The sequence below is a fragment of the Reyranella sp. CPCC 100927 genome (assembly GCF_007859315.1).
GTDB lineage: Bacteria > Pseudomonadota > Alphaproteobacteria > Reyranellales > Reyranellaceae > Vineibacter.
Map to the genome: position 1 here is coordinate 511,688 of NZ_VOHA01000002.1, position 112,454 is coordinate 624,141.

The window sequence follows — 112,454 nt, forward strand, 5'->3', positions numbered from 1 at the left end:
GCGCGCGCGTGTCGCTGGTCGTCGGTCTGACGGTCGCCGCCATCTCCAGCGTGGTCGGGCTGGCGCTGGGCATCGTCTGCGGCTATTTCCGCCGCGTCGACGGCATCGTCATGCGGATCATGGACGGGATCATGGCGATCCCCTCGATCCTGCTGGCCATCGCCCTGATCACGCTGACCCGGCCCGGCCTGGTCGTCGTCATCATCGCCATCGTCATTCCCGAAGTGCCGCGCGTCGTGCGCGTGGTGCGCAGCGTCGTGCTGTCGATCCGCGCGCAACCCTATATCGACAGCGCCATCGCCGGCGGCACGCGCGGCTTCAAGCTGCTGGCACGCCACGTGCTGCCCAACACCCTGGCGCCGCTGATCGTGCAGGCAACCTATATCTGCGCCGCCGGGATGCTGATCGAAGCGGCGCTGAGCTTCCTGGGCGCTGGCGTGCCGCCGGAGATCCCGAGTTGGGGCAACATCATCGCCCAGGGCCGCAGCTTCTTCCAGATTGCGCCATGGACCATCCTGATCCCGGGCGCCTTCCTGGCGCTCACGGTGCTGGCGGTGAACCTGATGGGCGACGGCCTGCGCGATCGCCTCGACCCCCGGCTGGCGCGGCGGATGTGAGGGTGTTGCCGGTATGACCAACATCCTCGAGGTGCGCGATCTGGCGACGCATTTCTTCACGCTCGACGGCGTGGTGCGTGCCGTCGACGGCGTGTCGTTCGATCTGTCGCCCGGCGAGACGCTGGGCATCGTGGGCGAATCGGGCTGCGGCAAGTCGGTGACGGCATTGTCGATCCTGCGCCTGATACCGCCCGAGACCAGCCGCATCGTGGGCGGATCGGTGCGCTTCGACGGACGTGATCTTGCGGCCCTGTCCGAGACCGAGATGCGGGCGATCCGCGGTCATCGCATTGCGATGATCTTCCAGGAGCCGATGACCAGCCTGAACCCGGTACTGACCATCGGCACGCAGATCGCCGAGAATGTGGTGCGCCACACCGGTGTACCCTGGCGCGCCGCGCTGGATCGGGCGCGGGAGATGCTCGACCTGGTGAAGATCGCCGACGCGCGGCGGCGCATCGAGGAATATCCGCACCAGCTCTCCGGCGGCATGCGCCAGCGTGCCATGATCGCGATCGCCCTGTCGTGCAATCCGCAGGTGCTGATCGCCGACGAACCCACGACGGCGCTCGATGTCACCATCCAGGCGCAGATCCTGGACCTGATGCTGGAACTGAAGGAGAAGCTGGGCACCGCCATCGTCATGATCACGCACGATCTGGGGGTGATCGCCGAAACGACGCAGCGTGTCGTGGTGATGTACGCCGGCCGCAAGGTCGAGGAGGCGCCGGTGGAAGCGCTGTTCGCACAGCCGACCCATCCTTATACGCGCGGCCTGATGCGCGCCGTGCCGCGCCTGGATGCCGACGCCGAGATCGCCGGCCGCCGCCCCCGCCTGCAGGAGATCCCGGGCATCGTGCCGGCATTGAACCGGCCCATTGCCGGCTGCGCCTTCGCGCCGCGGTGCGGCTTCGCCACCGAGCGCTGCCGCGCCGAAGCACCGCCGCTGATCACGACGTCGGCAGGCCACGCCGCGGCGTGCTGGGAAACCGCGCGGGTGCTGGAGGCGGCATGACCGAGCAGCCCAGCCTCGAGGTGCGTGACCTCGTCAAGCATTTCCCGATTCATGGCGGCCTGCTGCAGCGCCGGACCGGCGCCGTTCAGGCCGTCGACGGCGTGAGCTTCGCGATCCGCCGCGGCGAGACCTTGGGCCTGGTGGGCGAATCGGGTTGCGGCAAGTCGACGGTTGGCAAGACCGTGCTGAAGCTGATGGATCCCACGTCCGGACAGATCCTGATCGGCGGCGCCGATGTCACGCATCTTGGTCCCAGCGCGATGTGGCCGCATCGGCGGCGTATCCAGACCGTGTTCCAGGACCCCTACTCGTCGCTGAACCCGCGGCTCACCGCCGGCACCATCGTCGGCGAGCCGTTGGAGAACTTCGACATCGCCCGCGGCGCCGAGAAGGAAGAGCGCGTCGCCGCCCTTTTCCAGCGCGTGGGTTTGCGGCGCGACGCCATGGTGCGCTTCACCCACGAATTCTCCGGCGGCCAGCGCCAGCGGCTGGGTATCGCCAAGGCGCTGGCGGTCAATCCCGATGTGATCGTGGCCGACGAGCCGGTGTCGGCGCTCGACGTCTCGGTCCAGGCCCAGGTGCTGAACCTGCTGATCGACCTGCAGGACGAGTACCAGCTGGCCTACCTCTTCATCAGCCATGACCTGGCGGTGATGCGCCATATCAGCCACCGCATCGCGGTGATGTACCTGGGCCGCATCGTGGAGCTCACCGACAAGCGCAGCTTGTTCTCGACGCCGCTGCATCCCTACACCGAGGCCCTGCTGGCAGCGGCACCGATTCCCGATCCGGTGCGCAAGCGCCGCGGTCGCATGATCCTGAAAGGCGACGTGCCCAGCCCGGCCAAGCCGCCCAGCGGCTGCCGTTTCCACACCCGCTGTCCCTACGCCCTGCCCGCCTGCAGCCAGGACGATCCACCGTTGGTCGAGGTCTCCCCCGGCCACCACGTGGCCTGCCTGCGCCGCCCGGTCGGCGGCGATCCAGCGCCGCTCTCTTAACCTCTCCCGCAAGCGGGAGAGGGAGGGGCCCATTGTGCGTTAGCGCAATGGGAGGGTGAGGGGCCACGCACAAGGCATCTCGTCCTTGGGCCCTCACCCGCCGAGCGCTGCGCGCTCGTCGACCTCTCCCGCTAAGCGGGAGAGGTGAAGACCGGCGGGTGGGTGACGATCGACTTCAGCTCGGGCACCGGCTTGGCGAGCTTGGTGAGATCCGGGCGCGGACGGCGCAAGGCGACGACTGCTTCGAACGCCTGCTCCATCGCGTGGGCGGCGCCCAGCAGGGCACGGTCGCCGCGGAAGCGGCCCACCACCTGCAGGCCGAACGGCATGCCGGCGTGGTCGGTGCCGCTGGGGATCGAAATCGCCGGGTTGGTGGCCAGGGTGACGAAATAGGTCGGCGCCAACCAGTGATAGTAGTTGCGCAGCTTCTGGCCGTTCATTTCCTCGAGGTAGAGCTTGGTCCACGGGAACGGCGACACCGGCGTCGTCGGCGCCAGCACCAGATCGTAGTCGCGGAACGTCTCCTGGAAGGTGCGGAAGATGCGGGTCTGCTCCAGGTGCGCCCAGGCGAAATCCGCCAGGCTCATCTTGGCGCCGATCTCGTAGTTGGCGCGCACGTTAGGGCCGAGCGACGCCGGATCCTTCTCGTAAGCCTCGCGGTAGCGGGCCAGGAAGCTTACGGCGCGGATCACGTCGAAGCAGCGGTCGGCCTCGCCGAAGTCGAACGCCACCTGATCGCAACGCGCGAAGAGATGCTGCATGGCCTGCACCTTGTCGCGCATGGTCTGGCGGATGGGTCCGTCGACCGGGCACTGACCGAAATCCTCGGTCCACGCCACGCGCAAACGGCCGAGATCGACGGGCGGCGGCACGGCGAAGGCTTCGCCGCCGGCGTCGTAGGACAGCGGATCGCGGTCATCAGGTGCCGCTTGCGCCGCCATCAATAGGCAGGTGTCGGCCACGGTGCGACCCATCGGACCCAGCACCGAGATCGGCGTCCAGCCCAGGCCACGACGCTCGACCGACACCACACCCGGCGACGGGCGGAAGCCGACGACGCCGTTCATCGCCGCCGGGATGCGCAGCGAGCCGCCGGTATCGGAGCCGGTGCACACCGGCAGCATGTCGCAGGCCAGCGCCACGGCCGAACCGCCGGACGAGCCACCGGCGTTGAGCAGTGGGTTGAACGGATTGCCGGTGGCGCCCCATACGCCGTTGCGGCTGTTGGCGCCGGCGCCGAACTCCGGCACGTTGGTCTTGCCGACGACCACCGCGCCGGCGGCGCGCACGCGCGCCACCATGGCGTTGTCCTGCGTCGGCACGAAGTCGCGGTAGAGCGGCGAGCCATACGTGGTCAGCAGCCCTTCGGTCTCCTCCAGATCCTTGATGCCGGTGGGCAGGCCATGCAGCAGTCCCAGCGCCTCGCCGTGGCGCACGGCCTGCTCGGCTTCCTTGGCTTCCTTGCGGGCCCGCTCATAGCAGGTCGCCGTCACGGCATTGACCGCCGGGTTCACCGCTGCAATGCGCGCGATGCAGGCCTCCAGCAATTCGACCGGCGAGACTTCCTTGCTGCCGATGCGGCGGCGCAGTTCCACTGCCGACAGAGACAGGAGTTGCTCGTTGGCTGCCATCGTTCGCTCTCCACGGGGCTCATTAGACGGACATCCATCCGACGCAGCCGCAGGGGCGTCAACTCTTTTCGCCCTGAGACGTGCGCCGCGCCGGACCGGTTGACGCCGCCATGAGCGCCCGCCAAGCTGACGGCACATAGGGAGGAAACCGATGAACAAGACCTTTTCGCGCCGCCGCCTGATCAAGGCTGCCGGCGCGTCCGCCGCCGTCGCGACAGCCGGCTTCCCCGCCATCCTCAAGGCTCAGGGCGGCGGCACGATCAAGATCGGCGTGCCCACGATCCTGTCCGGCCGCGTCGCCCTGCTGGGTACCAGCAGCGTCGGCGGTCTGAAGACGGTCTTCGACAAGGTCAATGCGGCGGGCGGCATCGGCGGCAAGAAGATCGAGACGGTGGTGCGCGACTCCAAGGGCCAGCCGCAGGAAGCCGCCAAGGTGACGCGCGACCTGATCAACAACGATGGCTGCCAGATCATCATCGATGCCGAGGCCTCCAGCGGCGCCTTCGCGGTGCACGAGGTGATCCGCGAAGTCGGCGTGCTGTGCATCCACACCAACTCCGAGACCACGTCGCTGACGGCGGATCCCAAGCTGCATGTACCGACGGCGTTCCGCACGGCGCGCCAGGGCATCCACGACGCGATCGGCGGCGGCGAGTACGCCGCCCGCATCGCCAAGGCCAAGAACCTCAAGAAGTGGGTGACCTGCTCGCCCGACTATGCCTACGGCCGCTCCAACACCGCGGAGTTCATGGAATATGCCAAGCACTTCGACGGCTCGATCCAGGTGGTCGAGGAGTCGTGGCCCAAGCTGTTCCAGCCCGACTACACCGAGGTGGTCACCAAGGTCCTGAATGCCAAGGCCGACGCCATGTACTCGGCCCTGTGGGGCGGCGACCTGGTGTCGTTCATCGACCAGGGCAACCTGTACGGCCTGTTCGACAAGCTGACCTGCTTCATGGTCAATCTCGGCGACTATGGCGTCGTCGACGAGGTGAAGCAGTTCCCCGAGGGCGTCCACTCGGGCGGCCGCTACAACCGCACCGTGCCGGCCACGCCGGAGAACGAAGCCTGGTATCAGGACTACGTGAAGATCAACAAGAGCAAGCCCACCAACTGGTCGTGGGAAAACGCGGTTGCCGCGCAGATGCTTGTCGAGGCGCTGACCAAGACCGCCGGCGACACCAACGGCAAGAAGCTGGCGGAGGTGATCAAGGGCATGACGATCAAGTCGCCCTGGGGCGCCGACGGAACGCTGACCATGCGGGCCGAGGACAACACGCTGATCAACTACATCATCGGCTATGGCCTGTCGCAGCCCAAGGAGCCGTTCATCAGCGCCTTCCAGTCGTCGAACTGGCAGGCGATCCTCGAGCTCGAAAAGCAGTGGAAGAAGAAGCAGGGCTACGCCTGATCTGGAAGCACCACCTTGGAAATCGACGCGCTGGCGCGCTGTTTCGGAACCGCGTCCTGCCTGGTGACGCAGCTCACCAGCGGGCTGATCATCGGCATGCTGTTGTTCTTGATCGCGTCCGGCGTGACGCTGATCTTCGGCGTGCTGAACATCATCAACTTCGCGCACGGCTCGCTCTACATGGCCGGCGCCTATGCCGCCTGGACTTTGTACCAGGTGACGGGCAGCTATTTCCTCTCGGCCGCGGGCGCCGCCGCCGTGGTCGGCATCCTGGGCGTCCTGTTCGAGCGCCTGCTGATGAGCCGGGTCTACGGCTCCAACGTGCTGATGCAGCTGCTGGTGTGCTATGCGGTCGTGCTGATCTGCGATGATCTGGTGAAGATCCTCTGGGGGCCCAGCTATCTGTCGATGGGCATGCCCAAGGAGTTCCGCCTGCCGCCTTATCGCATCTTCGGCGGCGTTGTGCCGCCGTTCTACCTGTTCATGATCGTGACCGCGATGGCGATCGGCATCGTGCTGTGGCTGGTCATCACCCGCACGCGTTTCGGGAAGATCGTACGGGCGGCGGCGATCAACGGCCCCATGGTGTCGGCGCTCGGCATCCGCGTGAACCTCTACTACGCCGCCGTCTTCGGACTGGGCAGCGCGCTCGCCGGCGTCGCGGGCGCGCTCGCCGCGCCGGTGCGATCGCTGACTCCCGGCATGGGCTTCTCGATCCTGATCGAGTCCTTCATCGTCACCGTGATCGGCGGCATGGGATCGATCGGCGGCGCCTTCCTCGCCTCGATCATCCTGGGGATGACGCGCGCCTTCGGCAGCGTCGGCTTCCCGCTGTTCGTCGACGGCGTGATGTTCCTGATGATGGCCCTGGTCCTGATCTTCAAGCCCAGCGGCCTGTTCGGCCGCGCACAAGGATAGCGCCCATGACCGGACGTTGGCGGGACCTCGGCTGGGCGGGTCTCGGGCTGGTGGCGCTGCTGCTGGTGGCCGTGGTCGACGCCCGGCCGGCGATCCGCGATTTCATCATGTTCGCCATGGCCTACGGGCTGCTGGCGATGTCGCTCAACCTGCTGATCGGCTACACCGGCCTGGTGTCGTTCGGGCATGCGATGTTCTTCGCCTCGGGTGCCTATGCCTTCGGGCTCGCCATGCAGTCCGGCCATTTCTCGGTCCCGGCCGCTTTCGTGTTCGCGATCGCACTGACCGCCGCTCTGGCCCTGGTCGTCGGCGCCATCTGCGTGCGCCTCAACGAGATCTATTTCGCCTTCCTGACGCTGGCGTTCCAGATGCTGCTCTACAACCTGATCCTGGGCTGGGTCTCGTTCACCGGCGGCGACCAGGGCTTGATGGGCGGTATCCCGCGGCCGAAATTCCTCGGCATCGATCTGGCCGACCGCTTGCAGCTCTACGTCTTCTGCTCGGTCGCGTTCGTGATCTGCATGGTGATCATGCGCCAGATCGTGACGTCGCCGTTCGGCTATACGCTGCGTCTGATCCGCGACAACCAGGATCGTGCCGCCTTCCTCGGCGTCGACGTGGTGCGCGTCAAGCTGGTCTGCTTCGTGATCTCGGCCTGCATCGCCTCTGTCGGCGGCATCCTGCTGGCGCTCTTCGTGTCGGGCGCCTACCCCAACTTCGCCTTCTGGACCACGTCGGGCGAATCCATCTTCATGATCATGCTGGGCGGCTCGCGCGTGTTCCTGGGGCCGCTGCTGGGCACGATCATCCTGCGCGTCCTGAACGACGTGACGGTGGTCTACACCAGCCATACCGAGCTGGTGCTGGGCATCGTGATCCTGATTTTCGTGCTGGGCCTGCGCAAGGGTGTCCTTGACCTGATCGCCGACCGGATCGAGACCCGCGAGCAGCAGAAGGCGTTCAGCCAGCGCGACGCCGCCGATGCCGGCAAGGCGTCCTGACATGGCGGCATCCGACGCCCTGCTCAGGATCGAGGGACTGAGCAAGTCCTTTGGCGGTGTCGCGGCCATGCGCGACGTGTCGCTGGCGTTCCCTGCCCGCTCGCTGTCGGCCGTGATCGGCCCCAACGGCGCCGGCAAGACGACATTCTTCAACCTCATCTCCGGCCGCTTCAAAGCCGATACCGGCCGCATTCTGCTCGACGGCGCCGACATCGTTGGCGCCAGCCGGCAGGAGATCGTGCGCCGCGGCATCGGCCGCGCCTTCCAGGTGGCAAGCCTGTTTCCGACCCTCACGGTGGCCCAGGCGCTCGCCGCATCGGGTCATGCGCGCCAGCGCAGCGAGACCCGCAAGCTGTCGCAGTTCCCCTCGCCGCCGGCGACCGAAGCGGCGCGCGAGGTGATGGCGCAATTGAACCTGACACGGGTGGCCGACGTGCTGAGCAGCAACCTCAGCCACGGCGATCAGAAGCTGCTCGACATCGGCTTGGCCCTGATGCTGCAGCCGCGCGTGTTGTTGCTGGACGAGCCGACCGCCGGCATGGGACCGGAGGAACGCTGGCAGATGATCGAGACCGTGCAGCGGCTGTGGCGCGAGCGTGATCTGACGTTGATCTTCATCGAGCACGACATGGATATCGTGTTCAAGGTCGCCGAGACGGTGCGCGTGCTGTCCTATGGCGCCGTGCTGGCCGAAGGCACGCCCGACGAAATCCGGCGCAATCCGGCCGTGATCGAGGCCTACCTCGGCAAATCGGCGCAGGGAGCGACCGCATGAGCGCACCAGCCGCCGATGCGCCGATCCTGAGCGTCGCCAACATCGACGTCTTCTATGGTGCCAGCCAGATCCTGTTCGGCGTGTCGCTGGATGTCGAACGCGGACAGTCGTTGGCGCTGCTGGGCCGCAACGGCGCCGGCAAGAGCACGACCATGAAGGCCATCATCGGCTTGGCGCCGCCCCGTGCCGGCACGATCAAGGTGCGCGGCCAGGAGATGCAGCGCCGTTCGGCCGACCAGATCGCACGTGCCGGCATCGGCTTCGTGCCCGAGGACCGCCAGGTCTTTCCCGAACACTCGGTCGAAGACAACCTGCTGATCGGCGCCAAGAAGAGCGCCGAGGGCCGGTCGGACTGGACGACGGCGCGGATCTACGACGTATTCCCGATCCTGGCCGGCATGCGCGGCCGCATGGCCGGACGCCTGTCGGGCGGCGAGCAGCAGATGCTGACCATTGCCCGCACGCTGATGGGCAATCCCGACGTGCTGCTGCTGGATGAACCAAGCGAGGGCCTGGCGCCGATCATCGTCGAGAAGATCGGCGAGCTGGTAAAGCAGCTGCGCCAGATGAACGTCACCTTGATCGTCGCCGAGCAGAACATGCATTTCTGCCTCGACATCGCCAGCCACGTCGCCGTGATCGACAAGGGCCACATCGTCTACCGCGACTCGATCGAGGGCCTGACGGCCAACGACGAGGTGAAGCGGCGCTATCTCGCGGTGTAGCGATCGGCCTTAGCGAACTCTCCCGTCAGCCTCGTACCTGCTGTCATCCCGAGCGCAGCGAGGGATCTTTTGACGCACCGCACGCCATCTTCAGAAGATCCCTCGCTACGCTCGGGATGACAGTTCCCGATGCGCGAACGTCGCACCATCGGCACGGGCGGGCTACCGGCTTGGCCGCGTCGTCGAGCGCAACGAGTTCGGGGCGGGCCGGCAGGTCCTGCGGCAGGCGCAGATTCCACACCAGGCCGAGACGGTGCAACGCGACCAGCAGCCACCAGCCTGGATCCCACTCGCCCGGATGCAGTCCCAGGCGGGCCGAACCGGGATAGGCATGGTGATTGTTGTGCCAGCTCTCGCCCATGGTCAGCAGCGAGGTCAGGCGGATATTGCGCCCCTGCACGGCGGCACCTCGCACTTCGTAGTGCATGTCGCCATGGTTGTGGGCGAAGTAACCGATCAGCCAGTGGCCGAATACGCCGGCCGTCACGCGCGCGCAGGTACCCCAGAACACGAAGGCCCAGCCACCGCAGGCGTACAGCAGCAGCGCCGGCGGCAATTGCTGCAACATCCATGTCCGTTCGAGGAACCGGTAGAAGCGATCCTCGGCAATGCGCGGTTCGAGCGCGAGCGCCGGCGGCCGCACCAGGCGCAGATCGCAATGCAGTTGCCACCATGCGTCCTTCCAGAACGCGCTGCCGTGGCGCAGGTAGTCGTGGCAGACCGTCAGCCGCTGCGCATAGTCGCGCAGGTCGTGCTGGCGCAGCAGGCCCAGCGGCCCGGCCAGCCCGACCTGCACGCCGCAATAGACCAGCACGTATTCCAGCCACTTCGGACACTGGTAGCTGTCATGGATCAGCTTGCGGTGGCTACCCAGCGAATGCCCCAGCAGCAGAACGGCACCCGTGCAGACGACAAAGACCAGGAAAGCCGCCCAGGTGAACGTCAGGGCGCCGCCCACCACGGCGGCAACCGCCATGCCCGTGAACCAGGCCGACTTGACCGGCGAGAAGCGCACGTCACCCAGCACGACGTCATCGACATGGTCCGTGCTGACCCGGTGAGTCTTCAGGCTGTCCGCAACCCTCTGCATGGCACCACCTCCTGCTCGGGCGGATCGTGTGGATCGTGTGGACACTGATTTCAGGCTGATGATGGACTGCGTCTTGCCGCTGCGGATGGCGCCCTCTTGCGCGCGATCGAGCGGGACTCGCGTTTCAACGGTCGTCCCACCGGGCACAATTCGAAGGCGTAGCCGGTCAGACTGTTGACCAGGCTGTCGGCATTGAGCCTGTAGAACACGAACTGGCCGCGCCGTTCGCTCATCACGAGACCGGCGTTCTCGAGAACAGACAGATGCCGCGACACGGCGGGCGCGCTCATGGCGAAGCGTTCCGCGAGGTCGGATGTACTGAGCTCGGCCTCCGACAGGTAGGCGAGAATCTGCCGGCGCGGCGCGGACGCCAGGGCGTCAAAGATTTTTCCGAGATCCGACATCTTCAATGATTAACTAATTTGTTAATTCATTAAACGACAAGGAAGTCCCCTGTCAATGCCTTGCCGCGGGTGCGATCGGGCGTCATGCCCCTGCGCCAGGCAAGGTCAAATCACGGTATCCGGCGTATTGGCTCACCTCCCGCCTACGCGGGGAGAGGTGAAACAGCAGCATCCTTGCGAGCCTTGTGACAACCCGCCTATGCTCCGGCCCGGGGTGATAGCCGGAGGATTGAGATGACCATGAGGAGAATGCTCCGCGGGCTTGCGATTGCGGCCGCGGTGGGGCTGACAGCGGGCAGCGCGGCGGCGCAGAAATCGGCCGATACGCTGCGAATCCTGTTTCGCGATGCCGTGCCCAACATCGAGCTCTACTTCAATGCCCAACGCACCGGACTGATCCTGTCGCACCTGGCATGGGACACGCTGGTGCACCGCGATCCCGTAAGTTTCGATCTGAAGCCGGGGCTGGCCACCGACTGGAAGCTGATCGAGGACAACAGCATCGAGTTCACCCTGCGTCAGGGTGTGAAGTTCCACGACGGCAGCACCATGACGGCCGACGACGTGGTCTACACCATCAACTTGGCGGCCGATCCCAACAGCAAGGTGGCGACGCCGTCCAATTATTCCTGGATCGACAAGGCCGAGAAGATCGACGACTACAAAGTGCGCGTGAGGCTCAAGAAGCCGACACCGGCGGCGCTGGAGTATGTCGCGCTGGTGCTGCCGATCAATCCCAAGGCCTACCGTGAGAAGGTCGGCGCCGAGGCGTTCTCGCGCGCGCCGGTGGGTACCGGCCCCTACAAGATCGTCAAGCTCGAACAGGCGAAGGAAGTGCATTTCGAGCGCTTCGCCGACTACTACAAGGACAGCCCCAAGGGCATGCCCAAGATCGGCAAGCTGTTCGTGCGCTTCGTGCCGGACGCAGCCACCGAGATGACTGAGTTGCTGGCCGGTCGCGCCGACTGGATCTGGAACCTCAATCCCGATCAGTTCGACAGCGTCAACAAGATGCCGACCCTGCAGGCGTTGCGCTCGGAATCGATGCGCATCGGCTACATGTCGATCGACGCCGCCGGCCGCAGCGGCGCCGACAACCCGCTCACCAAGCTCAAGGTGCGCCAGGCCATCTGGCATGCCATCGACCGCGAGACCATCGCCAAGCGCCTGGTCACCGGCGGCTCGCGCGTACCGCCGGCACCCTGCTATCCGACCCAGTTCGGCTGCGACGGCGATATCGCGGTGAAATATGACTACGACCCGGCCAAGGCGAAGGCCTTGCTGGCCGAGGCGGGCTACCCCAACGGTTTCGATACCGAGCTGGTGAGCTACATCCTGCCGCAATGGACGGCATCGGTGCAGAGCTACCTGCAGGCTGTCGGCATCCGGGCGAAGGTGAGCCAGCTGCAGGTCGCGGCCGCCATCCAGCGCGCCTGGCGCGGCGAGAACCCGCTCTATCTCGGCAGCTGGGGCAGCTACTCGGTGAACGACGTGTCGGCCATCATGCCCAACATGTTCGGCGGCGGTAACGACGACTATGCGCGTGATCCGAAGCTGCAGAAGCTGCTGGAGGAAGGCGGCACGGCCAACGATCCCGCCAAGCGCAAGGCAGCCTATTCGGCGGCCATCAAGCTTGCCACCGAGCAGGCCTACTGGGTGCCGCTGCACACCTACGTCTCCACCTTCGGCTTCGTGAAGACGCTGGACTTCAAGCCGTTCGCCGACGAGCTGCCGCGCTTCTACCTGTACAGCTGGAAATAGCTGCTACCTCGCGAGCACAGGCAAACCTGGGAGCGCGGGCGTCCCGCCCGCTCATCCTCCGGCGCTACGCACCGGTGCGGGCCAGAGGCCCGCGCTCCCAGGGGCGCATTACGGCAGTTTCCAGTTCTTTTTCATGTATTGGAACCAGACCTCTTCACGCTCCGCCCAGGCCACCAGCATGCTTTTGGAGTCCTGGAAGTAGTCGATCGGCTTGCCGATGTTGCCGGGATGCCAGGGGTCCATGTACCTGACGGCGCTATGGCTGGTGTAGGCATCGTCGATACCGTAGATCACCACGACATGGCCCATCTGGGTCGTCGTTTCGGAATTGCCGCCGAAAGCGCACCATAGATAGCCTTTGCCGGCGAGCTTGCGGTGGATGTAGGCGCCGGTGAAGACGATCTTCGGCTGCAGCAGCACGTCAAAGCCCATCTGCAGATCGAAGACGATCCGGTCCAGGCCGGATTTCAGCAGCCCGCCGCTGGCGTGGACGTGGTCCTTGTAGTGGATGGCGAGATCCTTCTGCGAAAGGCCCGCGGCCAGCGACGTGAAGATCGTTTTCGGCTTCTGCGCGGCAATCCAGCATTCCAGGGCCGCCGCCCAGCAGTTCGGATTCTTCTTGTTCTGCGCCACGACCCTTGGCGCGCCTTTGGCATACGTCAGCGCCACCGTCTACCCCCTTGGGAAAAGCCGCCACGGTCCATTGTGCCCGCCGGCGCGCGAAGCCGCGTCAACCCTAAGGTTGACGTCGGTGACTTTCGGGCCGCGTCCTTAAGCGGAACCCAGGATGCTGTGGTGCAGGAAAGCTTCGCTACCAAATGGGAGTATCGCCGGCCAATCGATGCCCGCACGATCGGCGACAAAAGCGCCACACAGAGGAGGTTGCCATGGCAGGCATGCTGGGCGTGCTTTATGGCCTTGTCGCCTACGCGTTCTTCTTCGTCACCTTTCTGTACGCCGTCGGTTTCGTCGGGAACCTGGTCGTGCCCAAGTCGATCGATTCCGGGCCGCCCGCCCCACTGCTGGAAGCTTTGGTGGTGAATATCGCGTTGCTGGGCCTGTTCGCCGTACAGCACAGCGTCATGGCACGGCCCGCCTTCAAGCGCTGGTGGACGCGCCTGGTGCCGAATTCGATCGAACGCAGCACCTACGTGCTGCTCGCCACCGCGGCGCTCGCGCTGTTGTGCTGGCAATGGCGGGCCATGCCCGATCCGGTCTGGACCGTCAGCCATCCGCTGGGCGTGGCGGCGTTGACAGCGATCTTCTGGCTGGGTTGGATCGTGCTCTTGATCAGCACCTTCCTGATCAGCCACTTCGAACTGTTCGGCCTGCATCAGGTGGTCGCAAGCCTGCTGAAACGGCAGTCGCCCCCGCCTGTCTTCAGGACGCCGCTGTTCTACCGGCGGGTCCGCCACCCGATCTATCTCGGCTTCCTGCTCGCCTTCTGGGCGACGCCCGTGATGACCGTCGGTCACCTGCTGTTTGCGATCGCAACCACGGGCTACATCCTGATCGGCATCTTCCTGGAAGAGCGCGACCTGGTGGACCTCTTCGGTGATCAGTACCGCGACTATCGGCGACAGGTCGCCATGCTCGTTCCGCTACCCGGCCGCCGATTCATCGATCGCCCAGGCCGGCCACCAGGCGGTCCTTGACCTGCAGGTTCACGGCAGCGCCTGGCGCGAGATGGCATTCGACGATGCCGGTCGGCCGCTGCGTCAGACCCGGTGCCTCGTGTCGGCAACGATCGATGACGACCGGACAACGCGGATGAAACCGGCAACCGCTGGGGATGTTGGCCGGATCGGGCAGGCTGTCGCCCAATCCGACATCGGGCACGCCCAGGCCCGGCTCCGGCGTCAGCACCGAGGCCAGCAGCGCCCGCGTGTAAGGATGCTCGGGCGTGCGGAACAACGACTCCGTCTCGGCGCGCTCGACGATGCGGCCGAGATACATCACCGCCACCTCCGTCGCGACATGCTCGACGACGGCGAGGTTGTGGCTGATGAACAGGTAGGTGAGGTTGAAGTCGCGCCGCAGCTCGGCCAGCAGGTTCAGGATCTGCGCCTGCACTGAGACGTCGAGCGCGCTGGTCGGCTCATCGCAGACGACGATGCGCGGCCGCAGGATCAACGCCCGGGCAATGGCCACGCGCTGGCGCTGGCCGCCGGACAGCTGCGCCGGCAGGCGGTCGCCCATGTCGCGCGCCAGGCCGACCCGTTCGAGGATGGCATCGACACGGCTGGCAACCTCGGCCCGGGACACGCCGCCCTGTGCCGCCAGCGGCAAGCCGACGATGTCGCGCACGCGCCGCCGCGGGTTGAGCGACGCGAACGGATCCTGGAACACCGGCTGGATCAGGCGGGCGCGGGCGCGCCGGTCCATGTCGGTGATGCGCTGGCCGTCGACGAAGAGTTCACCCGACGTCGGCGGCAGCAGCCCCAGGATCAGGCGCGCCAGGGTCGACTTGCCGCACCCCGACTCGCCCACGACGCCCAGCACGCTGCCCGGCGCCACGGCGAACGACACATCGTCAACGGCCACGATATTGCGGTCGGCCGACAACAGGCCGCCGCGCACCCTGAACGTGCGCCGTACCGAGCGCACCTCGATCGCGGCGGCAGTCATGGCGATGCTCCGTCGCGAGCCCAGTCCGGCGGCAGGCGGCAGAGGAACTCATGGCCTGTACCGGCCGAATGGCGCGGAATGGCGGCCGTGCAGGTCGCATCGGCATGGGCGCAACGGTCGCGGAACGCACAGCCGGCGAAGCCGAGTTGAATGCGGGGCACCACGCCCGGGATGGAACCCAGCGGCTGGTCACGCCGGACTTTGCCCGGTACCGGCACGCACTCCAGCAGCCCGCGCGTATAAGGGTGACGCGGGTTGGCGAACAGGCTGGCCGTCGGTGCGCTCTCCACCACCTCGCCGGCGTACATCACGGACACGTGGTGCGCCACGCGCGCCACGACACCCAGGTCGTGCGTGATCAGCAGGATCGATAGGCCAAGATCGCGCTGCAGGTTCGCCAGCAAGCGCAGGATCTGCGCCTGCACCGTGACATCCAGCGCCGTCGTCGGCTCGTCGGCGATCAGCAGTTCCGGATCGCACATCAGCGCCATGGCGATCATCACGCGCTGGCGCAGGCCGCCGGAAAGCTGATGCGGAAACTGGCCCAGCCGCATGCCGGGCGCCGTGATGCCGACGCGGCCCAGCAATTCGGCGGCGCGGTCCAGTGCCGCGCGGCGCGTCACCTTGCGATGGCGGCGCAGCACCTCGGCCATCTGCGATCCCACCGTGTAGGCGGGATTGAGACTGGTCATCGGCTCCTGGAAGATCATGGCCATGCGATTGCCGCGCAGGTGGGCCATGTCCTTGTCGGACAGGCGCAGCAGGTCGGCGCCATCGAACGCCAGGCGATCGGCCGATCGCTGGCCACCGCGCGCCAGCAGGTTCATCACCGCCAGCGCCGAGACCGACTTGCCGCATCCCGATTCACCGACCAGGCAGTGGGTTTGCCCGCGGTCGACCGTGATGGAAGCGCCGCGCACGGCAGCCGCCCGCCCGCCGAACTCGACGCGCAAACCCTCGATGTCGAGAAGAGCGGTCATGTACCAGGCCTCTCCCGCAAGCGGGAGAGGGAGGGGCCCATGGCGCGCAGCGTCATGGGAGGGTGAGGGCCCGTAGACGCGATGCGGAGCCCTGAAGCCCTCACCTCGGTATATCGGCCGGAGGCCGATGTACCTGACCGCGCGCCGTGCGCGCGTCGACCTCTCCCGCTTGCGGGAGAGGTGAAAAGCCGGTGCGCCCGCACCCTCACGTATCCGTCCCCGTGCCGAACAGGTCGCGCAGGCCATCGCCCAGCAGGTTGATGCCCAGCACCAGCACGAACAGGGCGATGCCGGGAATGACGATCACCCATGGGCTGAAGAACATGTACTCCTTGGCCTCGGCGATCATCAGCCCCCATGACGGCAGCGGCGGCGGCACGCCCAGGCCGAGGAACGACAACGCCGCCTCCAGGAGGATCGCCAGCGCCACCTCCAGCGTGGCCACGACCACGAGGTGGCTCGCGATGTTGGGCAGCACCTCGCGCAAGAGGATATGAAAGCGGGAACAGCCGGCGCACCAAGCCGCGGACACGAAGTCGAGGTTGCGCACCTGCATGGTGGTGCTGCGGGCCACGACCGCAAAGCGATCCCATAACAGCAGGCCCAAGGTCAGCACCACCAGGGTCAGGCTGCTGCCCAGCAAACCGACCACCGCCAGCGCCACCAGCACGACCGGGATCGAAAGCCTGCACGTGATGGCGAACAGCACCGCATCGTCGATCCGCCCGCCGGCGAAACCGCCGAGAATACCCAGCGAAATGCCGATCAGGCCCGACGTCACCACGGTGAGCACGCCGATCAGCATCGAGATGCGGGCACCATAGATCAGGCGCGAGAGGTAGTCGCGGCCCAGCCCGTCGGTGCCGAGCAGGTGCTGCGGATTATGCCCTTCGGCGATCCAGAACGGTGTCGCCAGTCGCTTGTTGAGATCCTGTGCGAAGGGATCGTGGGGCATGATCAGCGGCGCGAACAGCGCGCAGAACAGCACCACGCCGACGATGGCGGCGCCGACCCAGGTCGCGGCCGACCGCCAGCCGCGGCGCGGGCCCGCCGATGCGCCAACGACACTCATGCCGAGCGCAGCCGCGGATCGAGCACGGCGTTCATGAGATCAGCCAGCATGGTGAGCCCGATATAGATCACTGCCAGCACCAGCACGACCGCCTGCACCACGGGAAAGTCGTTCTTGCCGATGCTTTCCCAGGCCAGGAAGCCCACGCCATGCAGGGCAAACACCGACTCGATCACGATCGAGCCGCCCAGCATGAAGCCGAGCTGCACCGCGGCAATGGCGACGACCGGGATCGCGGCGTTGCGCAGCGCATGCTTGAGCAGGATCGAAAGACGCGACAGGCCCTTGGCGCGCGCCGTGCGGATGTAGTCGGAGCTCAGGGCCTGGATCATGCCGCTGCGTGTCAGCCGCGTGAGGGCGGGAATGGCGGAGAAGGCCAGCACGATGCCGGGCATGACATAGTGCTCCCACGAGCCGGTGCCGGAGATCGGCAGCCAGCCCAGGTGCAGGCCCAGCGTGATCATCAGCAGCAGGCCGAGCCAGAAGCTCGGCATCGCCTGGCCGATCAGCGCCACGAACTGCACCGCGCGATCAAGGGCCGTGTTCTCGCGTACCGCCGCCAGGATGCCCAGGGGCAGCGACACCACCAGGGCGATCACCAGCCCGACCAGGCCGAGGGTCACCGTGACCGGCATGCGCTCGCCGATCAGGGACGCCACCCGTTGCTTGAAAAAGTAGCTTTCCCCGAAGTCACCCAGGGCGGCGCGGCCTACCCAGTCGAAAAACTGTACCACCAGCGGCCGGTCGAGCCCATAGGCGCGCCGCACCTGCTCGACGTCCTGCTGGGTAGCGTTGGGACCGGCGATGGAGATCGCGAGATCGCCCGACAGCCGCGTCAGCATGAAAGCCAGCGTAACGACAGTGGCGGCGACCAGGAGCGCGACGATGAGGCGGCGGACGAAAAAGCGCAGCATGCGGCGCGCAGCTTAGGGGCACCGACTCCCGGCCTGCAAGACCCTTGTACACCCGCAAACTGAGGACGCGCTTGCAAGCGACCGCGCGCTCGGGAATATTCAGTCGCGATTATCCGGCGATGAGGACACGATCGATGCGCGAGACGATGTTGCTGCTGGTGGCGGCTCTTTCACTGGCCGCCTGTGGCAGCACCATCCGGCCGGCCGGCACCGCGCAGGGCGGCGTCGTCACCCCGATCCTCGGCACCGACGACCAGCAGCTTCTGGCCGCCCAGGGGCATTGCGCCCGGTACCGCAAGAACGCCCGCATGAACCAGGCGATCGAGACCGGTAGCGTCATGTTCGACTGCACCCGGTAACCTGGGAGCGCGGACCGCTACTGCCGTCGTCCCGAGCGCAGCGAGGGATCTTCTGCAAGAGACGCACGGGTGCGCCTGCATCAAGAGATCCCTCGCTGCGCTCAGGGATAGCGGGCACTAGGGCTGCGGCGGATGGGTGGCGATCCAGTGCTCGGCGATATCCTTGCGGCGGGCAATCCAGATGTCCGGGAAGCCGCTGAGATGCTCCACGAGACGTTCCAGGGCCGAGGCGCGCGCCGGGTGACCGATGATGCGGGCGTGCAGTCCGATCGACAGCATCTTCGGCTGGGTGCGGCCCTCGCGGTACAGAACGTCGACGGCGTCGCGAATAAACTGGAACCAATCCTCGGCACGGCCGAAATTGCCGCGATAGAACATCTGGTCGTTGGTTGACATGGTGTACGGGACGACCAGATGCGGCTTGCCGTCGACGCGCGTCCAGTACGGCAGGTCGTCGGCGTAGGAATCGGAGTCGTAAAGAAAGCCGCCCTCCTCCACCAGCAACCGGCGCGTGTTCGTGCTGGGCGCGTAGCGACAATACCACCCGTACGGACGCTGACCGACCGTCTGCTGGAACGACGCGATCGACTTGCGGATCAGCTCGCGTTCCTCGGCCTCCGCCATATCGAAGTGGTTCATCCAGCGCCAGCCGTGGCCGGCCACGTCCCAGCCCGACTCGCGGATCGCGGCGGCGGCCGGTGGATTCTTTTCCAGTGCCATCGCACAGCCATAGACCGTCATCGGCATCCCACGATCGGTCATGATGCGATGCACACGCCAGAAGCCTGCCCGGCTGCCGTATTCGTAGAGCGACTCGGCACCCAGGTCGCGTCCCTTGATCTGCCGCGCCGCGCCACCATCGGTCAGCGTCGTTTCGCTGAACGAGTCACCGTTGACGACCGAGTATTCCGAGCCCTCCTCGTAGTTCAGAACGAAGTTGATCGCCAGACGGGCGCCGTTGGGCCACTTCGGATCGGGTGGACGGCCACCATACCCGACGAGATCGCGCTCGTGTGCCATCATCACCCTCCCTCACCACGCCAGGTCATTCGATCAGGTATCCACCGTCGACAACGATGGTGGTGCCGGTCGTCCATCGCGACTCGTCCGATGCGAGAAAGGCGATAGCACCGGCAATATCATCAGGCTGCCCCAGGCGACCGGCCGGAATGCGGGCCAATGTCCAGGCGCGTATGTCGCTATCGGCGAAACGCTGCTCGGTCATGCCCGTCACCACCGGACCCGGCGCCACCGCGTTGACGCGAATGGCATGCGGCGCCAGGTCCAGTGCCATGCCCATGGTCAGGGAGCGCAGCCCGCCCTTGGATGCAAGATAGGCGGTCTTGTTGCGGATGGCGGCGTGGGCGAGCTGGGACGTGACGAAGACGATGGACCCGCCGGTCTTCTGCTGCACCATCTGTCGCGCCGCCGCCTGGCCCAACGTGAACGCCGCGGTCAGGTTCGTGCCCACAACGCGGTCCCACTCCGCGCGCTCCAGATCGAGCACGCTCGCCGTCGTGGTCGTCCCGACGCTGTAGACGAGGACATCCAGATGTCCCACCGTTTCCAGCGTCTGCGCGAATGCTCGCGCGACGCTGTCCGGGTCGTTCACATCCAGGGACAATGACGCAGCACGCCCACCCCCGGCCTTGATCGCATCGGCCGTCGCGGCCGCGGCCGGCCCATTCCAGTCGGCGCACACGACGTGCGCACCCTCGCGCGCCAGCAGCGCAGCGCCCGCACCGCCGATGCCGCCACCCGCACCGGCAACCAGTGCAGTCCTTCCGGCAAGACGACTCATGGCGGCTCCTTGTGTTGGCGCGATCTGCGTTCGTTACGCCGAGGCGGCCCGTTCGACCGTTTTCTCTTCGATCTGATAGTAGGTCTCGAGTCCGATCAGGCGTTCGATCTCCAGACGCGCGGCGTGCGCCTGCGCCGGATCGATCCCGACCCGGCCGGTGTCGCGCAGGCGGCCCAGCAGATCGCGGACCGCGGTGTATCCCGTGATCGCGACGCTGATGGCATCGACGCAGGCGGCATAGCCCATGGCCTGCAGGTCGGCGATGCCATAGATCGGCCGTGCCGCCCGATTGCCGGTGCTGTTCACATAGACCAGGGGCACACCGCAGTCGCGCGGCGCCTGGCGCGCCTCGGCGTCGTTGTTGGGAAACAGCATGACCATATCGGCGCCTGCCTCGGCATAAAGCCGGGCGCGCCGCACGGCCTCATCATAGCCGTCGGTCTGCATGGCGTCGGTGCGCGCGATGATCACGAAGTCAGGGTTGCGCCGGGCCTCGACCGCGTACGCGATCTTGAGCGCCATCTCCTCGGCGGGGATGACATGTTCCTGATACTGGCGGTGATAGTGCGCGCGCTTGGGGAAGACCTGGTCCTCGACATGGACGGCGGCAACGCCGACCTGTTCCAGTTCGCGAATCGTGCGCATCGTGTGCAGCGGATCACCGAAGCCGGCGCCGCCATCGACGATGACCGGTATATCGAGCGCACCGACCATCCGCCGCGACGCCTCGACCACCTCGCTCATGGTCAGCAGCGGTTCGGTGATCCCGGTCTGGGCGCCCATCGCGTAGCCGCCCAATGCGACGGCCGCGAAGCCGGCGTCCTGGGCGATGCGCGCGAAGAACGGATCAGGGCACGACGGCGCGACGACCAGTTTTCGGCTTTGCAGATGCTGGCGCAGTCGCGCGGCGGGCGTGAGTGCCACTGGACTTCCCTCCCCTCTTTGAACTGTGCGCACGGGCTGATCCGCTCGTGGCAGGCTCTGCCTCGTCGTCGCCGCGGTGCTTGAACATCGCCTCCCGCTCCTTGGGCGACCGGTACGGTCCCTCGTCGCGGCGCGAAAAATAGATGACCTGTTGATATCGGTCGGTCCGGTACTCGACATGGGAGTACTGCAGTGCCCGGCCATTGCGCGCGAAGTGCGTGCGTTCAGCGACCAGCAGCGGATGCCCGGGAGCGACCCCCAGGACCTGCGCCGAGTGCGGATCAGCCGTCTTCGCCGACGCCACCTGCCGGGTGCGAAACGGCGGCAGGCCGCAATATTCCTCGATCAACAGCACCAGCGGCCGTTCGGCAAACAGGTGCTGCGGCAGGCGTGATCCGATCTCCTCCGGGAAAAAGAGATTGGAATAGGCAAAGGGTCCGTCGCGCGTCGAGCGCACGGCGCTCACGTGCAGCAGGCGTGCGCGCGGCGGCACGTCGAGCGTCGCCGCAGCGCGCGGACTGTTGCGGGCCGCAACGTAGCGCACCGCCTTCACGTCATAGGCGCCAGAGAAGCCGACATCGATGATGTCCTCTATGCCGCCGATGCTCCACTCGCCGCCGCCGGCACCGCCACGCTTGAGGAAAGTACCGCGCCCGGCACTGCGCTCGACCAAACCCTCGGCGACCAGGCACTGCAGCGCGGCGCGCACCGTGTGTCGGCTGACCTCGAACTCGGCAACCAGGTCGGCTTCGGTGGGAAGCGCCTCGCCGACCCGGTAGCGGCCGGATGCGATGCGCTGGCGCAGCACATCGAGGATGCGGGAGTAGATCGGTACGAATGCCGGGTTCATCAGCCCGCGGGCGTCCTTCATGCGCCACGCTTACCTGCGCGCTGGCGGCAGTGTCAATTATATTGTCCGAACAAATCAAATGTCCGGACAAATTTATTGTGCTGCCGCGATCGTTTGTGATAGATCGCCGCAGTTGAGTGAAGCGAAAGTCATCGACGCATGACCGGAAAGAGCCTCAGCGGCCGCATCGCACTCGTAACGGGGGCACAGCAAGGTATCGGCAAAGCCGCCGCGCTGGCGCTGGCCCAGCACGGTGCAGATGTCGCCGTCAATTATCTGGACAATTCAGATGAAGCGCAGCGCATCGCCGACCAGATCCAGGCCCTGGGCCGGCGCGCGATCATCGTGCAGGGTGACGTCTCCCGTCCGGCTGATGCCACGGCGATGGTCGACGCCGCCGAACGCGCGCTCGGACCCGCCGACATCCTGGTGAACAACGCCGGCGTCTTTCCGCGCGTCGCATTCCTCGACATGCGCGAAGCGGACTGGGACTTCGTGCTCGACATCAACCTCAAGGGCAGCTTCCTGTGCGCCCAGGCCGCGGCGCGGCGCATGGTCGCCGCCGGACGCCAGGGCGCCATCATCAACCTGGCCTCGGGCGCCATTCGCGGCGCGCGGCTGGGCGTGCACTACACCGCAAGCAAGGGCGCCGTCGTTGCCATGACGCGCGCCATGGCGCTGGAACTCGCCCCTCATGGCATCCGCGTCAACGCCGTGGCGCCCGGCCTGACGGACACGGCGCAGCCCCGCTACGAGCACAGCGAAGAGGCGCTTCAGGCCCTGGCGCAAGCCTTGCCGTTGGCCCGCCTGGGCAAGCCCGACGACATCGCCGACGCCATCGTGTTCCTGGCCTCGGCCAGCGCCAGCTTCATCACCGGGCAGACGCTGCACGTCAACGGCGGGGGCTACATGCCCTGACCGTACAACGACACATCATCGAGACGAGCATCAAGGAGGGAACGTCCCATGAAGGGCAACGATAAGGGTCGACGCATCACACGACGTCAGGCCGTGGGGGTCATGGGTGGTGCGCTGGGCGTGTCGCTGGCGGGCGGACACACCGGCTTTGCGCAGGCACCGGCGATCAAGAGTGGCGCCGACAAGGTCGTGTTCGGCATCGGGCTCAGCGCACCGTTCCTGCCCGAGCTTCCCTGGATCACCAAGGGCATTGCCGCCAAGCACGGCCTCAACGCCGAGTACAAGATCTTCGAAAGCGGCCTGGGCGGCGTCGAGGCGGTACTGACCGGCAACGGCCACGTCTGCATCGGCAGCGAAGTCTCGATGTCGCGGCCACGGCTCAGCGGCGCCAGCATCTTCACCGTGGCACGCTGCCTGGTGGCGCGCCGCGACCAGGGCATCGGCGTCGGCCCCAAGATCCGCGCGCCGCAGGACTTCAAGGGCAAGAAGGTGGCCGTCATTCGCGTGACGGGCGCGGACTATCTGTTTTCGCGCTTTCTGGAGCGCCACGGACTGCGCGAAGGAACCGGGCCCGACGAGGTCAACGCGCTCACCGTGCAGCCGGCGGAATGGATCCCGGCCATCCAGCGCGGCGACATCGATGCCTTCTTCGGCTGGGAGCCGTGGCTGTCGAAACTGCCGCAGATCGTCAAGGGCGCCAAGGTCTACGCCTGGGCCAGCGACGACGATCTCTATCATCAGTGGCTCTTCATCGGCTTCCGCGAGGACTGGGCACGCAAGAACCCCGAGCAGGCCGGCGCCACCTATGCCTCGCTGGCCGAGGCGACCGACTGGGTGAACGCCAACAAGGACGAGGCCACGCAGCTGGCCGCCAAGACGTTCCGACTCAATCTCGAGGATCTCAAGAACCAGGTGTCCGGCGTCGACTACGTGTTCGATACCAAGCGGGCGCACTATGACCGCTTCCGCGAGATGCTCGGCTGGGCGCAGCGGCGCAACTACATCAAGATCGACAATCTCGAGAAGTTCGTGCACGAGACCTACTATCCCGACATCGCCAAGAAGTACGCGCCGTCGCGCACCGACTTCTGAGCCGAGGTGCGCGATGGCGTCCGCCCCCAGCTACATTTCTTTCCGCGGCGTGGACTTCCAGTACACGTCGCAGGGCAAGAGTCCGACCTGGATCCTCAAGGATCTCAATCTCGAGATCGCGCGCGGCGAGTTCTACGTCCTGCTCGGCCCATCGGGCTGCGGCAAGACCACCGCGCTCACCCTGCTGGCCGGTTTCGAGCATCAGGCCGCCGGCACGGTGTCGGTTGACGGCCGCACCATCACCAAGCCCGGCGTCGACCGCGTCGTCATCTTCCAGGGTGACGACTCGCTCTATGGCTGGCTCACCGCCCAGGAGAACGTCGAGTTCGGCCTGAAAATGGCCGGCATGCCGGCCAGCCAGCGCCGCGAGAAAGCCTTGCGCCAACTGGAGTTCGTCGGCCTGAAGGGTCAAGGTCACAAGTTCCCCTCACAGCTCTCGGGCGGCATGAAACAGCGCATCCAGATCGCGCGTGCGCTGGTCTGCGACAGCCCGATCCTGCTGATGGACGAGCCGTTCGCGGCGCTCGACGCGCAAACGCGCGCGGTGCTGCAGGACGAGCTGACGGCGATCCAGCGCAAGATCGCCAGCACCGTGCTGTTCATCACCCACGATATCGGCGAAGCGATCATCCTCGCCGACCGCATCGGAATCATGCGCTCGGGCCCGGCGTCGGCCCTGAAGGAGGAGATCACGATCGACCTGCCGCGGCCGCGCCGCCGCGGCGATCCGGCATTTGGCGCGCTGTACGACCGTATCCACGCCACCCTGTCGGAGGAAGTCGACAAGGTGATGCGCCGGGAGCAGGCCGCCGCATGACCCTGGCGGCCGACAACCGATCGGGGCGCGTGGCGGGACTGGATCAGGCCCGGCCGGTGACCGCGCGCCCATGGTTCCTGCGTACCCGCGCGGCGCTCAGCCTGATGAGCCGGTACACGATCGCCATCGTCGTCATCGCCGGCGCCTGGCACGTCGCCGCCGAGCAGTTCGACTCCCCCATCCTCTTTCCGGGGCCACTGAAGACCCTGGACAAGGCCATCGAGCTCGTCAGCGAAGGGCGACTGCAGGGCGACATCCTGGCCAGCCTGCAACGCATCCTGGTGGGCTTCCTGGTGGGCAGCCTGATCGGTGCTGTCGTCGGCCTGGCCATGGGCTCGTTCCGCCTAGTGGCCGACGTCCTGCAGCCACTGGTCAATTTCGTGCGTTTCATCGCGCCGATCGCCTGGATCGGCACCGTCATGGTGTGGTTCGGCCTGGGCGAGGTCAGCAAGGTCGCGCTGATCATCTATGCCACCGTCTTCGTCGTAATGCTGAGCGCGATCGCCGGCGTCGCGTCGGTGCATCGCAACAAGATCCGCGCCGCCCAGTGCCTGGGGTCGACGCCGCGACAGATCTTCGTGTGGGTGACGTTGCCGGCAGCACTGAGCTTCATCCTGACCGGCATGCGGATGGCCATGATGAACGCCTTCATGACGGTCGTATCGGCCGAGATGATCGCCGCCGAATCGGGGCTGGGCTACCTGATCTACAATTCCCGGCAGTGGATGGAAACCGATTCCATTTTTGTCGGCATGCTGACGCTGGGCGTCGTGGGCCTGCTCACCGACCGGCTGTTCGTGCTGCTGACGCGAACCGCGCTGCGGCGGTTCAGCCAGCCGTGAGCCTGCCATGAACACACGATACCGCACATGGGTGCGCGGCACGCTCAGCGTCATCGCCACCCTCATTCTCTGGGAGGCGATCGCCCGCCTGTTCTTCGTGTCGGCGGTGCTGCCGGCCCCCAGTGCGATCATCCGCGAGATGGTCGCCTATGCCGCCACCGGCCGGCTGGGTTTCGACGTGCTGATGAGCGTCCAGCGGGTTGCCGTCGGCTTCTTTGCCGGCAGCGCTCTGGGCGCCGTGCTGGGGCTGCTGCTGGGATCCCAGACGTCGGCCCGCTGGCTGCTGGATCCGCCGCTGCAGTTCTTCCGCTTCATCCCGCCGATCGCCTGGCTCACGCCGGTGTTGATCTGGTTCGGCATCGGCGAAAACGGAAAGTACGTGCTCATCACCTACACGACGACGTTCATGGTGATGATCAACACCTACGCCGGCGTGGTCGCGGTCCAGCGCAACCGCCTGCGCGCCGCGCGCTGCCTGGGCGCCGGCCCGCTACAGGTCTTCCTGTACGTCATCGTGCCATCGACCATGCCCTTCATCCTGACCGGCATGCAGATCGGCATGGCCAACTCGCTGCAGACGGTCATCGTGGCCGAGATGCTGGCCGCCAACGAAGGCCTCGGCCACCTCATCATCAGCAGCCGCGTGTCGCTCGCCACCGAACTCGCTTACGTCGGCATCTTCCTGCTGGGTGTGCTCGGACTCCTGTCCGATACCGCGTTCCGAAAGTTCGTCGCGCAGTTCGCCTGGCGCTACCGCTTCAACTGACGGATATGCGGAACGACGGACCAACCATGACGACGATCGGCGACATCGCAACCTTCGTGACCAGCAAGAATGCCGGACCATTCCTGATTGCGATCGACATCGTCTTCCCGGATCGGCAGAGCTACCGGCGCTTCATCGACACCGCGGCTCTCGATCGGCAAACGGTGGCCCGCCTGTACGGCATACCGCTCGACGACGTCATCGCCATCATCCCCTTCGATCCGGCGCATGCCGTCAAGGTGACCCTGCGCCGCCCCATCGCATCGGGAACGCCGGGCGATACCGACGTCTATGGTGCCCAGCAGCATGTGCCGATCATGCAGCACCGGATCGCATGGTGAGGCCGATGCGCGAGAGTCTGACAGTGTTCGCGCCGCAGGGCATGCTGGGGTACGGCATTCCCGAACGTTCGATGCGACTGGGCATGGCACGCCAGCCCGACGTCATCGCCGTCGATGCCGGCTCGATCGATCCCGGACCGCACTACCTGGGGGCCGGCACCTCGTTCACCAACCGCCGGTCCGTGCGTCACGATCTGGGGATGATCCTCGACGCAGCCCACGCGCACGGCGTGCCCGTGCTGATCGGCTCCGCCGGCGGCGCCGGCGGCGACGTGCATCTCGAGTGGCTCATCGACATCTACCGCGACCTCTGCCGGGAGCGCGGTTATGCATTTCGGACAGCGCGCATCAGTGCCGAGATCGACCGGTCCTGGCTCAAGCAGCGACTCGACCACGGCAAGGTCACTCCGCTCGACTGCGAGCGCGCGCTGACCGGTGCCGACATCGATGCCGCGACACGGATCGTGGGACAGATGGGCTTCGAGCCCTTCATGGCAGCCATCGACGCCGGCGCCCAGGTCGTGATCGCCGGCCGCGCCTTCGATGCCGCCATGATGGGGGCGCATGCCCTGATGCAGGGTTTCGATCGCGGCCTGGTCGTCCACATGGGCAAGCTGCTCGAATGCGGCGGTGCTGCGGCCTACCCGCGGCACGGCTCCGACGGCCTTCTCGGCATCATCGAACGCGACAGCTTCACGGTCGAGCCGCCCAATCCGGACAAGGTCTGCACCATTCAGTCGGTGGCGGCGCACTCCCTGTACGAACGGGCCGATCCCTATCACATGCACTTCCCCGGCGGCGCCATCGACCTTAATGAAGCTCGCTTCGAGCAGGTCAATCCGCGTGCCGTGCGCATCTCCGGCACGCGCTATGTCGCCGCCGACCGCTACACCATCAAGCTCGAAGGTGCCGCCCAGGTCGGCTTCCGCACGATCGCCATCGCCGGCGTGCGCGATCCGATCCTGATCGCGCAGCTGGATGCCTACATCGCCAACATCCGCAGCCGTGTTGCCGAGCGATATCCGGACGGATATCAGCTGCAGGTGCATGTCTACGGCCGTGACGGCGTCATGGGCGCGCTGGAGCCGCACAAAGCGACGCAATCGCACGAGCTCGGCCTGGTGTTTGACGTGATCGCCGCCGATCCGGAGACATCGGCCGCGGTGCTGGCACTGACCCGCTCGGTGGCGCTGCACGTGAGCTATCCCGGCCGCAAGGGAATCGCGGGCAACCTCGCGTTTCCCTTCTCGCCCTCCGATATCCAGACCGGCCCGGTCTATGCGTTCAACATCCATCACCTCGTGGCAGTCGATGACCCCTGCGAGGCCTTCCGGATGGATATCTTCGACAACTGATGGAGCGTGTCATGGCAACGGCGCACACGCCAGGCGCACCGGCAACCCGCGATTATGCCGCGCAATTCAATCCACCCTTCGGGCTCGATGCCGGCAGGACCGCGCTGGTAATCATCGATATGCAGTATGCCAGCGGCTCGCGCCATCACGGGCTGGGCGCACTCCTGCAGGCGCGTGGCGAGGCATCGCTGGGTACCTACCGGTTCGACCGAATCGAGACCGTGGTCGTTCCGACCATCGCGCGGCTGCTGGCCCGGTTCCGCGCCCACGGCCTGCCCGTGGTCTTCCTGACAGTCGGCTCGCAGCTTCCCGATTTCTCCGACCTGCTGCCGTCCATGCGGGCGTTCGCGCAGGCCATCGGCAACACCGCCGGCACGCTCGAGCACCGTATCCTCGAGGAGCTGTCGCCGCGGCGCGGCGAGCCGGTGCTGAACAAGACAACGATGAGCGCCTTTCATTCCTCGGGCTTCGAGCGCACCGTCCAGGCCCTGGGCGCCACGCAGCTGTGCTTCACGGGCATCTCGACCAACTCTTGCGTGGAAGGCACGGCGCGCGACGCCGCCGATCGCGGCTTCCAGTGCGTCATTGTCGAAGACGGATGCGGTGCGGCCGCGCAGACGCTGCATGACGCGACCTGCGTGAACTTCGCTCGCCTGCTGGGGCGGGTCGCCAACGCCGACACCGTGCTGAGCGAACTCGGCCTGGCCGACGACCGCCGCGCTGCCGTCGGTTGAACGCGCGCTGCCGCCGATGACGCTTCCCCTGCACCTCAGGCGCCTCAGCGAGTTCCTGGCGCAGACGCGCCTGGCCGACCTGCCGGCGGACATCGTCACGCAGGCCGTCACGGTCGTTGCCGATTGCCTTGCCGTGATCGCGGCGGGCGCACAGGAACCGGAGATGCGCAATCTGCGCGCGCTCGAGGGCCGGCGCAGCGGCCAACGGACCAGCACGGTCATCGGCACGCGCGGGCTGGTGGATCCGCGCGGTGCCAGCCTGTTGAACGGCACGGCAGGCACCTTCCTGGAGCTCGACGAGGGCAACCGGTTCTGCCGCGGGCATCCCGCCATTCACGTCGTGCCGGCAGCGTTCGCCGTGGCGGAAGCCGAGCGCAGGTCCGGTGCCGACTTCCTGCTGGCGGTGATCCTGGGCTACGAGGTCGCCGCCCGCATCGGCGCGGCCTGCCGGATGCGTGACGACATGCATCCGCACGGAACCTGGGGCACCGTGGGCGCGGCTGTCGGCATCGGCACGCTGCGCGGCAGCAGCCCGCAGCGCCTTGCGCGCCTGATCAGCCTCAGCGCCGGCCTGAACCTGGCCACCAGCGTGCGGGCGATGCAGGAAGGCGGCACGGTCCGCAACACCTACGCCGGCGTGGCCGGCGTCATGGCCTTGCTGGCCGACGACCTCGAGCGGGCCGGCTTCAGCGGCGAGCGCGATGCCCTGGCAACGACCTACGGCCGCATCGTGGCCGACGACTTCGATGCCGATCGCCTGCTGGACCAGCTCGGTTCCCGCTATGAAATCGGGCGCAACTATTTCAAGCAGCACGCATGCTGCCGTTACAATCACGCCGCGCTGGATGCACTGGCGCTGCTGCGTGCCGAGAATCCCGATGCGCGGATCGAGGCCGGCAACATCACGCAGATCGTCGTCGAGACCTACGCTGCCGCCGCCAGCATGAACGACCGTGAGCCGCAAAACCCGCTGGCCGCCAAGTACTCCCTGCCCTTCGCCATGGCGACCGCCATCGTCACGGGCGCCACCGGCGTGAAGAGTTTCGACGCGGCTGCCGTGGCGCACCAGCCCACACGCACGTTGGCGCATCGCGTTCATGTGGCGGAGGATCCGGGGTTGTCGGCGATGCTGCCCAACGCGCGCCCTGCCCGCCTGCGGATCGTCCTGAAGGACGGCGGCACGCTGCAGACCGAGGTCACGACCAACCTGGGCGACGCCGACTCGCCCTACACGACGGCCGAACTCACGGCCAAGTTCGACGATCTCGGTCGTGCCGTCTGGGGCGACAGGACATCCGTGCTGCGCGCCGCCGTCGCCGACCTGCCGCATCTGCCCGACTGCGCGCAGCTGGGCGCCGTGCTGCGCGAGCACATCCTCGCCTGAAGCCTTGATTTATCAGTCCCGTGAGGCCGTTGGCGGGTCTGGCGGCAAACCGAGCCATGCCCTGGCTTCTTCCATGCTGTCAAATATCTGGCAAGGTCGCTGGGTGCCCATCCGCTGCATGAAGTAGGCGCCCATTTCCCGCTCGGCATCCGACGCTGCGATGAGCGCAATCCGACCGTCCGATACGTCGTCGCGCACCCTGTCCTTCGCCTGCTGGCTGAGGGCAGCGATCTCTTTCAGACCCAGTTCAACGCCGGCGGCCTGAAAGCTGAAGATGGTCTGGTAACCGACACAGCCTTCCGCAGCCACCTCCCTCAGGTAGCCGTTGAAGTCGTCGATCCCGACTGGGCCCGTCGCCGTTGCGGTCACAAGACGGGTGCTGCGGTCAAAGGTCCACCTGATGGGCATCCGGGCCTCCACGCACTCGAAGACCGATCACGATCGCGCGTCCCAAGCAATATCAATAGAGGTTGTCTTAGCGCTTGATGCCTTCATGGCCAAGCGTCGATCAGCGCCCTACGCTGATCGACGCCAAGATGGCATGTGTTCGATCCGGGCGTCATACCGGCATGTGCACCGGCATAACGACAACATGGTTTTCAGCTGACTGTCATCAGAAGCGATAGGCGAGATTGCCCTTGATGCTGTGGTCCTGGGCATCGCCGGAGAGGACGCCGGCATAGGCGGCGCCGACGGTGAGCGATTTGCCGATCTTGAGATCGAAGCCGGCCTCGACCACCACGGCGTCACGCGCGATGGGTACGCCCTCGACACCAAACGATGTGCCGCCGACGAAGGCCAACCGCGCCGCCGGCGTCACATCGCCGAAGGCATGGCGCCAGCCCAGCTTGCCGCGCAGGGTCAAGCTCTTGCTCTCGTCGTTCCACACCTGCGCCGCCGCCCGCACGCCGAGCGTGGTGAACAGGTTGCTGTCGCTGCCGCCACGGCCGCGCAGCGCGGCAGCACCACCGCTCTCACTGACGCGGTTGCTGTCGAGATGGACCCAGGCCAGGCTGCCGAACGGCTCGATGGCGGCGCTGCCCAGCGCCAGGGTGTAGCCCACGTCGCCGAAGAGCTGCGTGGTGCGCGCGTTGTAGTCCGCCTTGGTCGAATCGGTGAAACCGCCGAAGGCGATGCCGCGCGTGGTGTCGATGCTGTGCCAGGTATGGGCGGCACCGACGCGCACGCCGACGGCACCGAACCGCGCGCCGCCGTAAAGGGCAAGGTGATAGCTGTCGATCGCGGCACGCGAGTTGCGGCCATCGACGTCGAGCGTGGTGCGGCTGTAGCCGGTGGCGAGACCGACGGTCCAGGTGCCGTCGATGGTGGTGTCGGCGCCGACGAAGAGGCCGCCGGTGCTGCGGTCGGCGCGGGCGGCATTGCCGTCGCCGCCGATATGGCCCCAGGCACCGAACGCCTGCATCCAGGCGGTGATCGCGGTGCCGTCCTGCGGCCGCTGGGCCTGGTCGTTCATCTGCGCCAGTGCCGCGAACTGCGGTGCGGCACCACCCGCTGTACCGGCCTGGGCTGTGCGGCCGACGACGGCATCGCGCAGGTAGCGGCTTTCGTCGATCAGCACGCTGCGGGTCGAGGCATGGATCTCGCCGGACAGCGCATTGAAGGCCTGCCGCGCAGCAGCCGCATCGGGCAGACTGGCGATGGCGTCATACACCGCATTGCCGGCGCCCAGGCTCTCGGCCCCGCGGCCGGTGGCGCACTGGTTGCGGCTGGCGGCGACGTCGCAGAAGGCGACGGAGTTGCGGGTGACGTCGAGATAGACGTTACCGGGATCGTAGGTCAGCGCCAGGTTGAGGAACGGCAGGTTCTGCGTGAGGCCAGAGAACGTGCCGCTGACGCCGGCATCGGCGGTGAGGATGGTGTAGCGGCTGCCGATGGCGTAGGTGCCCCCGGCCTTGACGACGGAGACGGTGCCGCCGGTGAGGGCCGCGGTACCGGTGGCGTGCAGCAGGTCGCCGGTGCCGGAAGGTTCGATCTCGACCTCGTAGGTCGCGCCGGGCGCGAAGCTGACGTTGCCCGCCACATTCAGCGTGCCGATGGAGTTGCCGGGCGCCACGGTACTGCCGCTGTTGGCGACGATGCCGCCCACGGTACCGGTGCCGGCGAGCGCACCACCGGTGACGCTGACGACGGAGGCGATGCTGCCGTTCACGGCCAGCCGCCCGGCCTCGACGGTGGTGCCGCCGGTGTAGGTGCTGGTGCCGGTCAGCACGGTGGTGCCGCTGCCGATCTGGCGCACGCCGCCGCTGCCGGAGATCGCGCCCGCGAACGTCACGGCGTCGGACCGGTTGAAGGCCAGGGTGCCGTTGTTGGCGATGGCGCCCGCGATCGCGCCTGATGTGCCGCCATTGCCCAGCTGCAGGGTGCCGGCATTGATGGTGGTGCCGCCGCCATAGGTGTTGGCGGCCGTGAGCACCGTGGTGCCGGCGCCGTTCTGCTGCAGCGCGCCGCTGCCGGTGATGGTGCCGGCCAGCACCAGCGTGTCGCTGCGGTTGAGGGCCAGCGTCGCGTTGTTGACGACATCGCCCGCGATCGCACCCGACGTGCCGCCGTTGCCCAGCTGCAGGATGCCCGCGCTGATCGTGGTGGCGCCGGCGTAGGTGTTGTTGCCGGTCAAGGTCAGCGTGCCGGTGCCGGTCTTGGTGAGGCCGCCGGTGCCGGCGATGACGCCGCTCAGGGCGAGGTCGGCATCGGTCTGCAGGGTGCCGCCGGCGCTATCAAGCGTGGCGGTGCGCGCGGTGGCGAACGCGGCCGTGTTCTGCAGGGTGCCGCCGTTGAAGGCGAGCCCGCCGCCGGCCGCACCGAGGTTGGCGTCGGCGGCGACGGCGAGCGTGCCGGCGTTGAACACGGTACCGCCGGCATAGGTGTTGGCGCCGGTGAGCGTCGTGGTGCCCGCGCCGTTGTGCTCGACAGCGCCGCTGCCGCTGATGATGCCGGCGAACGTCACGACGTCTGAACGGTTGAACGCGAAAATGCCGTTGTTGATGACGTCGCCCGCGATCGAACCCGTCGTGCCGCCGTCGCCGAGCTGCAGGCGGCCGGCGCTGATCGTCGTACCGCCGGTGTAGGTGTTGGCGGCGGTGAGCACCGTGGTGCCGGTGCCGATCTGGCTCACCGAACCGCCGCCGCTGATGATGCCGGCATGGACCAGCGTATCGCTGCGGTTGAAGGCGAGCGTGCCGTCGTTGGCGGCGTCGCCGATGATCGAGCCCGTGGTGCCGCCGTTGCCGATCTGCAGGGTACCGGCCTGGATCTGCCAGGGCGTGGCGACGGTACCGTTGCCGGTCAGGATCCAGGTGCCGGTGCCGGTCTTCTCGAAGCGGTCGAAGTTCTGGTACTGGGTGCCGACCGCCGAGACGTCGAACGTGTCGGTGCCCGTGCCGCCCAGCCGCAATGTGTCGTTGGTGCCGGCGGCGCTCACGATCACGTTGCCGATGATGATCGAGCCGGGCTGCAGCTCCAGGGTGCTTGTGTTTGCGGTCGTCGTGATGGCGTTGGCGCCGCCGCTGCCGGCGCGGATGGTGCCGCTGTTGGTCACCGCGAAATTGATAACGGTTCCCGTGGTGATGATCCCGACACCACCGGCGGCGCCACCCGCGATCGTGCCGCTGTTGGTCACCGTAAGATTAATAACGGACGCGGCGGTGCTGATCCCGCCGGCACCGATGCCGCCCTCGATCGTGCCGCTGTTGACAATCGGGCCGGTGTTGACGCGCACCAGCACAGCCGTGCTTCCAGTGGTCGGGCCGTTGCCGCCCCGGATGGTGCCGGTGTTCGTCAGGGAGGTGGGGTTTCCCCCCTGCGAGCCGATCTCGACGCCGTTGCCGCCAGTGCCACCGGCAGCCGTGCTGCTGCCGCCTTGAATGGTGCCGTGGTTGATGATCGTCGCGCCGTTGCTCGCCCGAATGCCCGACCCGCCGCCGCCTGTGCTGGCGTTGCCGCCCGTGATCGTGCCCTCGTTGATCAAGGTCGCATTGTTGAGCAACTGTGCACCGAGGCCGCCCGGGGCGGTGCCGGCGCCACCGCCAGCGCCGCCCGTCACGGATACGTTGTTGGTCACCACCGACCCGGTGTTCACGTGCAGCCCGGTCTGGCCGACCGCCGTGCCGGCGGGACCGCCCGTGCCGCCCACGATGGCGCCTGTGCCCGCCAAGGTCAGCGTCCCATTGTTGGCCACGGAGATCGCGCCGACGGCGCTGGTGGTCGCCGCATTGTATATGCCCAACAGCGTGAAGCCCTGCATGTTGATCGTGATGGGCTTGGTGATTGTGGGCAGCACCGAATTCGCCACTGCGAAACTGCCCGTCAGCGTAATCGTCGAGGTGGGATCGGGGCTGGCGTTCGCCGCGGCGATGGCGTCGCGCAGCTGCTGGTCGGTGCCGGCGGGGAAGTCCGCCGCCGACGCCGGGAACCAGCATCCGATAGCAAGGGCAGTGACGGAAATGCCGGCAAGAAGCCGCCCTCTGCCGATAGTCCATTCGCCCGAATGACAATTTACTACGCGCGCAACCATGACACTCATCCTCAAAGCGAACAATCGCGGCGAACGTATTGAGGAAGTTGTGACTCGACCAGCGGGTCACGCAAATACACCGGTCCATATCGGAGCGATCCAGAATTGAAGTTCCCACGAGAGGCGCTCGGGCACCCCGGAACTCTGACGATCGAGCCGCGATCACACCGAGTCACACACTGGCTTCAGCGCCCTGTTTGCTGCAACCGGAACGGAGATGACGATCTGCGCGTTGCCGTACCGCCATACCAAGGAGGACATCGATGGCCGATGACCCGAACAAGACCGGCAGAGCCGACCGCGACCGCATCAACATCAACCAGGATTACGAGGTCCAGGATTGGTCAAAGTCCTTGGGCGTCACGCCCGATCAGCTCAGGAAGGCTGTTCAAGCCGTCGGTCCGATGGTCGCGGACGTGAAGCGCCATCTTGGAAAGTAAGACCACAACCGCGCTGTCCGTGAACCCGCCGGCACAGCCGTGATGCTGTTCCTCATTGGTGGTCTCAGCGGCGCCTGCATCGGCGGTCTGCTCTTCCTTGCCGAGCAGGGAGCAAGCGGGAAGGAAAAGGTGATCACGATGCTGGGCGCGCTGATCGGCGGCGTTCTGGCCGGTGGCGTGGCCATGGCGCTTCTGCCCTAGGATCACGGAACGGTGCCAGATACCGGACGCGGAACTGGTCCTCGGCGCGGCTTGTACCGGGCATACCTGCTCTGGGAGGGCTCGCATGCACCCTCCAACCTCCCTTGTGGGCGGCACCATCATCCATTGGGGCCCAGAGCGTCGGCGACGCGATGATGTCCCAGGCCGTCGACGGCGGCGCGTTGATATCGATGGACCTGCGCACGATGAGAGGGCTGACGGGTATGTCATCTGCCTTTCGTGGTTGAGCACCGATCCTTGTCGCGCAGCGGCCACGCCGGACGGCCACTCCTGTCCGGAGTGGACGCCGGCCCCGGCGTCACCAATAGGGCGCGACGCCGTAATAATCGTGGATCGTCTTCTCGAAGCCGCGGTTGCCCCAGGCCGGCGTCTCTTTGGCGGCGTAGGTCGGTGCCTTCTCAAGTTGATCCTTCGTCAGACCGACCACGTAGCCGCCCTGGCGGGTGTCATACTTCAATGTCGACCATGGCAGCGGGTGATAGCGCTCGCCGATGCCCAGAAAACCGCCGAACGACATGATGGCGTAGGCAATCTTCCCCGTCCTCTTGTCGATCATGACGTCGTGGATATCGCCGAGCGAATCGCCTCCCGTGTTGTAGACGTTCGTACCCTGCACCTTGCCCGCCGAAATGAGCGAGACGGTTTCGTCGATATTGTCCATGGTCATGTCCTCGACGTTCCATGGGGCGCGGCAGATTGCAGGCGCCCGCGTGAGCTTCTTCTGAACGTCGCGGGCGCATTGCGGTTGCGCGCATTCACGTAGCGCCATGTCGCGATCACGCGTGTGATCGACGTACTGACGATCGCTGCACACGGCGCCGACTCCGAAGAGCGACGCCAAGATCGGCTATCGCTGATGTTCGCTTTTCATAACGGAGCCCACGAGAGGGCGCTCAAGCCGGCAGCAATGGCGACAATGCCCCCACCGAGAGACACTGTTCCGTCCGAGCGGGATTTTCGATCCGGGTTTTTCACGATCAGGGCTGAGCCCCAGGCCAAGGCCGGCAACCCCGCGATAATGGCGCCGATCGCGGCCACATAAATTCCGAACGTCACCACGTCCATCGTTGTCATTCCTTCATGACACACCGCCCCGCAGCGGCCTGAGATGCGACTGAGACAATCGGAAGGATTTCCCCAACGTGGCCCGGCGAGCACTGCGGTGTCAGAAGTCGACGTTCTCAATGCATCAAGGTTCCCCTGCGCGCACCCAAGCGACTCAGTCACGCGCTGGATGCGGCAACCGCGGGCGGCGGCGCAACGGGACATGCCGGCAAACACGTATGCCCTCGTCCGTTATCGACACGCTCAAGATCTCGCGGCCACCGGCGGAGCGGATCCAGCCTGCATCGGCGGCCTCGCGGACGGCGGCCTGCACCGCAGGATCGATTTTCCGGTCAAGAGCGCGCTCGAGTTCGTGCACCCTCACCCATCGCTGGGTGTCCCCCGCCGTCACGCGATGAAGGGCGTCGCGAACGCGCACCGCGAGAGGGATCTGGTTGGCCATACTGAACGAACGCCGGCCGCCGCCGTCGGCTCCCGGTCTGCGGCGCGTGCAGCGCGCGACCAATCTGATGGCCGTCGACGGAACGAGAACGGAACGGGAAAAGTGTCTAGAGCCTCTGACGGATGTCTAGACGCGGCCGGCGCCATCCAGCCGATGCGGTGTAACCAATTGAATTGAAGGGCAAAAATTGGTGAGCCCGATGGGGATCGAACCCATGACCCTCTGATTAAAAGTCAGATGCTCTACCGCTGAGCTACGGGCTCGCCAGCAGGGTGCCGACCTGCAGCACCCCCTTGCGCGGCTGGGGTATAGAGGGACGCCGACGCCGGGTCAATGTTGGAGCGTCGGGCTGTGAGTCGTCAGTTGACGCCTTCGACACCCAGGAACTTGGCTTTCAAGCGCTGGTAGACCTTGGGCGACACGAACTTGGAAATGTCGCCGCCCAGGCGGGCGATATCCTTGACCAGGCTCGAGGCGATGAACTGGTGCCGGTCCGACGCCATCAGGAAGATGGTCTCGACATTGGGTTCCATGCGCGCGTTCATGTTGGCCATCTGGATTTCGTACTCGAAGTCCGAGACCGCGCGCAGGCCGCGGATGATGATCGTGGCGTTCTGCGAGCGGGCGAAATGCACCAGCAGCGTGTTGAACGGCACCACGCTCATGCGGGCTGCCACATCGGCCGGCTGTTCGGCGATGATCTCCTGCAGCATCTCGACGCGTTCATCGAGACTGAACAGCGGGCCCTTGCCCACATTCATGGCCGGCGCCAGCACCAGCTTGTCCACCAGCCGCATGGACCGCCGTATGACCTCCTCATGGCCGCTGGTGATGGGATCGAAGGTGCCGGGATAAACGCCGATACGCTCTGCCATGTGTTTCCCCCACGCCGCGTGAACGCCTGTTCATGATGCGTTGCGTCATGGAAATCTAGCCGTATTGACGCATGCCTGTCATCCGTCTTGCGGCGGCGCAGCAAGGACTCATACAGCCCACGCTCACAGGCAATGCAGCAATCAGCACGCCATACCTTGCCCCGTCGATGAGGCCCGCCCAAGATGGTGTATCAAACCGCGGGCGCGCCGAAACGCAGGAAAGGCCATTGATGACGACCACCACGCTTCTGGCACGCCGCGAGCGGGCGCTGGGTGCCGGCGCGCCGCTGTTCTACACCGCACCACTGCACATCGTGCGCGGCGAGGGTGTGTATCTCTTCGACGCCGACGGTCGACGTTACCTCGACATGTACAACAACGTGCCGTGCGTCGGTCACGCGCACCCGCATGTCGTCGACGCCATGGTGCGCCAGCAGGGCACCTTGAACGTCCACAGCCGCTACCTGCATGAAGGCATCGTCGCGTTCGCCGAGCGCCTCGCCAAGCTGCATCCCACGGGGATGGAGAGCGTGATCTTCACCTGCTCGGGCACCGAGGCCAACGAGGTCGCGCTGCGCATGGCGCGCATGGCCACCGGCCGGCGCGGCATCATCTGCACCAACGCCACCTATCACGGCAACAGCGAGGCCGTCGCCAAACTGACCCGCCTGGGGGCGGAGCAGCCCGCCGGCGACGACGTGCGTGCCATCCCCTTTCCCGAAATGTTGCGGCCGATCGTGCCGGGCGCCAGCGAAGCCGACATCTGCGATGCCTACCTGGACCGCCTGCGCGCCACGATCCAGGGCTTCGAAAAAAGCGGCGCCGGCTTTGCCGGGCTGATCGTGTGCTCGATCCTTGCCAACGAGGGACTGCCCGACATCCCGCGCGGGTTCATGAAGCGGGCGACGGAGATGGTACGCGCTGCCGGCGGCCTGGTGATCTCCGACGAGGTCCAGGCCGGATACTGCCGCACCGGTCGCTGGTGGGGCTACGAAGTCACCGGCTTCACGCCCGACATCGTCGTCACGGGCAAACCCATGGGCAACGGCCTGCCGCTGGCGGCGACCGCCGCGAGCAAGGCGCTGATCGACACGTTCCGCGCCCAGACGCGCTACTTCAACACGTTTGCATCGAGCCCGCTGCAGGCGGCGGTCGGCATGGCCGTGCTGGATGTGATCGAGCGCGAGGGTTTGCGCGAGAATGTCGGCACGGTCGGGGCCGCGTTGAAGGCGGCCCTGGCGCAACGCAAGGGACGCTGCGCCTGGATCGGCGATGTCCGTGGCCATGGACTGTTCATCGGGATCGAGGTCGTGGCGGACGGCGGCGCGCCCGACCGCGACCGCACGATCGACATCGTCAACCGGATCAAGGACAAGGGCTTCCTCACCAGCAATGCCGGTGCCTTCGGCAATGTCGTGAAGATCCGGCCACCGCTGGTGTTCAGCCAGCGTCACGCCGAGGAATTCCTCGACGCGTTCGACACGGTGATCGACGACCTCAATGGATAGGATCGACGCCGAACGGATCTTCGCCGCGGCGGCACGGGAAGCGCTGAAAGCCTTTCCGATTGCCGACGGTGATCTGCAGCTGGTGACGGTGCGCGAGAACGTCACGTTCCGGGTCACCGACCGGCGAGACGGTGCCGTCTATGTCCTGCGTCTGCACCGCCCGGGCTACCACACGCTCGACGAACTGAACTCGGAACGGATCTGGATCCGCGCCCTGGCCGACGCCGGTATTGCCGTGCCCACGCCCGTGGCGACGCGTGATGGCCGCGAATACGTGTCGGTGGCCGTTCCCGGCACCGGCGAACATCGCCATGCCGGGATCGCGCGGTGGACCGAGGGGCGGATCCTGTCCGACGTGCTGCACGAGATCAGCGACCAGCGGGTGCTGGAAGGCTACTTCGAGCAACTCGGCGCCATCACGGCGGCCCTGCACAATCAGTCGAGCGGCTGGCAGGCGCCGCGGCCGTTCACGCGGCACACGCTCGACCGCGACGGTCTGATGGGCGATGCGCCGTTCTGGGGACCGTTCTGGGATCATGCCCTGCTGTCTTCCGGCGAGCGGCGGCTGATGCTCGCCACCCGCGATCGTATCCGCCCGGTCCTCGATCGCTACGGACAGCATCGTCAGACCTACAGCCTGATTCACGCCGACATGCATCCCGGCAACGTCCTGATCGATGGCGATCGCCTGACCGTCATCGACTTCGACGACGCCGCGTTCGGCTGGCATCAGTACGAAATCGCCGTGGCGTTGATCCACCACCAGTCGGTGCCAGCCTTCGCCGCGCTCGAAGCAGCCTTTCTGAAAGGATACCGAGAGGTGCGCGCGATCACCGACGATGCGCTCGCACTGCTGCCCATGTTCCGGTTGATCCGCGGCATGGCGCAGATCGGCTGGTACCACCAGCGGCCGGAACACAACCCGCCGCCGCGCTTCGATGCGATGAAAGACCGGGTGTGCGCGCAGTGCGAGGCGTTCGAAGAGCCGATTTGATCTTCACCTCTCCCGCTTGCGGGAAAGGTGAAGAAGTCTACTTCCCGGTCGCCTCGTCGGCCTCGGCGTCGTCCACGATGTGGGCGACGGACACCACCTTCTCGCCTTCCGATACCGAGACGATGCGCACGCCGCGCGTGTTGCGGCCGGCGATGCGGATGCCTTCGACCGGGCAGCGGATCAGCGTGCCGCCGTCGGTCATGACCATGATCTGATCGCGCGCCGATACCGGGAAGGCGGCCGCCACCGTGGCGCCTGACGATGCCAGGTTCATCAAGTCGACGCCTTTGCCGCCACGACCGGTGAGGCGATATTCGTAGGCCGAGGTACGCTTGCCGAAGCCGGTCGAGGCCACCGTCAAAACGAAGTCCTCGCGTGCCGCCAGTTCGGCGAAACGCTCCGGCGTCAGGGTGATCTGGGCACCATTGCCCTCCTCGGCGGCACCATTGGCGCCGCCGTTGGCATCCTCGGCGGCCGGCGCGTCGGCATCGCCATTGCCGTTCTCCTGCTGGCGCAGCAACCGGGCCTGGCGCAGGTAGGCGTCACGCTCTTCCGTCGTGGCGCGGCCGCTGTCGAGCAGCGTCATCGAGATCACTTCGTCGCCGTCGGCCAGGGCAATGCCGCGCACGCCGGTCGAGTTGCGGCTGGCGAAGACGCGCACCGCCGAGACCGGGAAGCGGATCGCCTTGCCCAGGCGCGTGGCCAGCAGCAGGTCCTGCTCCTCGCTGCAGACCTGGGCCGCGATCAGGCGGTCACCTTCGTCGGCGCCCTCGAACTTCATCGCGATCTTGCCGCCCTGGTTGACGCTGACGAAATCCGACAGCTCGTTGCGCCGGGCACCGCCGCGCGCGGTGGCGAACATCACCTGCAACGTCGACCAGCTGGCTTCGTCCTCCGGCATCGGCATGACCGTCGAGATGGTCTCGCCTGCCTGCAGCGGCAGCAGGTTCACGAACGCCTTGCCGCGGGCCTGCGGCGCGCCCAAGGGCAGACGCCAGACCTTGAGCTTATGCACGATGCCGCGGCTGGTGAAGAACAGCACCGGCGTGTGCGTGTTGGCGACAAATACGGTCGACACGAAATCGTCATCGCGCGTGGCCATGCCGGCGCGGCCCTTGCCGCCGCGGCGCTGGGCGCGATAGGCGGCCACCGGCACGCGCTTGACGTAGCCGCCGTGCGTGACGGTGACCACCATGTCCTCGCGCTGGATCAATTCCTCGATGTCGGTTTCCAGCTCGTCATCGACGATCTCGGTGCGCCGTGGCGTGGCGAAGCGCTCCTTGATCTCGACCAGCTCGCTGCGCATCAGCGCATAGAGCTTCTCACGCGAGGCCAGCAGCTCGAGGAAGCCACGGATCTCGCTGGCGACTTCCTGCAGTTCCTCGGCGATCTTGTCGCGCTCCAGCCCGGTCAGCCGGTGCAGGCGCAGATCAAGGATGGCGCGGGCCTGGGTCTCGGACAGGCGATAGGTACCGTCGGCGGCAACCCTGTGACCGGGTTCGTCGATCAGCTCGATCAGCACCTGGACGTCCTGCGCCGGCCAGTCGCGCGCCATCAAGCGCTCGCGCGCCGTCGTCGGGTCCGGCGAGCGGCGGATGGTCTCGATCACCTCGTCGATGTTGGCAACGGCAATCGCCAAGCCCACCAGGACATGGGCACGATCGCGTGCGGCATTGAGTTCGAAGCGGGTGCGCCGCGTGATCACGTCTTCGCGGAAGCGGATGAACGCCTGCAGCAGCTCCTTCAGCGTCATCACCCGCGGCCGGCCACCATCCAGGGCCAGCGCGTTGACCGGGAAGCTGCTGCGCAGCGGCGTAAAGCGGAACAGCTGCTTCAGCACCACGTCGGCCATGGCGTCGCGGCGCAGTTCGATCACGATACGCACGCCGTCGCGGTCGCTCTCGTCGCGCAGGTCGCCGATGCCCTCGACCCGCTTCTCGCGCACCACCTCGGCGATGCGCTCGACGATCTTGGCCTTGTTCTCCTGGAACGGCACCTCGGTGACGATGATCGCCTCACGGCCACCGCGCAGAGCTTCGAACTTGGTGCGCGCCTGCATGATGATCGAGCCGCGGCCGATCTCGTAGGCCGAGCGGATGCCGTTGCGGCCCACGATCGTGGCGCCGGTGGGGAAATCCGGGCCCGGCACGATCTCCTGCAGCCGCTGGTGTGTCAGGCTGGGATCGTCGATCAGGGCGCAGCAGGCGTCGATCAATTCACCGAGATTGTGCGGCGGGATGTTGGTGGCCATGCCGACGGCGATGCCGCCGACACCGTTGGCCAGCAGATTGGGAAAGCGCGCCGGCAGCACGGTCGGCTCACGGCCCTGGTCGTCATAGTTGGCCTGGAAATCGACGGTGTCCTTGTCGATGTCGTCCAGCATCGTCTCGGCGACGCGCGCCAGACGGGCCTCGGTGTACCGCATAGCCGCCGGCGGATCGCCGTCCATCGAGCCGAAATTGCCTTGGCCGTCGATCAGCGGCAGGCGCACCGAGAAGTTCTGCGCCATGCGCACCATGGCGTCATAGATCGGCTGGTCGCCGTGGGGGTGGTATTTACCCATCACGTCGCCGACGATGCGCGCCGACTTGCGGAACGGCCGCGACGAGTCGTAGCCGCCCTCCTTCATCGCATAGAGGATGCGCCGCTGCACCGGCTTCAGCCCGTCGCGCGCATCGGGCAGCGCGCGCGAGACGATCACGCTCATCGCGTAGTCGAGGTAGCTGCGCCGCATCTCCTCTTCGATGGTCACGGGCGCGATGTCGCCCGGCGGCGGAGGCGGCGGCTGTTGTTCTTCTGGTGCGGTGGCGTCGGTCACGCGGATACTCGTGGCGCAGGATCGATTCCGGGCTTCGCCCCGTGGCGCCGACACGGGACTTTTACAAGCAAAGTAGATCGCTAGACAGGGCCCTTACGGCGGGACCGGAAGGACGCGGCGCACACTATCAAATGGCGCGGTTTGCGCAAACGAAATCCCGCCCAATTGAGGGAGCATAAGTAGTTGATTTTTATATAAAAATTAGACCTGTGCATGCCGTTGACGGTGAATTCGGCTATCGCCGGCGCAATTGCAGATCTGGTCACCTCTCCAGGGGCAGTCACGCGCACCCGCCACTGCGACAGAAACTGCCATTTATTCTACCTATACGTGTGGATCGGCGTTACGAAGCCCAGACCGGCCTATGAGTGCCCAACGGTACGGCAGGACATGCCCAGCGGGGCGGTGTTTCCGACAGCTGGCCGGCATGGCGCACGGCCGTGAGACGGCCGAATCCGCTGTCCGATTCCTCAAGCAGATCGCGCACGTCTTCCAGCCCGGGATCGTGGCCACCCAAACCGGCCTCGAGGCGGCCCAGGCCGGCGATCCAGCGACCGGTCTGCGCCAGCGACACGCGGACATGCCAACTGCCGCCTTCGCGGGCACGGCGCAGCAGCGCGATCATGGCGCCCAGCGCCAGCAAGTACCCCGAAGCGTGATCCAGCGCCTGGCACGGCAGCGGCTTGGGCTCGGTGATGCCAGCCGCCTGGGCTTCGGCGTGATTGATGCCGCTCGCCGTCTGGACCAGGGAGTCGAAGCCGCGCCGATCCGCCCACGGGCCCGCTTCGCCATAGGCCGAGAGCGTGACACAGACGATCCCCGGACGCAGCGCCGCCAGGGTCGCCGGATCGAAGCCCAGGCCGGCGATGGCATTTGGCCGATAGCCCTGCACGAAGACGTCGGCCCCGCGCACCAGGGTCCGCAGCGTCTCCCGGCCTTCCGGCGTGCGCAGATCGATGTGGGCGGCGCGCTTGCCACGGCCGGTATCGATCACCAGCGGTTCGACCGACGGCAGCCCAGGGCCGCTGATATTCAGCACATCGGCGCCGTGCGCCGCCAGGGTCCGGCCGCAGACCGGTCCGGCGATGATGCGCGTCAGGTCCAGCACCCGAACGCCGCTCAGCGGCTGCTGCGGATCGCCGGGTAGTTCGCCGGCGGGCGCATCACCGATTTTCTCGACCCGCATCAGCGGTAGGTCGGCCAGCGCCTGGCCCTGAGGATGGGCATCCCATTCGGCCGGACTGCGCATCATCGCCACCACCAGGCCGGCATCGGCCGCGGCCTGTTCGAAGGCCTCCGCCTTCCAGCCCGACAGCGCCTTGGCCACGGCATCACGATCGTGGGCGCAGTCGAGCAGCTTCAAAACGCCATCGCGGTGGTGCGGAAAGTTGGTATGCAGACGCACCCAGCGGCCGTCACCGCAGCGATAGGTGCCGGCGATCTTGTCCCACAGTTCGGTGGCCGGGCGACCCGCTACCCGCAGGTAGCGCTCGCTGCGGAACTCGACGGCGGCATGGCGCATGTCGACCGACACGCGCTGGTGCCGGCCGGTGCGCAGCCGCCACAGCTCGGCAGCCGCGGCCGTCGCCGCCGCGATGCTGGCCTGCGCCGCGGCGCCGACCCGAAACGACGACGGCAGCACCGGCTCGGCGCCGCTCAGCGTGACATCATCAAGGGCGCCGGCATGGCCGCCGGCGACCTGCCACAAATCGGCGAGGATCTGATCAACTGTTGCAGTCATGGCGCCATCCCACCAGATTTACCCCGCCACCGGCTAGCGATCTCTCTGTCAAGACGGGGACATGATCGACTGGCACCATCGTGATCGTCGCCGTGTCCAGTCTGGAGTGCCTGCCGTGTCATCGTCCGTGCCCGCCGTGCCGTCTGTCGTCGTGTTCGACCTCGGCGGTGTCCTTGTCGACTGGAATCCGCGCTATCTGTTCAGCAAGCTGTTCGATGATGCCACGCGGCTGGACTGGTTTCTGGCCAATGTCTGCAATGGTGCGTTCTATCTGCGGCTTGATATCGATCGCGATTCGCGTGCCGCCATTGCCGATACGCTGGCCCGCTATCCCGACCATGCCGCCGAGATCGCCGCCTACGTCGAGCGGTTCGACGAGGCCATCAGCGGGGAAATCGCGCCCATGGTGGCGCTGCTCGAACGCCTGCATGCGGCGGGAACACAGCTCTACGCGCTCACCAACTGGGCGGCCGATACCTTTGCCCGCACGCGGCCACGCCTGCCCTGCCTGTCGCTGTTCCGCGATATCGTGGTCTCGGGCGAAGAGCAGCTGGTCAAGCCGGATCCGCGCCTGTTCCAGGTGCTGTTCGACCGCGGCGGCTTCGCGGCGACCGACGCCGTGTTCATCGATGACAACAAGGTCAATGCCGACGCCGCCAGCACGCTGGGGATGCGCGGCATCCACCACCGGGATCCGGCCACCACCATCGCCGCGCTGCAAGCCATGGGGTTGCCGGCTTGAAACCCCGGGAGGCGCGGGCGTCCCACCCGCGCTTCCGGGAAAAGAAGACTAGAACGGCACGTCGTCGTCGAGTTCCGGGCGGCCGCCGCCACCACCACCACTGCGGGGCGTCGATCGACCGCCGCCACCGCCACCCGAGCCGCCGCCACCGTTGCCGTTTCCATTGCCATAGTCGTCGCCACCACCACCGCCGCCGCCTTCACCGCGGCTGTCGAGCAGGGTGAGCGTGCCGCCGAAACGGGGGACGACGACCTCGGTCGTGTAACGCTCCTGGTTGTCCTTGTCGGTCCATTTGCGCGTGGCCAGCTGGCCTTCGAGATAGACCTTGGAGCCCTTGCGCAGATATTTCTGGGCGATCTCGCCGATCTTGTCGTTGAAGATCACGACGCGATGCCACTCGGTGCGTTCCTTACGCTCGCCGGTGGCCTTGTCTCGCCAGTTCTCCGACGTCGCGACCGACATGTTCACGACCATGCCGCCGCTGGGCATATTGCGAATTTCGGGGTCGCGGCCGAGATTTCCGACCAGGATGACTTTGTTGACGCTGCCGGCCATGGGGCGCTCCTTTCGGCTTTCCCGGAGCGGCAACGGCCGCTCCTACCTCACGGCGGCGAACCTAGCGCACCCGGCCTGTGGGCAACCACCAATTTTCGGTTGAAACCGGGGCCGCTGCCGAGCTCACGCCGCCGCGATCAGCATGTCCGCCAGGCCCTTGGGGTCGTCGACCATGACGTCGTGGCCGACCGGGCTGACCTGCGTCTTCCAGGCCGGATCGTCCTTGAGCTTCTCGTAGAACGCCGTGAACGGCGACGGGCTCCAGCCCGATGCATAGATATAAGTCCGCTTGGCCACCCGCTGGTAGGCACCGCTGAGCCGGGCCGGCTCGAGGAAACAGCCGACGCCCATGGGTACGCACTTGCCGTTGACCCAGCCGAGATCCTTGGCATTGACGGCAAAGGCCTCGCCGGGGATCGGATCGGTTTTGACCCCGGCGTTCTTCGCGACGCCGGCCATGAAGAACTCCTTCTGAGCCTCCGCCAGATGATTCCAGAGCGTGCTGCCATCCTCGGGCACGAAGGCATCGAGATAGACCAGCGACCGGATGCGATCGGCCAGCGCGTCGGCCACGCCGGTGATCACCATGCCGCCGTAGGAGTGGCCACACAGCACGACATCGGTCAGGTCTTCCCATTTGAAGACGTTGACGATGTCCTGGATGTGCAGGCTGAGATTCACGTTGACCATGTCGAGGTGCGAGCGCTCGCCGACACCGGTCATGGTCGGCGTGAATACGTCATGGCCCTGCGCGCGCAGCAATTTTGCCGTCCGGGCATAGCACCAACCGCCATGCCAGGCGCCGTGGACCAGAACGAATGTCGTCATCGTTTCCCCCTTGATTCTTAGAACGTCGAGACGCTGCGACCGATTGCCCGGCCTGTCACGTCGAAAATTGTCCCCCGCTCAGTTGCGCTGCGCTCATCCGGGTGTGAGGCCTTTGCATGTGGTGGCACACCGATCGGTGTATATGGTGCCGCCCCTCATCCCACCCCGTCAGCAACAAACCCATGACCGCCCGATCCTTCCACACCGCCGCGCTGAACCGCGCCCAGAGCTTCGCCATTCTGGGCGGCGCCGCCGTCATGCTCAGCCTCGCCATGGGCATGCGCCAGAGCCTGGGCCTGTTCCAACCCTCGGTGATGCGAGAGCTTGGTATCACCGCCGCCGACTTCCAGTTCGCCATCGCCGTGCAGAATATCGTGTGGGGCGTCACGCAACCGTTCATCGGTGCGCTGGTCGACCGTTACGGCACGCGCTGGGTCGCGGTGGTCGGCAGCGCGCTCTATGCCGCCGGCCTGGCGCTCACGGCATGGGCTACCGACGCGCTCACTATCACCATCGGCGCCGGCCTGCTGGTCGGCGTGGCGCTCTCCTGCACCACGTCGGGCATCGCCGCCAACATTGCCGCGCGCGTGGTGGTGCCGACGCGACGCAGCCTGGCGTTCGGCCTGGTGTCGGCGGCGGGCTCGATCGGTACGTTCGTGGCCTCGCCCTTCGCCCAGGTGCTGATGCAGGACCATGGCTGGCGCTTCGCCCTGGCGGGGTTCATCGGCATGGCGGCGGTGATGCTGCCGGCGGCCTTCATCGGCAGCGGCGCCGACCGGCTGCCCAACGCCACCGCCCGCGACAAGGACCTGACCCTGGGCCGCGCGCTCGACGAGGCGTGGCGCCACAACGGCTATGTCGTCATGGCGCTGGCCTTCTTCGTGTGCGGCCTGCAGCTGGTGTTCATCACCTCGCACCTGCCGACGTTCCTGGCCAGCTGCGGGCTTGATCCCATGGTGGGCGCCCAGGCGCTGGCGGTGATCGGGGCCTTCAACGTGCTGGGCTCATGGCTGTTCGGCTGGCTGGGTGACCGCTATCCCAAGCGCCTGCTGCTGGGCCTGATCTATGTGCTGCGCTCGCTGTTCATCGCCGCCTACTTCTCGATGCCGATCAGCCAGACGAGCACGCTGGTGTTCGCCGCCGCCATGGGCCTGCTGTGGCTGGGCGTGATCCCGCTGGTCAACGGGCTGGTGACCGAGATCTTCGGCATCCGCTTCCTGTCGACGCTCACCGGCATCGCTTTCTTCAGCCACCAGGTCGGCTCGTTCCTGGGCGCCTGGGGCGGCGGCCTGATCTACGACATGCTGGGTTCCTACGAGCGCGCCTGGCAGGTCGCGGTGCTGATCGGCCTGATCGCGGGCACCGCGCAGCTGCTGATGAACGACCGGCCGACGGCACGCGTGGCGGCGCAGGCGGCTTAGGTAGGGCCGCTCGCACTACCGGAACGGCGTAACAATTAGCTCGAAATCAACGACGCGCAGGAGCGCATTGTTGATCTGCTCCGGCGTCAGCCGCGTGGCAACCCGATCACGGATGCTGGCGGCACGACTGCGCCCCTCGGGGTCACCCGCCGCGGAAGCAGCGAGTACAAGCCATATGTAGGCCTGAATGTCATCCTGGGACACGCCATGGCCGGTGCTATAGGCGATACCAAGATCATGCTGCGCCAGAGCCTCACCTTGTTCCGCCGCGCGGCGATACCAGCGCGCTGCCTCGACAAGATCCTCCGCTACACCAACGCCACGCGCATAACGACGACCGAGGTCGCGCTGAGCCACGGCGAACCCTTGTTTGGCGGCCTGCCGCAACCATCGCAATGCCGCTTGATCGTCCTGGGCCACACCCGACCCTTCTTTATACAAGACACTCAGCCAGTACTGGGCGTGGGCATGGCCCTGGTCCGCCGCCTTGCGATACCATGCCGCCGCAGCTGCAAAATCCTGGGCCACCCCGTCACCACGGTGATGGACAACGCCGAGGGCGTACTGCGCATGGGCAAAATCTCGCTCGGCGCTGCGATGAAGGAGCTTGATCGCCGCTTCTTTGTCTTGCGCAAGGCCGCGGCCTTCGAAGTACATGACACCTAAATGAAAGTGGGCGGCGGCGTCGTCTTGCGCTGACGCGGCGCGCAGCCATTTCACCGCCTCGGTATCACTTTGCGTTACGCCGGCGCCAGAGAGATAGGCGACACCCAAACCTGTTTGCGCACCGGCATTGCCCTGTTCGGCGCTGAGACGATAGAGCTTCGCTCCCATCTGATCATTCCGGTTCACACCGCGACCGCTGAAATACATTTCAGCCAAGTAGGCCTGGGCTTCGTCGTCACCTTGCACCGCCGCAGCTTGGAACCAGGTCGCCGCCTCGATATCGCTCTGCTGCACGCCGATGCCGTCAAGGTACGCCAGGCCGAGAAGAACCTGTGCCGGTGCGGCATCCTGTTCGGCGGCACGGCGCCACCATTTCGCGGCCTCGGCCTTGTCGAGCAGGACGCCTCTACCGTCGGCATACAGCTGGCCCAGCCAATATTGGGCTTCGGCGCCACCTTCGCGGGCAGCTATGTGAAGCTGGTTCGCCGCCGCACCGTCGTCCTGGGCAGCGCCGACACCATTGGCCGCCATCACAGCGAGATAGTAATACGGACTGATCAAGCGTTGCTCGGCAGCCAGTCGATATAGTCGCACAGCCTCCACGAAGTCGCGTGGCACACCCAGACCCTGCACATAGAGATGAGCAAGATCAATCAGAGCGATGGCGAGGTCCTGGGCGACGGCGCGGCGATACCATTTTGCAGCTTCCGCATCGTCGCGCGGCACCCCATTTCCCGCCGCGTACATGCCCCCGAGACGACGCTGAGCATGTTCGTCATCCTGTTCAGCAGCCTTCCGATACCAGCGCACAGCCTCGACACCGTCACGCTGTACGCCCTTGCCGTTGCGGTAGGCATCGCCCAGCGCAACTTGCGCCTCGACGTCATCCTGCTGGGCCGCTTTGTGGTACCAGCGCACGGCCTCGGCCTCATCACGCTTTACGCCACGACCAACCGCATACAGTGCGCCCAAGAGATATTGCGCCCGGGCGTTGCCCTGGTCGGCCGCTTCGCGGTACCAGTGCGCGGCTTCGCTGTCATCGCGGTAAGGGCCATCTTCGGCGTACATCCCGCCCAGTTCGAGCTGCGCGTCCTCGTCGCCCTGTTCGGCAGCCTTGCGGAACCACCGCATCGCGGCTTCACCGTCACGCGGTACGCCATTACCGTTGCGATACAGGTTTCCCAGATAATACTGCCCCCACGCGTCACCCTGGTCGGCCGCGCGGCGATACCAGCGAGCAGCCTCCGCGTAGTGGACCGGCACGCCGCGCCCTTCCATGAACATGAAACCGAGGCTGGTCTGACCGTCTGCATCGCCCTGGTCGGCGGCCTTGCGGTACCACCGCACCGCCTCGCGGTCGTCCTGAGGCGTGCCGTGGCCGTTGAAATACAAATGACCGAGCTGGACCTGCCCCGCGGCGCTTCCCCGCTCGGCTGCTTTGCGGAACCATTTCAGCGCTTCACGATCATCCCTGGGCATGCCAACGCCCCAGTGGCACATGAAGCCGAGGTTGACCTGGCCGAGGGCATCGCCCTGTTCGCCGGCGCGACGGAACCATGTCAGTGCTTCACGATCGTCCTTCGGCGTCCCCCGACCGTTGACGTACAGGAAGCCGAGATTGACCTGAGCGGCGGCAAAGCCCTGCATAGCGGCCCTGCGATACCATGTCAGCGCTTCGCCGTCGTCCTGCGCTACACCTTTTCCGTCCTGGTAGGCAAAGCCAAGAGCGTTCTGAGCACGTGCATTACCCTTCTCAGCTAGCGGCCGGATGATGCGCAGGAACGTGGCACTATCGCCCCGATCCAGCGCCGCGTTCGCGTCTTCGAACGGGCCGGCCAGCGCCCCTGCCACCGGCTGGAGTAACAGGATCACCGCGAGCGTGAGTGTGGCGGCTATGCGCGCTATTCGGCGTTCCGGTACTTGGGTTGTCCTAGACCCGTTCACCGGATAGAGATCGCCTTTGGCGCACATCGATTGCCGCTCCTGTCATCTCGATCGGAACATATCATGAATAGAATAAAGCAAAAGTCTATGTATTTATAGTTGTAGGTCTTCTCAGAGGTAAGGCCACCACCTGGATGACGAACATGGGTTCTCAATGATTCAATATCTTGGACAGGAACTCTCTTGCGCGCGGTGAGCGGGCGTCGATATCGCCGAAGAATGCGTCCTTGCCGCAATCCTCGACGATGCGGCCTTCGTCCATGAAGATCACGCGGTGGCTGACCTTGCGGGCGAAGCCCATCTCGTGGGTCACGCACATCATGGTCATGCCGTCGTTGGCCAGGCCGACCATGACGTCGAGAACCTCGCCCACCATCTCGGGATCGAGCGCCGAGGTCGGCTCGTCGAACAGCATGACGATGGGGTCCATGGCCAGCGCCCGGGCGATCGCCACGCGCTGCTGCTGGCCGCCGGATAGCTGCGCCGGATACTTGTCTTTCTGGACCGCCAGGCCGACGCGCTCGAGGTAGCGCAGCCCCTTGGCCAGCGCCTCGGCCTTGCCGCGGCCGAGCACCCGGACCTGCGCCAGGGTCAGATTCTCGGTGACCGTCAGATGGGGAAACAGCTCGAAGTGCTGGAACACCATGCCGACCCGGGCCCGCAGCTTGGGCAGGCCCCGGCCGAGGCCGCCGACCGAAACGCCGTCGACAATGATCTCGCCCTGCTGGAACGGCTCCAGCGCATTGACGGTCTTGATCAGGGTCGACTTGCCCGAACCGGACGGGCCGCAGACCACGACAACCTCACCCTTGTCGATGCGCGTGGTGCAGTCGGCGAGCACCCGGAAGTCGCCGAACCATTTGCTGACATTGTTGATGGCGATCATGACTTACCTTCGGGAGGGCGCGCCGCGACGCTGCAGGAGGTGAACGCCCATGGTGCCCAGCGAGCACAGCGCCAGGTAGACCGCGGCAGCGAACAGGAACATCTCGACCTGCCGACCATCGCGCTGGCCGATCTTGGCCGCCGCGCCGAGGAAATCGTTGAGACTGATCACATAGACCAAAGACGTGTCCTTCAGCAGCGCCACGGTCTGGTTGATCAGCGCCGGCGTCATGTTGCGGAAGGCCTGCGGCAGGACCACGTACAGCAGAGCCTGGGCGGTGGTCATGCCCAGCGCCCGGGCGGCCTGGAACTGGCCGGCACGCACGCTGCCGATGCCGGCGCGGATGATCTCGCAATAGTAGGCCGACTCGGCCAGCACGAAAGCGGCGATGGCGGCATAGACCGGGCCGACGGCAAAATACGGATTACCGGTGATGGCGCGCACGACCAGCGGCACCAGGAAAAAGAACCAGAAGATCGTGAGGATCAGCGGGATCGACCGGAAGAAATTGACGTAGCCCGCCGCCAGCATGGCAACCGATCGGGGACCAAACAGGCGCAGGATGGCGAGCACCGTGCCGAAGGTGACGCCCAGCACCATGGCGACGGCGACCAGGAACAAGGTCGTGCCCATGCCATCCAGCAGGTACGGCCAGGCACGGGCAATCGAGGACCAATCGAAATTGTAGGTCATCACCCGCTCGCAGTCCCCAGCATGCCGGGTATCCGTGCCCGCCTTTCGACGTGGCGCATCACCAGGACGACTCCGTACGTGACCGCCATGTAGATCAGCGTCGCTGCGGTGAAGGCCTCGAAGGACTGCGCCGAGAATTCGCTGAGCTGCCGGCTCTGGCCGGTCAGTTCCATCAGCCCGATCGTCAAGGCGACCGCCGAGTTCTTGAACACGTTCATGAAATCCGACGTCAGCGGCGGCACGATGGTGCGGAAGGCCTGCGGCAGCAGCACGTAGCGATAGACGTCGACCTGCGTCAGGCCCATGGCGGCGCCGGCGGCGCGCTGTCCCGGCGGCAGCGCCTCGATGCCGGCACGCACCAGCTCGGCGACCTTGGCCGCCGTGTACAGCGACAGGCAGAGCACGACGGTCAGGAACTGGCCGGTGGTCGGCGCCAGCTGCTTGATGGCAGTGCCCCAGGCCGGCGGCAGCAACTCGGGCACGACGAAGAACCACAGGAACAACTGCACCAGCAGCGGCGTGTTGCGAAAGCAATGGACGTAGAGCAGCGCCGGCCACGCCAGCCAGCGGTTGGTCAGCGTGCGCATCGTACCCAGTACGGTGCCCAGGGCGAGGGCGAACAGCCAGGACAGCAGTGAGATCAGCAGCGTCCAGCCGAGCCCCCTGACCAGCATCCAGCCATAGAGGCCCTCGCCCGTCACCGACGGCTTGAAGAAGATCAGCCAGTCCCATGCATACGTCATGGGCTTACTGGTAGGGCCGGTCGTTGGGGTCGCGGATCAGCGCCGTCATGTCGTCCGACAGCGGCAGGTTGACCGTGATGCCGCCCTTCACGGCGATCGGCTTCAGGAAATACTTGGTGTAGAGCGCCTCGTAGCCGCCGCTGCGCATCAGGTCGGCGATGATGCCGTCGACCATCGCCTTGAACACCGCATCGTCCTTGCGCGACATGCAGGCATAGGCCTCGCGTTGCTGCGGCGCGCCGACCACCTGCCACAGCGCCGGGTTGCGGGCGCGCGCGATGTTGCTGAACAGGATGACGTCATCCTGCATCGCCGCGACGGCCCGGCCGGTCTCGACCATCAGGAAATTCTCGCTGATGTCCTTGGCCAGCACGACGTTGACCTGCCAGTTGTTGTCGCTGCTGAGCTTGCGCAGGATGCGCTCGGCTGTCGTGCCGGCGCTCACCACCACGTTCTTGCCGGCGACGTCTGGCCAATCGCGGATACCCGAGTCCTTGCGCACCAGCAGCCGGCTGCCGACGACGAAGAACGTGTTGGAGAATGACACCTGGCGTTGCCGCTCGGTGTTGTTGGTGGTCGAGCTGCACTCCAGGTCCAGCGTGCCGTTGGCGACCAGGGGAATGCGCGTCTGCGGCGTGACATTGACCGGGTTGACGCGCAGGTCGGGCATGTTGAGCCGCGACCGCAGCGCGTCGACGACCTTGAGCGCGATCTCCCACGACAGGCCGGCCTGCTGGTTCTTGTCGTCGAGATAGTTGAACGGGATCGACGCCTCGCGCGTGCCGATCGCCACCACGCCCGTCGCCTTGACCTTATCCAGGGTCGGTGACGATTGCGACCACGCGGCGGACGGGCCCAGCAACAGGATGGCAGCGGCAGTGAGCCGGCAGAACGACATGGTGTCCTCCCTCAGGACGAAGCGTTGAGGCGGGCGAAGCCGGCGTCGAGATCGGCCAGCAGGCTGTCGAGCGGCTCCAGGCCGACATGCAGACGCAGCAGCCAGCCCTCTTGCCGCGCCGAAGCCGTACGCCGCGCGGTCGACAGATCGAACGGCGCGATCAGGCTGTGCACGCCACCCCAGCTGGCGCCGATGCGGAATACCTGCATCGAATCGAGCATCGCCGACACGCGCGCGAGCGACGCCTGCCGCAGCCGTACCGCCAGCAGGCCATGGCCACCGCGGAAGAAGCGGGCATGCCGGTCGCGTTGCGGCCCGACACTGTGCGGATAGAGCACCGCCGCGACCTCGGGGCGTTGTGCCAACCACGCGACCACGGGCTCGGTTCGCCGGCCGTGTTCGGCAAGCCGGACAGACAGCGTCTGCAGGCTGCGAATCACCAGATAGGCGTCATCGGCCGCGATGCCGATTCCCAGCCGCGTGACGCCGAGCTTGATCCGGCGGAACAGGGCGTCGTCGGCGACGGTGATGGATCCCATGCACAGGTCGGAGTGCCCGGAACCGTACTTCGACAGCGCCGAGGCCACGATGTCGACGCCATGCGCGAACAGGTTCGAGAGCCCGAAGCCGTAGGAGTTGTCGGCCATCACCAGCGCGCCCGCCGCATGCGCCTCGCGGGCGATGGCATCGATGTCCTGCAGTTCCATGGTGTAGTAGCCGGGCGTCTCGAGCAGCACGAGACGCGTGGCCGGCGTCAGCAGGCCGGCGATGCTGTCGGCATCGCTGGGAAAGAACGCCACGCTGATCCCCATCGCCTGCAGGATCTCGGTGCAGAAGTCCCGGGTCGAACCGTAGACGCAATCGGCGACCAGTACCTGATCGCCGGCGCGCAGCAGCGCCAGCAGCGGACCGGTGACCGCGGCCAGGCCCGACGGCACGGCGATGCTGCGGCTGCCGCCTTCGATCGTGGCGACCATATCCTCGAGCGCACGGGTGGTCGGGGTTCCGTACAGCCCGTAGCTGTAGCCGTCGAACAGCTGACTGCGGCGGCCGAGGAAAGCGCTGGTCGTGGCGAAGGTCAGGGTCGAGGCATGGTGCACCGGCACAGTGAGCGCGGCGAACCGGCCGGCATCGGCGGCGCGATCGGGTGTGTCCATGGCCGGACAGTGGCTTGACAGGAGTATGCATTCCAATAACAGTTTGAATAAAGTCAATGCAGAATTGATATGAACCCAAGACAGGTCGAAGCGTTCCGCGCCGTGATGACATGCGGCACCACGGCGCGTGCCGCGGAATTGATCCACACCTCGCAACCCGCCGTCAGCCGGCTGATCGGCCAGCTGGAGGCAACGTTGCGCCTGCGCCTGTTCGTGCGCGAGCGCGCGCGCCTGCATCCGACGCCGGAGGCCAAGGCGCTGTTCGTCGAGACGACACGCCTGTACGCCGGACTCGACCGGCTGCGCGAGCGCGCCGCCGCGATGCGTGGCGGTCAGGGCGTCGTGCTCCACGTCACCGCATACCCGGCCATGGGCTACGGCCTGATGCCGCGGATGATCGCGCGTCTGAGGCAGGAGTTTCCCGCGCTGACCGTCTCGGTCGACATCGTGAGTTCGCCCGAGGTGCGTGACCGCGTGATGAGCGGGCGCAGCGACATCGGCTTCGCCGCCGAGGAAATCGACACCCACGGCCTGTCGACGACGGTGGTGCAGAGCAGCCGCGCGCAGCTGGCGGTGCCGGTCGGTCACCGGCTTGCGGGCCGTCGGCGCGTGCGCATCGCGGAACTCGCCGGCGAACCCTTCATCGCGTTGGCGCCGGTCGACGTGGCGCGCCGCGCGCTCACGGCCCTGATGTCCAAGGCCGGCCAGGAACTGCAGGTCGCGATCGAAACGCCCTATTCGCTGAACGTCGCGACGTTCGTGGCCGAGGGTGCCGGGATCGGCCTGGTCAATCCCCTGGCGCTCGCAAGCTACCAATCGCCGCGGATCGTACTGGTGAACCTGACCGAAGAGATCCGCTTCAACGCGCTGGCTCTGCACCCGGTGGGCGTCGTGCTGCCCGCCCAAGCCCGCCGCCTAGTCGAACTCATGTCGCAGGCACGCTAGCGGATCGCGACTGTCATTCCGAGCGCAGCGAGGAATCCAGGAACGGCGCCTGGATCCCTTCGCTGTGCTCGGGATGACAGATGTATCTGTAGCCAGATAGCCCAGGTACCAATTGAGGAGCATGGGCGCATCCCTGCCCAGATTTTTTGCACCATGTCCGTATCGTGGGCTGACCCTATAGTTCGCGATCACTTTGCACGTTTCGGGTGCTGCCGATGTCCGTTGCTGCCATTGCCGATGCCTACCACAGCCCGCGGGTCAGCCGCCGCGAGGCCGATCTGATTCTGGGCAGCGCGGCACTGATGATGACGCTGGCCATGGGCATGCGCCAAAGCCTGGGCCTGTTCCAGACACCGGCATCCCAGGGGCTCGGCATTGCCGTCGCCGACTTCGCCTTGGCGGTATCGATCCAGCAGGTCGCCTGGGGCGTGACGCAGCCCTTCGTCGGTGCGCTGGCCGACCGCTACGGCACGCGCTGGGTCGCCGTGGCCGGCAGCGTGATGTACATCGTCGGACTGATCCTGACAGCCACCGCACAGAACGCGACGATGATCATGCTCGGGGCCGGCGTGCTGATCGGCACGGCGCTGTCCTGCACGTCGTCCGGCATCACCGCCAACATCGCCGCGCGCGTCGTCGTGCCGTCGCGCCGCACCCTGGCCTTCGGCATCGTCTCGGCGGCCGGCTCGATCGGTGCCCTGCTGACGGCGCCGCTGGCGCAGTACCTGATCAAGGCCGACGGCTGGCGCGTGGGCCTGTTCGCCTTCGTGGCGCTGGGCCTGATCATGATCCCCGCCGCGCTGCTGGGCGGCCGCGCCGACAAGTTGCCCAACGGCACGGCGCAGGACCGCGAACTGACGTTCGGCGGCGCGCTGGCCGAAGCCGGCCGTCACCCCGGCTATGTCGTGATGGCGTGCGCCTACTTCGTCTGCGGCCTGCAGCTGGTGTTCCTCACCACGCACCTGCCGACCTATCTCGCCAGCTGCGGCATGGACGCCGCCTACGGGGCCTGGGCGCTGGCGCTGATCGGCGGCTTCAACATCATCAGCTCGTGGGGCTTCGGCTGGCTGGGCGACCGCTATCCCAAGCGCCTGCTGTTGGGTGCACTCTACCTGCTGCGGTCGCTGACCCTGGCGGCGTACTTCATGTTCCCGCCGACACCGATCAGCACGCTGCTGTTCGCCGCCGCCATGGGCCTGCTGTGGCTGGGCGTGATCCCGCTGGTCAACGGGCTGGTCGCCCAGATCTTCGGTCTGCGCTACCTGTCGACCCTGACCGGGATCGCCTTCCTGAGCCATCAGGCCGGCTCGTTCCTGGGAGCCTGGGGCGGCGGCTACATCTTCGACGTGCTGGGCTCCTATGACCTCGCCTGGAAGGTGGCCGTACTGATCGGCCTGATTGCCGGCACCATGCAGCTGCTGATGAACGACCGGCCCACGGCCCGGGTAGCGGCACAGGCGGCCGGATAGCCGATTAGGTTGCGGGTGGTATTCAAGCGTCCCATGACCAGATTCTGACTTTAAAATAGCCGGCATGTGCTTTCTAAATTGGACGGCTCTTGACTTTAGAATAGCCGGATGCCCGCCGTGACCGTCGTCATACCTCGCCGCGTAAAGTCCGTCATAGATGCATCGCTTGCCGACACGCGCGTCGTTCATCCGAGGGCTCGTGCTACACGATCATGATTCGGTGATCCCGTTCGGGGAAAAGCTGTATGCCGCACCCGTCTCGCAGCTCTGGACGATGTGAGACATGGGCACCAGCTCCTATGTGAGCATACGCTCGGTCCCAGGCCTCCTGACAGATTCTGTCAGTGCGGATGGGTACTGTGGATACAAAACCTGAACAGAGCAGTGGCGGCGTCACCGTCGCTTGACCATAATCGCCGGCCCCGAACGCCAGACAGACCCGCCGCCACGCCATGAGCAAGCCCGTTACCGCGTTCCGTACCGCCGCCGAGCCCAGCCGGTTCATTTCCGTGAGGGGTGCGCGCGAGCACAATCTCAAGAACGTCGATGTCGACCTGCCACGCGACCAACTGATCGTGATCACCGGGCTTTCCGGTTCCGGCAAGTCGTCGCTGGCGTTCGACACGATCTATGCCGAAGGCCAGCGCCGCTACGTCGAAAGCCTGTCGGCCTATGCCCGGCAGTTCCTCGAGCTGATGCAGAAGCCTGACGTCGACTCGATCGAGGGCCTGTCGCCGGCGATCTCGATCGAGCAGAAGACGACGTCGCGCAACCCGCGGTCGACCGTCGGCACCGTCACCGAGATCTACGACTATCTGCGCCTGCTGTTCGCCCGTGTCGGCGTGCCCTACTCGCCCGCCACCGGCCTGCCGATCGAGAGCCAGACCGTGTCGCAGATGGTCGACCGCATCAAGACCATGCGCGAGGGCACGCGGCTCTACCTGATGGCGCCCGTGGTGCGCGGCCGCAAGGGCGAGTACCGCAAGGAGCTGCTGGAATGGCGCAAGAAGGGATTCCAGCGCGTCAAAGTCGACGGCAAGCTCTACGAGATCGATGACGCGCCGACGCTCGACAAGAAGTTCAAGCACGATATCGATGTCGTGGTCGATCGCGTCGTCGTGCGGCCCGATCTCGGCAATCGCCTGGCCGATTCGCTGGAGACGGCGCTGGAGCTGGCCGACGGGCTGGCGGTAGCGGAAAACGCCGACGGCGGCGAGCGCACCACCTTCTCGGCCAAGTTCGCCTGTCCGGTGTCCGGCTTCACGATCGAGGAGATCGAGCCGCGGCTGTTCTCGTTCAACGCGCCGCAGGGCGCCTGCCCGGCCTGCGACGGGCTGGGCGTCAAGATGTTCTTCGACACCGACCTGGTGGTGCCGGACGACCGGCTGTCGATGGGGGAGAACGCCATCGCGGCGTGGAGCGACTCGCCCTACTACACCCAGACGCTGGAGAGTCTGGCCAAGCACTACAAGGTCAAGATGACCACACCCTGGCGCGACCTGCCGGCCAAGGCGCGTGACGGTATCCTCAACGGTACCGGCAACGAGGCCGTCACGATGCGTTATGACGACGGCATCCGCCAGTATCAGACCACCAAGCCGTTCGAGGGCGTGATCCCCAACCTGGCGCGACGCTGGAAGGAAACCGACTCGTCATGGATCCGCGAGGAGCTCGAGCGCTTCCAGAACGAGCAGCCCTGCGAGGCCTGCCACGGCGAGCGGCTGCGGCCCGAAGCGCTGGCGGTGAAGATCGCCGGAATGCATATCAGTGCCGTCACCCGCTTCTCGATCGCCGACGCCGTGGACTGGTTCATCAAGCTGCCCGGCCAACTCACCGCCAAGCAGCGCGAGATCGCTGCCCGCATCCTCAAGGAAATCAACGAGCGGCTCGGCTTTCTCAATAATGTCGGCCTCTCCTACCTCAACCTCAACCGCTCGTCGGGCACCTTGTCGGGCGGCGAGAGCCAGCGCATCCGCCTGGCGTCGCAGATCGGCTCCGGTCTCACCGGCGTGCTCTACGTGCTCGACGAGCCGTCGATCGGCCTGCACCAGCGCGATAACGACCGGCTGCTGAAGACGCTGACGCGGCTGCGCGATCTCGGCAACACCGTGATCGTGGTCGAGCACGACGAGGATGCGATCCGCACGGCCGATCACGTCGTCGACATGGGGCCGGCGGCCGGCGCGCATGGCGGTCAGATCGTCGCCGAAGGTACGCCCGAAGAGGTGATGCGCAATCCGGCCAGCCTCACCGGTCAGTATCTGTCGGGGTTCCGCCAGGTGCCCGTGCCGACCAACCGGCGGCGCATCGACATGAAGCGCGCGCTGACGGTACGCGGCGCCAAGGAGAACAACCTGCAGTCCGTCACGGCACGGTTTCCGCTCGGCACCTTCATCTGCGTCACCGGCGTGTCGGGCAGCGGCAAGTCGACCCTGATCGTCGAGACGCTCTACAAGGCACTGGCCAAGCGGCTCAACGGCGCGCGCGAGACCGCCGGCGAGCATGATCGCATCGACGGCATCGAGCACCTGGACAAGGTGATCGACATCGACCAGTCGCCGATCGGCCGCACGCCGCGGTCCAATCCGGCGACCTACACCGGTGCCTTTTCGCCGATCCGTGACTGGTTCGCGCAGCTGCCCGAATCGACGGCGCGTGGCTACAAACCCGGCCGCTTTTCGTTCAACGTCAAGGGCGGCCGCTGCGAGGCCTGCCAGGGCGACGGCGTGATCAAGATCGAGATGCACTTTTTGCCCGATGTCTACGTGCAGTGCGACGTCTGCAAAGGCCAGCGCTACAACCGCGAGACGTTGGAAGTGTTGTTCAAGGGCAAGTCGATCGCCGAAGTGCTCGAGATGACGGTCGACGAAGGCGTCGAATTCTTCAAAGCCGTGCCGGTGATCCGCGACAAGCTGCTGACCCTGCAGCAGGTCGGGCTGGGCTACATCCATATCGGCCAGCAAGCCACCACGCTCTCGGGCGGCGAGGCGCAGCGGGTGAAGCTGTCGAAAGAGCTGTCGCGCCGCGCCACCGGCCGTACGCTCTACATTCTCGACGAGCCGACCACCGGCCTGCATTTCGACGATGTGCGCAAGCTGCTCGAGGTGCTGCACCGCCTGGTCGAAACCGGCAACACGGTGCTGGTGATCGAACACAACCTCGAAGTCATCAAGACCGCCGACTGGGTCGTCGACCTCGGCCCCGACGGCGGCGCCGGCGGTGGCCGCATCGTCGCCGAGGGCCCGCCGGAGGACATCGCCAAGGCGGCCGAGAGCCATACCGGCCAGCACCTCGCCCCGCATCTGCGCAAGAACGGCACGACGGCCGCCCGCAAACGGGCGTGATCACATGGCCGCGACGGTCACGATCGCGCCGCTGGATGCGGCGCACGCCGCGGCGGCCACAGGTCTCACGACGGCTGTGGGATGGACTCATCGCCAGGAGGACTGGCTGTTCGCGCTGTCAGTCGGCCGTGGACTGGGCGCCTTTGACTCCGATGGCGCGTTGCGCGCCACGCTGGTGTGGTTTCCCTACGGCTCGGCGCATGGCTCCATCGGCATGATCGCCGTGGACCCGTCGCTGCAACGCAGCGGCATCGGGCGCATGCTGATGCAGCGCCTGCAGGCCGAAGCCAGCGGACGAACGCTGCTGCTGGTGTCCACCCAAGCCGGCCGGCGCCTGTACGAAACGCTTGGCTTCCACGCGATCGGCAGCAATGCGGCGCACATCGGCACCAGCATCACGGTCGAACCTGTCCATGGTGTCACCGCCGCTCGAACCGCAGATCTGGACGTGATCACGAACCTCGACGCCGAAGCCCTGGGCTATGAGCGGCGCCAACTGATCGCGGCCCTCGCCGACGCCGGCGACGTCGCCATCGTCCCCGACGACAAGGGAAGGCCCACCGGGTTTGCGATCTGCCGCCGCTTCGGCCGCGGGCATGTGGTCGGACCCGTGGTTGCCGGCAGCAGCGATCACGCGTGCCGGCTTGTCGGCTATTGGCTGGCGCGGCGCACCGGCCAGATTGTGCGTATCGACGTGCCTGCCGAGCATACGGCGCTCGCGGAGTGGCTGACCGACCGGGGCCTTGCGCGGGGCGGCGAGTCACCGATCATGGTACGGGGCGATGATGCTCCTGCCCCCGGCGCGCGCGTGCATCGGTACGCGCTGGTCAGCCAGGCCATGGGATAAAAACACGTACCGGTGTCGATTCCGATCAGGAACGCGCGTCCAGGGTAAAGGTGGCCGCATGGCGCGGCCGAACCAAGCCATGGGAGGACGAGATGGCCCAGTTCCTGTTGCTGCTGCGGGACAATCCCGAGCATTACGCCAGCCTGTCACCGGCCGAGATGCAGCGCATCATCGGCGAATACCGGGCCTGGGCCGAGGGTCTGCGGACGCGCAATCAGCTCCACAACAGCAACAAGCTGACGGACGACAGCGGCAAGGTCGTCCACCACGACGGCACCAGCGTAACGCTCAAGGACGGTCCCTATGCCGAAACCAAGGAGGTTGTCGGCGGGTATTTCCTGATCGAGGCGGCCGACTATGCCGCCGCCGTTGACATCGCGCGCAGCTGTCCGCACGTCAGGCCCGGCGCCAGGGGCAGCATCGAGGTCAGGCAGATCCACGAGATGTAAGGGCCATGACCGCCGGCGCCGCGAGCACCGATGTTCCCGGCCTCGTCGACCGGCTGTTCCGGCGCGAGGCTGGGCGGCTCACGGCCACGATGGCCCGCCGGCTGGGTCCCGGCCGGCTCGGGCTGGCGGAGGACATCGCCCAGGAGACGCTGGCGCGCGCCTTGCGCGTCTGGCCGTTCCGCGGCGTGCCCGACGATCCGGTGGCGTGGCTGCACACGGTGGCACGGCGGCTGGCCCTCGACGCCCTGCGCCACGATGCCGCCCATGCACGGCATGCGCCAGCCCTCGACATGCTGGCTGAGACTCCACTGCCGCCCGATGCGGCTTTCGCCGACGAACTGGTCGATGACGAGTTGCGCCTGCTCTTCATGTGCTCGCATCCGGACCTGTCGCCGGAGATGCGGACGGCGCTGGTGCTGAAGACCGGTTGCGGCCTGTCGGTCGAAGAGATCGCGGCCGGCCTGCTGCGCGAACGCGCGGCCGTGGCGCAATGGCTGGTGCGGGCCAAGAAGCGTATCCGCGAGCGCAACCTGGCGCTGGACATGCCGTCGCCTGGTGAACTGCCGGCGCGACTGGTGACCGTGCTCGACGCGATCTACCTGGCCTTCAATGAGGGCTGGAGCGCGTCAGCCGGTGAGCAGGTCGTACGGCCTGACGTGTGCCTGGAAATGCGGGCGCTCGCCGAACGGTTGGCGCGGCACCGCATTACCGGCACGCCGCCGACCCAGGCACTGTATGCCCTGCTGACGTTCCATTGCGCGCGCCTGGCGACGCGCACCGATACCGACGGCAACTTGCTGCTGCTGGCGGACCAGGATCGCGCGTTGTGGGATCGCGCGCTGATCGCACAGGGCCTCGCGGCCCTGGCCCGCGCCGCCGGCGGCGCGCACCTGTCCGAATATCACCTGCTGGCCGGGATCGCCGGCGAGCACGCGATCGCACCCACCTTCGATGCCACGAACTGGCAATCGATCAGGACCTACTACGACCTGCTGATCGAGACGAACGCATCCCCGGTTCACCGTCTCAACCGCGCCGTGGCTGTCGCGATGGCGTGCGGTCCCTCGGCGGGGCTGCGCGAGCTTGCCGCGCTGGAAAATGACGCCGCGCTGCGCGGCTTTCATCTCCTGCACGCAACGCGCGGTGAATTGCTGCGACGCGCCGGGCGCGATGCCGAAGCACAGGCTGCCTTTCAGCGCGCCTACGACCTGGCGCGCAGCGAACCGGCCCGCCGCTTCCTGCAGCAGCGACTGGCCTGATCAGGCCACAGCCCGTTGTCCCGTACCATCGGCAGCGCGCCCATTGTCCAGTATCAACGTTTGCGTCACCTGGCTCGCGCCGCGGGCACCGGCTTCCCAGCCGGCGACACGCATCGCCCCACTGGCTGCACACATCTCGACCGTAAGACGGGTAAAGACGTTGGTGATGGGCGACTGTGCCCAGCAGAACGGATCGCCATCACGGCCCAGCCACACCCTGAAGGCCGCCCGACGCTTGCGGTTGTTCTCGACCGGCGCGCCGGTACCACAAACGCGCGATTCCCATCCCGGTCGCTCGTCGCGCCACGCGTTGGCAACGACGGCAGCGCCGCGCAGGATGCGTGCCGTCGTCTCTTCACGCTCGATGATCACCTGTTCGCCAGGGTTGACGCCCGTCAGGGTGAAGAGCACGGGGCGTGCCACCGGTGCACTGCGCAGCAGCTGCTGTGCCTCGTCGAACGTGGCGCATGTTTCGAAGACGCGCCGCAGCAGGTGCTCGGGTGGTTCACGCCCGCCGCGCATTAGCGCGCGCAGCGAGTTGATGGCGTAGTCGAGCCAGCGCAACCACGGCCGACGGGTGAGGCGGCGCATCGGGGCCTGATTGATGGCGGCCGCGAACCGGCCGGGCGCCATGGCCGTCAGGACGCCGGCGAAACCGGGCCACGTAACGCTCAGATAGTCACCGGCGGGACCGGCTTGTCGCGCCACGTCCACCAGATGCCCCAACCCTGGAAACGGCCAGTCCAATGTACGCCGCAGGCGGGGGCCGGCACGACTGTCGTCGGCGAGCGTCGTGCACCCGAACAGATAAGCGCCGTGCAGGAACCAGATGCCCCGGCCCGGCACCGCTTGGGCGATGGCATCGATATCATCGACATAAGCCGATCCCGACCGACGCAACCACCAACGCACCAGGGGATCGCCGATGCAGGCCAGCGATTGACCCGCCGGCAGCCATCCCAGGCAGGCATCGCGAACTGCCTCGGCCTGGGTCACCCGAAGACGGGCATGGGTCAACGGCCCGCCGTCGCGCGCGTCGACGACGGCGATCGCGGGCAGCGCCGATAGATGATCGTCACTCACCATTAAGTGAGTATACACTCATTATCCAAAGATTCAAGCCGACCGAACGGACCGGCATCAAACTTTGGACGCAACGACCTCGACTTCGACCAGCATGTCGGGACTGGCCAGGCCGGCAACCAGGGCCAGCGTCGATGCTGGCATCGGATCGTGCACATACTTGTCACGGACCGAGCGATAGGCGCCGATATAGCGCGCATCGGTGAGATAGCCGTTGATCTTGACGATGTCGCCATAGCCCATGCCGGCACTGCGCAGGATGGCACCGATGTTCTTCCACACCAGGTCGCACTGCTTCTCGATGCCGGCCGCGATCTTGCCCTTGGAGTCGACACCGACTTGTCCGGAGACATACAGCAAACGCTGTCCCGGCGGCAGTTCCACCGCGTGACTGTAACGCCCCATCAGCGCGACGCCTTTAGGGTTATGACGCTTGATTGACATGACGACTTCTCCCTCCCCCTGTGAGGTATACGCTCATGCAGCTTGACGGCTGGTTGCGCCGCCACAGCGCCGGCATTATGAGTTCGCGCCAATGCCGTCTGTCATCGGGATGTAAGCCGTGTCTGGCCTTGTGATCAACCCCGTCCATATCATCGGTGGCGGACTCGCCGGTGCAGAAGCCGCTTGGCAACTGGCGCGCGCAGGATTTCGCGCGACACTGCATGAGATGCGGCCGGTGCGCGGCACCGATGCGCACCAGACTGAAACCATCGCAGAACTCGTTTGCTCCAACTCATTCCGCTCGGACGATCGCGACCACAATGCCGTCGGCCTGCTGCATGAGGAAATGCGGCGTGCCGACTCGCTGATCCTGCGCGCCGCCGATGTGCACAAGGTGCCGGCCGGTGCCGCGCTTGCCGTCGACCGTCACGGCTTCTCCGCCGCCGTGCAGGCGGCGTTGGAAGCAGAGCCGCTGATCGATATCCGGCGCGAGGAAGTCGCCGGCCTGCCGCCCGCCGACTGGGACAGCGTCATCGTCGCGACAGGCCCACTGACCTCGCCCGCCCTCGCCCAGGCCGTTCTCGACCTGACCGGCGAGAGCAACCTTGCCTTCTTCGATGCCATCGCGCCGATTGTGCATCGCGACAGCATCGACTTCGACATTGCCTGGTTCCAGTCGCGCTATGACAAGGCTGGTCCGGGCGGCGATGGCGCCGACTACATCAATTGCCCGCTCGATCGCGATCAATACTACGCCTTCATCGACGCCCTGCTGGCGGGCGACAAGACCGACTTCAAGGAGTGGGAGCGCAGTACGCCCTATTTCGACGGCTGCCTGCCGATCGAAATCATGGCCGAACGCGGCCGCGATACGCTCGCCTTCGGCCCGATGAAACCGGTCGGCCTCACGGACCCGCGGACCGGACGTCGGCCGTTCGCCGTCGTGCAGCTACGACAGGACAATGCGCTGGGCACACTGTTCAACATCGTGGGCTTCCAGACCAAGCTGAAGCACGGCGAACAGACGCGGATCTTCCGCATGATTCCGGGCCTGCAGCAGGCCGAGTTCGCGCGCCTGGGCGGCCTGCACCGCAACACCTTCATCAACAGCCCACGCCTGCTCGACGACACGCTGCGCCTGAAGGCACAGCAACGCCTGCGCTTCGCCGGCCAGATCACCGGCTGCGAAGGCTATGTCGAGAGCGCTGCCATCGGCCTGCTGGCGGGCCGCTTCGCCGCCGCCGAGCGCATGGGCCAGCAACCGGTGCTGCCGCCCCCGACAACCGCGTTCGGCGCCATCCTGGCGCACATCACCGGCGGTGCGGCAGCCGACACGTTCCAGCCGATGAACGTCAACTTCGGGCTGTTCCCCGACGTGCCGACGCCCTCGGGCGCGCGACGGCCGTTGCGTGGCAAGGACAAGAAGCTGGCGCTGACAGGCCGCGCCCTGGCCGACCTCGATGCCTGGCTGAACCCGCGGCGCGCTGTCGCGGAATGACCGAGATGGACGACGTGCCGCCGTCCCCGCCGCCCTGTGACGTCGCCTTCACGCCGTCCGTCAAGGCGGCACAGTCGCGGCTCGGGTCGCGCGCGCACATGGAGCGCATGGAGGGTGAGCGACCGTGGCTCACCGAGGTCACGGACGACCTGGCGACATTCCTGACCGTCGTCGACGCGTTCTTCTTCGCGACGGCCAGCGCCGACGGCCAGCCTTACATCCAGCACCGGGGCGGACCGCCCGGCTTCCTGAAGGTCATCGACAAGCGCACGCTGGGCTTCGCCGACTTTCGCGGCAACCGGCAATACATCACCGTCGGCAATCTTGCCGAGAACCCACGCTGCCACATCTTCATCCTGCACTTCGCCACCCGTCAGCGCATCAAGCTCTGGGGCCGCGCCCGCTATGTCGAGGACGACGCCGCGCTGATGACCCGGCTCGCGATCCCAGGGTATCGCGCCGTGGTCGAGCGCGCCGTCCTGTTCGAAATCGAGGCCTGGGACGTCAACTGTCCGCAACACATCACGCCACGCTACAGCGAAGCCGAAATCGCACCCGCGGTCGACAAGCTCGCGGCCCGGATCAAAGAGCTGGAAGACGAGGTGGCGCGACTGAAGGCGCCCGTTTAGTCACCGGAGTGGCGCGCTCCCAGCGTTACCCGCAGCGGGAATAGCCGCAGGACAGACAAAGGTCACAGCCGTCACGGTGCGTGAGCGCTGCCGCGCCGCATTGCGAGCACTGTCCCAACCGCTGGCCCTCGGACGCGCCAGGGCCACCGCCATCGGATGGCTCGCCGCCGACGGCAGCCTTCAACTGCACCGAATCGATGCTCAACGGTCGCTCGCCCGGCGCCAGGAAACCGATGTCGACCAGATGCCGTTCGATCACCGCGCCGATCGCCGCCAGCAATGACGGCACGTAGCGGCCCTCCATCCACTGGCCGCCGCGCGGGTCGAACACCGCCTTCAGCTCCTCGACCACGAACGATACATCACCACCACGGCGGAACACGGCCGAGATCATGCGCGTGAGCGCCACGGTCCAGGCGTAGTGCTCCATGTTCTTGGAGTTGATGAAGATCTCGAACGGCCGGCGGCGGCCATCCTGCACGATGTCGTTCAACGTGATGTAGATCGCGTGGTCACTGCCCGGCCATTTGATCTTGTAGGTGCTGCCCGGCAATTCGGCCGGCCGTTCCAGCGGCTGCGCAATATAGACCACGCCGTCCTTGGCCGGAGCCTTCACGGGCGCCAATGCCACTGGCGTGGCTTCCGCCGCCGAGGTGGTCAACACCGCGCCGGTCACGGCGTTGGGCCGATACGTCGTGCAACCCTTGCAGCCGAGCCGATAGGCTTCAGTATAGACGTCCTTGAAGGCCTCGAAGGAAATCGACTCCGGCAGGTTGATGGTCTTGGAGATCGAGCTGTCGACGTACTTCTGCGCCGCCGCCTGCATGGCCAGATGCGCCGCCGGCGGCAACGTCTGGGCATCGACGAAGGCGTCGGGCAGCGCCACCTCGGGGCCCTCCAGGTGCCGGAAGAGTCGGTAGGCATAGTCCGCCACCTCCTCGCTGCGACGCGATCCGTCGGGCATGGTCACGGCCCGCTCGTAGGTAAAGGCGAACACCGGTTCGATGCCCGACGACACGTTGTCGGCCAGCAGCGAAATGGTACCCGTCGGGGCGATCGAGTTCAGCAGCGCATTGCGCATGCCGTAACGCGCAATCGAATCGCGCACATCGGAGTCCAATGCGCTCACTGTCTCGCCCGCGAGGTAGCGGTTGCGGTTGAACAGCGGGAAGCTGCCCTTCTCGGCCGACAGGTCGCTGGAGGCCAGATACGATTGACGGCGCACCGCGGCCAGCCATTCCTCGGTCAACCGCAATGCTTCCGGCGAGCCGTAGCGCACACCGCACATGATCAGCGCATCGGCAAGCCCGGTGACACCCAGCCCCATGCGGCGCTTGGCCTGAGCCTCCTCCTTCTGTGCCGGCAGCGGAAAGCGCGACACGTCGATGGCGTTGTCCAGCATGCGTACCGCCAGCGGCACCAGCGCCTCGAGCGCCGCCATGTCCAAAGCCGCACTCTCTTCAAAAGGATCCTTCACCAGGCGCGCCAGATTGATCGAGCCCAGCAGGCAAGCGCCGTACGGGGGAAGTGGCTGCTCGCCGCAGTTATGGACGACGATGCCGTTGGCATCGAAGGCATTGACGCCAGGCACGCTGGCGTCAAACACCGTCTCGACGCCGTCCGCCTGTACCGAGGCGACGCGCGCTATGAAGCGCTCTCGATTCGGCTGCCGACGGTATGCCGACACGAGTGCTTTCAGGCGTATCGCCTTGGATGCATGCGTGAATCCAACCACCTCGGCGAAACGCTGGACATTGTCACCGGCGACAACGAGCTCGTGCTGGGCCTTGATGGCATAGTCCTTTAGACCGCCGCGCCCGTCCGGCAATGAGCGGGTACCGGCAGCGCGCCGCTGCGTGTAGATCGTTGAAACGATGCCGAGCCGCAGCAACATGCGCTGAACCGCTTCAAGACGCGGCAGATCGCTCTGTGCCAACCGAACGCTGACGCCCTTGGCCTGCGAACCGATCACGGTTCCATCGCAATCGAAGAACCCTCGCAGGAATCCCCGATAGAAATCGCTCGACGCGCGTTCCATGCGCGCCGTAATGGCCTTGTTGCCGGGAGACATGCCCACATCGACAGCGAGTTGCCTCACCGCGCCGGTCGCCAGTCGGAACTCCTGCCGGCCTTCAACCGCCATCCAGCCGGAGAAATCCGCACGATGCGGCAACCGCCGAGCCGCGCTCAGCGCCGCGTCCATGATGGAAACAGCGTCGGGGTCAGCGCAACCGTCGTTTACCGCCGCGGTTCGCGACCATACCGACAGGACTGCCTTGTCCGATTTGAGCGTTCCGTCGCCGACCAGCAAACCCAGCAGATAGCCGCGATCGGCATCGAATTCCCCCGACCATTCGATAATCGCGCGATGATCGTGCAGAACAACCCGATCATCGGCCGTGAGCTCACCTGCCGCCCGCCATGTCGTTTCCTGTCGCCAGCGCGTCTGCGACGACACCACGCAAACGAGATGATCGGCCGTCAATCTCAGCTGGTAGCCTTCGACCGTCGTCAGCCGTACCACCGGCTTATGTCCAGTCGCGAAAAACCCCTGTGCCGTCGTATCGTGGGGCGTGCCGTTGACGAGCAGTGTCGCCGGCCGGCCGACCAGTTCGCTCACCTGTCGCGCACCTTCAACGGTCTGAATCCAGGTATCGGCTGTGACGCAGGGGTTGGTCGCGCTGATCGATTCGCAATAGGCGAGGTTGTTGGCGCGGTTGATGCGATCGATGAAGATCACACCCGGCTCGGCGACCTCGTAGGTCGCGCGCATGATGCGATCCCACAGCGCGCGCGCACGCACCGTGCGGAAGGTGCGGCCGCCGAACACCAGCGGCCAGTCGCCGTCGGCCGTCACGGCAGCCATGAACGCGTCGCTGACCAGCACCGACAAATTGAAATTGCGCAGGCGGCGCGCGTCGCGCTTGGCGTCGACGAAATCCTCGATGTCGGGATGGTCGCAGCGCAAGGTCGCCATCATGGCACCGCGCCGCGACCCGGCACTCATGATCGTGCGGCACATCGCGTCCCACACGTCCATGAAGCTGAGCGGACCGGAGGCGTCGGCGCCGACACCCAGGACTGGCGCACCGCATGGCCGCAGGGTCGAGAAGTCGTAGCCGATGCCGCCACCGCGCTGCATGGTCAGAGCAGCTTCCTTCAGGTGCTCGAAGATGCCCGCCATGTCGTCGGGGACGGCGCCCATGACGAAGCAGTTGAACAGCGTCACATCCCGGCCGCTGCCGGCACCGGCGAGGATGCGCCCCGCAGGCAGAAACTTGTGATCGCGCAGGGCCTCGAAGAAGCGTGGCGTCCACAGGGCCGGCTCGCGTTCGTTGGCCGCCAGTGCCTCGGCCACACGCCGCCACGTCTCATCGATCGTCTTGTCCACCACCCCATCGGCGGTGGAGAGACGATATTTCATCTCCCAGATGCGGGTGGCGATCGGCGACGGAGGCATAGCGATGCCGACCATGCGGACTCTCCTGCGCGGACATCCGGAAGCGGCACGCCCCGACCCGCGGATAGCTTTACGACTCTCTGGAAACCTGAAATTTAGTCACGCCGACCATCACGGTCAACAAACCGTTCACTATTTGTTCAAAGCCCAGCGGTACCCATTATCAACAAGTGGCTTTTGATCAACGCACTGAATTGTACAGATTTTTTGCCCTTGTCCCCAGCTTCATCCACAAACGGTGCGGGACCGAAGCATCGGGCCACTCACTCTTTCGTCATCGGCGGCTCGGCGGCCAATCGCTGGGTGGCGGTCTCGATCCGGTCGCGCAGTGCCTGCATAAAATCGGCCCGCGCCATGCCGGGTGCGATCGGTGGCAGGATCTCGACGGTGATCGTACCCGGCTTCTTGATGAAGGTGCGCCGCCCCCAGAACAGGCCGGAATTCAACGCCACCGGCACCACCGGCACCTTGAGCTGTGTGTACAGTGCCGCCACGCCGGGCTGGTACGGCGCCTCGGCGCCGACCGCCGTGCGCGTGCCTTCCGGAAAGATGACAATCGGCCGGCCGGCGTCCAGCGCTCGGCGCGCATCGCGCAGGATCGAGCGCAATGCCGACGGCCCCGCAGAGCGGTCAATACCGATATTGCGGGCACGCCACATCATCCAGCCGACGACGGGGATATAGAACAGGTCGCGCTTGAGCACGAAGGCGCCGTCGGGAAAGACATGGGTGAAGGCGAGCGTTTCCCACGTCGACTGATGCTTCGATGCGATGATGCAGGGACCAGACGGCAGATTCTCGAACCCATGCACCCGGTGCGTCAGCCGGCATGTCGCCTGCAGCAGTGCGAGCGAGGCTCGTGTCCAGATGCGGGCATAGGCGGTCACGGCCCGCGCCGGCAACGCCAGCACCGGCAGGCCGACGATCGCCAGCACGGTCGACAGCAGGTAGAAGCCGACATTGAAGAGGAACGAGCCGATCGCCTGTCGCATGGTCACACGCTTATCACACCGTGGGCGAAGCGACTCACTGCAGTTCCCCTTTCAGATAGGAGTCCACAGCGGCGGCGAGATCGGCGCGGACCGCGACCGGCAACAGATCGGCGGGAACGCCGGCGGCCTGGACCTTGGTGCCTTTGCCCGTGCGCACCAGCACACGACGACATCCGGCAGCCTTCGCGGCCTGAAGATCACGCAGGTCGTCGCCGATCATCGGCGTGTCCTCGGCACCGGCGCGAAAGAGTCGCAACGCTTCCAGCAGCATGCCCGGTTCGGGCTTGCGGCGCGGCGAAGGACGGTCCGGCGGATCGGTGCAAACGAGTATGGCGTCGAGACGCGCGCCCTCGCGTGCCAGGCGCGTGCGCAGCTCGCTGTGGATACGATCCAGCATCTGCATCGATATGATATTGCGGCCGACGACGGACTGGTTGGTCACGACCGCGACGCGCACATCGGCCTCGTTGAGACGTGCAATCGCTGCTGCGGCACCGGGCAGCAGCACAAGCTCGTCCGGACTCTTCACCGAGTCCGGGCGATCGTTGTTGATCACCCCATCGCGATCGAGCAGAACCAGCCGCAGCATCACACTGTGTCTCGCTTGTTTTACAAGAGCTTGTAAACTACTGTCCGCTCGCTAATACATCTGGTATCCCTCGCTTATGCAACTCACCTGTCCGAATTGCTCGGCGCGCTATCTCGTCGATCCCGCCGCAATCGGCCCGACAGGTCGGACGGTCCAGTGTTTCCGCTGCGGCCACAAATGGCAGGCGCGGCTATCGACGCCGGTCGGTACTGCAGAGCCGGTGCCAGCACCCACGCCCGTGCCGGATTTCATCATCCGGCCGCCGAGCCAGCCCGAGGCGAACTATCTGCCGGCAATTCCGGCGGATCCGGGCATGCCCACATGGCTGAAGACCGTGCTCGGCATGCTGCTGCTGCTCGCCGTACTGGGTGGCGGCATGTATCTGTTCCGCGATCAGCTGTTTGCGACGCTGGCCGTCGATCAGGAGACGGCCAAGATCACGCGCGCCGCCGGTGCCGACGGAAAGACAGCGATCATCGTCACGGGCGACATCGTGAACACCGGCCGTGGCGAGGAAACCGTGCAGCGACTGCGCCTGCGGTTCAAGGACGTAGACGGCACGGTCATCGGCGAGCGCACCATCGCGATTACGGCCACGAGTCTCCCACCCCAAGGACGCACCCGGTTCGAGGTCCGCATCGAGGATGCTCCGGCGGCGTCCAAAGTGGAGGTAGCGGCAGAGTGATCTCGAAGGAGAGCGGGCCGGAGGCCCGCTCTCCCGGGAGACTCAGCCCTTCTGGAAATCCAGACCCAGGTCGAGCGCCGCGGCGCTGTGCGTGATCCAGCCTGCCGAGATGATATCGACGCCGCTGGCGGCAACGGCCGCGACGGTGTCGCGCGTGATCCGACCGGACGCTTCGCTCACGGCACGACCGGCGATCTTGGCCACGGCCTCCGTCATCACGGCGGGAGTCATGTTGTCGAGCAGCACGGCATCGACGCCCGCGGCCAAGGCGGCATCGAGGTCCGACAAGGTCTCGACCTCGACCTCGATCTTCACCATATGGCCGATCGCCTGCCGCGCCCGCGCGACAGCCACGCCGATACCACCGACGGCCTCGATATGATTGTCCTTGATCAGCACGCCATCATCGAGGCCGAAGCGATGGCTGACGCCACCGCCGGCGCGAACGGCGTGCTTCTCCAGTGCCCTCAGGCCCGGCGTCGTCTTGCGCGTGCAGGTGATGCGCGCGCGATGACCCTTGGCGCCGTCAACCAGCGATGCGGTCGCGGTGGCAACGCCCGACAGATGACACAGGAAGTTCAACGCCACCCGCTCTGCCGTCAGGATCGCACCGGCCGGACCGGCAATGCTGGCGACGACGTCGCCGGCGGCGACGCGACTGCCGTCGGGCCGCTGGATCGTCAGGGTGATCGCGGGATCCAGAAGCCGAAACGCGATCGCCGCGCACTCCAGGCCGGCCACGACTCCCGGCTGCCGCGTGGCGATGACGGCGCGGACGCGGGCCGATGCCGGCACGATGCTCGACGTGGTGATGTCGCCGGCGCGACCGAGGTCCTCGGTCAACGCGGCCCGGACGATGGGCTCGACCAGCAGCGACGGCAGTGGGACGAGTGAGGGGTTGGATGCGCTCACGATACGATCTCCTTCATGCGAGGCGTTGTTGTTTCCGAGGAATCCAGGTCGCGCAGAGTCAACAGGCTGCGCCGGGCGAGTGCCGGCGCTGACGCCGGATAGTCGGTACGGCAATGACCGCCGCGGCTTTCGCGGCGCCGCAATGCCGCGGCGCTCACCAGCGCACCGACCAGCGCCGCATCGGCAAGCGATCGCGAGGATGCTGTCCGTCGCAACGTGTTCAGTTCGTCGAGTGCCTGGCGCAGTCCCGTGGCGTCACGCTCGACGCCCACGCTGGCGCTCATGCGACGCCGAAGCCGCGCCATCCCGGCCGGATCATGCGGATCATCGACGCCCGCGACACGCGATCGTGCCGCCGATTGCGGGCTGGCCGTGCGTGGTGCGGCGCTTGCGATATCCGCTGCCGCGCGGGCACCGAACACCAGCGCCTCCAGCAGCGAGTTGCTGGCCAGGCGATTGGCCCCGTGCAGGCCCGTCGACGCGACTTCACCCACGGCCCACAGCCCGGATACCGTGCTGCGTCCCCGCGCATCCACCGCCACACCACCCATGTGATAGTGCGCCGCCGGCGCAATCGGGATCGGCATCGTGGCGGGATCCACACCGGCAGTGCGGCAGGCGCCGTACACGGTCGGGAAGCGCATCGGGAACGCCGCACCGACAGCCTGCCGCGCATCGAGATAGACGCGGTCGCCGGCAAGCTGCTTGCGCCAGACGGCGCGCGCCACGATGTCGCGCGGCGCCAGATCGGCCAGCGGGTGCAGCGTCGCCATGAACGGCGCGCCCGTCTTGTCGAGCAGCACGGCACCCTCGCCGCGCAAGGCCTCGGTCACCAGCGGCATGGGATCGCGGCCGGCATCGAGCGCCGTTGGATGGAACTGCACGAACTCGAGATCAGCCAGCGCCGCGCCTGCCCGCGCCGCCAGCGCCAGACCACGGCCGCGTGCCGTCACCGGGTTGCTGGTGTGCTGGTAGAGTCCGCCCAGGCCGCCCGTCGCCAGCACCACGGCATCGGCGGCGAACAAGACCGCTGCACCCCGATGACGCACGATCACGCCGCATGCCGCACCATCGACAACGGCCAGCTCCTGCGCGACAGCATCCTCGACCAGGGTGATCGACGGCGTCCGTCGAGCCGCGACGAGCAAAGCCCGCATGATCTCGCTGCCCGTCGCATCGCCGGCGGCGTGCGCAATGCGATGGCGGTGGTGACCGCCCTCGCGACCCAGGCGCAGGCTGCCGTCGGCACCACGGTCGAAGCAGACGCCCAGCGCGATGAGGTCCTCGATGCACGCGGGTGCCGCCTGCGTCACGGTGTCGACGATCGCCGGATCGGCGATGCCGCCGGCGGCCGCCAAGGTATCGGCGGCATGCAGGCCGGGATGGTCGTCGGCACTCCACGCCGCGGCAATACCACCCTGGGCCCAGGCACTGGCGGCACCTTCGCCCAGCGACGTGGCGCTCAACACCGTGACCGGCATCGGCGCCAGCCGTAACGCCGTCGCCAGGCCACCGATGCCGGCGCCAACGACGACGGCACCGGTGCGTCTGATGTCGACGGTACTCATCGCGGCTTCACCGCCAGCATGCGCTCGACCGCGCGGCGCGCCGGCGCTGCGATCGCCGCCGGCACCTCAATGGCGTGTGTCATGGTCTCCAAGGCACGCCGGATGCCGGGCAGCGTGATGCGTTTCATGTGCGGACAGAGGTTGCAGGGACGGACGAACTCCAGCTCCGGGTGCTGGGCGGCGACGTTGTCGCTCATCGAGCATTCCGTGATCAGCACCACGCGCGGCGGGCGTTTCTGCACCACGTAGTCGTTCATGCCCTGGGTCGACCCGACGAAATCGGCCGCCGCCACAACCTCGGGTGAGCATTCGGGATGGGCCAGCACGACCACGCCGGGATGGCCGGCACGCAGCTGGCGGATATCGTCGGCGCTGAAACGCTCATGCACTTCGCAGCGGCCGTGCCAGGCGATCACCTCGACCGACGTCTGGGCTGCGATGTTGCGCGCCAGATATTCGTCCGGCAGCATGATCACGCGCGGCACGCCCAGCGACTCGATGACGGCACGCGCGTTGCCTGAAGTGCAGCAGACGTCGGTTTCGGCCTTCACCTCGGCCGACGTGTTGACGTAGCTCACCACCGGCACGCCGGGATAGCGCTGCCGCAGCAGGCGCACGTCGGCGCCGGTGATGGACTCCGCCAGCGAGCAGCCGGCTTCGAGATCGGGGATCAGCACTGTCTTGCTGGGATTGAGCAGCTTGGCGGTCTCGGCCATAAAATGCACGCCGCACAGCACGATCACCGATGCGTCGGTGCGGGCTGCCTCGCGGGCCAGCGCCAGCGAATCACCGACGATGTCTGCGACGCCATGAAAGATCTCCGGTGTCTGGTAGTTGTGCGCCAGGATCACCGCATCGCGCTCGCGCTTCAGCCGCAGGATGGCATCGATGTCCTCGGCGAACGCCGGCCACTCGAACGGCGGGATCACCGTGCGCACGCGATCGTAGATCGGCGCAACGCGTGCCAGGACGTCGGCGGGAACCACGGGCGGGGTGGCGAGAGTCGTTGCCATGGGGTGCTCCTATACTCAGTTTGAGCATTAGGGTGACCCGAGAAAACCGGGGTCACCCAGTCAACTTATGCTAAGTTTGAGTATAAGGAGATTCAAGAGCCTGTTGCCGCCGCAGCGGCAGATTATTGCATGGCTGCCATGGTGCTATTCGGAGGCGCGGGCGATCGGCAGGCGCAATCCGGGCGCCAGCCGCTCGAGTACGACCTCCTCGCGGAAGCGCACCTCGCGCGCCGGACGGCCGCCGGTGGCCGTGATGATGCGGCCGGTTTCCTCGACCAGCCCTTGCTGCTCCACCAGGCGTCGGAAGTTCTGCTTGTGCAGACGCACACCGGCCAGTGCCTCGACGGCGCGCTGCAATTGCAGCAAGGTGAAACCCGAAGGCATCAGCTCGAAGACCACCGGGCGGTACTTGATCTTGCCGCGCAGGCGCGCGATCGCGGTGGCGAGGATGCGCCGGTGGTCGGCAGCCATGGGCTGGCCTTCGTGCAGCAGATCCTTCGCCTCGCCCGACAGACCATCACGGCGCGCTTCGGCAACGAGGCCGACTTCGTAGAGCAGTTCATACCGCTCCAGCACACGCTCGTCGCTCCAGGCAACGCCGTCGAACCCGAAGGCGACGATAACCCGCTCCTTGCGCGCGGCGCGTTCGACTTTGGAATCGCCCGCGGCAACCCAGCGCCGCAACGGCTTGTCGACGCGATCCAGAACCGCCGGACGGCCGTGCCGCCAATCCTCCCACGGGAAATAGCGATACCAGTCGTGCCAAGGCGCATCGACGGCGGTTGTCACCCCGGTTTCCTGAGCCAGCGCCAGATAGCCGATCGAGAGTACCCGGCTGCCGGCCGCGGCCCCGGCGTCGCTCATGCGGTCGCGGTCACCGAACGTGTACAGCTGCTCGACGTAATCCAAGCGCACACCGGTCTGGGTTTCCACCCAGGCTCGCAGGCCAGCTTCCAGCGTGCGATGGCGGTGCTCGAGCGGCCCTGAGGGCAACGCATCCAGCGCCGCCGTTCCCAGCTCGGCGCGAGCCATCCGACGATCGGCTGCCGATGCCCGATCCTGGCCGGGGGTCACGAGCACACGCGGCTGATCCCGGGTGAAAGCCACCACCACGGCCGTCAGGTCCACGACGGCAGCCTGCTCCTCGGCCGGCGACGATTTCAGTCTGGGGGCGGGGAGCATCGCCACGTGGAATCAGGACCCTTCTGCAGTGGTGGGCACAGTCTAGCCGCCGGCCACCGCCATGACGAGAGCGCAGCAGCCCTTGCGTCAGGTCGTCAAATTGACTTCATCGCACCGTCACGTCACGGTAGCGCTGTGACAGACCGCTCCTCCATCGCCATTCGCATCTCGTCGGCCGAGATCGCCGCACGAATCGAAGAATTGGCGCACGATATCCAGGCGGCGATGGCCGAGGACACGCTGATGGTGCCGATTCTGACCGGCAGCTTCGTGTTCGCGGCCGATCTGGTGCGAGCGCTGGCCCGTGCCGGTGCCGACTGGCCGCTGGATTTCATGACCTTGTCGAGCTACGGCGCGGGGACCCAATCGTCAGGCAAGATCGACATCGTGCGCGACCTGCGCGAGCCGGTCAGCGGACGCTCCGTGCTGGTGATCGACGATATCCTGGATACCGGCCGCACACTGCTGTTCGCGCGCAACCTGCTGCGCGAGCGCGGCGCCCGGGATGTGAAGATCTGCGCTCTTCTCGACAAGCCAGCGCGACGAACGGTTGACCTCGCCGCCGACTTCGTTGGTTTCGCCGTCACCGACGAATTCCTGGTGGGCTATGGCCTGGACAAGGCCGGCCGCTACCGCGGCCTGCCCTATATCGGCGCCATCGAGAGCTGATTTCCCTGAGAACGCGGGCCTCTGGCCCGCTCACGTCAGGCAAAAGCAAAGCTGCGAGGCGGGCGGAACGCCCATAGGCGCTAACTTACGCATGAACCTCACCCTGAGGAGCGGCCCGCAGGGCCGCGTCTCGAAGGGTGGGCAACGACGCAGGCGCTGCGAACACGCTTTTTCCAAGACTTCGCCTATAGCCTATCCTTCGAGACGGCCGCTACGCGGCCTCCTCAGGATGAGGTCAGTGGTTGGAACATCGCCAAAAGTTAGCGCCTATGGGCGGAACGCCCGCGCTCCCAGGCTCAGAACTGCCGCAGCAGACGGTCGATGTAGTCGAGTTCCGGCTTGGGCCGTTCCGGCTCGCCGGCGCGGCGACGCAGTTCCTCGAGGATCTCGCGTGAGCGCTGGCGGTCGAGACGATCGGGCACTTTGGTGTCGTCAGTGTCGAGCGTGTCGCCGTAGTTGCCCTCGGAGCGGCCGAACGGGTCGCGGTTCTGCGCCTGACGGCGTTCCTGGACCTCGCCGCGGTCCTGCTGGTTGCCCGGGCCACGCTGCATCCGCTCGGCCATGTCCTGCATGCCCTGCTGCAGATGGTCCAATGCCCGGCGCTGGGCGCGCGCGGCGCCCTCGTAGTCGCCGCGCCGCAGCGCCTCCTCGGCGTCGCGCATCGAGCGTTCGCTCTGCCCCAGCGATCCCGGGACGTCACCGGGCTGGTCGCCGAAGCGGCCCATGAAATCGCCCAGCCGACGACGCAGGGCCTCCTGCTGACCACCGAGCTGGTCGCCCGGCGACGTGCCCTGGCCGGGCTGCCGGCCCTGCCCGCGCTGGCCCTGCTGCTGGCCTTGTTGACCCTGCTGGCCCTGCTGGCCTTGCTGACCCTGCTGGCCTTGTTGTCCTTGCTGGCGGCCTTGCTGCTGCTGGTCACCGCGCTGGCCCTGCTGGCCACGCTGTTGGCGCTCGGACTCGCCCAGCAACTTGTTCTGCTGGCGCGCCATCTGATCCATTTCGTTCATCATCTGGCGGCCCTGCTGCTGCTGGCCCTGCTGCCCCTGCTGGCCCGGCTGCCGATCGGAGAGCATGGGCTTCATGTTCTCCATGTCCTTCAGCATCTGCTCCAGCATGCGCTTGGCCTCGTCGCGCTGGCCGTTGCGCGCCATGTCGCGCGCCCGGTCCATCATCGACTGCAGGTCCTCCGAATTCATCATCTGGTCGGGATCCATCTCCTGCGCTTCGCGCTCGGCCTTCTCGCGCTCGGCCGGATCCTTCATGCGCTCGGCGAATTCGCGCATCATGCGATCCATCGCCTCGCGCAGCTGCTGGATCAGCTTCTCGATCTCCGGATCGGGCGCGCCGCGATCCAGTGCGTCCTTCAGTTCGCGCTGGGCATCACGGAACTCACGCTGGGCGTCGGTCAGGTCGTCGGTCTCCAACCGCACGGCCAGGTCCCACATCAGCTGCTGTACCTGGGGGATCGTGCCGCCGGTCTTGTCCGATGCCAGTCGCGCGGCCGCCGTGCGCAGACCCAGGTGCACTACCGGATCGCCCTTGTAGTCGTTCGGCCGCGAATTCAGCACCAGCAGCCCCTGCGCCGTCGGCACGCGGTTGCCCTGCGGATCCTGCGACAAACCCTTGCGCAGCGCGATGATACGGCGCGCCACGGGATGCGAGAAGCGCCGTTCCGGCAGGGTGAACTGCACCGCCTTGCTGTGGCCCTGCTGGCCTGCGGCGTCGGTCGCAATCAGCTCCATCATCACGGGCAACCCGGCCCATGGATGTGGTGTCAGATCCTGGCGGACGAAATCCTCGATGCGGGTGCGGCCGGTACCGGCCAACGGCAGGTCGATGGCCACCCATTGCGGATCTTCGTCGCTGACGAAGCCGGTGAGCGCGCTGCCGTGCAGGCGCATGCGGGCCGAAATGCTCGCCACGCCGAAGTCGTCGCCGGCGATGTAGTCGATGCGCGTTTCGCGCCGCTCGGTGGCGGCCGGGTCGCGCGTGAATTCGACCGTCGGCGCCAGATCGGCCTGCAGCTTCACGACCCACGTGGCGCGCTCGCGCCCGCGCACCATCACCGCGAGCTTCTCGCCGCGATCGAGCTGCGCTTCGACCTGGTACTTCGCGCCCGACACCGACGTGAAGGGAACTTCGCGATCGTCGATCATCAGGATCGGCGCCCGACTGCCCGGCACGTTGTCGACAAAGCCGGCGATCTTGGAACCCGCCGGCACGCGCAGCACCTTGACGGGCTGCTTGTCGTCGACCGCTTCCTTGGTTTCGAGATAGATCGGCGGCTTGCGGGTATAGGCCGGCGGCGACACCCAAAGCTCGACCACCAGTGGCGGCGGCGGCGGGAACGCCGGCGAGAAGGCCGCGGCGATGCGATCGCTGCGCCAGCCACCGGCGACGACCACGGCGACGACCAGCAACAACAACGGGACCAGGCGGAACGCACGCAGGTCGAGCGCCGGCACGCCAGGACGTGGCGGGCTGTTGCGCAGGGCGGCCAGCCGTTCGGCCTCACGCTTGCGGTGTGCCTCCCAGAGGGCGGCGGCGAACGGGTCGTTCTTGCCGATCGCCAGCGAATCGGACAGCGCGACCAGCGGCCGGTGCGGAACGCCGCTGTCGGTTTCCAGCCGGCGCGCTGCATTCTCGCGTCCGGGCCAGCGGAAGCCGCGGAACAACCACCACAGACCGCCGACCAAGGCCAGGCCCAGCACAACCAGGATGGCCGTATGCGTCCACGGCTCCAGGCCGGCGAACAGGTCGAGATGGGCTGCGGCAAGGAAAAGACCGATGACGCCGATGACCGGCACCAGACGCGGCCACAGGGCTTCCCACGCCAGGCTCGAACGCGCCAGCGCGACCTTGCGGCGTACGCCGCGCGGCTCTTCCCAGGACGAGGGCTCGACCGACATGCGGGTCTCCCGCTCCTACCAGTTTCCGGCCGGGAGCCCAACACGGCTCCAGCCACGCACATACATCGTACGATTGGGCCGCCGAACCATGGCACTTCGATGGCACCGACACGCTGGACTGAGTGTATATGGTGACGACCAGGGCAGCCAGCCGCCCGCGTTCAATTTCCGGACAGTGCATAACCTGTTCAAATAACGCCCCTTTCCCGGCTAAGGTTGCCGCCGGCTGAAGAGGCGGAGGCCGCCTTGCCCACACGGATCATGGAATCGCCCACCCGCCGGTCGCCACAGGTCATTCAGCACCGGTCCGATCGCGGCTGCTGGCAGATCGCCCTTGGTACGCCCAACCCGGCGCTGGCCACTGACGTCGTCGGCTACTGGGGCTACACCGACTCCGAGATGCGGGTTCACCGACGGCGCAAGGCGCCGACCGGCCACGTGACCCTGATCGTCAATTTCGGCCCCGTCTTCCGGCTGACCGACAGCCTGCGGCCGGATGTGACGACCGAGCCGCGCCACGGCTTTATCGCCGGCATGCACGAAACCCCGGTTCTCACTGAATCGACTGGCGATTCCCACTGTGTGCAGGTTGACCTGACGCCCATTGGCGCATTCCGTTTCCTGGGCTGCCCGATGAACCTCCTGACGCATCGGATCATCGAACTGGAAGATGTCCTGGGCACCTCGGCACGCCAGCTTCGGGCGGCCCTGTATGAGGCGGGCGATTGGGCAACCCGGTTTGCGCTGCTCGACCGCATGATTGCCACCCGCATTGCCCTGGGACCTGCCACCATGCCGGATATCGCCTGGGCATGGGCCGAACTGCACCGGACGGACGGACGTGTCGGCATCGGCACCCTGACCGAGGCGCTGGGTTGCAGCCGCCAGCACCTGATCGGCGGCTTCCATCGGCAGATCGGCCTGTCACCCAAGAAGGTGGCGCGCATCCTGCGGCTCAATCGCATCCTGCGCCGGCTTGAGACGACGGATCACCCGGACTGGGCCGGCCTCGCACTCGACGGCGGCTATTACGACCAGGCGCACTTCAACCGGGACTTCCGCCGCTTCACCGGCAGCACACCGGGCGAATTCCTGCGCCATCGCCTGCCCGACCATCACGGTGTGGCCAGCGTCTGAACCGCCGCTGAAATTCGTCCAAGACGCCGCCGCCGGATCCGAGCAGTCTGCCTGCCTGGATCAATGCGGAGGAGCGGCATGGAGCCCCACAACATCCCGGCTGTGCTGAAAGACCTGCCGGAACTGAACATCACGGCGGCCACGACCGAAGCCGATGCCATCGACGCCATGCGGGTGATCGCGTCGTTCAATCAATGCATGGTCGGCGTCGTACGTTTCGCCGGGGAAACACCATGGGAGCGCCACCCCGATGACGAACTGCTCCACGTCCTCGAAGGCGCGGTGGACGTCACCGTGCTGACGGACACCGCCGCCGTCGAGACCACCGTGCGCGCCGGCTCGACGTTCATCGTTCCCGGCGGGCTATGGCACCGGCAGATGCCACGCCCCAACGTGGCGCTGATGTTCATAACCTCGAAGGACGGCAATGAAGCATCGACAGCGGACGACCCGCGGCGCTGATCAGCTCAAGCTGCCTTCGTGATCCTGCCAGATACTCGGCTCCAGCTTGAGGTACTGCTCCGCCGGATAGGTGCGCGACCAGTGGTGGGCGAGTTCGCCGCCGGTCGGATTCCACAGGCCGGGATGAGTTCGCATGTCGTGCAGGAACGCATCGAGAAGGTGGGCGCGATGCGCCCAGCCGCTGTGCTGCGGATGCAGAACCATGTGGAACTGCCGGCCTCGACGGTACTGGGCGGCGAACTCCGCGCGCCAGTTGCGATACAGGCTGTCGGCGTGCTCCAGCCCGGTTCCTTTTGACGGAAAGAGCAGAAAGAACTGGTCGTCGAAATGATAGTAGTACGGCAGGGTCAGCAACGCCCGCCGGGTCGCGAAATGGCTGACCCACCAGTGCGGAACGTCGTCGGCAAGCCCATTGCCCAGATACGCATAACCGGCATCGATCAGCAGATCGACCGTATGCGGGCTGACGGTGCCGCCGGCAAAGGGATCACTCTGTCGCGGCAGGGCGAACCAGCCGACCGGCTTGACGCCTGTCGCCTCGGCGATCAGCGCCGTGGTACGCGACAGGCGCGCCTTCTCTTCGTCTCTCTCGAGCGTGGACACGTCTTCGTGGCGGAAGCCGAGCGCCGCGATCTCGTGGCCGCTCGCCGCCAACGCCCGCAAGCGGTCCCGATAAGCCGGTGCCAGCACGCCGGGAACGGCGAAGGTCGCGCGCACGTGATGCTTGTCGAACAGCCGTAGCAACGCGTCGAGACCGCCCTGGGCAGCGAAATAAGCCGCCGGCGTCCGCATATCGGCGGCCGTCAACCCCTGCGGTCCCGACACCGGCGCAAGGCTCACCGTCACCGTCGCACAACAGCGTCGTCCCTCGGGCCAGGCGATGTCCGCATCGGCGAGCCCGACCTCGTCCGAAATCGTGTAGCGTTCCTTCCACGGCATGATTGTTCTCCCGCTCAGGCGGCCACGCGATGCGCCGGAAATGCCGCAAGGCAATGGCGCGCGACGTCTTCGCAGGTCGCAAACCAGACTCCCGGGAACGCCTTCATGCGCTGAATGAGCTTTTCGAGCGCAGCGATCCGCAGCGCACGCCCGGACACGAACGGGTGCAGGCAGATGTTGAGATAGCCGCCCTGGGCGTACTGCTGCTCGAAGGCCTGCCACCAGAGATCCATCACGCGATCGGTGTCGGTGATGCGCTGGGCGGCATTGCCGCTGCCCAGCCACGCGAAGCTGTAGAACATCGCGTCATCGATGGCGTAGTGGAACGGCAGGTTCAGCAGACCGTTCCGGCCGTCCTTGTCGTATTCGTAGTGCGGCAGGTGATCGGCCGAACCGTGCGAGTTGTAGATGTAGCCCTCGCGGATCAGCGCATCGTGGCGATGCCAGCTGCGGGTGCCGACCGGTCGCCGGCCGGAGGTCCGCTCCAGCGCCGCCGTGGCGCGGCGCAGATGGTTCGCTTCCAGCACCGGCTCGTCCGGCACCCGATGCTCCCACATGTGGTCGGCAATCTCGTGGCCGCTGGCCGCCGCGGCGCGCACGGCGCGGGGATAGAGTTCGCAGATACGGCCCGGCGTGAAGATCGTCGCCTTCACCTGCTGGCTGTCGAACAACGCGATCAGGCGCCAGATGCCGACCCGGCCGCCGAATTCACCTTTGGCCAGCTGCATGGGCGGCTCATTGAGCAGTCGCCGCAGCAACATGGCATCGAAATCGGCCGTAAAGTTGACCGCAATCTGAACGCCCTTGGGCCAGGTGAGGTTCGCAATGCGCTCATAACGCCGGCCGTTCTCGGCGACCGCATCGGTGATGCTGGCAAGAATATCGTCGTCCTGGTCGGTCATCGACATGTGACCCCCGTCTATGGCGTCGCTGCAACAGCGACACCATAGACGACAACACCCTCACGTGCCGATCAACCCCAGTTGCGGGCTGGACGGCTGCGCGTAGCGCCGCTTGGGCACACGCCCTGATCGGCTCGCGAGGCGTCCCGCATCGACGGCGTGGCGCATGGCGGCGGCCATGCGCACGGGATCATGCGCCTTGGAAATCGCGGTGTTGGCCAGCACGGCGGAGCAGCCCAGCTCCATGGCCAACGCCGCGTCGGATGCCGTACCGATGCCGGCATCAAGTACGACAGGCACCGGGCTGCGCGCGCAGATCAGTTCGATGAGATGCGGGTTGCAGATGCCCAGCCCCGAGCCGATGGGCGCGCCCAGCGGCATCACGGTGGCGGCGCCGCTGTCGGCGAGCTTGCGGCAGGTCACCGGATCGTCGTTGCAATAGGGCAGTACGACGAACCCCTTGCCGACCAGTTCCTCGGTCGCGCGCAGCAGCTCCTCGACGTTGGGGTAGAGCAGTTCGCGGTCGCCGATCACTTCCAACTTGATCCAGTTCGTCTCCAGCGCCTCACGCGCCAGTTCGGCCGTCAGCACGGCATCGCGGGCGGTCTGGCATCCGGCCGTGTTGGGCAGGAAGTGCACACGATCACCCAGCAGATCGACGAGGCTCTCCTCGTAGCCGTCCAGGCTGATGCGCCGGATCGATGCCGTCACCAGCTGGGTGCCGCTGGCGGCGATCGCGTCGAGCATCACCTGCTGATTGGGATAGCCGGCGGTGCCGACGAACAGCCGCGAGGAAAACGTGCGGCCGGCGATGATCAGGGGATCGGTGGATCCGGCAGGCGTATCGAGCATGGTCAACCACCTTTCAGTGCGCGCACGATTTCCACGGCATCGCCCGGCGCCAGCCGGGTGTCGGGCCACGCCGTGCGCGGCACGATCTGTCCGTTGACGGCGACGGCAACGCCGCGGCCTTGCGGTTCCACGCCCTTGCCGGCGACGAGATCGGCGACCGTGGCGTGGACCAGCGGTTCGCTTCTGCCGTTGATGCGGATTTCGCTGTTCACGATGGCACGCTCCTATGCCGCGGCAGCCTGTCGCTGAAACCGCGCCGCGCTCAGAGGTTGGATCAACGGATCGACGGTGCCGTGCAGCACCAGGTCGGCGATGGCACGCGCCGTGACCGGCGTCAGCAGGATGCCGTTGCGATAGTGGCCGGTGGCGTAGACGAGGCCGTCCACCGGGCCGGATCCGAGGATCGGCGTGTCGTCGCGGCTGCCGGGCCTGAAGCCGACCCAGGTCTCCTCGATCGCCAGGTCCTCGATCGCGGGAATGGCCCGCCACGCGGCCTCGATCAGCGACAGCATGCCGCCGGCGGTGATGGTGCGGTCGAACCCCTTCTCTTCGACCGTGGCGCCGATGATGAGCCGGCCGTCGTGGCGCGGCACGAGATAGACATCCGGCACGCGCAAGACATGACGCAGGATCGGCGCCGCGGGATCCATGCGCAGCGCCAGCATCTGCCCTTTGACCGGACGCACCGGCAGGCGCGCCGCCGGTGGCACCAGCGGCACGCCGCGCGACCAGGCGCCAGCGGCGAGAATCACCACGTCGGCCTCTTGCAACGCACCGCCGACCATCACGCCTTGCACGCGCGCCCCGTCGTGGACGATGTGCTCGACCGCGGTCTGCTCAAGCAGCGTTGCACCGGCCTGGCGCGCCGCCACCTGCAATGCGGCGGCCAACCGGCGATTGTCGACCTGATGGTCCTCCGGGCTCCACAGGGCGCCAATGACACCGGACGCCAGGTGCGGCTCGCGCCGCCGGACCTCGGCCGCCGACAGCCACGCCACCGGCAGGTTCAGGGTGTGCTGAAACGCGAGCTGGTGTTGCAGGCGCGCCCGGTCGTCCTCGGTGAGAGCGGCGACGATCGTGCCGTCACAGCGGCGGTCGATAACCAAACCTGTCGCCTGCTCCAGCTCGGCAGCGAAGGCCGGCCACAGCGCCTGGCTGGCGCGTCCGAGCGCCAGCAAGTGGCTTTCGCCGGGCTCGGCCTCGATGCAGGCGGCGAGCATGCCCGCCGCCGCATGACTGGCGCCGGCGCCGGCTCTGTCCTTGTCGTAGAGCGTCACGTCGGCGCCGGCCTGGGCCAGACGCCAGCCGATGGCCAAGCCGATGACTCCGGCACCAACGATGATGACTTTCAGACGCACGGACGGCGCAATGGTTGCGCTCATCGGCTGCTCCCTCCGCTGGCATGACCCAGACAGGTTCGATGGGTGTGCTCTCAGTCGCGCAAGCGCGACACCCCAGGCCGTTGAGCGAAAACGTAGCGGCTTGCCGCGCGTGCGGCAAGCCTTGTCAGGTATGCGATTGTCGAAGGCCTGTCAGGCGGTGGCGCCGCCGTCGACGGGCAAGGCCACGCCGGTGATGAACGACGCTTCGTCCGACAACAGGAACAGCGCGGCGTTGGCGATCTCCTCCGGCTGCGCGGCGCGGCCGGAGGGATTGAGCGCGGTGCTCTGTTGGACCAGCGCCTCGATATCGTTGGGCCGTGGGCCGGCGCTGTCCGGACGCGAGACGAAGACACGCAGCATCGGTGTGTCGACCATGCCCGGGCAGACGACGTTGACGCGGATCTTCTCACGCGCCAGACGCTTGGCCAGCGCGCGCACGAAGCCGACAACACCAAACTTCATGGCCGAATAGACGGGGCTGTAGGCCGAGCCCTGAATGCCCGACTGCGAGGCGGTGAAGAGCAGCGCGCCACTGCCGCGGCGGCGCAGCTCGGGAATGGCCGCGTCCGTCGTGACCAGCACGGTACGGATGTTGAGGTCCACCGCGCGCTCGAACTCGGCCATGTCGACGCCCTCGACCGCCGCTGGCCCGGGGTGGCCGACATGGTTCCACACGAAGTCCAGGCCGCCGAAAGCGTCGACAGTGCGCGCCACGATCTCGCGCGCGAACGCGTCACGGCGCAAGTCGCCCGCCAACGCCACGGCCTTGCCACCGGCGCTCACGATCTCCTGCATCACGGCCTGGGCCTTGTCGGCATCGACGTCGACAACGGCAACGGCGGCACCCTCGCGGGCAAAACGCAGCGCACCGGCCCGGCCCATGCCGGATGCCGCCGCCGTCACAATCCCGATTTTTCCCGCCAACCGCATCGCTGCCCCCGCGCCCGTGTGTCGCTGTCAGCGTCCTGTGCGCACAAGCGGAAGTCAAATGCTCCGGGGCTACAGTTTCGCAGCCCGCTACAGCCACTCGGGAACGCGATCGGCCGCGAGCAGGTCATCGAGCGATTGGCGCGGCCGGATGACCTCGTAGCGATCGCCGTCGACCAGCACCTCCGGCACCAGCGGCCGGGTGTTGTAGGTCGAGGACATCACCGCGCCGTAGGCGCCGGCCGACTTCACCACGACGACGTCGCCGGCCGCCAGCGGCGGCATCGGCCGGTTCTGGGCCAGATAGTCACCCGACTCGCAGATCGGACCGACGATATCTGTTGCCGCCAGGGTCGCACCCGCCGCCGGCTCGTGGGACGGCACGATGTCGTGCCACGCTTCGTAGAGCGTCGGGCGGATCAGGTCGTTCATCGCCGCATCGATGATAACGAACGTGCGGGCCGTGCCCGGCTTCACCAGGATGACCTCGCCCAGCAGCACGCCGGCATTGCCGACCAGAGAGCGGCCAGGTTCGAAGCTCAGCGCGCAGCCCAAGCCCGCTGTCTCCTCGCGTACCATTTCCATATAGTCGCCGACGGCAAACGGCCGCTCGTTGGACTGATCGCGATAGACGATGCCGTAGCCACCGCCGAGATCGAGGCGCTGGATATCGTGGCCATCGGTGCGCAGCTCGCCGACCAGGCCGCGCAGCTTGCGGATCGAGTCGCGATAGGGTTCCAGCGAGAGGATCTGCGAGCCGATATGCATGGCAACGCCGATCGGCCGTAGATTCTTTTTTGACGCGGCATGGGCATAGGCATCGCGCGCGAGATCGATGTCGATGCCGAACTTGTTCCCCTTGCGGCCGGTCGTGATCTTGGCGTGGGTCTTGGCATCGACATCCGGGTTGACCCGGATGGCGATGTCCACCACCCGACCCAGGCTTTTGGCCACGGCATCGAGCGTATCGAGCTCGGCGCTGCTCTCGACGTTGATCTGGCGGACGCCCGCCTCCAGCGCCTGGCGCAGCTCAACTTCCTTCTTGCCGACGCCGGAGAAGACGATGTTCGATGCCGCGACACCGGCGGCCAGCGCGCGCCGCATCTCGCCGATCGAGACAATATCGGCGCCGGCGCCCTGGGCGGCGAAGGCGCGGATCACGGCCAGGTTGCTGTTGGCTTTCACCGCGTAGTGCAACTCGGCATCGAGGCCGCGCATCGACGTCGCGAAGGCCTGGTAGTTCGCACGCAACGCCGCCAGCGAATAAACGTAGACGGGTGTACCGACATCGCGGGCGATCCGCGCCAGCGGCACCGACTCGGCGACCATCTCGCCGCCCTGGTAGACGAAGGAGTCCATGGTGAACGAAGCCTATGGTGTCTTCGATTGCGGTGTCGTCTGCCACGGCACGGGGTCGGGCTTGGGATACGTTCGCTCGGGCGTTTTGTGGCCGCTGGGCCGGTCCGGTTCGCCTCTCTTGCCGCAGGCCGCCAACGCCGGCAGCAGCAGCAGCAGCAGCGCACTCAGAAGCAGACGTCTGTTGGGAGCCATCTGTGCCTAACCCTTCCCTGCGGTCTTGGCGGCAAAGCGTCGCCGAGCCGCGGCGACCGCCTTCTTCACATTCTTGGGCGCCGTACCGCCGAAGACGGACCGCGCTGCCACCGACGCTTCCACGGTCAATGCGCGATAGACGTCCTTGGTGATCTTCGGCTCGACGGCACGCATGTCATCGAGCGACAGCGCACCGAGATCGACGCCCTTGGTGACGGCCAGCGCCACCAGCTTGCCGGTGGCATGGTGTGCCTGGCGGAACGGCAGCCCCAGGCTGCGCACCAGCCAGTCGGCGAGATCCGTGGCCGTCGAATAGTCGGCCGAGGCAACGGCATGCATGCGCTCGGTGTTGGCCTTCAGATCGCGCACCATGCCGGTCGTGGCGGCGAGGCCCAGCTCCAGCGAGTCGGCAGCGTCGAAGATTGGCTCCTTGTCTTCCTGCATGTCCTTGCCGTAGGTCAACGGCAGGCCTTTCATCACCATCGCCAGCGCCGTGAAGTCGCCCAGGATGCGGCCGCTCTTGGCGCGCGCCAGTTCGGCTGCGTCGGGGTTGCGCTTCTGCGGCATGATCGAGCTGCCGGTCGTGAAGGCGTCGGACAGCGCGATGAAGCGGAACGGCGCGCTGCACCAGATCACGATCTCCTCGGCCAGGCGCGAGATGTGCACGGCGCAGATCGTCGCCGCCGCCATGAATTCCAGCGCGTAGTCGCGATCGGCCACCGCATCGAGCGAATTGGCCATCGGACGGTCGAAGTCGAGTGCCTTGGCAGTCATGTGGCGGTCGATGGCATGCGGCGATCCGGCCAAGGCCGCGGCACCCAGCGGGCTCTCGTTCATCCGCTTGCGGCAATCGGCGAAGCGGCTGCGATCGCGACCGAACATCTCGACATAGGCCAGCAGATGGTGGCCGAACGTCACCGGCTGTGCCGTCTGCAGGTGCGTGAAGCCCGGCATGATGGTGGCCGCGTACTCTTCGGCGCGATCGATCAGCGCCGCCTGCAGGTCATGCAGCAACGCCTCGACGCGATCGACGGCATCGCGCACCCACAGCCGCACGTCGAGCGCGACCTGGTCGTTGCGCGACCGCGCGGTGTGCAGGCGGCCGGCAGCATCGCCGATGAGCTGCGTCAGTCGCCCTTCGACATTCATGTGGATGTCCTCGAGGCGCGTGGAGAAGGCAAACCCGCCGGCTTCGATCTCCTCCTCGATGCGGCGCAGGCCGGTGACGATCTTGCGCCCGTCGGCAGCCGAGATGATGCCCTGCTTCACCAGCATCTGGCAGTGCGCGATCGAGCCCCTGATGTCCTGGCGGTACATGCGCTGATCGAAGCCGATCGACGCATTGATCCGCTCCATGATCTCCGCCGGCCCCAGCGCGAACCGGCCGCCCCACATGGCATTGGATGCACCGCTGCCGTTCGCACTGCCCGCCGACGGTGCGACAGAACGGCGCCCGCGGTTTGACTTCACTTTCCTGTTCACTGTCATGACGCCAGCAATCGAAAATCGTAGGATCGCGGTTATGGCACAGCTTTCATCGCATTTCTCGCATCTCGTGCAGATCCTGAGCGCGCTTCTTCTGGCACTGCCTCTGGCCCTGCCGGCCGTGGCCCAGGACAGCAAGCCGCCACTGGCCGGCGCGATGAGCAAGTTCGAACTCCAGGCCGAGCGCAAGCCGGCGCCCCCGATCGCGTTCAAGGACAAGGCTGACGCCGATGCGACCCTCGATGCCTTCAAGGGCAAGGTCGTGTTGCTGAACTTCTGGGCGACCTGGTGCATTCCTTGCGTCAAGGAGATGCCCAGCCTGGACCGGTTGGCCGCCAAGATCGGCAACGAGAAGTTCGTGGTCGTGGCGCTGTCGCTGGACGGACCGTCGCGGCCCAAGGTCGAACCCTTCATCCGCAGCCGCAACCTGGACCATCTGCAGGTCTTCTTCGACACGCAGAAGAAGTCCTACAGCGGCCTCAACATCGCGGTGCTGCCGACGACCGTGCTGATCGACGCCCAGGGCCGCGAAGTCGGCCGCCTGCAGGGTGACGCCGAATGGGACACGCCCGAGGCCGAAGCCCTGGTGCGGCATGTAATGGGTGGTGGCAGTTGATCCTCCCCACGCAGTGGGGAGGTGTCCCGAAGGGGCGGAGGGGAGCCGACGCGATCTCGGTAACAGAGACCACGTCGGCTCCCCATCCGGCCTTTGGCCACCTTCCCCACTAAGTGGGGAAGGAAAATATTACCGTGTCGGCATCGGGCGTTCGCCCGAGTAGTCGTAGAAACCGCGGCCTGCCTTGCGGCCGACCCAGCCGGCCTCGACGTATTTCACCAGCAGCGGGCAGGGACGATATTTCGAATCGGCCAGGCCCTCGTAGAGGACCTGCATCACCGACAGGCAGGTATCCAACCCGATGAAGTCGGCCAGCTGCAAGGGGCCCATCGGATGGTTGGCGCCCAGCCGCATCGCGGTGTCGATCGACTCGACATTGCCGACGCCTTCATAGAGCGCGTAGACCGCCTCGTTGATCATCGGCAGCAGGATGCGGTTGACGATGAACGCCGGGAAATCCTCGGCGTTCGCCGGCACCTTGCCGAGCTTGATCGTCAGGTCGCGGATCGTGCGGAACGTCTCTTCCTCGGTGGCGATGCCGCGGATGAGCTCGACCAGCTGCATCAGCGGCACCGGGTTCATGAAGTGCATGCCCATGAACCGCCCGGGCCGGTCGGTCACCGACGCCAGGCGCGTCACCGAGATCGACGACGTATTGGTCGCGATCAGGGTAGCCGCCGGCAACATCGGGCAGAGCTTCTTGAAGATCTCGCGCTTGATCTGCTCGTTCTCGACGGCGGCCTCGATCACGAGGTCGCAATCCTCGAAGATCTTGTAGTCGACGCCGGTCTCGATCCGGCGCATGGCGGCGTCCCGCTCCTCCGGCTTGATCATGCCCCGACCGATCTGCCGGTCCATGTTGCCGGTGATGGTCTCCATGCCCTTCTCGACATGCGCCTGATCGACATCAACGATCTTCACGTTGAAGCCCTTCAGGGCACAGACGTGCGCAATGCCACCGCCCATTTGGCCGGCGCCGATCACGCCGATCCGCTGGATCATCGTCAATCCCCCGATAATGCCGGTATCGCCGGCCGCCCCACAGGCCGACGCCGTGCGGGTATCATTTCTTTTCGATCGCCGCTGTCAACTCGGGCACGATCTGGAACAGGTCACCGACAAGACCATAGTCGGCAACCTGGAAGATCGGTGCTTCCTCGTCCTTGTTGATGGCGACGATGGTCTTGCTGTCCTTCATCCCGGCCAGATGCTGAATCGCACCCGAGATGCCGACGGCAATATAGAGATCAGGCGCCACGACCTTGCCGGTCTGGCCAACCTGGTAGTCGTTGGGCACGTAGCCGGCGTCGACGGCGGCGCGGCTGGCGCCCAGCCCGGCGCCCAGCTTGTCGGCCAGCGCCTCGAGCATCTTGAAGTTCTCGCCCGAGGCCAGGCCGCGACCGCCCGACACCACGATCTTGGCGCTGGTCAGCTCCGGGCGCTCCGACTTGGAGACCTCGGCACCGACATAGCTGGAAAGACCGCTGGCGCCGGCGCCGGCGACCTGCTCGATGGCGGCCGAGCCGCCGCCCGCCGCCGCCTTGAAGTTGGTGGGGCGGACCGTCAGCACCTTGATCTTGTCGGCCGACTGCACGGTTGCCATGGCGTTGCCGGCGTAGATCGGCCGCACGAACGTGTCGGGGGAGACGATCGCAATCGCCTCGGAGACCTGCGCGACGTCCAGCAGGGCGGCGACGCGCGGCATGATGTTCTTGCCGACCGTATCGGCGGCGGCCACGACGTGGCTGTAGTTCGGCGCCAGCTTCACCACCAGCGGCGCGATGTCCTCGGCCACCCAGTTGGCATACGCCGCGTCCTCGGCCTGCAGCACCTTGGCGACGCCCTGGATCGCGGCGGCCGACTTGGCGGCCTCGGCCGCGTTCGAGCCGGCCACCAGCACGTGGACATCACCACCCAGCTGGGACGCAGCCGTGACGGCGTTGGCGACGTTGGCGCGAACGGCCTTGCCGTCATGCGCAGCGACAACGAGCACGCTCATCTCACAGCACTCCCGCTTCGTTCTTCAGCTTGTCGATCAGCTCGGCCACGGTCTTGACCTTGATGCCGGCCTTGCGGCCCGGCGGCTCCTCGACCTTCAGCGTCTTCAGCCGCGGCGCCACGTCGACACCCAGCGACTCGGGCGTCTGCGCATCGATCGGCTTCTTCTTGGCCTTCATGATGTTGGGCAGCGAAGCGTAACGCGGCTCGTTCAGCCGCAGATCGGTGGTGATCACCGCCGGCAGCTTCAGCTTCACGTTCTCCAGGCCGCCGTCGATCTCGCGCTTGAGCTCGGCCGAGCCGTCGGCGATCGCCAGCTTGTTGGCGAAGGTGCCCTGCGACCAGCCCAGCAGCGCCGCCAGCATCTGGCCGGTCTGGTTGCTGTCGTCGTCGATCGCCTGCTTGCCAACGATGATCAGGCCCGGCTGTTCCTTGTCGGCCACAGCCTTGAGCAGCTTGGCCACCGCCAGCGGCTGCAGCTCGGCGTCGGTGTTGACGTGCACGCCGCGGTCGGCGCCCATGGCCAGCGCCGTGCGGATCGTCTCCTGGCACTGTTGCGGACCGGCGCTGAAGGCGATGACTTCCGTCGCCTTGCCCTGCTCCTTGAGCCGCACGGCTTCTTCCACCGCGATTTCGTCGAAGGGATTCATCGACATCTTGACGTTCGCCGTCTCGACGCCCGTTTTGTCGGCCTTCACGCGGATCTTGACGTTGTAGTCGATCACACGCTTTACGGCGACCAGCACTTTCATTGGGTTTTCGCCCCCGATGATCGTTTAAAGGCGCTCCGTCCTAGGCCGCTGACCTAAACCTGTCAAGCCGATGCCGCGCTGCACAATATTATGGCGGAGCGTAAAAAGCCTAGAAATTACAATCGACTGGCCTATCTGGATCGTTCCGCAGGCCGGACATGCCGCACTGCCGCCAAGGCAGTTCGTGCATTCTCCTGGCAATTCAGCGTGTCGCCCCGGGCGACCACAGCACATCGCGGGCGCCCTTGTCATTGAGGTGGCGCGCCATGACGAACAGATGATCCGACACCCGGTTGATGTAACGCAGCGCCTCCTGGTTGACCGTCTCGCGTTGCGCCAGCGCCGTCATTTCGCGCTCGGCGCGACGCGCCACCGTGCGGGCCAGATGCAGATAGGTCGCCGCCGGCGTGCCGCCCGGCAGGATGAAGGATTTGAGCGGCGCCAGGTCGGCATTCATGGCGTCGATCTCGCGCTCCAGCCTTTCGACCTGGCTTGCCACGATGCGCAGCCGCTCGCGCGTGTTGCCTTCGGCTTCGGGGGTGCAGAGATCGGCACCCAGGTCGAACAGATCGTTCTGGATGCGCGCCAGCATGGCGTCATCATCACCGGTCGTGTGCAGGCGCGCCAGCCCGATGGTGGCATTGGCCTCGTCCACCGCACCGTAGGCGGCCACCCGCTGGTCATGCTTCTCTACGCGCTCGCCATTGCCCAGCGACGTCTTTCCCTTGTCGCCGCCGCGCGTGTAGATGCGGGTGAGTTGAACCATGACTGTCTCCTGCCGGCCTCAAGCGTTCTTGAGGAAATACCAGACGATGATCAGCACGACGGCAGCGATCTGAAAACGCACCCGCCACCACATCACCTGATTGCTGCGGCGGGCACCTTCGACCGTACCCTGGCCCGCCCGCATCATGCCGACGAAGATCGAGCCCAGCGCGCCCAGCATGCACAGCCCGGCGAAAATCAGGGCGATATAGGACAGGGCTTTGGCCATGGTCTGGTTTCCTGGAACGGCGATGTCGCTAACTTGTCATGATATGGGGTCGCGGCCTAGCGGTTGTCAGGGCCGGCCCTCATGCGCCGACCAGGTCCGGCAACCTGCGCATGTCGTCGAAAACCTCGGCACCGGCGTCGAATAACGCCGCCCGATCCTGGGGGTTGCCGCCATAGCCGAGCACCCGCATGCCGGCGGCACGGCCGGCCATCACGCCGGGCACCGAATCCTCGATCACGATGCACTCTTGCGGCGCTGCACCCATGACCTCGGCGGCATGAAGGAAGACATCGGGCGCCGGCTTGCCGCGCGACACCATCGATGCCGTGAAGATGCGCTCGACGCCGAAAAAGTCGAGCAGGCCGGTGAGCGCCAGGTTGTCGCGCACGTGCTCGTAGAGCCCTGAAGACGCCACGCACTTGGCCTGCGGCAGCCGGGCCAGCGCATCGGCGACGCCGGCGATCGGCTGCAGTCCCTCCCGCTCGAACCAGCGGTCGCTGGCAGCGAAGATGCTGTCCTGAAAATCGTCGGGCAGCGGGCGACCCAGTGCCGCCGCGACAATGGCGCAGGCGTCCGGCCATGGCCGTCCGTTGAACCGGCGCGCGCACTCGTCCACCGACCACGCGAGCCCATAGTGCGTGAGCGCATCCGCCCAGGCGAGGTTGTAAAGGCGCTCGCTGTCGATCAGCGTGCCGTCGCAGTCGAAGATGAGGAGAGTCGGCATGGCCGCCCTCCTCTACAGCATCGGTTCAGGTGGCCGAAGCTGATTCGGTCAGGCCTGTCAGCCGCAGGCTGAGTTGCCGCAGTTGCGCGCGGGCTTGGGCATCATAGGCCTGGGCGTCGGCGCGGGTCTCCCGCAGCCCGTTGAAATAGAGGCCGCCGCGTCCCTCGAGTTGCGGCGACAGAGCGAGGTTGAGGATCGCTTCGGCGCCCTCCTCGACCGTGCTCGACGGCGGCATGCCGCTGCGGCGTACCATGGTCGTGTCCATGAATGTCGCGGGATGCAGGCAGTTGGCCGTGACGCCGGAGCCGGCGAGTTCGTCGCCCAGGTCGACCGTAAACATGATCTGCGCCAGCTTGCTCTGGCGATAGGCACGCCAGCCGTCATAGGCCCGGTTCAACATCACGTCATCGAAATCGATCGCCTGCTGGCCTGCCGATGCGACATTGATCAGGCGTGCCGGCGCACTGCGCCGCAGCAATGGCAACAGCAACCGGGCCAACAGGAAACCCGAGAGATAGTTCACGGCGAAACGCAGCTCATGGCCGTCGGCGCTGACCTCGCGTCGCCCGGCCGCGCCATCGGTGCCGATGCCGGCGTTGTTGATCAGCGGATGCAGCTGGTCCGTTCGCCCGACAACCGCCTCGGCCAGACGGCGAACGTCGGCCAGCGCGGCAAGATCGGCGGCGAGAAATTCGGCACTACCGCCAGCGTCTGCGATCTCACCGACGAGCTGTTCGCCGCGCTCCCGGTTGCGGCCGTGCACCAGGACGCGCGCACCGGCGTCGCCCAGGCGCCGCGCAACAAGCCGCCCGACACCATCCGTCGATCCCGTCACGAGAACGGTCTTGCCCTGTAGCACCGTCATGGAAACCTCTGCATCAATGCTGTGGCTTCCACATAGGGTGGCCCGTCTGTGACGACCAGCCTCCCTGTCGGTCAGACGTCGGTCCGTTCTTCGGCCACCGTCTTGCGCTCGGCCATGTTGAAGCGCTTGTCGTAGATCGGCCGGCCGCCGGTGGTCGGGCCGGGGTATTGCACGATCAGGATCACGCCGCCGCTCTTGGTGTGCAGCTCGTCCTCGTAGTGCGGGTCGGCGTGCCAGATCATGGTGCCCGGTCCCCAGGTTTTCCCGGCAACCTCGAATTCGCCTTCCAGCACGTACCAGATCTGCGCGAAGTCATGCTTGTGCAAGGGATGCCACGCCCCCGGCTCCAGCCGCAGCAGACCGGCATTGGGTTCGGTCGGATTTTCCGGCCGCGGATGGAACAGCATCTTGCCGGTCTCGCCGGGCCAGCGGATCGTCTCCCACTCCAGATCATCGACATGCCGGACGACGGCCGGCGCGTGCTCGCGTTTGGCGGTGTCGCTCATCAGCGTCCTCCTCTTCTGACGGCTTTCACGTCGGTTCCGGCCAACGCCAGAAAGATCGGTGGCACCTGCGCGCTGGCACCCAACCGGGTGTGCACCATCAACATGCGCGCCGGCGTCTCACCGGCATTGCGGCCCTGATGCGCAATCGACGCGTCGAAATGCAGGGAGTCGCCGGCCTCCATCACCATGCGCTCAGCGCCGATCTGAAACTCGATGCGGCCCGACAGGATCAACAGGAATTCTTCGCCCTCATGCGCCACCAGCGCGATCTCGCGCCGCCGCGTCGGCGGAAATTCCAGTTCGAACGCATCCAGCAGCGGCTGGTGCAGATCTCCCCCCAGCCGCCGCCAGGCATAGCCGTTGGGACTGGCGATCCAGTCGGCATTCGACCGCGCCCGCCGCATCAGGACATGGGTCGGTGGCGGCGATGCCGGCCGCACCTCGCCGAAGAGCTGCGCCATCGGGACGTCGAGTGTGGTCGACAGCCGGATCAGGTTGGCGATCGAGGCGTTGGCCTCGCCGCGTTCCAACCGCGACAGGAAGGCGGCCGACAGCTCCGTGCGCGCCGCGACATCACCCAGCGTCAGGCCACGGCGCTGGCGCGCTTGGCGCAGCTGCTCGCCGAGCGAGCGTGCGAGATCGGCTACATCAGACATGCGGCCAATCTAGCGGTTGGCTCTCCATACACAAGGCGATTTGCATATAGAGCAAATTTTTATCCGATCAGCGTCGGCAGCGTCCGCATGTCGTCAAACAGGTGTCCGCCGGCCGTCACCAGACCGTCACGGTCGGCGTAGGGTGCGCCGGCATAGCAGAGCACGCGCATGCCGGCCGCGACCGCCGCCTGCGTGCCGGCAACCGCATCCTCGACGACGACGCACAGATCAGGGGTGGTGCCCATCTCGCGAGCGGCGAGGAGAAAAAGGTCGGGAAACGGCTTGCCGCGTTCGACCTGGGTGGCGCTGAAAATGCGTCCCTCGAAACGGTCCCACAGGCCAGCACCGCCCAGCGTGATGCGCATCTTGCCGAGATCACCCGACGAGGCGACGCATGTGCGATGCCCGGCCGCTTCCAGTGTATCGATGGCCGCCCCAACGCCCGGCACGGCGCCGACGCGCTCGCGCTTGAAGGCGGCGAAGGTGTCGGCCTGCAGGCGGTCGACGAAGCCCGGCGGTAGCGCCCGGCCGAGTTCCGCTTCTGCGATGGCGATACAGCTCTTCAGCGAGCGCCCGAGCAGGCGACGCATGGTCTCGGGTACGTCCCATGCCAGCCCTTCGCGGTTCAATGCCTCGGAAAAGCAGCGGTTCGATACCGGTTCGGTGTCGACCAGAACACCGTCGCAGTCGAAGATGATGAGCATGCCACCTCTGTCTCAGGCCGGCTCGCTGTGCGATCGGCAGGCCTGACGCCTCTACCACATCGAGCGATGATCTGGCATGTCCGCTCCATAGGAGCAAAAGGAGGAAACGATGAAACTGGCAGGCAAGGTCGCGGTCGTCACCGGTGCGGCCGGTGGCATCGGCGCCGCGATGGCGCGGCGCTTCGCGCAGGAGGGTGCCAAGGGCGTCGTGGTGGCCGACCTGCACGAGGAACCGCTGCGGGCGCTCGCCAAGGAGATCGGCGGACTGGCGGTGGCGTGCGACGTCGGCAAGGAAGTCGACATCGTGGCGCTGGCGACGCGGGCCGAGGAACGCTTCGGGCCGATCGACGTGTTCTGCTCCAACGCCGGCCTGGTCCGCGAGGGTGACGAGGATTCGTCTGACGGCGACTGGGCGCTGAACTGGTCGGTGCACGTGATGTCGCATGTCTACGCAGCCCGCACCGTCGTCAAGAAGATGGCGGAACGGGGCTCGGGCTACATCGTGAACACCGCCTCGGCCGCCGGGCTGCTGACGTCATTGCCGTCGGCGACCTATGCCGTCACCAAGCACGCCGCCGTGGCGTTCGCCGAGTGGCTGGCCATCACCTATGGCGATCGCGGCGTGAAAGTCTCGGTGCTGTGTCCGCAGGCCGTACGCACGGCGATGATCCAGGGCCGCGAAGGCGGCTCGGCCAGCGTCGACGGCATCATCGAACCTGAAGAGCTGGCCGACTGCGTGGTGCGCACCATGGACGCGGAAAAGTTCCTGATCCTGCCGCACCCGCAGGTACTGGAATACTTGCAGCGCAAGACATCCGACTACGACCGCTGGCTCGCCGGCATGCGCCGCCTGCGCGGCAGGAGCCGGGACGCGTAGAACCCCCTCTCCGCCCGCGGGAGCGGGGGGAGAGGGAGGGGCCCATGCCGAAGGCATGGGAGGGTGAGGTGGGTGTTGGACCGGACGTGATCTCTTGGCCGAAAAAGCACCCGTTCGAACACCCACCTCACCCTCCCACGCTTCGCGTGGGCCCCTCCCTCTCCCCCCACTGCGTGGGTGGAGAGGGCTGACTAATCCAGATCCAGCCCGTTCATGCCGGCGTTCTTGCGGGCGCGGGCGACCATGTCCTTGACGATCGGGCCCAGCGTCGCCGGGTCAGCCACGGCATCGATGGTCGGGCCGCGATGCCAGCCCTCGGCGACGGCGATGATGCCGTTACCGGCCTGGAAGACGCGGCCGGTGATATCGCCGGACTCCTCGCTCGCCAGCCACACGGCGATCGGCGCCACCCAGCGCGGGTTGCGGCGCTCGACCTCTTCCGGCGTGTACTGCCGCAGGTCGGCCGTCATGCGGGTGTGCGCCGACGGCGAGATGCAGTTCACCGTGACACCATAGCGGCGCATTTCGCGCGCGGCGATGACGGTCAGTGACGCGATGCCGGCCTTGGCGGCGCCGTAGTTGCTCTGGCCGATGTTGCCGTAGATGCCGGATACCGACGTGGTGTTGATCAGTCGCGCGTTGACCGGCGCGCCGGTCTCCTTGGCGCGATCGCGCCAGTAGGCACAGGCATGTCGCGCCGGCGCGAAGGTGCCTTTCAGGTGCACCTTGATGACGGCGTCCCACTCCGCCTCGCTCATGTTGACCAGCATGCGATCGCGCAGGATGCCGGCATTGCTGATCACGACGTCGAGCTTGCCGAACGTCTTGATCGCCTGGTCGATCATGTTCTTGGCGCCGTTCCAGTCGCTGACGTCATCGCCGTTGGCCACGGCTTCGCCGCCGGCCTTGCGGATCTCCTCGACCACCTGCTCGGCCGGCGAGAGATCCGTTCCCGTACCGTCGGCTGTGCCGCCGAGATCGTTCACCACCACCTTGGCGCCCTGCGCCGCCAGCATCAACGCGTACTCGCGCCCGACGCCGCGCGCGCCGCCGGTGACGATGCAGACGCGACCTTCACACAAACCCGCCATGGTTCCCTCCATATGATCGGCGGCCAATGATCGCCCACGCGACCTCGCCGCTGGATCGCAAGACCGGCCAAGGCTACCAACCCTGCCGGTGATCGCGGAATCGTTACGTCAAGCTCGTTCCGCTCTCCGGCTCGGATCCGGCCTGCGTTTGTCGCGAAAAAAGGGGCGCATCCTGCGCCGCCATGTCGAAACTGAGGCAACCATGGCGCCGCGCGCCCGACCTGCGGCCGATTCAAGATATTTGCTGAAGCCAAGGGATGGGGCCGTCAGCTGCGCGTAAGACCTGACGTAACGGCCTCACAAAGGAGGGGCATGTCATGCGCAGCCATCTGACCCGTACGCTCGCCATCGCCACGGCACTCGTTGTCACGGGAGTCGGTTTGAGCGCCTGCGTTTCCAACAGCTATTACGACGGCAATCCGCGCTACAGCTACGACCACCGCTATCGTGACGGCTACAAGTACCCGCGCCACGGCTATAACGACCGCCACGACGGGCGCCGCTGGGTCGATCGTGACGGCGATGGCCGCCGGGACTGGTGGGAGCACCGTCGCTAGGGTCGTGAGGCTCGACGCAACGAGCCTCACCGCCACTTCGCCAACGAGCACAACCTTAAGGTTTCGTCAGCGACAAGGCGGCCGCGCCCCAACATTGCGGCTGATCCAAGATATTTCGTGTCGGCAATAGCCGCGCGGTGCGGGGCGCCCTACTTCCCTTTCGAGCAGGCCGAGTGCCCTGCTCGAAAGGATGAGCCTATCATGCGCAACAATCTCACGCGTGTGATCATCGTTACCGCAACGCTGGTCGTTGCCGGCGCCGGATTGAGCGGGTGTGTCACCGCCTATGACCCATACCCCGCCTACAACACCTACGAGTCGCCATGGTACGGCTATGGCTGGCACGGGTACTGGGACAACGCCTGGGGTGGTTACGGCTGGGACCATCACCGGTGGGAAGCCTGGCGCCGGGAACACCCGTGGGTCAATTCACCCAACCACGCATGGACCGGCCCGCCGGCGCACGCATGGGCGAACGCCGGCAAACCCTTCCACCGCGGCTAGTTCCTGCCTTCGATCAGACCGCGACAGACGACCTGAGCCTGGATCTCGGCGGCGCCCTCGAAGATGTTGAGGATGCGCGCGTCGCACAGCACGCGGCTGATGGGATATTCCTGCGCGTAGCCGTTGCCGCCGTGGATCTGCAGCGCGTTGTCGGCGTTGCTCCAGGCGACGCGCGCGGCCAGCAGCTTGGCCATGCCGGCCTCGATATCGCAACGCCGGTCGCTGTCCTTCTCGCGTGCCGAGAAGTACGTGAGCTGGCGCGCGATCATGGTCTCGACCGCCATCCAGGCTACCTTCCCCGCCACGCGCGGGAAGGCGTAGATCGGCTTGCCGAACTGGAGGCGATCCTTGGCGTAACGCAGGCCCAGCTCCATGGCGCATTGCGCCACGCCGACGGCGCGCGCCGCCGTCTGGATGCGCGCACTCTCGAACGTCGCCATCAGCTGCTTGAAGCCGTTGCCTTCCTGGCCGCCCAGCAGGTTCTCGGCCGGCACCTCGAAGCCGTCGAAGCCCAGCTCGTATTCCTTCATGCCGCGGTAGCCCAGCACCTTGATCTCGCCGCCGGTCATGCCCTGGGCCGGGAACGGATTGTCCTCGCTGCCGCGCGGCTTCTCGGCCAGCAGCATCGAGAGTCCCTGGTACCCCGGCTTGTCCGGGTTGGTGCGCACCAGCAACGTCATGATGTCGGCACGCGCGGCGTGCGTGATCCAGGTCTTGTTGCCCTGCACCTTGTAGACGTCGCCGTCGCGGGTCGCGCGCGTGCGCAGGCTCGCCAGGTCCGAGCCGGTGTTGGGCTCGGTGAACACGGCCGTCGGCAGGATCGCGCCCTGCGCGATCTTGGCCAGGTACTTCTTCTTCTGCGCCTCGGTGCCGCCCGAGCGGATCAGTTCGCCCGCGATCTCCGAGCGCGTGCCCAGTGAGCCGACGCCGATGTAGCCGCGCGAAAGCTCTTCGGTCACGACGCACATCGCAAGCTTGCCCATGCCCGAACCACCCCACTCCTCAGGGATGGTGAGGCCGAAGACGCCCATCTCGGCCATCTTCTCGACCACCGGCAGCGGGATCAGCTCGTCCTTGAGATGCCATTCGTGTGCGTGCGGCAGCACCTCGTCACCGACGAAGCGGCGGAACTGCTCGCGCACCATTTCCAGCGCGTCGTCGTCCAGGCCCAGCGCGCCGAAATCGCCGGTGTCGAGCGAGTCGGCCAACAGCGTCGCGATGCGCAGGCGCACCGCATTGCTGTTGCCGCGCGCCACCAGCTTCTGCACCGCCGGCGTGGCCAGCGCCTGCAGTTCGCCGTCCGTCATCCCCAGATCGCTGCCGCGCACGATCTCGACCTGGCTCATGGCGATACCGCCCGACAGCTGGCTGAGGTATTCGCCATAGGCCGCCTGCAGCAGCAGCGTCTCGAGTTCGCCCAGTTTGTTTGCCGTCGCCAGCGTCTCGGCCCAGCGGCGCATCTGCACCAGGCCAGCGACGTAGGTCGCGATCCAGGCATAGCCGTGAGCGGCGAACTGCTCGCGCTCCAACAGCTTGGCATCGACGCGCCCGGAAGGTGCAATGAGCCGACGCACTGCCGCTTTCGCGGCGGTATCGAACACCAGCGCGGCGCGTTCGGCGTCAGCGCACAGGGCCAGCAGGTTGTCGAGGACGAGCGTCGAGGCAGTCGCGTCGCGCTTTTCAGCGAGGGACATCACAGACTCCAGAGATGACGACAAGACACGCTCCATGGTGCGCACAGGTCTGTGCGCACCATGGAAGCTGACTTCAGTCTTCCAGCGCGTCCTCGAGCGTCCGCAGGCCTGGCCGCTTGGCCGACACCAGAACGGCCATGTTTCCGGGCTTGTGCTGGTTCTTCCACATCTTGGTGTGGGCGCGCGGGATGTCCTCCCAGGCGAGCACCTCGGACATGCAGGGATCCAGCCGCCGCTCGATCACCAGCTGGTTGGCCTGGGCTGCCTGCAGCAGGTTGGCGAAGTGGCTGCCCTGGATGCGCTTCTGACGCATCCACACGAAGCGCGCGTCGAAGGTCAGATTGTAGCCGGTGGTGCCGGCGCAGAACACGACCATGCCGCCGCGCTTCACGATGAAGCAGGAGACCGGAAAGGTCTGCTCGCCCGGGTGCTCGAAGACGAAGTCGACGTCATTGCCCTTGCCGGTGACTTCCCAGATGGCGGCGCCGAACTTGCGCACCTTCTTCATGTACTCGGCGTAGCCCTTGGTGTCGTCGACATCGGGCAGCTGGCCCCAGCAATCGAAGTTGTTGCGCACGATGGCGCCCTTGGCGCCCAGGCTCATCACGAACTCGCGCTTGCTCTCGTCGCTGATGACGCCGATGGCATTGGCGCCCGAGACAGCGATCAGCTGGATCGCCATCGAGCCGAGGCCCCCGGCGGCGCCCCACACCAGCACGTTCTGGCCCGGCCGCAGGATGTGCGGGCGATGGCCGAACAGCATGCGGTACGCCGTGGCGAGCGTCAGCGTGTAGCAGGCGCTCTCTTCCCAGGTCAGATGCTGCGGCCGTTTCATCAGCTGGCGCGCCTGTACGCGGCAGAACTGGGCGAAGGAGCCGTCCGGTGTCTCGTAGCCCCAGATGCGCTGCGAGGGCGAGAACATCGGATCGCCGCCGTTGCACTCCTCGTCGTCGCCATCGTCCTGGTTGCAGTGCACGACGACTTCGTCGCCCACCTTCCAGCGCTTCACCTTGGAACCGACGGCCCAGACGATGCCGGCGGCATCGGAGCCGGCGACATGGAACGGCGCCTTATGGATATCGAACGGCGATACCGGCACGCCCAGGCCGGCCCAGATGCCGTTGTAGTTCACGCCGGCGGCCATCACGAGGACCAGCACCTCGTCGTCGCCGATGGCATGCGTCGGGACGACCTCGAGCTGCATCGCATCCTCGGGTGGTCCGTGGCGGTCACGCCGGATCGCCCAGGCGTACATATTCTTCGGCACGTGGCCGAGCGGCGGAATCTCGCCGACCTCGTACAGATCCTTCTTCGGCTGTCCAGCCGTCGGATGCGAGGAAACAACAGCCAGCGCTGCGGTCATTTGCGGCCCCTTGCGAACAACGTTCACGATGAACGCCATCCCCTGACACAATGTTTCTTGAGCTGAACGGTTTCCCGATCACGGGAAGTTAGCGGGCGCAGCGTAATGGTGCATCGCACAATGTCAATTTCTATTAGATCGCACCCTCAAAAAGGATAGAAAATTGCCACACGGCGGAAATAGCGCGGTTTCAGAGGGGTAAATAGTGCAGTGCCGCACGTGAGCGAGACCCCGGATCAGCTGACCGACCATTCCCAAGGTGCCTAATTCCAACGCACTAGCGTCCGGCGCTGGCGTGGCTCGCCAGTATCAACGGCGAACAATCGAGCCCAAACGCCACGGGAACAGCCTCCAGCATTAAGCTATTTCAAATAGCCGTCCTCTCTCGCCGTTTGCCCCCGGCCAATCCGCAATTTGTCAGTGGTCCACAATCATCTGTTGACATCGGACGTGAATCGCGTGTGCTATTGGCTAATTCAATTAGCCAAACGTTTTGTGCATCCAGGGAGGTTGGGTTGGTTGCATCGTGTTTGTCCGCTGTGGATGAAACGGTGAGCACCGCTTTTTCGGGGGCGTGGCAGCGCTGCGGATTGGCGCTCGATGATGCGCCGCCCGCCGAGGACAGTTGCGTGGTCTGGCTGCAGGCCGGTCCTTTCTTCGCCGATCTGCGCACGCCCCTGGCCGGCGGGTCGGCTGTCGCCACCGCTTTTTCGGGCCGAACGACCTGGGCGGCGCCGGTCGTGACCTTTCACCGCGACGTCGATCTTGCCATCCCACCCCGCACGGACAGCGGGCGCCTTCGGTTCGCCGGCGACCGGTTGATCGAGGACGGCACGGTCGCATGGGAAGGACGGACCGTCCGTTACACCGAGTACTGGGCGCGCGCTGGCCGCCCGCCGGCGCGACGGTTGGTCCTGGAGGCATTGCCCGGACAGCGCTCATCGAGGGTCGGCCGCCGTCGCTACGTCGAGGTCGACGGCCAGGCGCTGCTGATCGTCGACGACCGCGCCACGGATGGACGTTTCATCGCGGCGCATTTCGTCAACGACGACGGACACTGGCGCTGCACCCGCTGCCTCGACGGCGAGGCGCCGGCCACACCACCCTTCGGCGACGTCACGGCATCCTCTGTCCTTTCCTTCCCGCAGCCGCCGCCGTGGTCCGACACATCGTGGCACGTGCGGTGGCTCGATCTCCCGTCCCCGGCGGAAGGAGCGGGTCATGCCTGAGCAGTCAGCCTCGAGTTCTCAAATCACGCTCGCCACCGGCGTCTTCGGCGTGAACTTCATCGCCATGGCCATGGTGAACGCCCTGCCGTTCCTCACCGGCGCCAACATCGATCAGCGCGGCCTCTCCACCGTGCAGGCGGGTGCCGTGAACAGCGTCGAGCTGTTGTGCTGCGCCGTTCTTGCCATCGCCCTGGCAAGACCTTCCCTTGCGTTGCGGTCACGGCCGCTTGGCTGGGCGGCCTGCGGCCTGTTCATCGCCGGCAACCTGATGGCGATCAGCGCCGACCTCATCGTGCTGTTCGCGGCCCGTGCCGTCGCCGGACTGGGCGAAGGCCTTGCCGTCAGCGCCAGCGCGCGCGCCATGGCGCACGCCCGTTCACCCGCCAAGGTCGGTGGCTACGTCGCCACCGTCGTGGCCCTGGTCGGCGGCGGCCAGGCACTGTTGATCGAGGCCATCGTGGCGCGCCATGGCTATGCCGGCGGCTATCTCGGCCTGGCGGCAATCGGCCTGGCCTGCGGTGTCATCGCCAGCGCGCTGCCGCACAGGGCGATCACGCTCGATGCGCCCGCGCGGAGCGCCGGTGCCGCTGGCCTGCGCTGGCGCGCGGCGCTGCCGGTTCTGGTCGCCGCCTGCACGGTACTGTTCGGCGCCGGCATGGTCTGGAGTTTCGCCGAGCGTCTTGGGCTGGCGACCGGCCTGTCATCGGCCGATGTCGCGCGCACCATCAGCCTGACCGCCTTGCTGTGCATCGGTGGCGGCGTGGCCGCCGTGGCAACCGCGCGGTTCGGTCGCGACTTCCTGATGGCCGGCATCGGGGCGGCCGTGTTCGGCTTGTCCGTCGCGGCCTTCGCACTCGCCACGACGCCGTTCGCCTACGTGGCGTCGCTTTCGGTCCTGTCTTTCGCCTATCTGTATGTCGGGCCGTTCATCACGGCGATTGCGCTGCGCATCGATCCCAGCGGTGGCTTGCTGAGCGCGGCCCGGGGCGGCCAGTTGTTGACCAGCGCCGCCGCGCCCACGGTCGGCGGGCTGTTCCTGGCCTATGGCTCCGTCGAGGCGGTGGCGCTGCTGGCCACGGCGACCTCGGCCGTGGCGGTCGCGGCGATCGTCGACGCCCATCGCCAGATCCATCGGCCCATCGCGCGGTCCGCACCTGCCCTGCCCTGATCCTGCCTGGAGTGGTTCATGTCACACACCCCCACGACAGCACGCCTCGCGCCTGTGCTGGAACAGCTGCGCGCCGTCGTTGCGCGCCCGACCTCAGAGGCCGTGGCGCTGCCGCCAGCGTGCTACACCGACTCTGACTTCTACACCCTGGAATGCGAGCGGCTGTTTGCCCGCGAATGGCTGTGCCTGGGGCGCAGCGCCGACATGGCAGCGCCGGGCGACTACCTGACGTTGGATATTCCGGGCTTGGCATCGATCATGACGGTGCGGCAGCGCGACGGCTCGATCAAGGCGCTCAGCCGGGTCTGCCGCCATCGCGCCGCGCTGCTGGGTGAAACCGGCGGCGGCAGCGCCAAGCTTTTCGTCTGCCCGTATCACAACTGGGTCTACGATCTGGACGGCACGCTGCGCGGCGCACCGGCGATGCTCAAGAACCCGGCCTTCGTCCGCAAGGACTGCACCTTGCCCGCCTATCGCTGCGAGACCTGGGAAGGTTTCGTGTTCGTCAACCTCGATCCCAACGCGCCGCCGCTGGCGCCACGGCTCGCCGACATTTCACGCCGGGCCGCCCGCTATGGCCTCGCCGAGATGAAGACCGCCTTCATCGTGGAGGATACCTGGGACACCAACTGGAAGGTGCCGTTCGAGAACGGCACCGAGACCTATCATCACATCGGCGTCCACAAGGAGACGCTCGAGCCGTTCTTCCCCGGGCTCGGCACCGTGTGCGAGCCCGGTGGACCCGGCTACAACCTGCATGTCGTGCCGACCGCCAAGGACTTCCGTTTCTCGGACGTGCCGCTCGACCGGCCCGGCACCTCGACTCTCAATCCCGACCTGGGCGCCGATGAAATGGCGGGCTTCCTGATCGTCGGCATCTATCCGACATTGGCGATCGTCTTTGCCGGCGCCCATACCGTGTGGTTCACGTTCAATCCTCTGGGGGCCGAGCGCACGCACGTGCGGGTGGGACGCATCAGTCCGGCGACTTACCTGCAATTGCCCGACATCGATGAGCGCCTGAAAGAGGACCGCGTCCGCCTGGAAGAGATCATCCGCGAGGACCGGGCTTCCTGTTCCGGCGTCCAACGCGGCTTGCACATGCGCGACGCCGTCGCCGGACCGCTGTCGCACCTGGAGCTGACGGTCGCCGAATTCGGCCGCTACCTGGCGCGGCAGGTGCTCGATGATTGATAGTCAGCTGCGGGCCGGCTCCAGCAGCCGCAATGCCGTCGCCGCCATGTCGGCCTGCAGGGCATCGAGCTGCGCCGCGGTGCGCACCGGCGGCTGTGGGGTATAGGGCCAGACCAGCGCCGACAGCACCGCGCCATAGATCATGGCGGTGAAGACGCCGGTGTCCATGGCGCGAAAGAGACCCAGCGCGACACCTTTCTGCAGAATGCGCTCAAGCTTGTCGTGCACGGCCTTGATCGGTGCCACCTTGTAGGTTTCCTGGGCCGGGCCGAGCGCGGCAACGATCGCTTCATAGCCGCCCGGTGTCGCCAGATCGCGCAGCAGCATGTAGGCGTAGGCTGGACGAGTCGCGAAGAACCAGACGACGCCCCGCGCCCATTGCTCCACGGCAGGCACCGGTTCCAGGTCGACGTCGGGCAGCAGAAAGCGCGCGATGTCCTCGACCATCTGCCGGGCAAGTGTGCCGATGATCGCATCGCGGCTGGCGAAGTGCTTGTAGACCGACGGCGGCTGGATGCCGACGGCATCCGCAACGTCCTTGATGCGCAGCTCTTCAACGCCGCCGCGCGCGATCAGGCGCATCGCCTCGGCCAGGATCAACTCGCGCGTACTGGCCGGGTCTTCTTGGCGCAGGCGGCGACGGCTCGGCGCGGTCAACGATGCCTCTGCAACAGCGCGGCCAGCATCAGCGACGGCAAACCGCCCGCAGCGCCTGCCATTCGCTGGCGCTCATGGCCGGCGCGCCGGTCGTTGGCCGCTTGGTGGCTTCCAGCCGCTCGCGCGTCGGCGGATGGGTCGACAAAATGCCGGCTTCCTCGGCCGCATCGCGCGGCGCCTTGGTCGCGGTATCGCCCTTGGGCTTGCCCTTGTCGCCCGGCGTCGGCTTGTTCTGCATGTCGAGCAGCTTGCCGAAGAATGTCGACAGGCCATCGGCGCGCATACCCAGCCGGTCCATCAGCTCCAGCGCCGTGGCGTCGGCTTCGCGCTCGGCATCCCGGCTGTGGCGCAGCGCCAGCAACACGCCGCCGGCGCCGCCCAGGGTCGCGACATCGGACGAGTAGCCGCCGGTCACCAGCTTCAGCATCATGTCGAAGCCGTAGGCCCGCAGCAGACCCTTCATGGAGTGGAAGTGCACGACGTGCCCGACCTCATGGGCGATGACGCCCGCGACTTCCTCGGGTCCGCTCGCCTTGTCGATCAGGCCGGAAAACACGATCAGCCGGCCGCCCGGTACGGCGAATGCGTTCACGATCGGGTTCTGCACCACGGTCACGTCGATGCGCCGCCCGTACGTCGATACCTGCTGCAGGCGATCGATCAGCTTTTGCAAAGCCTCCTGGCCTTCGGCGCTGGTGCACTTGCGCATGTCATCGGTCATCGCGCTCACGACCGAATCGCCCAGTGAGCGCTGCCAGGCATGGGGCACGAAGGGAGCCACGACGTTGGGCAGCTTCTCGGCGGCAAACGCCATCAGGCCCACCGTCAGCGCCAGCGCGCCGGCGACACCGCCCAGCGCCGGCGCGATGCGAGGCCGCCGGTTGGCGGCTTGCTTGAGGTTTCCGCCCAGCTCGGCCAGCGATTGACGCAGCGCATCGTCCTCGATCGCCAGCCGGGTACCGGGCTGGCGCGCGCACACCAGCAGCGCATGCGGTTCGTGCTCGGCGTCCGACGCCACCTCGATCTCGGCCGTCGGCCAGCGCACGACGACCTGCCCGGCGGCGGTCGCAGCCACCAGTTCAGCCGGCGTTGCCTTGATCGTGACGGGATGCGCGACCGGATGCACGCCGTCGTAGAAGCGGGCGTGCATGGAAAGTGCGATGGCGGACTGGGTCATGTCACACGATTCCGGTGTCGAACAGGTCGAGCAGGCCTTCGCCGACGGCCGGCCCTTGTCCCAGGGCCTGGGCAACGGCCGCGGCGTCTATTTCGCCGTAGATCCAGAGCTGGTCGGCGATCAGCCTGGCCGTCCGATGCAGAACCCACGGCCAGCCGAAGCCGAGGGTGAACACCAGGATGATCCAGTTCAGCACGAGGAAGCCCCACATCTGGCCCGTGGTCACGCCGCTCACGAACTGCATGCGCCCGAACCAGGTGCGCGATACCAGGTAACGCAACAGGTAAGCCTGGTACCAACAACGCAGCGGCAGGATCACCAACCCGATCAGCGAGTAGAACGCCAACGCCACCAGGACCATGATCAGGATCACCAGCGGCGTCGGATGCGTGATCTTGTCCATCAGCGTTTCCCAGCCGCCGAGGCGGTCGATCACGCCGGACAGTCCACCCACGATGGCAACCACGATGCCGACCAGCACGAGCCAGGCCAGGATATTGAGGAAGTAGAAGCCGATGAAGCGGCCGTAGATGTCGCCTGCCTGGCCGGCGAAGCCGAAGCGCACGGTGCCGAAGGTCAGGTTCTGCAAGCGGTACTTGGCCAGCGCGACGTCGAGCACCGGTGTCATGAGCTGGCCGCTGAGCCCGTTCACCAGGCCCAGCCCAACCGAGATGCCGCCGAATTTCCACGCCGACCCTTCCAGCCCAGAGCGGATGCCGCGCCAGCGTGTGCGCGTGAGCTTGTAGCGCAAGCCGGCATAGCGGCCGACGGCCAGCAGCGGGTAGCCGGCCAACAGCAGCAGCCAGGTCGCGACGTCTGTGGCGTCGACCTCCTGCAGCAGGGTTTCGCGCGCGAACAGCCACAACGCACCCAGCACGAGGCCGCCGATCACCATCAGAAAGCCGAGACCGGTCAGGAAGCCGAGGAACAGCTCGATGCCGCGGCCGCGATACTCGAAGCGATCGTCGAACGCCTTGAAGTGCGACCACAGGTAACGACGCACGCGCGTGCGGCCCCAGAACCGGTAGACTCCCAGGGTCAGCAATGTCAGCAGCAGGCTGCGCAGATAGACGAGATAGAGTTCGCCGAGCTTGCCGTCGTAGGTCAGTCGCGTCGGTGGATTGACGTGGATCGGCGGCGCGTAGGCGACAGGCGTGCCGTAGGGCGGATAGCCGGGCGGTGCCCCGGCGTAGCCTGGCGGCATCGCGTAGCCGGGGTGAACATATCCTACGGTCGCGGCCCCCGGCGTCGCGGGTGCGCCGGTGGGCGGCGGATAACCCGGCGGCGGCGCATGGCTGGGCGGCGGGACGTAGTTCCGGGCAAAGCCCTGGCTGTGCGCAAAGCCGCCATCGCGCGGGATCGGGGGGGTATCGCTCGCCGCTGCCGGCTGCGCCTCGGGCGACGGCGTCAGCCACTGGGGCGCGGGAGTGTCGTTCGCGACGGGGGCGTCGGGGCGCTTGTCAACGCCGGATGGGGATTCGTCGTTCACTCTGCAGGCCCAAATGATTGTCTACTCATATGACTGGGCCGGCTGGCAGGCGCAACTGCCCATTCTGTGGCGACGTGAAATTACGAAAATCAGGGCTCATATAGCAACAATACGTCGAATATATTGCATCGCAGCACGAATTCCCATAGGTGATGATCAGGCCTACGCGCGTTATCGAGCCGATGGAATCCGCAATGCCCGCCGACACCCGCTCCCCTGTGCCCGCCACCGCTGCCGCACCTGCGAAGGACCGGCCGTGGATGATCCGCACCTACTCCGGGCACTCGACCGCCAAGGTGTCGAACGCGCTCTATCGCAAGAACCTGGCGCGCGGCCAGACCGGCCTGTCGATCGCTTTCGATCTGCCGACCCAGACCGGCTACGACAGCGATCATGCCTTGGCCAAGGGGGAAGTGGGCAAGGTCGGCGTGCCGGTCTCGCACCTGGGCGACATGCTGGCCCTGCTCGACGGCATTCCGCTCGACCGGATGAACACGTCGATGACGATCAACGCGCCGGCGGCCTGGTTGCTGGCGCTGTATGTCGCCGTGGCCGAGACGCAAGGCGTCGCGCGCAAGGCGCTGCAGGGCACGACGCAGAACGACATCATCAAGGAGTACCTGTCGCGCGGCACCTACGTCTTCCCGCCCGAGCCGTCGCTGCGACTGACCGCCGACACCATCGCGTTCACGGTGCGCGAGGTGCCCAAGTGGAACCCGATGAACGTCTGCAGCTACCACCTGCAGGAAGCCGGCGCGACGCCG

109 protein-coding genes, 1 tRNA gene, 1 pseudogene and 1 riboswitch (2 of these 112 running past the window's edge) are annotated in these 112,454 nt (G+C 66.5%); of the genes and pseudogenes, 47 read left to right on the forward strand and 64 right to left on the reverse strand.

Features of this window, described 5'->3' with window-relative positions; all coding sequences use genetic code 11:
* The 3 genes in view from FQU96_RS08465 to FQU96_RS08475 are tightly spaced (at most 13 nt apart) and all read left to right on the forward strand, a layout consistent with a single transcriptional unit that may run on beyond the window.
* Nucleotides 1-617, forward strand: the 3' portion of a protein-coding gene (locus FQU96_RS08465; protein WP_370461357.1) for an ABC transporter permease. The gene continues 256 nt to the left of window position 1, outside the view; 617 of the gene's 873 nt are visible here — the last part of the coding sequence; its start codon lies beyond the left edge, outside the window; it ends in the stop codon at nt 615-617.
* Between the two features lie 13 nt (nt 618-630).
* Nucleotides 631-1,632 (forward strand): ABC transporter ATP-binding protein, encoded by a 1,002-nt coding sequence (locus FQU96_RS08470; protein WP_146540424.1) that lies wholly within the window; start codon nt 631-633, stop codon nt 1,630-1,632.
* Nucleotides 1,629-2,630 carry an ABC transporter ATP-binding protein gene (locus FQU96_RS08475; protein WP_146540425.1) on the forward strand — a complete coding sequence of 334 codons (1,002 nt, stop codon included), beginning with the start codon at nt 1,629-1,631 and terminating at the stop codon, nt 2,628-2,630. Before FQU96_RS08470 ends, FQU96_RS08475 begins: the two co-directional genes overlap by 4 nt.
* Before the next feature lie 131 nt (nt 2,631-2,761).
* Here the strand turns inward: FQU96_RS08475 and FQU96_RS08480 are convergent, their stop codons facing one another.
* Complete coding sequence (locus FQU96_RS08480) at nt 2,762-4,261, reverse strand: amidase (protein WP_146540426.1); 1,500 nt, start codon at nt 4,259-4,261, stop codon at nt 2,762-2,764.
* A 151-nt stretch (nt 4,262-4,412) separates the two neighbouring features.
* On the opposite strand from FQU96_RS08480, the gene FQU96_RS08485 reads away from it, so the two are divergent.
* The 5 genes from FQU96_RS08485 to FQU96_RS08505 are packed head-to-tail and all read left to right on the forward strand — an operon-like array spanning nt 4,413 to nt 9,091.
* Complete coding sequence (locus tag FQU96_RS08485) at nt 4,413-5,672, forward strand: ABC transporter substrate-binding protein (RefSeq protein ID WP_146540427.1); 1,260 nt, start codon at nt 4,413-4,415, stop codon at nt 5,670-5,672.
* A 15-nt stretch (nt 5,673-5,687) separates the two neighbouring features.
* Nucleotides 5,688-6,590: a branched-chain amino acid ABC transporter permease gene (locus FQU96_RS08490; protein ID WP_146540428.1), complete on the forward strand. Its 903-nt coding sequence runs from the start codon at nt 5,688-5,690 to the stop codon at nt 6,588-6,590.
* A 5-nt stretch (nt 6,591-6,595) separates the two neighbouring features.
* Nucleotides 6,596-7,591, forward strand: coding sequence for a branched-chain amino acid ABC transporter permease (locus FQU96_RS08495; RefSeq protein ID WP_146540429.1), 996 nt, complete (start codon nt 6,596-6,598; stop codon nt 7,589-7,591).
* A 1-nt stretch (nt 7,592) separates the two neighbouring features.
* Nucleotides 7,593-8,366, forward strand: coding sequence for an ABC transporter ATP-binding protein (locus FQU96_RS08500; protein WP_255467903.1), 774 nt, complete (start codon nt 7,593-7,595; stop codon nt 8,364-8,366).
* Nucleotides 8,363-9,091: an ABC transporter ATP-binding protein gene (locus tag FQU96_RS08505; protein ID WP_146540430.1), complete on the forward strand. Its 729-nt coding sequence runs from the start codon at nt 8,363-8,365 to the stop codon at nt 9,089-9,091. The genes FQU96_RS08500 and FQU96_RS08505 overlap by 4 nt, the downstream gene beginning before the upstream one ends.
* A gap of 43 nt (nt 9,092-9,134) precedes the next feature.
* Here FQU96_RS08505 and FQU96_RS08510 read toward each other — a convergent pair whose 3' ends face one another.
* Nucleotides 9,135-10,181 carry an acyl-CoA desaturase gene (locus FQU96_RS08510; RefSeq protein WP_218574653.1) on the reverse strand — a complete coding sequence of 349 codons (1,047 nt, stop codon included), beginning with the start codon at nt 10,179-10,181 and terminating at the stop codon, nt 9,135-9,137.
* 50 nt (nt 10,182-10,231) lie between these two features.
* Complete coding sequence (locus FQU96_RS08515) at nt 10,232-10,585, reverse strand: metalloregulator ArsR/SmtB family transcription factor (RefSeq protein WP_146540431.1); 354 nt, start codon at nt 10,583-10,585, stop codon at nt 10,232-10,234.
* Between the two features lie 240 nt (nt 10,586-10,825).
* Between FQU96_RS08515 and FQU96_RS08520 the strand changes: the two genes are divergently transcribed.
* A complete protein-coding gene (locus FQU96_RS08520; RefSeq protein WP_178130390.1) occupies nt 10,826-12,346 on the forward strand; it encodes an ABC transporter substrate-binding protein in 1,521 nt (506 codons plus the stop codon).
* A gap of 108 nt (nt 12,347-12,454) precedes the next feature.
* On the opposite strand, the gene FQU96_RS08525 is transcribed toward FQU96_RS08520, so the two are convergent.
* Entirely contained in the window at nt 12,455-13,015 is a 561-nt protein-coding gene (locus FQU96_RS08525; protein ID WP_146540433.1) for a papain-like cysteine protease family protein, read from the reverse strand.
* Nucleotides 13,016-13,233: 218 nt separating this feature from the next.
* Between FQU96_RS08525 and mddA the strand changes: the two genes are divergently transcribed.
* Entirely contained in the window at nt 13,234-14,001 is a 768-nt protein-coding gene (gene mddA, locus FQU96_RS08530; RefSeq protein WP_146540434.1) for a methanethiol S-methyltransferase, read from the forward strand.
* Here the strand turns inward: mddA and FQU96_RS08535 are convergent.
* From FQU96_RS08535 to FQU96_RS08550, 4 genes are all read right to left on the reverse strand, one after another.
* Nucleotides 13,964-14,974, reverse strand: a complete 1,011-nt coding sequence (locus FQU96_RS08535) for an ABC transporter ATP-binding protein (RefSeq protein ID WP_146540435.1) — start codon at nt 14,972-14,974, stop codon at nt 13,964-13,966. The genes mddA and FQU96_RS08535 overlap by 38 nt on opposite strands.
* A complete protein-coding gene (locus FQU96_RS08540; RefSeq protein ID WP_146540436.1) occupies nt 14,971-15,954 on the reverse strand; it encodes an ABC transporter ATP-binding protein in 984 nt (327 codons plus the stop codon). Before FQU96_RS08540 ends, FQU96_RS08535 begins: the two co-directional genes overlap by 4 nt.
* 205 nt (nt 15,955-16,159) lie before the next feature.
* Nucleotides 16,160-17,026: an ABC transporter permease gene (locus FQU96_RS08545; RefSeq protein ID WP_146540437.1), complete on the reverse strand. Its 867-nt coding sequence runs from the start codon at nt 17,024-17,026 to the stop codon at nt 16,160-16,162.
* Nucleotides 17,023-17,940, reverse strand: coding sequence for an ABC transporter permease (locus FQU96_RS08550; protein WP_146540438.1), 918 nt, complete (start codon nt 17,938-17,940; stop codon nt 17,023-17,025). The genes FQU96_RS08545 and FQU96_RS08550 overlap by 4 nt, the downstream gene beginning before the upstream one ends.
* A gap of 134 nt (nt 17,941-18,074) precedes the next feature.
* Between FQU96_RS08550 and FQU96_RS08555 the strand changes: the two genes are divergently transcribed.
* On the forward strand, nt 18,075-18,299 hold the full coding sequence (locus tag FQU96_RS08555; RefSeq protein WP_146540439.1) for a hypothetical protein: 225 nt from the start codon (nt 18,075-18,077) through the stop codon (nt 18,297-18,299).
* Between the two features lie 117 nt (nt 18,300-18,416).
* On the opposite strand, the gene FQU96_RS08560 is transcribed toward FQU96_RS08555, so the two are convergent.
* The 4 genes from FQU96_RS08560 to FQU96_RS08575 are packed head-to-tail and all read right to left on the reverse strand — an operon-like array spanning nt 18,417 to nt 21,895.
* A complete protein-coding gene (locus FQU96_RS08560; RefSeq protein WP_146540440.1) occupies nt 18,417-19,319 on the reverse strand; it encodes an allantoinase PuuE in 903 nt (300 codons plus the stop codon).
* A gap of 25 nt (nt 19,320-19,344) precedes the next feature.
* On the reverse strand, nt 19,345-20,100 hold the full coding sequence (locus FQU96_RS08565) for an SDR family NAD(P)-dependent oxidoreductase (RefSeq protein WP_146540441.1): 756 nt from the start codon (nt 20,098-20,100) through the stop codon (nt 19,345-19,347).
* Nucleotides 20,101-20,133: 33 nt separating this feature from the next.
* A complete protein-coding gene (locus tag FQU96_RS08570; RefSeq protein WP_178130391.1) occupies nt 20,134-21,024 on the reverse strand; it encodes an oxaloacetate decarboxylase in 891 nt (296 codons plus the stop codon).
* Complete coding sequence (locus tag FQU96_RS08575) at nt 20,948-21,895, reverse strand: GntR family transcriptional regulator (RefSeq protein WP_146540443.1); 948 nt, start codon at nt 21,893-21,895, stop codon at nt 20,948-20,950. Before FQU96_RS08575 ends, FQU96_RS08570 begins: the two co-directional genes overlap by 77 nt.
* 138 nt (nt 21,896-22,033) lie before the next feature.
* Here FQU96_RS08575 and FQU96_RS08580 point away from each other — a divergent pair, with 138 nt between their 5' ends.
* The 9 genes from FQU96_RS08580 to FQU96_RS08620 are packed head-to-tail and all read left to right on the forward strand — an operon-like array spanning nt 22,034 to nt 30,123.
* On the forward strand, nt 22,034-22,792 hold the full coding sequence (locus FQU96_RS08580; RefSeq protein ID WP_146540444.1) for an SDR family NAD(P)-dependent oxidoreductase: 759 nt from the start codon (nt 22,034-22,036) through the stop codon (nt 22,790-22,792).
* A gap of 48 nt (nt 22,793-22,840) precedes the next feature.
* Complete coding sequence (locus FQU96_RS08585) at nt 22,841-23,884, forward strand: ABC transporter substrate-binding protein (RefSeq protein WP_146540445.1); 1,044 nt, start codon at nt 22,841-22,843, stop codon at nt 23,882-23,884.
* A gap of 13 nt (nt 23,885-23,897) precedes the next feature.
* Nucleotides 23,898-24,701, forward strand: a complete 804-nt coding sequence (locus FQU96_RS08590) for an ABC transporter ATP-binding protein (protein WP_146540446.1) — start codon at nt 23,898-23,900, stop codon at nt 24,699-24,701.
* A complete protein-coding gene (locus tag FQU96_RS08595; RefSeq protein WP_146540447.1) occupies nt 24,698-25,543 on the forward strand; it encodes an ABC transporter permease in 846 nt (281 codons plus the stop codon). Before FQU96_RS08590 ends, FQU96_RS08595 begins: the two co-directional genes overlap by 4 nt.
* A 7-nt stretch (nt 25,544-25,550) precedes the next feature.
* Nucleotides 25,551-26,309 (forward strand): ABC transporter permease, encoded by a 759-nt coding sequence (locus FQU96_RS08600; protein WP_146540448.1) that lies wholly within the window; start codon nt 25,551-25,553, stop codon nt 26,307-26,309.
* Nucleotides 26,310-26,335: 26 nt separating this feature from the next.
* A complete protein-coding gene (locus FQU96_RS08605) occupies nt 26,336-26,650 on the forward strand; it encodes a DUF4387 domain-containing protein (RefSeq protein WP_146540449.1) in 315 nt (104 codons plus the stop codon).
* Nucleotides 26,651-26,655: 5 nt separating this feature from the next.
* Nucleotides 26,656-28,005, forward strand: a complete 1,350-nt coding sequence (locus FQU96_RS08610; RefSeq protein WP_146540450.1) for an acyclic terpene utilization AtuA family protein — start codon at nt 26,656-26,658, stop codon at nt 28,003-28,005.
* A gap of 11 nt (nt 28,006-28,016) precedes the next feature.
* On the forward strand, nt 28,017-28,739 hold the full coding sequence (locus tag FQU96_RS08615) for a cysteine hydrolase family protein (RefSeq protein ID WP_178130392.1): 723 nt from the start codon (nt 28,017-28,019) through the stop codon (nt 28,737-28,739).
* A gap of 16 nt (nt 28,740-28,755) precedes the next feature.
* Nucleotides 28,756-30,123: an MmgE/PrpD family protein gene (locus FQU96_RS08620; protein ID WP_146540452.1), complete on the forward strand. Its 1,368-nt coding sequence runs from the start codon at nt 28,756-28,758 to the stop codon at nt 30,121-30,123.
* 12 nt (nt 30,124-30,135) lie between these two features.
* Here FQU96_RS08620 and FQU96_RS08625 read toward each other — a convergent pair whose 3' ends face one another.
* Both FQU96_RS08625 and FQU96_RS43030 read right to left on the reverse strand, forming a co-directional pair.
* Nucleotides 30,136-30,531, reverse strand: a complete 396-nt coding sequence (locus tag FQU96_RS08625; protein WP_146540453.1) for a hypothetical protein — start codon at nt 30,529-30,531, stop codon at nt 30,136-30,138.
* Between the two features lie 205 nt (nt 30,532-30,736).
* Nucleotides 30,737-34,654, reverse strand: a complete 3,918-nt coding sequence (locus FQU96_RS43030) for an autotransporter domain-containing protein (RefSeq protein WP_146540454.1) — start codon at nt 34,652-34,654, stop codon at nt 30,737-30,739.
* 263 nt (nt 34,655-34,917) lie between these two features.
* Between FQU96_RS43030 and FQU96_RS08635 the strand changes: the two genes are divergently transcribed.
* Both FQU96_RS08635 and FQU96_RS42135 read left to right on the forward strand, forming a co-directional pair.
* The gene (locus FQU96_RS08635) at nt 34,918-35,094 is read left to right on the forward strand and encodes a DUF3606 domain-containing protein (RefSeq protein ID WP_146540455.1); all 177 of its coding nucleotides are present in this window, start codon (nt 34,918-34,920) and stop codon (nt 35,092-35,094) included.
* Between the two features lie 42 nt (nt 35,095-35,136).
* Entirely contained in the window at nt 35,137-35,295 is a 159-nt protein-coding gene (locus tag FQU96_RS42135) for a hypothetical protein (RefSeq protein WP_178130393.1), read from the forward strand.
* A 319-nt stretch (nt 35,296-35,614) separates the two neighbouring features.
* Here the strand turns inward: FQU96_RS42135 and FQU96_RS08640 are convergent, their stop codons facing one another.
* From FQU96_RS08640 to coaD, 5 genes are all read right to left on the reverse strand, one after another.
* Nucleotides 35,615-36,130 carry a PRC-barrel domain-containing protein gene (locus FQU96_RS08640; RefSeq protein WP_370461353.1) on the reverse strand — a complete coding sequence of 172 codons (516 nt, stop codon included), beginning with the start codon at nt 36,128-36,130 and terminating at the stop codon, nt 35,615-35,617.
* A gap of 53 nt (nt 36,131-36,183) precedes the next feature.
* Nucleotides 36,184-36,381 carry a hypothetical protein gene (locus FQU96_RS08645; RefSeq protein ID WP_146540456.1) on the reverse strand — a complete coding sequence of 66 codons (198 nt, stop codon included), beginning with the start codon at nt 36,379-36,381 and terminating at the stop codon, nt 36,184-36,186.
* 154 nt (nt 36,382-36,535) lie between these two features.
* Nucleotides 36,536-36,823: a hypothetical protein gene (locus FQU96_RS08650; protein ID WP_146540457.1), complete on the reverse strand. Its 288-nt coding sequence runs from the start codon at nt 36,821-36,823 to the stop codon at nt 36,536-36,538.
* A gap of 188 nt (nt 36,824-37,011) precedes the next feature.
* Nucleotides 37,012-37,086 (reverse strand) — tRNA-Lys (locus FQU96_RS08655).
* 96 nt (nt 37,087-37,182) lie between these two features.
* Nucleotides 37,183-37,698: a pantetheine-phosphate adenylyltransferase gene (coaD, locus tag FQU96_RS08660; protein WP_146540458.1), complete on the reverse strand. Its 516-nt coding sequence runs from the start codon at nt 37,696-37,698 to the stop codon at nt 37,183-37,185.
* Nucleotides 37,699-37,928: 230 nt separating this feature from the next.
* Here coaD and FQU96_RS08665 point away from each other — a divergent pair, with 230 nt between their 5' ends.
* Nucleotides 37,929-39,206: an aspartate aminotransferase family protein gene (locus tag FQU96_RS08665; RefSeq protein WP_146540459.1), complete on the forward strand. Its 1,278-nt coding sequence runs from the start codon at nt 37,929-37,931 to the stop codon at nt 39,204-39,206.
* Nucleotides 39,199-40,200 carry a phosphotransferase enzyme family protein gene (locus tag FQU96_RS08670; RefSeq protein ID WP_146540460.1) on the forward strand — a complete coding sequence of 334 codons (1,002 nt, stop codon included), beginning with the start codon at nt 39,199-39,201 and terminating at the stop codon, nt 40,198-40,200. Before FQU96_RS08665 ends, FQU96_RS08670 begins: the two co-directional genes overlap by 8 nt.
* A 37-nt stretch (nt 40,201-40,237) precedes the next feature.
* Here the strand turns inward: FQU96_RS08670 and gyrA are convergent, their stop codons facing one another.
* The gene (gene gyrA / locus FQU96_RS08675) at nt 40,238-43,018 is read right to left on the reverse strand and encodes a DNA gyrase subunit A (protein WP_255467904.1); all 2,781 of its coding nucleotides are present in this window, start codon (nt 43,016-43,018) and stop codon (nt 40,238-40,240) included.
* Nucleotides 43,019-43,361: 343 nt separating this feature from the next.
* Nucleotides 43,362-44,759: a CoA transferase gene (locus tag FQU96_RS08680; protein WP_146540461.1), complete on the reverse strand. Its 1,398-nt coding sequence runs from the start codon at nt 44,757-44,759 to the stop codon at nt 43,362-43,364.
* Between the two features lie 115 nt (nt 44,760-44,874).
* Here FQU96_RS08680 and FQU96_RS08685 point away from each other — a divergent pair, with 115 nt between their 5' ends.
* Nucleotides 44,875-45,501 carry an HAD family phosphatase gene (locus FQU96_RS08685; RefSeq protein WP_218574655.1) on the forward strand — a complete coding sequence of 209 codons (627 nt, stop codon included), beginning with the start codon at nt 44,875-44,877 and terminating at the stop codon, nt 45,499-45,501.
* Nucleotides 45,502-45,549: 48 nt separating this feature from the next.
* On the opposite strand, the gene ssb is transcribed toward FQU96_RS08685, so the two are convergent.
* Both ssb and FQU96_RS08695 read right to left on the reverse strand, forming a co-directional pair.
* On the reverse strand, nt 45,550-46,056 hold the full coding sequence (ssb, locus tag FQU96_RS08690; protein WP_146540463.1) for a single-stranded DNA-binding protein: 507 nt from the start codon (nt 46,054-46,056) through the stop codon (nt 45,550-45,552).
* A 123-nt stretch (nt 46,057-46,179) separates the two neighbouring features.
* Nucleotides 46,180-46,884, reverse strand: coding sequence for an alpha/beta hydrolase family protein (locus FQU96_RS08695; protein WP_146540464.1), 705 nt, complete (start codon nt 46,882-46,884; stop codon nt 46,180-46,182).
* A gap of 182 nt (nt 46,885-47,066) precedes the next feature.
* Between FQU96_RS08695 and FQU96_RS08700 the strand changes: the two genes are divergently transcribed.
* Entirely contained in the window at nt 47,067-48,305 is a 1,239-nt protein-coding gene (locus FQU96_RS08700; protein WP_146540465.1) for an MFS transporter, read from the forward strand.
* 15 nt (nt 48,306-48,320) lie between these two features.
* Here the strand turns inward: FQU96_RS08700 and FQU96_RS08705 are convergent, their stop codons facing one another.
* The 6 genes from FQU96_RS08705 to FQU96_RS08730 form a co-directional block, all read right to left on the reverse strand.
* Nucleotides 48,321-50,942, reverse strand: a complete 2,622-nt coding sequence (locus FQU96_RS08705; protein WP_146540466.1) for a tetratricopeptide repeat protein — start codon at nt 50,940-50,942, stop codon at nt 48,321-48,323.
* Between the two features lie 124 nt (nt 50,943-51,066).
* A complete protein-coding gene (locus tag FQU96_RS08710) occupies nt 51,067-51,801 on the reverse strand; it encodes an amino acid ABC transporter ATP-binding protein (RefSeq protein WP_146540467.1) in 735 nt (244 codons plus the stop codon).
* Nucleotides 51,802-51,804: 3 nt separating this feature from the next.
* Nucleotides 51,805-52,494 carry an amino acid ABC transporter permease gene (locus FQU96_RS08715; RefSeq protein ID WP_146540468.1) on the reverse strand — a complete coding sequence of 230 codons (690 nt, stop codon included), beginning with the start codon at nt 52,492-52,494 and terminating at the stop codon, nt 51,805-51,807.
* Nucleotides 52,494-53,237: an amino acid ABC transporter permease gene (locus FQU96_RS08720; RefSeq protein ID WP_146540469.1), complete on the reverse strand. Its 744-nt coding sequence runs from the start codon at nt 53,235-53,237 to the stop codon at nt 52,494-52,496. Before FQU96_RS08720 ends, FQU96_RS08715 begins: the two co-directional genes overlap by 1 nt.
* A gap of 4 nt (nt 53,238-53,241) precedes the next feature.
* Complete coding sequence (locus FQU96_RS08725) at nt 53,242-54,135, reverse strand: transporter substrate-binding domain-containing protein (RefSeq protein ID WP_146540470.1); 894 nt, start codon at nt 54,133-54,135, stop codon at nt 53,242-53,244.
* An 11-nt stretch (nt 54,136-54,146) separates the two neighbouring features.
* A complete protein-coding gene (locus tag FQU96_RS08730) occupies nt 54,147-55,292 on the reverse strand; it encodes a PLP-dependent aspartate aminotransferase family protein (RefSeq protein WP_146540471.1) in 1,146 nt (381 codons plus the stop codon).
* A 69-nt stretch (nt 55,293-55,361) separates the two neighbouring features.
* Between FQU96_RS08730 and FQU96_RS08735 the strand changes: the two genes are divergently transcribed.
* The 6 genes from FQU96_RS08735 (at nt 55,362) to FQU96_RS08760 (ending at nt 63,605) form a co-directional block, all read left to right on the forward strand.
* Complete coding sequence (locus FQU96_RS08735) at nt 55,362-56,237, forward strand: LysR substrate-binding domain-containing protein (protein ID WP_146540472.1); 876 nt, start codon at nt 55,362-55,364, stop codon at nt 56,235-56,237.
* A 302-nt stretch (nt 56,238-56,539) separates the two neighbouring features.
* Complete coding sequence (locus FQU96_RS08740; protein ID WP_255467931.1) at nt 56,540-57,706, forward strand: MFS transporter; 1,167 nt, start codon at nt 56,540-56,542, stop codon at nt 57,704-57,706.
* 452 nt (nt 57,707-58,158) lie between these two features.
* Nucleotides 58,159-61,050: an excinuclease ABC subunit UvrA gene (gene uvrA / locus FQU96_RS08745; protein ID WP_146540474.1), complete on the forward strand. Its 2,892-nt coding sequence runs from the start codon at nt 58,159-58,161 to the stop codon at nt 61,048-61,050.
* A gap of 4 nt (nt 61,051-61,054) precedes the next feature.
* Complete coding sequence (locus tag FQU96_RS08750; protein WP_146540475.1) at nt 61,055-61,897, forward strand: GNAT family N-acetyltransferase; 843 nt, start codon at nt 61,055-61,057, stop codon at nt 61,895-61,897.
* Between the two features lie 92 nt (nt 61,898-61,989).
* Entirely contained in the window at nt 61,990-62,346 is a 357-nt protein-coding gene (locus tag FQU96_RS08755) for a YciI family protein (RefSeq protein WP_146540476.1), read from the forward strand.
* A gap of 5 nt (nt 62,347-62,351) precedes the next feature.
* Nucleotides 62,352-63,605, forward strand: coding sequence for an RNA polymerase sigma factor (locus tag FQU96_RS08760; RefSeq protein WP_146540477.1), 1,254 nt, complete (start codon nt 62,352-62,354; stop codon nt 63,603-63,605).
* Here the strand turns inward: FQU96_RS08760 and FQU96_RS08765 are convergent, their stop codons facing one another.
* Together FQU96_RS08765 and FQU96_RS08770 are read right to left on the reverse strand one after the other, a co-directional pair.
* The gene (locus tag FQU96_RS08765; protein ID WP_146540478.1) at nt 63,606-64,691 is read right to left on the reverse strand and encodes a hypothetical protein; all 1,086 of its coding nucleotides are present in this window, start codon (nt 64,689-64,691) and stop codon (nt 63,606-63,608) included.
* Nucleotides 64,692-64,745: 54 nt separating this feature from the next.
* Nucleotides 64,746-65,132: a RidA family protein gene (locus FQU96_RS08770; RefSeq protein WP_146540479.1), complete on the reverse strand. Its 387-nt coding sequence runs from the start codon at nt 65,130-65,132 to the stop codon at nt 64,746-64,748.
* Between the two features lie 118 nt (nt 65,133-65,250).
* Between FQU96_RS08770 and trmFO the strand changes: the two genes are divergently transcribed.
* Both trmFO and FQU96_RS08780 read left to right on the forward strand, forming a co-directional pair.
* Nucleotides 65,251-66,630 (forward strand): methylenetetrahydrofolate--tRNA-(uracil(54)-C(5))-methyltransferase (FADH(2)-oxidizing) TrmFO, encoded by a 1,380-nt coding sequence (gene trmFO, locus FQU96_RS08775; RefSeq protein WP_255467905.1) that lies wholly within the window; start codon nt 65,251-65,253, stop codon nt 66,628-66,630.
* Entirely contained in the window at nt 66,627-67,259 is a 633-nt protein-coding gene (locus FQU96_RS08780; protein ID WP_146540480.1) for a pyridoxamine 5'-phosphate oxidase family protein, read from the forward strand. Before trmFO ends, FQU96_RS08780 begins: the two co-directional genes overlap by 4 nt.
* 25 nt (nt 67,260-67,284) lie before the next feature.
* On the opposite strand, the gene FQU96_RS08785 is transcribed toward FQU96_RS08780, so the two are convergent.
* From FQU96_RS08785 to FQU96_RS08795, 3 genes are all read right to left on the reverse strand, one after another.
* Nucleotides 67,285-70,734, reverse strand: coding sequence for an LAGLIDADG family homing endonuclease (locus tag FQU96_RS08785; protein ID WP_146540481.1), 3,450 nt, complete (start codon nt 70,732-70,734; stop codon nt 67,285-67,287).
* Between the two features lie 248 nt (nt 70,735-70,982).
* Nucleotides 70,983-71,711, reverse strand: a complete 729-nt coding sequence (locus FQU96_RS08790) for a 1-acyl-sn-glycerol-3-phosphate acyltransferase (RefSeq protein ID WP_146540683.1) — start codon at nt 71,709-71,711, stop codon at nt 70,983-70,985.
* Between the two features lie 34 nt (nt 71,712-71,745).
* Nucleotides 71,746-72,300: an HAD-IIIA family hydrolase gene (locus FQU96_RS08795; RefSeq protein WP_218574656.1), complete on the reverse strand. Its 555-nt coding sequence runs from the start codon at nt 72,298-72,300 to the stop codon at nt 71,746-71,748.
* A gap of 76 nt (nt 72,301-72,376) precedes the next feature.
* On the opposite strand from FQU96_RS08795, the pseudogene FQU96_RS43115 reads away from it, so the two are divergent.
* Together FQU96_RS43115 and FQU96_RS08800 are read left to right on the forward strand one after the other, a co-directional pair.
* Nucleotides 72,377-72,478, forward strand: a pseudogene (locus FQU96_RS43115) (zinc-ribbon domain-containing protein); the annotation flags it as partial.
* Between the two features lie 42 nt (nt 72,479-72,520).
* Nucleotides 72,521-72,985 carry an FxLYD domain-containing protein gene (locus tag FQU96_RS08800; RefSeq protein ID WP_255467906.1) on the forward strand — a complete coding sequence of 155 codons (465 nt, stop codon included), beginning with the start codon at nt 72,521-72,523 and terminating at the stop codon, nt 72,983-72,985.
* A 42-nt stretch (nt 72,986-73,027) separates the two neighbouring features.
* Here FQU96_RS08800 and nadC read toward each other — a convergent pair whose 3' ends face one another.
* The 4 genes from nadC to FQU96_RS08820 form a co-directional block, all read right to left on the reverse strand.
* Nucleotides 73,028-73,897, reverse strand: coding sequence for a carboxylating nicotinate-nucleotide diphosphorylase (gene nadC / locus FQU96_RS08805; protein WP_146540483.1), 870 nt, complete (start codon nt 73,895-73,897; stop codon nt 73,028-73,030).
* Nucleotides 73,894-75,465: an L-aspartate oxidase gene (locus FQU96_RS08810; protein WP_146540484.1), complete on the reverse strand. Its 1,572-nt coding sequence runs from the start codon at nt 75,463-75,465 to the stop codon at nt 73,894-73,896. Before FQU96_RS08810 ends, nadC begins: the two co-directional genes overlap by 4 nt.
* Nucleotides 75,462-76,478, reverse strand: coding sequence for a quinolinate synthase NadA (gene nadA, locus FQU96_RS08815; RefSeq protein ID WP_146540485.1), 1,017 nt, complete (start codon nt 76,476-76,478; stop codon nt 75,462-75,464). Before nadA ends, FQU96_RS08810 begins: the two co-directional genes overlap by 4 nt.
* A gap of 144 nt (nt 76,479-76,622) precedes the next feature.
* The gene (locus FQU96_RS08820) at nt 76,623-77,660 is read right to left on the reverse strand and encodes a hypothetical protein (protein WP_146540685.1); all 1,038 of its coding nucleotides are present in this window, start codon (nt 77,658-77,660) and stop codon (nt 76,623-76,625) included.
* Nucleotides 77,661-77,795: 135 nt separating this feature from the next.
* On the opposite strand from FQU96_RS08820, the gene hpt reads away from it, so the two are divergent.
* Nucleotides 77,796-78,329 carry a hypoxanthine phosphoribosyltransferase gene (gene hpt, locus FQU96_RS08825; RefSeq protein WP_146540486.1) on the forward strand — a complete coding sequence of 178 codons (534 nt, stop codon included), beginning with the start codon at nt 77,796-77,798 and terminating at the stop codon, nt 78,327-78,329.
* A gap of 296 nt (nt 78,330-78,625) precedes the next feature.
* Here hpt and FQU96_RS08830 read toward each other — a convergent pair whose 3' ends face one another.
* Nucleotides 78,626-81,238: a TIGR02302 family protein gene (locus FQU96_RS08830; RefSeq protein ID WP_146540487.1), complete on the reverse strand. Its 2,613-nt coding sequence runs from the start codon at nt 81,236-81,238 to the stop codon at nt 78,626-78,628.
* Nucleotides 81,239-81,484: 246 nt separating this feature from the next.
* Between FQU96_RS08830 and FQU96_RS08835 the strand changes: the two genes are divergently transcribed.
* Both FQU96_RS08835 and FQU96_RS08840 read left to right on the forward strand, forming a co-directional pair.
* Complete coding sequence (locus FQU96_RS08835; RefSeq protein ID WP_146540488.1) at nt 81,485-82,375, forward strand: AraC family transcriptional regulator; 891 nt, start codon at nt 81,485-81,487, stop codon at nt 82,373-82,375.
* A 78-nt stretch (nt 82,376-82,453) separates the two neighbouring features.
* Nucleotides 82,454-82,837: a cupin domain-containing protein gene (locus tag FQU96_RS08840; RefSeq protein WP_178130394.1), complete on the forward strand. Its 384-nt coding sequence runs from the start codon at nt 82,454-82,456 to the stop codon at nt 82,835-82,837.
* On the opposite strand, the gene FQU96_RS08845 is transcribed toward FQU96_RS08840, so the two are convergent.
* The 9 genes from FQU96_RS08845 to argH form a co-directional block, all read right to left on the reverse strand.
* Nucleotides 82,838-83,776 (reverse strand): polysaccharide deacetylase family protein, encoded by a 939-nt coding sequence (locus tag FQU96_RS08845; protein ID WP_146540490.1) that lies wholly within the window; start codon nt 83,774-83,776, stop codon nt 82,838-82,840. It abuts the gene before it with no gap.
* Nucleotides 83,777-83,790: 14 nt separating this feature from the next.
* Nucleotides 83,791-84,684 carry a polysaccharide deacetylase family protein gene (locus FQU96_RS08850; RefSeq protein WP_146540491.1) on the reverse strand — a complete coding sequence of 298 codons (894 nt, stop codon included), beginning with the start codon at nt 84,682-84,684 and terminating at the stop codon, nt 83,791-83,793.
* Between the two features lie 54 nt (nt 84,685-84,738).
* Entirely contained in the window at nt 84,739-85,530 is a 792-nt protein-coding gene (locus FQU96_RS08855) for a thiazole synthase (RefSeq protein ID WP_146540492.1), read from the reverse strand.
* A 2-nt stretch (nt 85,531-85,532) separates the two neighbouring features.
* Complete coding sequence (gene thiS / locus FQU96_RS08860) at nt 85,533-85,742, reverse strand: sulfur carrier protein ThiS (RefSeq protein WP_255467907.1); 210 nt, start codon at nt 85,740-85,742, stop codon at nt 85,533-85,535.
* A 12-nt stretch (nt 85,743-85,754) separates the two neighbouring features.
* Nucleotides 85,755-86,912, reverse strand: a complete 1,158-nt coding sequence (thiO, locus tag FQU96_RS08865; protein ID WP_178130395.1) for a glycine oxidase ThiO — start codon at nt 86,910-86,912, stop codon at nt 85,755-85,757.
* Nucleotides 86,901-86,997: riboswitch (TPP riboswitch) on the reverse strand. It overlaps the preceding gene by 12 nt.
* Nucleotides 86,998-87,062: 65 nt before the next feature.
* Nucleotides 87,063-87,842, reverse strand: a complete 780-nt coding sequence (locus FQU96_RS08870) for an SDR family NAD(P)-dependent oxidoreductase (protein WP_146540494.1) — start codon at nt 87,840-87,842, stop codon at nt 87,063-87,065.
* Nucleotides 87,843-87,929: 87 nt separating this feature from the next.
* Nucleotides 87,930-89,198, reverse strand: a complete 1,269-nt coding sequence (gene lysA, locus FQU96_RS08875; protein ID WP_146540495.1) for a diaminopimelate decarboxylase — start codon at nt 89,196-89,198, stop codon at nt 87,930-87,932.
* Between the two features lie 12 nt (nt 89,199-89,210).
* Nucleotides 89,211-89,390 carry a hypothetical protein gene (locus FQU96_RS08880; RefSeq protein WP_146540496.1) on the reverse strand — a complete coding sequence of 60 codons (180 nt, stop codon included), beginning with the start codon at nt 89,388-89,390 and terminating at the stop codon, nt 89,211-89,213.
* 6 nt (nt 89,391-89,396) lie between these two features.
* Nucleotides 89,397-90,785, reverse strand: a complete 1,389-nt coding sequence (gene argH, locus FQU96_RS08885; RefSeq protein ID WP_146540497.1) for an argininosuccinate lyase — start codon at nt 90,783-90,785, stop codon at nt 89,397-89,399.
* A gap of 127 nt (nt 90,786-90,912) precedes the next feature.
* Between argH and FQU96_RS08890 the strand changes: the two genes are divergently transcribed.
* A complete protein-coding gene (locus tag FQU96_RS08890) occupies nt 90,913-91,491 on the forward strand; it encodes a TlpA disulfide reductase family protein (protein ID WP_178130396.1) in 579 nt (192 codons plus the stop codon).
* 129 nt (nt 91,492-91,620) lie between these two features.
* Here the strand turns inward: FQU96_RS08890 and FQU96_RS08895 are convergent, their stop codons facing one another.
* The 10 genes from FQU96_RS08895 to FQU96_RS08940 form a co-directional block, all read right to left on the reverse strand.
* On the reverse strand, nt 91,621-92,493 hold the full coding sequence (locus FQU96_RS08895) for a 3-hydroxybutyryl-CoA dehydrogenase (protein ID WP_146540499.1): 873 nt from the start codon (nt 92,491-92,493) through the stop codon (nt 91,621-91,623).
* A 61-nt stretch (nt 92,494-92,554) separates the two neighbouring features.
* Nucleotides 92,555-93,490 (reverse strand): electron transfer flavoprotein subunit alpha/FixB family protein, encoded by a 936-nt coding sequence (locus tag FQU96_RS08900; RefSeq protein WP_146540500.1) that lies wholly within the window; start codon nt 93,488-93,490, stop codon nt 92,555-92,557.
* A 1-nt stretch (nt 93,491) separates the two neighbouring features.
* Nucleotides 93,492-94,241: an electron transfer flavoprotein subunit beta/FixA family protein gene (locus FQU96_RS08905; protein ID WP_146540501.1), complete on the reverse strand. Its 750-nt coding sequence runs from the start codon at nt 94,239-94,241 to the stop codon at nt 93,492-93,494.
* 202 nt (nt 94,242-94,443) lie between these two features.
* On the reverse strand, nt 94,444-95,007 hold the full coding sequence (locus FQU96_RS08910) for a cob(I)yrinic acid a,c-diamide adenosyltransferase (protein WP_146540502.1): 564 nt from the start codon (nt 95,005-95,007) through the stop codon (nt 94,444-94,446).
* 18 nt (nt 95,008-95,025) lie between these two features.
* Complete coding sequence (locus FQU96_RS08915) at nt 95,026-95,235, reverse strand: hypothetical protein (RefSeq protein WP_146540503.1); 210 nt, start codon at nt 95,233-95,235, stop codon at nt 95,026-95,028.
* Between the two features lie 79 nt (nt 95,236-95,314).
* Nucleotides 95,315-95,959, reverse strand: a complete 645-nt coding sequence (locus FQU96_RS08920) for an HAD family phosphatase (protein WP_146540504.1) — start codon at nt 95,957-95,959, stop codon at nt 95,315-95,317.
* A 25-nt stretch (nt 95,960-95,984) separates the two neighbouring features.
* Entirely contained in the window at nt 95,985-96,824 is an 840-nt protein-coding gene (locus FQU96_RS08925) for an SDR family NAD(P)-dependent oxidoreductase (RefSeq protein WP_146540505.1), read from the reverse strand.
* A gap of 71 nt (nt 96,825-96,895) precedes the next feature.
* On the reverse strand, nt 96,896-97,330 hold the full coding sequence (locus FQU96_RS08930; protein WP_146540506.1) for a cupin domain-containing protein: 435 nt from the start codon (nt 97,328-97,330) through the stop codon (nt 96,896-96,898).
* Entirely contained in the window at nt 97,330-97,986 is a 657-nt protein-coding gene (locus tag FQU96_RS08935; RefSeq protein ID WP_146540507.1) for a helix-turn-helix domain-containing protein, read from the reverse strand. Before FQU96_RS08935 ends, FQU96_RS08930 begins: the two co-directional genes overlap by 1 nt.
* Nucleotides 97,987-98,045: 59 nt before the next feature.
* Complete coding sequence (locus FQU96_RS08940) at nt 98,046-98,690, reverse strand: HAD family phosphatase (protein ID WP_146540508.1); 645 nt, start codon at nt 98,688-98,690, stop codon at nt 98,046-98,048.
* Nucleotides 98,691-98,799: 109 nt separating this feature from the next.
* On the opposite strand from FQU96_RS08940, the gene FQU96_RS08945 reads away from it, so the two are divergent.
* Entirely contained in the window at nt 98,800-99,567 is a 768-nt protein-coding gene (locus tag FQU96_RS08945; RefSeq protein WP_146540509.1) for an SDR family oxidoreductase, read from the forward strand.
* A gap of 191 nt (nt 99,568-99,758) precedes the next feature.
* Here FQU96_RS08945 and FQU96_RS08950 read toward each other — a convergent pair whose 3' ends face one another.
* Nucleotides 99,759-100,658: an SDR family oxidoreductase gene (locus FQU96_RS08950; protein ID WP_146540510.1), complete on the reverse strand. Its 900-nt coding sequence runs from the start codon at nt 100,656-100,658 to the stop codon at nt 99,759-99,761.
* A 317-nt stretch (nt 100,659-100,975) separates the two neighbouring features.
* Here FQU96_RS08950 and FQU96_RS08955 point away from each other — a divergent pair, with 317 nt between their 5' ends.
* Together FQU96_RS08955 and FQU96_RS08960 are read left to right on the forward strand one after the other, a co-directional pair.
* On the forward strand, nt 100,976-101,215 hold the full coding sequence (locus tag FQU96_RS08955; protein ID WP_146540511.1) for a hypothetical protein: 240 nt from the start codon (nt 100,976-100,978) through the stop codon (nt 101,213-101,215).
* 201 nt (nt 101,216-101,416) lie between these two features.
* Nucleotides 101,417-101,719, forward strand: coding sequence for a hypothetical protein (locus tag FQU96_RS08960; protein WP_146540512.1), 303 nt, complete (start codon nt 101,417-101,419; stop codon nt 101,717-101,719).
* On the opposite strand, the gene FQU96_RS08965 is transcribed toward FQU96_RS08960, so the two are convergent.
* On the reverse strand, nt 101,716-103,413 hold the full coding sequence (locus FQU96_RS08965) for an acyl-CoA dehydrogenase family protein (protein WP_146540513.1): 1,698 nt from the start codon (nt 103,411-103,413) through the stop codon (nt 101,716-101,718). The two genes, FQU96_RS08960 and FQU96_RS08965, sit on opposite strands and share 4 nt — an antisense overlap.
* A gap of 73 nt (nt 103,414-103,486) precedes the next feature.
* Nucleotides 103,487-104,776: a crotonyl-CoA carboxylase/reductase gene (gene ccrA / locus FQU96_RS08970; protein WP_146540514.1), complete on the reverse strand. Its 1,290-nt coding sequence runs from the start codon at nt 104,774-104,776 to the stop codon at nt 103,487-103,489.
* 551 nt (nt 104,777-105,327) lie between these two features.
* On the opposite strand from ccrA, the gene FQU96_RS08975 reads away from it, so the two are divergent.
* Genes FQU96_RS08975 through FQU96_RS08985 form a run of 3 tightly spaced genes read left to right on the forward strand, consistent with a single transcriptional unit; the run spans nt 105,328 to nt 108,367 of the window.
* Nucleotides 105,328-106,005, forward strand: a complete 678-nt coding sequence (locus FQU96_RS08975; protein WP_146540515.1) for a hypothetical protein — start codon at nt 105,328-105,330, stop codon at nt 106,003-106,005.
* Nucleotides 105,998-107,173 (forward strand): MFS transporter, encoded by a 1,176-nt coding sequence (locus FQU96_RS08980; protein ID WP_146540516.1) that lies wholly within the window; start codon nt 105,998-106,000, stop codon nt 107,171-107,173. The genes FQU96_RS08975 and FQU96_RS08980 overlap by 8 nt, the downstream gene beginning before the upstream one ends.
* A gap of 18 nt (nt 107,174-107,191) precedes the next feature.
* Nucleotides 107,192-108,367, forward strand: coding sequence for an SRPBCC family protein (locus FQU96_RS08985; protein WP_146540517.1), 1,176 nt, complete (start codon nt 107,192-107,194; stop codon nt 108,365-108,367).
* A gap of 3 nt (nt 108,368-108,370) precedes the next feature.
* On the opposite strand, the gene FQU96_RS08990 is transcribed toward FQU96_RS08985, so the two are convergent.
* Genes FQU96_RS08990 through FQU96_RS09000 form a run of 3 tightly spaced genes read right to left on the reverse strand, consistent with a single transcriptional unit; the run spans nt 108,371 to nt 111,690 of the window.
* Entirely contained in the window at nt 108,371-109,024 is a 654-nt protein-coding gene (locus FQU96_RS08990; protein WP_146540518.1) for a TetR/AcrR family transcriptional regulator, read from the reverse strand.
* A 28-nt stretch (nt 109,025-109,052) separates the two neighbouring features.
* Complete coding sequence (locus FQU96_RS08995; RefSeq protein ID WP_146540519.1) at nt 109,053-110,201, reverse strand: M48 family metallopeptidase; 1,149 nt, start codon at nt 110,199-110,201, stop codon at nt 109,053-109,055.
* Nucleotide 110,202: 1 nt separating this feature from the next.
* Complete coding sequence (locus tag FQU96_RS09000) at nt 110,203-111,690, reverse strand: YjgN family protein (RefSeq protein ID WP_146540520.1); 1,488 nt, start codon at nt 111,688-111,690, stop codon at nt 110,203-110,205.
* A gap of 194 nt (nt 111,691-111,884) precedes the next feature.
* Here FQU96_RS09000 and FQU96_RS09005 point away from each other — a divergent pair, with 194 nt between their 5' ends.
* Nucleotides 111,885-112,454, forward strand: the beginning of a protein-coding gene (locus tag FQU96_RS09005; protein WP_146540521.1) for a protein meaA. The gene runs 1,446 nt beyond the window's last position; 570 of the gene's 2,016 nt are visible here — the first part of the coding sequence; the start codon lies at nt 111,885-111,887; the stop codon falls past the right edge of the window.

What these genes read in the sequence shown, in the direction of transcription:
- FQU96_RS08830 (WP_146540487.1), bottom strand. Translation starts at nt 81,238, where the DNA reads ATGTCGGTCGAGCCCTCGTCCTGGGAAGAGCCGCGCGGCGTACGCCGC.
- FQU96_RS08505 (WP_146540430.1), top strand. Translation starts at nt 8,363, where the DNA reads ATGAGCGCACCAGCCGCCGATGCGCCGATCCTGAGCGTCGCCAACATC.
- FQU96_RS08605 (WP_146540449.1), top strand. Translation starts at nt 26,336, where the DNA reads ATGACGACGATCGGCGACATCGCAACCTTCGTGACCAGCAAGAATGCC.
- FQU96_RS08755 (WP_146540476.1), top strand. Translation starts at nt 61,990, where the DNA reads ATGGCCCAGTTCCTGTTGCTGCTGCGGGACAATCCCGAGCATTACGCC.
- FQU96_RS08985 (WP_146540517.1), top strand. Translation starts at nt 107,192, where the DNA reads ATGTCACACACCCCCACGACAGCACGCCTCGCGCCTGTGCTGGAACAG.
- FQU96_RS08575 (WP_146540443.1), bottom strand. Translation starts at nt 21,895, where the DNA reads ATGAAGGACGCCCGCGGGCTGATGAACCCGGCATTCGTACCGATCTAC.
- FQU96_RS08935 (WP_146540507.1), bottom strand. Translation starts at nt 97,986, where the DNA reads ATGTCTGATGTAGCCGATCTCGCACGCTCGCTCGGCGAGCAGCTGCGC.
- FQU96_RS08870 (WP_146540494.1), bottom strand. Translation starts at nt 87,842, where the DNA reads ATGCGGTTGGCGGGAAAAATCGGGATTGTGACGGCGGCGGCATCCGGC.
- FQU96_RS08520 (WP_178130390.1), top strand. Translation starts at nt 10,826, where the DNA reads ATGAGGAGAATGCTCCGCGGGCTTGCGATTGCGGCCGCGGTGGGGCTG.
- FQU96_RS08560 (WP_146540440.1), bottom strand. Translation starts at nt 19,319, where the DNA reads ATGGCACACGAGCGCGATCTCGTCGGGTATGGTGGCCGTCCACCCGAT.
- FQU96_RS08670 (WP_146540460.1), top strand. Translation starts at nt 39,199, where the DNA reads ATGGATAGGATCGACGCCGAACGGATCTTCGCCGCGGCGGCACGGGAA.
- FQU96_RS08500 (WP_255467903.1), top strand. Translation starts at nt 7,593, where the DNA reads ATGGCGGCATCCGACGCCCTGCTCAGGATCGAGGGACTGAGCAAGTCC.
- lysA (WP_146540495.1), bottom strand. Translation starts at nt 89,198, where the DNA reads ATGGACTCCTTCGTCTACCAGGGCGGCGAGATGGTCGCCGAGTCGGTG.
- FQU96_RS08850 (WP_146540491.1), bottom strand. Translation starts at nt 84,684, where the DNA reads ATGTCGATGACCGACCAGGACGACGATATTCTTGCCAGCATCACCGAT.
- FQU96_RS08585 (WP_146540445.1), top strand. Translation starts at nt 22,841, where the DNA reads ATGAAGGGCAACGATAAGGGTCGACGCATCACACGACGTCAGGCCGTG.
- FQU96_RS08765 (WP_146540478.1), bottom strand. Translation starts at nt 64,691, where the DNA reads ATGGTGAGTGACGATCATCTATCGGCGCTGCCCGCGATCGCCGTCGTC.
- FQU96_RS08940 (WP_146540508.1), bottom strand. Translation starts at nt 98,690, where the DNA reads ATGCTCATCATCTTCGACTGCGACGGTGTTCTGGTCGACACCGAACCG.
- FQU96_RS08580 (WP_146540444.1), top strand. Translation starts at nt 22,034, where the DNA reads ATGACCGGAAAGAGCCTCAGCGGCCGCATCGCACTCGTAACGGGGGCA.
- FQU96_RS08905 (WP_146540501.1), bottom strand. Translation starts at nt 94,241, where the DNA reads ATGAAAGTGCTGGTCGCCGTAAAGCGTGTGATCGACTACAACGTCAAG.
- FQU96_RS08565 (WP_146540441.1), bottom strand. Translation starts at nt 20,100, where the DNA reads ATGAGTCGTCTTGCCGGAAGGACTGCACTGGTTGCCGGTGCGGGTGGC.
- FQU96_RS08625 (WP_146540453.1), bottom strand. Translation starts at nt 30,531, where the DNA reads ATGCCCATCAGGTGGACCTTTGACCGCAGCACCCGTCTTGTGACCGCA.
- FQU96_RS08475 (WP_146540425.1), top strand. Translation starts at nt 1,629, where the DNA reads ATGACCGAGCAGCCCAGCCTCGAGGTGCGTGACCTCGTCAAGCATTTC.
- FQU96_RS08600 (WP_146540448.1), top strand. Translation starts at nt 25,551, where the DNA reads ATGAACACACGATACCGCACATGGGTGCGCGGCACGCTCAGCGTCATC.
- uvrA (WP_146540474.1), top strand. Translation starts at nt 58,159, where the DNA reads ATGAGCAAGCCCGTTACCGCGTTCCGTACCGCCGCCGAGCCCAGCCGG.
- argH (WP_146540497.1), bottom strand. Translation starts at nt 90,785, where the DNA reads ATGTGGGGCGGCCGGTTCGCGCTGGGGCCGGCGGAGATCATGGAGCGG.
- FQU96_RS08840 (WP_178130394.1), top strand. Translation starts at nt 82,454, where the DNA reads ATGGAGCCCCACAACATCCCGGCTGTGCTGAAAGACCTGCCGGAACTG.
- FQU96_RS42135 (WP_178130393.1), top strand. Translation starts at nt 35,137, where the DNA reads ATGCTGTTCCTCATTGGTGGTCTCAGCGGCGCCTGCATCGGCGGTCTG.
- FQU96_RS08495 (WP_146540429.1), top strand. Translation starts at nt 6,596, where the DNA reads ATGACCGGACGTTGGCGGGACCTCGGCTGGGCGGGTCTCGGGCTGGTG.
- FQU96_RS08945 (WP_146540509.1), top strand. Translation starts at nt 98,800, where the DNA reads ATGAAACTGGCAGGCAAGGTCGCGGTCGTCACCGGTGCGGCCGGTGGC.
- FQU96_RS08780 (WP_146540480.1), top strand. Translation starts at nt 66,627, where the DNA reads ATGACCGAGATGGACGACGTGCCGCCGTCCCCGCCGCCCTGTGACGTC.
- FQU96_RS08700 (WP_146540465.1), top strand. Translation starts at nt 47,067, where the DNA reads ATGACCGCCCGATCCTTCCACACCGCCGCGCTGAACCGCGCCCAGAGC.
- FQU96_RS08915 (WP_146540503.1), bottom strand. Translation starts at nt 95,235, where the DNA reads ATGGCCAAAGCCCTGTCCTATATCGCCCTGATTTTCGCCGGGCTGTGC.
- FQU96_RS08535 (WP_146540435.1), bottom strand. Translation starts at nt 14,974, where the DNA reads ATGACTGCCGCCGCGATCGAGGTGCGCTCGGTACGGCGCACGTTCAGG.
- FQU96_RS08470 (WP_146540424.1), top strand. Translation starts at nt 631, where the DNA reads ATGACCAACATCCTCGAGGTGCGCGATCTGGCGACGCATTTCTTCACG.
- FQU96_RS08845 (WP_146540490.1), bottom strand. Translation starts at nt 83,776, where the DNA reads ATGCCGTGGAAGGAACGCTACACGATTTCGGACGAGGTCGGGCTCGCC.
- FQU96_RS08735 (WP_146540472.1), top strand. Translation starts at nt 55,362, where the DNA reads ATGAACCCAAGACAGGTCGAAGCGTTCCGCGCCGTGATGACATGCGGC.
- FQU96_RS08810 (WP_146540484.1), bottom strand. Translation starts at nt 75,465, where the DNA reads ATGAGTACCGTCGACATCAGACGCACCGGTGCCGTCGTCGTTGGCGCC.
- FQU96_RS08725 (WP_146540470.1), bottom strand. Translation starts at nt 54,135, where the DNA reads ATGTCGTTCTGCCGGCTCACTGCCGCTGCCATCCTGTTGCTGGGCCCG.
- FQU96_RS08680 (WP_146540461.1), bottom strand. Translation starts at nt 44,759, where the DNA reads ATGACTGCAACAGTTGATCAGATCCTCGCCGATTTGTGGCAGGTCGCC.
- FQU96_RS08900 (WP_146540500.1), bottom strand. Translation starts at nt 93,490, where the DNA reads ATGAGCGTGCTCGTTGTCGCTGCGCATGACGGCAAGGCCGTTCGCGCC.
- FQU96_RS08750 (WP_146540475.1), top strand. Translation starts at nt 61,055, where the DNA reads ATGGCCGCGACGGTCACGATCGCGCCGCTGGATGCGGCGCACGCCGCG.
- ccrA (WP_146540514.1), bottom strand. Translation starts at nt 104,776, where the DNA reads ATGACCGCAGCGCTGGCTGTTGTTTCCTCGCATCCGACGGCTGGACAG.
- FQU96_RS08820 (WP_146540685.1), bottom strand. Translation starts at nt 77,660, where the DNA reads ATGCTCCCCGCCCCCAGACTGAAATCGTCGCCGGCCGAGGAGCAGGCT.
- ssb (WP_146540463.1), bottom strand. Translation starts at nt 46,056, where the DNA reads ATGGCCGGCAGCGTCAACAAAGTCATCCTGGTCGGAAATCTCGGCCGC.
- FQU96_RS08720 (WP_146540469.1), bottom strand. Translation starts at nt 53,237, where the DNA reads ATGACGTATGCATGGGACTGGCTGATCTTCTTCAAGCCGTCGGTGACG.
- FQU96_RS08890 (WP_178130396.1), top strand. Translation starts at nt 90,913, where the DNA reads ATGGCACAGCTTTCATCGCATTTCTCGCATCTCGTGCAGATCCTGAGC.
- coaD (WP_146540458.1), bottom strand. Translation starts at nt 37,698, where the DNA reads ATGGCAGAGCGTATCGGCGTTTATCCCGGCACCTTCGATCCCATCACC.
- FQU96_RS08925 (WP_146540505.1), bottom strand. Translation starts at nt 96,824, where the DNA reads ATGACGGTGCTACAGGGCAAGACCGTTCTCGTGACGGGATCGACGGAT.
- FQU96_RS08770 (WP_146540479.1), bottom strand. Translation starts at nt 65,132, where the DNA reads ATGTCAATCAAGCGTCATAACCCTAAAGGCGTCGCGCTGATGGGGCGT.
- FQU96_RS08595 (WP_146540447.1), top strand. Translation starts at nt 24,698, where the DNA reads ATGACCCTGGCGGCCGACAACCGATCGGGGCGCGTGGCGGGACTGGAT.
- FQU96_RS08760 (WP_146540477.1), top strand. Translation starts at nt 62,352, where the DNA reads ATGACCGCCGGCGCCGCGAGCACCGATGTTCCCGGCCTCGTCGACCGG.
- FQU96_RS08995 (WP_146540519.1), bottom strand. Translation starts at nt 110,201, where the DNA reads ATGACCCAGTCCGCCATCGCACTTTCCATGCACGCCCGCTTCTACGAC.
- FQU96_RS08610 (WP_146540450.1), top strand. Translation starts at nt 26,656, where the DNA reads ATGCGCGAGAGTCTGACAGTGTTCGCGCCGCAGGGCATGCTGGGGTAC.
- FQU96_RS08695 (WP_146540464.1), bottom strand. Translation starts at nt 46,884, where the DNA reads ATGACGACATTCGTTCTGGTCCACGGCGCCTGGCATGGCGGTTGGTGC.
- FQU96_RS08795 (WP_218574656.1), bottom strand. Translation starts at nt 72,300, where the DNA reads ATGCTGCGGCTGGTTCTGCTCGATCGCGATGGGGTGATCAACAACGAT.
- FQU96_RS08515 (WP_146540431.1), bottom strand. Translation starts at nt 10,585, where the DNA reads ATGTCGGATCTCGGAAAAATCTTTGACGCCCTGGCGTCCGCGCCGCGC.
- FQU96_RS08590 (WP_146540446.1), top strand. Translation starts at nt 23,898, where the DNA reads ATGGCGTCCGCCCCCAGCTACATTTCTTTCCGCGGCGTGGACTTCCAG.
- FQU96_RS08615 (WP_178130392.1), top strand. Translation starts at nt 28,017, where the DNA reads ATGGCAACGGCGCACACGCCAGGCGCACCGGCAACCCGCGATTATGCC.
- FQU96_RS08910 (WP_146540502.1), bottom strand. Translation starts at nt 95,007, where the DNA reads ATGGTTCAACTCACCCGCATCTACACGCGCGGCGGCGACAAGGGAAAG.
- FQU96_RS08960 (WP_146540512.1), top strand. Translation starts at nt 101,417, where the DNA reads ATGCGCAACAATCTCACGCGTGTGATCATCGTTACCGCAACGCTGGTC.
- FQU96_RS08480 (WP_146540426.1), bottom strand. Translation starts at nt 4,261, where the DNA reads ATGGCAGCCAACGAGCAACTCCTGTCTCTGTCGGCAGTGGAACTGCGC.
- FQU96_RS08785 (WP_146540481.1), bottom strand. Translation starts at nt 70,734, where the DNA reads ATGGTCGGCATCGCTATGCCTCCGTCGCCGATCGCCACCCGCATCTGG.
- FQU96_RS08980 (WP_146540516.1), top strand. Translation starts at nt 105,998, where the DNA reads ATGCCTGAGCAGTCAGCCTCGAGTTCTCAAATCACGCTCGCCACCGGC.
- FQU96_RS08550 (WP_146540438.1), bottom strand. Translation starts at nt 17,940, where the DNA reads ATGCTGCGCTTTTTCGTCCGCCGCCTCATCGTCGCGCTCCTGGTCGCC.
- nadA (WP_146540485.1), bottom strand. Translation starts at nt 76,478, where the DNA reads ATGGCAACGACTCTCGCCACCCCGCCCGTGGTTCCCGCCGACGTCCTG.
- FQU96_RS08650 (WP_146540457.1), bottom strand. Translation starts at nt 36,823, where the DNA reads ATGGCCAACCAGATCCCTCTCGCGGTGCGCGTTCGCGACGCCCTTCAT.
- FQU96_RS08920 (WP_146540504.1), bottom strand. Translation starts at nt 95,959, where the DNA reads ATGCCGACTCTCCTCATCTTCGACTGCGACGGCACGCTGATCGACAGC.
- FQU96_RS08880 (WP_146540496.1), bottom strand. Translation starts at nt 89,390, where the DNA reads ATGGCTCCCAACAGACGTCTGCTTCTGAGTGCGCTGCTGCTGCTGCTG.
- FQU96_RS08790 (WP_146540683.1), bottom strand. Translation starts at nt 71,711, where the DNA reads ATGCGACAGGCGATCGGCTCGTTCCTCTTCAATGTCGGCTTCTACCTG.
- mddA (WP_146540434.1), top strand. Translation starts at nt 13,234, where the DNA reads ATGGCAGGCATGCTGGGCGTGCTTTATGGCCTTGTCGCCTACGCGTTC.
- FQU96_RS08635 (WP_146540455.1), top strand. Translation starts at nt 34,918, where the DNA reads ATGGCCGATGACCCGAACAAGACCGGCAGAGCCGACCGCGACCGCATC.
- FQU96_RS08705 (WP_146540466.1), bottom strand. Translation starts at nt 50,942, where the DNA reads ATGTGCGCCAAAGGCGATCTCTATCCGGTGAACGGGTCTAGGACAACC.
- FQU96_RS08620 (WP_146540452.1), top strand. Translation starts at nt 28,756, where the DNA reads ATGACGCTTCCCCTGCACCTCAGGCGCCTCAGCGAGTTCCTGGCGCAG.
- FQU96_RS08715 (WP_146540468.1), bottom strand. Translation starts at nt 52,494, where the DNA reads ATGACCTACAATTTCGATTGGTCCTCGATTGCCCGTGCCTGGCCGTAC.
- FQU96_RS08740 (WP_255467931.1), top strand. Translation starts at nt 56,540, where the DNA reads ATGATGACGCTGGCCATGGGCATGCGCCAAAGCCTGGGCCTGTTCCAG.
- FQU96_RS08710 (WP_146540467.1), bottom strand. Translation starts at nt 51,801, where the DNA reads ATGATCGCCATCAACAATGTCAGCAAATGGTTCGGCGACTTCCGGGTG.
- FQU96_RS08895 (WP_146540499.1), bottom strand. Translation starts at nt 92,493, where the DNA reads ATGATCCAGCGGATCGGCGTGATCGGCGCCGGCCAAATGGGCGGTGGC.
- FQU96_RS08950 (WP_146540510.1), bottom strand. Translation starts at nt 100,658, where the DNA reads ATGGCGGGTTTGTGTGAAGGTCGCGTCTGCATCGTCACCGGCGGCGCG.
- FQU96_RS08730 (WP_146540471.1), bottom strand. Translation starts at nt 55,292, where the DNA reads ATGGACACACCCGATCGCGCCGCCGATGCCGGCCGGTTCGCCGCGCTC.
- FQU96_RS08955 (WP_146540511.1), top strand. Translation starts at nt 100,976, where the DNA reads ATGCGCAGCCATCTGACCCGTACGCTCGCCATCGCCACGGCACTCGTT.
- FQU96_RS08855 (WP_146540492.1), bottom strand. Translation starts at nt 85,530, where the DNA reads ATGCTCGATACGCCTGCCGGATCCACCGATCCCCTGATCATCGCCGGC.
- thiO (WP_178130395.1), bottom strand. Translation starts at nt 86,912, where the DNA reads ATGAGCGCAACCATTGCGCCGTCCGTGCGTCTGAAAGTCATCATCGTT.
- FQU96_RS08510 (WP_218574653.1), bottom strand. Translation starts at nt 10,181, where the DNA reads ATGCAGAGGGTTGCGGACAGCCTGAAGACTCACCGGGTCAGCACGGAC.
- FQU96_RS08965 (WP_146540513.1), bottom strand. Translation starts at nt 103,413, where the DNA reads ATGTCCCTCGCTGAAAAGCGCGACGCGACTGCCTCGACGCTCGTCCTC.
- FQU96_RS08555 (WP_146540439.1), top strand. Translation starts at nt 18,075, where the DNA reads ATGCGCGAGACGATGTTGCTGCTGGTGGCGGCTCTTTCACTGGCCGCC.
- FQU96_RS08540 (WP_146540436.1), bottom strand. Translation starts at nt 15,954, where the DNA reads ATGACCGCTCTTCTCGACATCGAGGGTTTGCGCGTCGAGTTCGGCGGG.
- FQU96_RS08930 (WP_146540506.1), bottom strand. Translation starts at nt 97,330, where the DNA reads ATGAGCGACACCGCCAAACGCGAGCACGCGCCGGCCGTCGTCCGGCAT.
- FQU96_RS08645 (WP_146540456.1), bottom strand. Translation starts at nt 36,381, where the DNA reads ATGGACGTGGTGACGTTCGGAATTTATGTGGCCGCGATCGGCGCCATT.
- FQU96_RS08545 (WP_146540437.1), bottom strand. Translation starts at nt 17,026, where the DNA reads ATGAGTGTCGTTGGCGCATCGGCGGGCCCGCGCCGCGGCTGGCGGTCG.
- FQU96_RS43030 (WP_146540454.1), bottom strand. Translation starts at nt 34,654, where the DNA reads ATGGTTGCGCGCGTAGTAAATTGTCATTCGGGCGAATGGACTATCGGC.
- FQU96_RS08665 (WP_146540459.1), top strand. Translation starts at nt 37,929, where the DNA reads ATGACGACCACCACGCTTCTGGCACGCCGCGAGCGGGCGCTGGGTGCC.
- FQU96_RS08485 (WP_146540427.1), top strand. Translation starts at nt 4,413, where the DNA reads ATGAACAAGACCTTTTCGCGCCGCCGCCTGATCAAGGCTGCCGGCGCG.